The sequence below is a fragment of the Marinobacter alkalisoli genome (genome assembly GCF_045449855.1).
Lineage (GTDB): Bacteria > Pseudomonadota > Gammaproteobacteria > Pseudomonadales > Oleiphilaceae > Marinobacter.
Map to the genome: position 1 here is coordinate 1 of NZ_JBJJLC010000059.1, position 114,244 is coordinate 114,244.

Here is a 114,244-nt window from a genome sequence, read left to right on the forward strand (position 1 = left end):
AGTCGCTCCTGCCTCAACACTCCGCTTACTTCAGTCGTGGATTCCTTTGACCATTACTCATTTCGGGGTGAGAAACAGGCTATGAAAGTCAAAGACATTGCAGAGGCCGCCGGCGTCAATCCGGATACCGTGCGGTTCTACACCCGGGAAAACCTGTTGAAGCCGACCCGCAATCCGGACAACAACTACCAGCAGTTCGATGCCGAGGACCTGCGGCGGCTGCGGTTTGCCCGCAAGGCCCGGAAGCTGGGGTTTTCACTGCCGGAGATCCGGCAGATTCTGGATCAGGCGGACGATCATCATTCGCCGTGTCCGATGGTGCGGGACGTATTTCAGCAGCGGCTGGCTGAGGTGGAACGGGAGATTCGTGAGCTGCAGGAGCTGCGCAATCGGATGACCTCGGCGTTGGTGGCATGGCAGGACATGCCGGATGGTACGCCGGATGGCCACACCATTTGCCGGTTGATCGAACACTGGGAAGAGCCAACGCCCTCTGACGGGCAGGCGATCGGGTTGAGGAGTAACAACGAATGACGGACGCACCTGTGCTACAGACCATGCTCAGTATTTCCGGGGCCTCGTGTCAGAGCTGTGTAAAGAAGATCCGCACTGCCCTGGCACCGCTGACCGGCGACGGAGAGCTGGTGGAAGTGGACCTCGACAAACAGACGGTGGCCCTGCCGGGAGGCCTGGATGCCGCCGAGGCAGCGCGGATTGTGACGGAAACCGGTTACCCCGCGGAGCCTGTCGGGGAGGCATCAGAATCTGCCATTGGCTGCGCGGACACGGCTGAAGACGGCAATAACGACGGTGGCCAGACGGATCATCCATCCAGGGATGCCGCCGGGACAGTCGCCAAAGGCGTTCAGGCAGAACCGGCGGCCACCGCAAACGGGCAGATTCATCTGGCCGTGGCCGGCGCTACCTGCGCGTCCTGTGTTAATACCATCGAGAAAGCCTTGATGTCGGTGTCCGGCATCAGCCATGCCCATATGAATCTGGCGGACAACACCGCCACTGCCAGCGGCAAGGCCGATCCGGCGGCGCTGATCAAGGCAGTGGAAAGCGCCGGGTATGGCGCCCGTGTGATTGAAGACGAGGACGAGGCCGACGAACGTCGGCAGCAGGAGGATCACAAACAGTACAAGACCCTACTGGTCAAAATGGGCATCAGTCTGGGTCTGGGCGTGGCGCTGATGGTCTGGGGCATGGGCTTTGGCTCGATGATGGTGACCGCAGACAACCAGGTCACCTGGATCAACCTCGGCATTCTCACTCTGGGCGTCATGATCGCCACCGGCGGCCACTTCTTCGTGGGCGCCTGGAAAGCCCTCCGCCACCATAACGCCAACATGGACACGCTGATTGCCCTGGGTACCGGTACCGCCTGGCTCTATTCCATGGTGGTTGCCAGTGTCCCGGAGGCCTTGCCGGAAATGGCGCGCCATGTCTATTTTGAGGCCTCCGCGATGATCATCGGCCTGATCAATCTGGGCCAGGCCCTGGAATTGCGGGCCAAGGGCAAGACCTCCGAGGCGGTTCGTCGCCTGCTGGATTTGCGGGCAAAAACCGCGCGAGTGATTCGCGATGGCGAGGAACAGGACATTCCGGTGGAAGACGTCCGTAAAGGCGATCATATTCGCGTGCGGCCCGGTGAGAAGTTACCGGTGGACGGCGTTATCGCCGAAGGCAGCACCCGCATCGATGAAAGCATGCTCACCGGGGAACCCATGCCGGTCAGCAAAGGCGAAGGCGACGAAGTCTCCGCCGGCACCCTCAACACCCACGGCTCCATCATCTACGAAGCCACCCGCGTGGGCAGTGACACCGCCCTGGCCCAGATCATCAAGCTGGTGAAAAAGGCCCAGGGCTCGAAACCCGCTATTGGTCGCCTGGCGGACAAGATTTCATCGGTGTTCGTGCCCAGCGTGATGCTGATTGCCGTGGCCGCTGCCCTGGTCTGGTACAACCTCGGACCGGAACCTGCGGTGGTGCACATGATGGTGGCTGCAACCACAGTGCTGATCATTGCCTGCCCCTGTGCGCTGGGTCTGGCCACGCCGATGTCGGTGATGGTGGGCGTGGGCAAGGCCGCCGAATACGGCGCGTTGATTCGCCAGGGCGATGCCTTGCAGACCGCCGGCAAGGTGGACCTGGTGATTCTCGACAAGACCGGCACCATTACCGAGGGGCATCCGGCGGTCACGCGGGTATACGCGAGCGATGAAGATGAGCAACGCTTACTGGCGCTGGCGGCAGGCCTGGAACAGCATTCCGAACACCCGCTCGCCGAGGCCATCCTGGGCAAAGCGGAAGAGAACGGTGTGCAGCCCGAGAAAGTCACCGGCTTCGAGGCACTGAACGGCAAGGGGGTTCAGGGCGAGTTCGACGGCCAGCCCCTGCGCCTGGGCAACCGCCGCTGGCTGGAAGCCGAAGGCCTGTCCGTCGATGCTCTGGCTGACGCGGCCGCGACCATCACCGAGGAGGCTGGCACGCCGCTATTCCTGGCACTCGGCCAGGACGTGCTTGGTGTCATCGGCGTGGCGGATGCCATCAAGCCGGACTCCAAGGCCGCCATCCAGCGCCTGCACGATGCCGGTATCCGGGTAATGATGGTGACTGGAGATGTGGATGCCACCGCCAAAGCCATTTCCACCAAGGCAGGAATCGACGACTACCGCGCCGAAGTGCTTCCCGAAGACAAGGCCGATGTGGTCAGCACCATGCGTAGCAAGGGCTACACCGTGGCCATGGTGGGGGATGGCATCAACGACGCCCCGGCACTGGCGGCCGCCGATGTCGGCTTTGCCATCGGCACTGGTACCGACGTCGCCATTGAAAGCGCCGCCATCACCCTGATGCGCGGCTCCCTGCACGGCGTGCCCGATGCCATCGAGATATCCCGCGCCACCGTTCGGAACATCCATCAGAACCTGTTTGGCGCCTTTGTGTACAACTCCATGGGTATTCCGGTCGCCGCCGGCCTGCTCTACCCTGTGTGGGGCATACTGATGAGCCCGATCCTGGCCGGCGCCGCCATGTCGCTGTCGTCCGTAACCGTGGTCACGAATGCCAATCGCCTGCGGTTGTTCCGAACCAGCCAACAACCCGGCGACCACCAGCAAGAGGAGCGGAACTGATGGGCACACTTCTGGTCAATGCCGGAGGGTTGGTATTGATGGCGGCCATCGTCTGGTGGTTCTGGCTGTCACCTTCTTCCGCCGGCGCCGCCAACGACGATCACAGCCATCATCACTGAGGAAACAGACATGACTCTGCGTAAAAAAGCTCTCGGCCTCACCGCCGCCTTCGGACTCAGCGCCCTGGCCAGCAGCCCGTTGCTGGCCGCGGATGAAGCAGAAAGTATCCATGTGTACAAATCCCCCCACTGCGGCTGCTGCAGCGACTGGATCGACCACCTGGAAGATAACGGCTTCGACGTCACTGCCACCGACACCGACGACTTGGGAAAAATCAAAGCCGAGGCTGGCCTCCTTGCCGGACTGGGAAGCTGCCACACGGCGTTTGTCGGTGACTATGTGATCGAAGGCCACGTTCCGGCGGATGACATCAAACGCCTGCTGTCCGAAGCGCCCAAAGCAACTGGCCTGAGTGTTCCGGGCATGCCGGCCGGCTCACCGGGTATGGAAATGGGCGACCGGAAGGACCATTACAAAGTCATCATGTTTAACGAGGACGGCCAGACCCGGGTATTTTCAGAGCATAACCAGTAAGGGTATGACGGGCTTCCGGCGTCGGCTTGCCTGTCGCCCCGCGTGACCCGGGATTGAGCAAGAGGTCTGACGCGTCCGGTCATAACCGGTATACTCCGCCCCTGACATTCATTATTCGCCAGCCAGGTCCTGTTCATGCTCAATGCCGACGCCCTCAGCCAGTTGCGCCAGCTGAAAACCGACATCAAAGATAACAAGGTGGTCTTTCCCGGCACCGTCAAAGCCACCAACGGACGTTTCGGTTTCGTAGTGCTGGATGAGGGCCGTGACGTGTTCCTGCCGCCGGAGGAAATGCAGAAAGTGCTGCCCGGTGACCGCGTCAACGTCACCGAACAGGAAGGTGACAAGGGTAAAACCCAAGGCGTGGTGGACGAGCTGCTGGAAAGCAACCTGACCACCTTTGTCGGCCGTTACCTGATCAAGGGCAAGGGGCATTTCGTGGTACCGGAAACCCCGGGTATCAACCGCTGGATCTTCATTCCACCGAAAGAGCGGATGAACGCCGGGCAGGACGACTTCATTTACTGCCGCATCCACAAGCACCCCATCAAGGACGGCAAGGGCCAGGCCAAGATCCTGAAAGTGCTGGGCAAACCCGGCGACACCGGCATCGAGCGCGCGCTCACGCTGGCCACCTTCGATTTGCCAGATGCCTGGCCGGACCCGGTTCAGCAACAGGCGGACGCCCTCAGCGAGGCGACCATCGAGACACGTGCGGGTGATCGTGAGGACCGTACCGATCTGCCCTACGTCACCATCGACGGCCCCGGCACCCAGGACATGGACGATGCCCTGCTGGCCGAGCCCAACGCCACCGGCTGGAAGCTCTCCATCGCCATCGCCGACCCCACAGCGGTGATCGAGCCCGGCAGCGCGGCGGAATCCGAAGCCTTCCGGCGGGCAACCGCCATCTATTTCCCGGGCGAGCCGCTGCCAATGCTGCCGGACAGCCTCAGCACCCGGCTGTGCTCACTGATGCCTGAGGTGAACCGCCTGGCCCTGGTCTGCGATCTGCAGGTCAACAACGACGGCAGCCTGGGTGACTACAGCTTCCACAAGGCAATGATCCAGTCCAAGGGCAAGCTCAGCTATGAGCTGGTATCCAACCTGATCGAAGGCCGCGAGGACGACGACATCAAGGCCCTGCCGGACGCCGTTGCCAACAGCCTCGACCAACTGCACCAGGCCGCCACCGCCCTGCGCAAATGGCGCAGTGAGCACGCACTGCTGAGTGCTGACCGCCCCGAGTTCCGTCTGCGCCTGGACGAGAACAAGCGGGTGCGGCTGATCGAGCCGTCGGTACAGAACGAAGCCCACCGACTGGTGGAGGAATGCATGGTGGCGGCCAACCGCTGTGCCGCGGATTTCCTCAGTCAACAAGGCAAAGGGCTGTTTATTCAGCATCCGGGCCTGCGTGACGACCGCGCCGACAATGTCCGGGCGCTACTCGAAGGCTACGCCCCGGATCTGTCCGCGGTGGATGCCACCTCCGCCGAGGGCTTCCGGGAACTGATGAAACGCACGGAAAACCTGGACGCCGAAGTACCGGTCAAGGCCATCCTCTCCCGCCAGCTCGCGCGTGCGGAACTGGCATTCGAGGCAGCGCCTCACCAGGGCATGGGGCTGCCGGCCTACACGACCTTCACTTCGCCCCTGCGCAAGTTCAGCGACTTTTATGTACACCGGCTGATCAAGGCGGCGCTGTGGCAGGAGCCTCTGGGCGAACTCACGGACGAACAGCTTGCGGTACTGCAGGCCACCCAGATCAATGCCCGCCAGGCCGCCAACAACCTGGAAAGCTGGCTCAAGAGTGATTTCGCCAAATCCCTGGGTTCCGAGCCCATGACTGGCGTGATCAGCCGTACCGTGCCCGCCGGATTCTTCGTGCGCCTGGACGCCAACGGCCTTGAGGGCTTTGTCAGCTGCCGCACCCTGGATGGCAAATACAGCTTTGATCCCATCACCCTGCGCCTGATTCATAACAAGAACGGCCGCATTTTCCAGCTGGAACAGCCGGTCACCGTTACCTTCGCGGATGTGGACGAGGAACGGAAACAGATCAACTTCAAGCTGGTGAGCGCGGAAGAAATAGCAACGGACAAGGGCACAGACAGCGAAACCACCGGGGCTTGAAAAACCGGGGCGACGGGCGCATCGTAATTGGTAGGAGTTTATTGCACCGACGGAGGTGATCTCCCATGCCCATCAGCCCCGATGAGTTCCTGAAAAAGTACGGTTTCGACGAAGACGACGAGGAGCGGGACCACAGCCTGCGCCATAACGCCATGGAACACGCCAAGCACCTGCGCCGCCCCCATGCCGGCACGCCCCACGACTGGGAAGAATGGGAGCGTTACAAGCGGGAACATCCCGATGAGGTCGAAGACGATCAGGGCTGATCACTTCGACCCGACCCCGTTTTATTACCCGCGACAATCCCGCCCGCGCTCAGGTTTTACAAAGTTTGACGCTTGAGAGCACGTCTTTCTTTTCCCGATCTTTCGTAAAACTAACTTGATTTCAATTAGTTATATTTAATGGCATCCAGAACCCGGTTAGCCATATACCCTGTTTAGGGGATTCCGTAACCGCCAGCATGAAGTATCTGTAATGCAACAGGAGAACCGCGTCACAAAATTTGACGCGGTCCGGATACACAGCAACACAGCGGACGGAACGATGAGCAATAAGAAGTCACTACTCGGCGTTATCATACTTTCAACAACTCTCACTGGCTGCCTGGCGACAAACCCGGCCTATATGGGCGGCTCCATGGCAACCGTCAGTCAGGCGGAACTGCAATCCTCACCCCAATTTACCGATGAGGATCTGCAACAACGGCACCAAGCACTGCGCACCAGTTTCCAGCAATTCCGGGCGTCTCCGGACAGTTACTTTGATACCACTGATGCCATCGACTGCGAACTGAACACCGCCGGGCAATGGATGGTGACCCATGGCAAATCCGAGGCTGAAATCAAAGCCATACAGGCCCGCCACGGCGACCAGTTCGAGATGGAGCAAGACACCCGTATTGAGTCTGTGAAACTTCTCGAGGGCGAGTGCGTCGATGGCATGCCTGAGGGACCGTTCGTTGGCGTTGGCAGTTACACCCAGACCGTCACCACCGATGCCAGCAGTTCGACAAGCAAAGCAAAGGTGCGCACGGAAGGCACTGCCAACAGCGGGGAACTTGAGGGTGAAGCGCGTTTCCTGACCCGCCAGAATTCCGCCAGTTCCTATAACGGTCAGACAGTGAACGTCCAGACCCTGACAGCAACCTCCGGCGTCTTTAAAGCAGGTATCGAATCCGGCACCCACCTTATCCTGACCGCCAACCCGGCAGCCAACACCACCACGACCCTGGTTCGCAGGAACCAGCAAACCGCCATGGGACCACAAGCCCAGGTCGACACCTACATGGGCAGCCGGCTCACCAGCTCAACAAACATGCTGAATGATGTCACTCACGGCTGGATGACCAACTACCTGCTCCCCGAGGGCCAACGCAGAACCTGTTTCCAGTATGGCGAAATGATGGATGACGGCGCCTGTTCCGGCATGACCATGCCCGCTATCGCCGCTGAACCCATGTCCGATGACCTGCTGACCAAAATGGTGCGCCGCGACAATCAGGGGGAATTCATGAGCCCGTACACCTCCGATGGGGTTCTGGCGGAATGGGTCAATATCGGTACCAACGCCAGCATAGGCAGCACCGTTGGCTCCGGTGTCGGTGCGGCGGCCGGCAGCATGGTCGCGGATCAGGTACTGGACTCAGTCCCATTTGCCGGGCTGATTGGCGGCATCATCGGCTCCCAAATGGGTAAAGACGCCGGTCGCGAAGCCGCCATCTCCGCTTCCGGCGGCTGGGAAACCATCCGCGACTCTTCCGATATGAGCTTTGACTCCCTGCAGGACATGGCCGTGTACCTGACGCAGAAATACGGTCGAGAGCCAACTTATGGCGACGCCATGCAGGTGACCCTGCAGGTATACCCAGAACTCGAGGGCGCCCTGGCCTCAGCCTACTGATTATCACCGGCGGAGTGCCTGCTCCGCCGATCCCCTGATTTACGTGATTTACCTGACTGGAGTTTGTCTATGCGTTCCATTCCCCCATTAGCCAGGGCCGCAGGCCTGGCATTGTCCTTTTCACTGGCGGCGGGTTGCGCCAGCAATATTGATAACACCCGTGGCGAGGCGACGGTGTATGAAGATGCCTCCACCACCGGCAAGGTCGGCGGCGTTGGCATTGAAAGCCAGGACATTGTCGCGGTTACCGACGAAATGATGCGCGATATGCTGGCCAACCGGATGCTGGCGGGTCGTGATGTCCCGCCGCGCATCATCATTGATAACGAATACATGCGGAACGAAAGCTCATCGGTGGTCAACACCAACATGCTGACGGACCGCCTTCGCATCGAGCTCAACCGCGCCGCCAATGGCCGTATGATCTTCGTTGGTCGGGAATACGCCGGCATGGTCCAGAAAGAGCGCGACCTGAAACGGGACGGCGCCGTGGATGGCGGCACTATTCGCGAAACCGCCGCCCAGGCTGGAGCGGACTATCGGCTGGCGGGCCGGATCACCTCCCTGGACGCCTCGGACCGCAGTGATGGTACCCAGTCGCGCTACAGCCAGATCACCTTTGAAATGGTGGATATGGAGCTGGGCACCATCGTCTGGAGCGGGCTCTACGAAATGCGCAAGGCGGGACGTGACGATGTGGTTTACCGCTAAAAACCAACCGGCACTGCTGGCCAGCGCAATCCTGTCGATGTCGCTGGCGGGTTGCGCCACCGGTCCCAAGACCTACGATCGGGCGAGCCTCTCCAGCGAACAGGAACAGGTCGTTGCCGGCAAGCCCGCCGTGCTCCAGACGGACTTCCGCAACCTCTATGAGGAAGGCCGCCGCAACGAAGTACTGAACCTGATGGAGATCGGCCTCAAGGCGTACCGCGCCGGGCACCTGGATGAAGCCCAAAAAGCGCTGGATCGTGCACGGGTCAGCATCGAAAGCATCTACGCCGACGACGACGCGGCCCGCAAAGCCCGCAGCGTCTGGTATGAGGAAGCCGAGAAGGACTTCAAGGGCGAACCCTATGAGCGTTCCATGGTGTACCTCTATCTGGGCCTGACCTTTCTGGAAGAGGGAGACTACGGTAACGCCCGTGCCAGCTTCATTGGCGGGCTGCTGCAGGATGCCTTCGCCGAGGAGGAACAGAACAGCGCGGATTTCGCGGCGCTGATCTATCTGGCCGGCTGGGCTGCGATGCAGATGGAGAGCAACAAGCTGGCGGAAGAGCATTTCGAGGAGCTGAAGGCGTTTCGCCCGGACGCCCCCATTCCATCGGAAGAACATAACGCATTGCTGATTGTGGAAACCGGCCACTCCCCCCGCAAGCTGGGGGACGGTGTTGGCCACTATCAGCTTGTCTACCGTCGCGGCAAGAACTTCCCGGATTTTGGCGCCCAATGGCAGACCGATGGCGGCTGGGAAACGGTCTATCCCATGGAGGATATCTATTTCCAGGCCTCCACCCGGGGCGGTCGCGCCATTGACCGCATCGTGGAAGGCCAGGTCCAGTACAAGGAAACCACGCGGGACGTTGGCACCAACCTCAGCGCCGTCAGCCAGAACAACGTTCTGGCTGGCGCCAGTGCCGCAGCCGGTGGTGTGATCGGCGCCGGCTTCGCCGCCATCAGCCTGGTCAGCGTTGCGGCTCAGGGCATGTCCGCCTCCGCCAACGTGCGCGCCGATATCCGCTACTGGGAAGCCTTGCCGGACACCCTGCACATCATTCCGGTGACCGCAGAGCCCGGCCAGCAGGTGACGGTGCGGTTCCTGGACAAGAACGGCGAGCCCATCCCCGGCCTGACCGATACCACTGAATTCCACTTCGACGGTCATGGCCAGGGACTGGCGCTCGCCACGTCCCGGCGGCCCTGACAGGCAAAGGAGAAACCCCATGTTTCGAACACTGATTGCAATGACTGCCGCAACCACCCTGTTGGTGGCCGGCTGCACCTCCATGCCCAGTAGCTCCACAAAACTGGAAGGGCGCACCGCCCCGGTGGAATACAACACGGTGGTCTTTACCGACTACGACCTCAGCCGTAGCTGGAGCGAAGGCATTATGGGCAGCGGGGAAACCTATCGCCTGTCGGTGGAAAACCATGGCCGTCGCCGCACCGAAACCGGCACCACCGAAGTCTATGCCGTGTTGCGCAACCACACCGACTACGACTACCGCATTGAAGCCCGTACCCAGTTCTTTGACCAGGATGGCGTACCGGTGGACGCCAAACCCACCTGGCAGCGTTCCACCATTCCCGCCAACAGCGTGAGTGCCTATAAGACCCTGTCCACCAGCACCCAGCCGCTGAAGTACCGGGTAGAAGTCAGGGAGCTTGAGTGATGAGACGCATCCTGATTGCACTGCTAACCACCGGTTTGCTGCCATTGAATGTACAGGCAGCCAATGACCATGCGGCAGCGCCGATGAAGGCCTCCCCCCAGAAACCGCTGACCGAGGATGACCTGCGCAACGAGGCTAACGCCTCTCAACGTACCGAATCCGCCGAAGCCATCGTTCAGCGTTTCCGTAATGGTAAGGGAAGCGAGAATCCGCGTATGGCCATTTTCTGGAACCGGGCCTTCAACGACCAGGTCAGTGACTGGGCCAGTCAGCGCCGGGTTGTGGTCTCCGGCCAGGGCAGCCTGAAAGGCGAAATTCCCGATGGCGATGTCAGCCTTGAAGGTCAGTCCAAAGCCGCCGCCCAGGTAGAAACCCGCTCCGGGCGACGCAGCGCACCGCTGGCGCCGGCTTTTGATCTTCAGAGTGGCTTTGTGTCCCAGCTGACAAGGGCCGGTGTCACCGTAGTGGACCGCGACGCCATCATGCGAATCACCGACAATGCTCTGGAAAATGGCGAGTTCTCCCGCCTCTCGCCGGACCAGGCGCGGCTGGAAATGCGGGCGCTGGCCCAGCACGCGGACTACCTGATGGTGCTCAGCCAGGTGTCCGGCAACGAGTTCAACATTCGCATTCTCGACGTCCGTGACGGCTCGGTTCAGGCGATGGTAAGTTCCAACGGCGTTCCTCCGCAAACCGATGAGGATCGCCGTTGGATTGCTACGGACGGGGGCTTTGAGAAACGGGAACAGCAGGTGTCCCTGCGGGATGTCGGGCAGGAGCTTGCGCTACAGGCACTGGCTACCTACTGAGACTCGGATGAGGCTCCAATCGCCTGTCCGGCGGTGTGTCCCAGCATCGCGGACAGGCGCTGATCCTTCTCCCGCCACTGGTTCGCCAGCCAATCCTTCACGTTTCTGCGATGCTCCGCATCCGTTGAATAATCCCGCCCCTTCAGATGTTCCGGGATGGTCGCGGTGTGGATCTCCATTTTCACTTCCCCTACCCGACCACAGATGAAGTCCCAGAAGCTGGGCGCGCCACCCGGGTAGGCAATGGTGACGTCCACCAGGGTCTGGATGGAGTCGCCCATGGCGTCCAGCACGAAGGCAACGCCGCCGGCCTTGGGGGTGAGCAGGTGGGTGTAGGGGGATTTCTGCTTGTCGTGCTTGGCCTGGGTGAACCGTGTGCCCTCGACGAAGTTCATCACACTCACCGGGGTGTGGCGGAACTTTTCACAGGCCCTGCGGGTAGCCTTGAGATCTTCACCGCGCTTCTCGGGGTGCTTGATCAGGTATTCCCGGGTGTAGCGCTTCATAAACGGGAAATCCAGCCCCCACCACGCCAGACCAATCACCGGCACCCAGATCAGCTGCTGCTTCAGGAAGAATTTCAGAAACGGCGCGCGGCGATTGAACACCCGCTGCATGGCGAAGATATCGACCCAGCTCTGGTGGTTGCTGAGCACCAGGTACCAGCTTTCCCGCTGCAGATTTTCTGCGCCTTTCACCTCCCAGCGGGTGCCATGGGTCAGTTTCATCCAGCCGGTGTTGCAGGCCACCCAGGATTCGGAGATCCAGATGATGGCTCTGGTGCAGAGCACGCGGAAGCCCTGGTGGGGGATGACCAGTTTCAACAGCGCCGGTATGTAGAGCAATAGGCACCAGAACAGGGTGTTGATTCCCAGCAGGATGGAGCTGAGGACGCCGATAATGGGAGCAGGCAGGAAGCTGAGCATGGTGGTCCTGTTTTGGTTGTTGTTTCCAATGGGGTGCAATCATATCAATCAGAGTCGTGATTGGGCAGTGGCCTGAAGTGACCCGTTTGCCCTGACTATCTGACGGTTATGCCATAGCGTGAATCACTATCCCTGCACTATTCTTGCTCCAGCCTGCGGGCTATGGAGTCTGCGCAGGTAGGAGAGTCTTTTCCCAGACACGCCGTAAACCCATCCCTGGGGGCTCGGCATTGCCATCCTTGGCAATGCACGGTCTGGGAAAAGACTCTCCTACCCGCTCGGCCAACCTTTGTATTGCCCGCCCTGCATTCGTCATAATTCCGGGTCATTGCTTCTATGGACATTCCCATGCCAAACCTCTTCAAATCCGCGGCTGACAAAGCGTCGGGACTCACCCGGCAAACGGCGCTGTACGCCGGCAATGCCTTCGACCGGGTTTTCCGCGCCGCCAGTCTGGTGCAGGCGGGGCAAACGCCGTTTGAAACACTGTATACCGACGGGCTGGTCAGTCTGCGGTATTACCCGCCGCTGGCGGAGGATTTTATCGAGCTGGATGGTGAAACCATTGCGGTGGAGCGCACCGCCCACAAGACGCCGATTGTGATTGTGCCGCCACTGGCGGTGAATATGCTGATCTACGATCTGTTTCCCCAGCGCAGTCTGGTGCGTTTCCTGCGGGCGAAAGGGTTCGAGGTGTACCTGATCGACTGGGGCATCCCGACCCGCCAGCACAGTCACTACAATCTGCACACCTATGTCGCGGAGTTGCTGCCGGCCTATCTGAACCGGGTGCGGGAGCACAGTGGCGAGCAGGAGCTATCGCTGCATGGCTGGAGCATGGGCGGTATGTTCACTCTGTTCTACTCGGCCCTGAGCAAGGATCAGCATATTCGCAATGCGGTGGTTCTGGGTTTGCCCGTCGACAGTCATGCGTCCGGTCTGATGGGGCTGATGTACCAGCGTGTGGCGGATGTCGCGGATTTTGTGCGCAAGCGCACCGGTTTTCGCATCCACGATGTCAAACCCCACTGGTTTCACACACCGGGCTGGGCCAATACGATTGGTTTCAAGCTGACCAATCCGATTGGCAGTGTGATGGGGTACTGGGAGCTGATTGTGCGGCTGGGTGACCGGGAGTTTGTGAGTAACCACGCGACGACGTCGGCGTTTCTGGACCGGATGGTGGCATACCCGGGCGGGATTATTCAGGACACAGTAGTGCGGATCTGGATTGATAATCAGCTGTCGCAAGGAGAAATTCAGATTGGTGAAGATGTCGCCCGTCTGGAAAATGTGAATGCCAACTTACTGGCCATCGCCGGTCAGGAGGACACTCTGGCGACACCCGGTGCGGCCAAGCGGGTGATGGATCACGTCAGTTCAGCTGACAAGACGTTCCGGGTGGTGCCCGGGGGCCATATGGGGATTCTGGCGGGCAGCAAGGCGCCCGGAGAAAGCTGGCTGGAGCTGGCGGAGTGGCTGGCAGAGCGGTCTGACTAATCTGTCCTCAGTGCTGTCACAAGGCTGCTATCATTGAAGAAGGGCAAGTCGACAACACCGTGACCGAAAAGGAATGGTTTTATGACCCCAAAGCCAGAGGACGCAAAGACCGATTCCGACAGCCAGGCCCAACGCAACCGACTGGTTGCCATGGCCCGCGACATTGTTCGCAGCGACGGTATGGCCGCGCTCACTCTCGAGTCTCTGGCTGAAAAGAGCGAAACACCTCTGCCTACCGTCGAATCCATGTTCAGTGATAGACCTGGTCTGATCCGCGCGCTCTATGAGGCCTGGGTGGAAGAGTGGCAACGACGACTGATGGCCGCCCTCCCCGAGACACCCCCGGAAGCCATGCTGCGACAGGCCGCCCACATCTACCGTGAACTGGCCGGCTCCGACCGCGCCCTATTCCTGGCGGCCAGCACCCCCGTGGCCATTGAGGCCGACCTGTTCGGCGTATTATCCAGGTCGACCGCGTTTGAGCTGTTTGCCAACTTCCTCAAAACTGGCATGGCCGAGCGCCGATTCCGTGTCACTGCCGATCCCGATGCCACCGTCCGCACCCTGTGGGCCGTGGTGCATGGCGCCGTGCTGCTGGAAATCTGCAGCGGCGACGACGAACTGACCGGCAAGCGGACGCTGGATGAGAGCATCAGTCTGCTGACCCGGGGGCTGCAGCGCTGACGGGCCCCGGAATTCCTTTCTAGAGGTGTTTAAGGGCCGCGGGCAGCTCTGAGAGGCTGTTTATTACCGCTGACGGTTCTATGCCCCAGTCTTCAAAGACCTTGTTGGTATCTCTCTGCACCCAGACCGCTTTCAAGCCGGCGGCTCGTGCGCCAATCACGTCCCAGGCATTACTCGATACCAGACATAGCGGTTCATCCCAGGCTCCCGTTGCCCTTCTGGCATAGGTGTATACGGCCGGGTCAGGTTTGAAACTCTTGATATCATCAACGGAAACCAGGCCTTCGAACTGATCCAGCAGATTGTTATGGCCCAGTACTTTTTCCAGTGCGGGGTAGCTTCCGTTAGAGAATGCGAACAGCGGATAATTGCCTTTCAGGGCTTTCAGTGCAGGCAACGCATCATCAAACGCCGGCAGGGACAGATACGCGGTCATCAACTCATCCTCTCGCTTCCCGGCCAACGGCAGTTCATGAGTGGCCATGGCGTACCGCAGGGCCTGACGAGTGCAAACACCGAAGTCCTCATAGACCCGCATCAGACCTTTGCGGAAGGAGAACTCCAGTTGTTTCTCCCGCCAAAGAGCGCTGACAGCCTCTGCGCTTTCACCAGCGTCCTGCTTTAATAGATCCGCCATGCCCATGGGATCGACCAGCGTGCCGTATACGTCGAACGCAAGTTTGAGCGTCATGGTGCCTCCTGCCATTATTGAGCGATCACTCACCATACACTAGTTCAGGGATCCTACTTTGTGTATGCGACCAGGGTGTAAGTGGATTACACTGCGATCCATGAACGGCATCGATACATTAAACCTCGACACTCGCTCCCTGAGCACCTTTCTGACGGTGCTTGACGAGGGCAGTGTGTCCCGCGCGGCGGTTCGTCTGGGGGTCAGCCAGTCGGCCGTGAGTCACACCCTGGACCGGTTACGTCAGGCACTCGGGGATCCGTTGTTTGTGAAGTCCGGGCGCGGTATTACACCCACACAGTACGCGCTGCGGGCGGGGCCCCATATCCGGCAGATTCTGGATGATCTGCAGTCCCTGTCCAGCGGACCGCCGTTCACGCCCGCGACCGCGGAGTTCACCTTCACCATCGCCGCCAACGATTACCAGCGCGATCTGCTGTTACCCGGGCTGGTCAGTACTCTGCGGCGGGAGGCACCGGGCATTCGGCTGCAAGTGATTCCCTCCGGCATTCCCACCGCCGACATGCTCCGCAAGGATGTCTGTGACCTGATCATCTCACCCCACGCACCGGAGACAACGGACATCATGCAGCGCGGATTGATGGCCGACCGTATGGTGGTGTTCTACGACCCGGATCACCGCGAGCCGCCACAGGACATGGCGGAGTATCTCAAAGCGGACCATGTGTCCCTGTTGTTCGCCACCGGTGAAAAGCCGGCTCTGGAAACGTCACTGAACACCCGCGGGCTGACCCGGCGCAATGTGGTCACCGTGTCCAATTTCTCAGGTCTGCCGGAATTCCTGCGTGGTACCGATATGCTGGCTACCGCGCCGGAACGTATGAGTAATCACTTACTCAGGGGCTTCGCCTCGGTTCCCCTGCCCTTCGATTTCAAACCTTTCACCCTGCTGATGCTCTGGCACCGCCGCAACCAGAACGACCCCGCCCACCGCTGGCTTCGCAACCAGGTCAACGCCGTGGCGGCGACGATGAACGGTCTAAACGAATAATCAATCGATTTCGTTCATACATCGTATGAAGCGATAAGCCGTTATCCCATAGAGACACGGGCGTAAACTCCCAGAGTCAGATCAAGCGCTGGGTGGGAACCGGCCTTCTGAAACCGTGCGGAGCCATGGATGGCGGAGCCGAGCGTACAGGGATGTATTCACAGCGTGTTTCAGAAGGCCGGTTCCCACCCAGCGCGTTACCTCCGAAGATCCCGGGATAAGCAATGCTCGCACTCACCAGTGTCTGGACAACGATTTTACTCGCCGCCGCCGTAGCTCTGGGGCCGCTGGCCACCGATATGTATCTGCCGGCGCTGCCGCAGATCGGCAGTGATTTCAGCACCGGAACCGATCAGGTACAGCTCACCCTCAGCCTGTACATGATGGGATTTGCACTGGCGCAGCTGGTTTGCGGCCCGCTGGCCGACCGCTTTGGTCGCAAACCGATTATGATCGGCGGTTTTCTGCTGTTTGCCCTCGCCAGCATTGGGTGTGCCTTCGCCACCAATATCGAAACCCTGATGCTCTGCCGTTTCCTGCAAGCACTCGGCGGTTCCGCTGGCCCGGTATTGGGTCGGGCGGCCATTCGTGACATCTATACGCCACGGGAATCTGCCCGCATTATGGCTATTCTCGCGAGCATCATGGCCCTGGCTCCTGCGATTGCACCGACTATCGGCGGGTTTATGGTCTCCGGCCTGGGCTGGGCCTCCATTTTCATCGTGCTGGCCGGCTACGCACTGATCATGGCCGTGGTCGTGGCCTTCGGCATTCCCGAGCCCATGCGCCCGGAATACCGCCAGCCATTGCGGCTGTGCAGCCTGTTGCGGAACTACCGTACCATCGCGACGGACATCAGCTTCCTCGGTTACACCCTGACCAACGCCCTGATCTTCTCCGGTCTGTTCGCGTTCCTGTCTGGCTCGTCCTTCGTGCTGATCGATTTCCTGGGCGTGGAGCCCGAACATTTCGGACTCTTCTTCGCCTGCATCGTGGTGGGCTACGTCACCGGCAACCTGAGCGCCATCCGCCTCGGCAGCCGGCAGGTACCGGACCAGATTCTGGTGCGGGGCCTCACCATCGCCGTGGTTGGCGGCGCGATCATGGCCGGCCTGGCAGTAGCCGAAATATACAGCGTCTGGGCGGTCATCCTGCCCCAGGCCCTGTTCATGGTCGGCGTCGGCATGGTCCTGCCCCAGACCATGGCCGGCGCCATGGCCAACTTCCCCCACATGGCCGGCTCCGCCTCCGCGCTGTTCGGCTTCACCCAGATGGCCGTCGCCGCTGTGGCGGGCATACTCGTTGGTCACCTGCACGACGGCACTTCCCTGGTCATGGCCACCATCATCGCCGCCAGCGCCGCAGCGTCCCTGGCCAGCTACTTGCTACTGGTTCAGCGCCACCCGGCAGCAGGCTTCGAATCGCAACCAGTTTCAACGCGTTAGTCAAAATGGAAGGCCGGAATACAACTCCCAAGTTCGGAATCGGCCAGGGTGACACCTCCCAAAACTGTGCGGAGCCAGGGATGGCGGAGCCCAAGCGCCTCATGGATGAGCTTGAGCGTGTTTTGGGAGGTGTCACCCTGGCCGATCACCCCCAAAGCTTGAAGCGTATTTAGGACAGTGCCACCCTGACCGCTATGCACCAAGGTAGAGGATGAAAAATCATCCAATCTAAGCTAAACAGAGTAAGCTGTCCTAACAGAATCCAGACAACAGGAGCATCGCAATGAGCAACGTAACCCTCGATGGCAACCCCATAGAAGTCAGTGGAAAATTCCCCCAAGCCGGCGACAACGCCCCGCCCTTCACCCTGACCAGCAGCGGCCTGGAAGAAGTCAAACTCGAAAACTGGGCCGGCAAACGCAAAATCCTTAACATCATCCCCAGCATCGACACCGGCGTGTGCGCCGCATCCACCCGCAAATTCAACGAAAAAGCCGGCAGCCTGGACAACACCGTAGTCCTCGTCATCTCCGCCGACCTGCCGTTCGCGACGGGCCGCTTCTGCGGTGCGGAAGGGCTCAAGGAAGTGGAAACCCTCTCCACCTTCCGCAACTACAGCTTCCAGCAGGACTATGGCGTCGCCATCCAGAGCGGTCCCCTGGCCGGCCTGTGTTCCCGCGCGGTGGTGGTGCTCGATGAGAGCAACAAGGTATTGCACAGCGAGCTGGTCAGCGAGATCAAGAACGAACCGGATTATGACGCAGCCTTGAAGGTGCTTTGATCCTGTTCAGTGTCGGGTTACGCTTTGCTAACCCGACCTACCGTCACTTCAAAGACCTGATCCGAGCACCAGATCACCCGTGAGTACCCCGCCCGACAACACCACCCTGGCCCGCCAGCTGTTTTCCATGACCTGGCCCATGCTGTTCGGGGTACTCTCACTGATGACCTTCCATCTTGCCGACAGTGCCTTTGTGGGCCAGTTGGGTCGTGACCCGCTGGCTGCCCTTGGTTTTACCGTTCCCATGCAACAACTGGTCAGCGGCATGTACGTTGGCCTGGGCATTGCCACCACGGCCATCATTTCCCGCACCCTCGGCCAGAACGACGAGCTCAGGGCACAGCGACTGGGCGGGCTGGTGATTACCGTGGGCGCTTCCCTGGCCCTGGTGCTGTGTGCGTCGGTCTGGTTGCTACAAACCCACATCCTGACCCTGCTTGGCGCGGAGCAGGCGCTGCTGCCGGTCATCAACGAATACTGGGCGCCCTGGCTGGTCTCGGCCTGGACGGGTGCCATGCTCTACTTCGGATACAGCATCTGCCGCTCCCATGGCGACACCAAGTTGCCAGGCTACCTGATGATTGCCACCAGCCTGCTCAACATCGCGCTGGATCCACTGTACATCTTCGTGTTTGGCTGGGGCCTTCCCGGAGCGGCGTGGGCTACCATTACTGCCTTCGGCATTGGCTCGCTGATTATCTATCCGGCCCTATTGCGACGCCAATGGATCAGTTTCGAGCTACGTCAGCTTAACCTCGGCAAGACGCTGAAACAGCTCAACGGCATCATGGCGCCGGCCATGGTCAGCCAACTGATGCCGCCGGCGTCGGCCATGCTGGCCACGGCCCTGGTGGCGGGATTCGGGTCCGCTGCTGTCGCCGCCTGGGGGCTGGGAACCCGACTGGAATTCTTTTCAATCGTGGTGGTGTTGGCGCTGACCATGTCCATGCCGCCAATGATCGGGCGCATGCTGGGGGCCGGCGACATTGGCCAGATCCGCAAACTGGTGCGCCTGGCGGTACGTTTTGTGGTGGGCTGGCAACTGGCCATTGGCCTGATCTGGGTGCTTGCCTCGGGGTTGGTGGCGCAGCTGTTTACCAGCGATGCCGAAGTGCAGGAGGTGCTGGGCAACTATCTGGTGCGGGTGCCACTCAGTTACAGCGGCCTTGGCGTCTGCATGCTGATGGTGTCAGTGTGTAATGCCCTTGGGCTGTCGCTGCGGGCCTTGCTGGTTTCCACGTTACGGCTGTTCGTCTGTTTTCTGCCACTGTTGTGGATTGGCTCGCAGATCAGCGGCCTTACCGGTCTGATGAGCGGGGCGCTGGTGGGCAATCTGATGGCTGGCGCGATGGCCTACACGTTCTACCGCGCCGGCATGGCCAAACTCCAGCGATCAGGCGAAGCGTGACCGGAAGTCTTCAGGCATTGGCACAACAGCCTTGCGCTGGTAGTTGAAGAACACGAAGCCGTATTTGGCCAGTGCTACCGGTTGGCCGCTCTCGGCTTTGCTGACGCGGAACACGAAATCACCGCCATACTTGTTGAAATCCATCAGCCCGACTTCGAACCGCAGCATTTCCGGGAAAAACGATTCGGACTGGTACATGGTGGCCAGGTCGGTAACGATGATACCGACGCCGTTCTGATCAGCCTCCTGGATGCCGTATTTCACCAGGAACTGGGCCCGAGCTTCCGAGAGCATGGAGATCAGGGCGTCGTTGCCCAAGTGATTGGCGCCGTTGATGTCGGTGATTCTGACGGGCATTCTGGTTTCAAAGCAGAAGACATCATCCGGGAAAGAGAGCTTTATACGGGCCACGGTCGGGTACCTGTTTCTATACAAGTTCAGTTTGAGGGCGGAATCATACGCTCTTGGACTTTAGTGGTCATCTCAGGACGTTCTTATTGAAATCGGTTATCTTGCTAGTGATCCCTTGCGCCTCTTAACTTGGGGGTAGCGATGGTAGGAAATGGCTTTCCAAAACACGCTCAAGCACATCCATGTGGCGCTTGGGCTCCGCCATCCATGGCTCCGCACAGTTTTGGAAAGCCATTTCCTACCATCGTTCCAACCTTGTCAGCGCACCCAAATAAAACGATTACGGAAAGTCTATGGATATTCGCCCTGCTGCCACACTGGTTCTGACACGCGACACCTCTGAAGGTCTCCAGGTGCTGCTTTTGCAACGCACCTGGGACGCGGTTTTCATGCCCGGTTATTTTGTGTTTCCCGGCGGCGCGGTGGATGAACAGGAACCTCTCGGTCGCGAACACGCTCTTGGCCCGGCTGATTCGGAAATCAGTCAGACCATGAGTGTCGACGAAGGCGGCGCGGATTATATGCTCGCGGCGGTGCGCGAGTGTTTTGAGGAGGCCGGCATTCTGGTGGCAATGGATGCCGACGGGGCGACGATTGGGGGAGACCATCCGGTTCATGGTGAGCGTCAGGCGCTGTTCAGCGGCAAACGGTCTCTGGCACAGTTGTGTGCGCAGCACGGGTTGGCGATTCCGCTGGATCGGTTGGCGTATCTGGGGCACTGGATCACGCCTCCGGGACCGCCGCGGCGGTTTGATACCCGGTTTTTTGTGACTGTCGCACCAAAAGGCCAGGTGGCCAGCCATGATGGCGTGGAGACGATTGATCATGTGTGGATCAGTCCTGCCATGGCGTTAGAGGAACACCGCAACGGTGAACGATTGCTGGGGCTGCCGACGATTCGCACGCTGCGGGTGTTGAGCAGCTTTGATAACGCGGACGCAGTGATGCGCTATGCCCATGCCAATCCTCCGGAGCCTTACCCGGATCAGCCATGGCCGGCGCTGAAGAAGGGCAAGCCGGTGATGCTGGAACCCGGTTCGCCGGCCTATGACGAGGCCGCCAAGCTGGACCCGGAAGGGGAAGGTTCGACCCGGGCGGAGATTGTGCCCGGGGAACCGGTGGAGATCGCAGCCGGGGTGATCCGGTTGACGGCGCCCAACCCGGGGATGATGACCGGGCCGGGTACCAATACCTATCTGTTCGGCCATGAACGGTTTACGGTGCTGGATCCTGGGCCAGACGATGAGACCCACATTGAGCGCATCCTGGAGCTGACCGGCGGAGTGATTGATCAGGTGGTGGTGACCCATACCCACCAGGATCACTCCCCGGCCACCGCGGCGCTGAAAGCCAGGACCGGATGCCGGGTGTTCGGGTTGCCGGCGCCTGCTGGTGCATCCCAGGATCAGACCTTCGCGCCGGACGATGAGCCGGAACACGGCGATCTGATCGTTACCGACGCAGGCATTCTGAAGGCGATTCATACGCCCGGTCACGCCTCAAACCATATCTGCTACCTGCTGTTGGATCAGGAACTGCTGTTTTCCGGAGATCACATCATGCAGGGGTCCACGGTGGTGATTAATCCGCCGGATGGGGATATGAAGGCGTACCTGGAGGCTTTGTACGATCTGCTGGCTGAACCGGTCCGCTATATTGCGCCGGCGCATGGTTTCCTGATGGGGCAACCGGAGGCGGTGATTGATTACCTGATCACCCATCGGCTGGCGCGGGAGCACAAGGTGGCCAAGGCCCTGAAGCAGCTTGCTCCGGTAACTCTTAAGGATCTGACGGCGACGGCCTATGATGACGTGCCGCAGGCTATCCATGGGGTTGCAGCGCGCTCGGCGCTGGCGCACCTGCTGAAACTGAAAGCGGATGGCAAGGCCGCGGAGAAAGGTGAGCACTGGTCTGCCATCGGCAGGAGGCACTGATAAAGCCCGGCGTTGCCCGGGCTTGTCGCTTCCGCCTATTTTTTAGCGATGATGTAGACGGCGTGCACGATGCCGGGAATGTAACCGAGAAGGGTCAGCAGGATGTTGATCCAGAAGTGCTTGCCGATACCCACCTGCAAAAAGACACCTAACGGCGGTAACAAAATCGCAATCAAAATTCGCAAAAGATCCATACAGTTTACTCCCTTCAGCACGTATAAGTGTCACATGAACGCAAAATGTTGCCTGTAGATCTACTACATAGGCCATTTTGCGGAAATGCACAAAGATTTCATGAAGGTGGCATTAAACCTTTGTCACAGCCGTATTCATGATAGCAGGGGCGCTTTATCCTAGAGGCCGTTTTCGCCGCCGGATCTGGGAGCAGTCCCGACTGGCTGCCGACCTGAGAGGAATTATGCTGTTTAACTGGTTCAAAAACCTGACATTTATCGGGCTGTCACTCGGTGCTCTGATCACCGTACATCCCGCTTTGGCTGATCAGGACAGGGAGACCAAGGAAGTCCTGCTGGCAGAGCTCGCAGAGGACGAGAGCGTTGAGGATGTGGAGAATTCCGAGCCCCGCAAGAGCTCACGGACCGGGTCTGCAAGCGAGAAAACAGCACAGAAGGACGATCAGGAAGATACCCGTCAGCCGGAGTCTGCTGGGACGGAAAGCGAGAAACCCAAAAAGGTCGCACCCAATATTGATCTCAAAGAGATCGCTCCAGTCCCTGAGCCGCCCAGACAGGAAGAGGTCGGTGAGTCTGCCGGGGAATCACGGGACCCCGGCTCCATCGATGAAGAAACCGAAATCGCCGATGACTCAGGCAAAGCGCCCAACACGGCAGAAGCTGACAGTGAAGCGAATTCTGAAACAGCCGAACCGGAAGAGGCCAGCACTTTCGAGCTGCTGGGATCCAAAGTCCGTCCTGGCACCTCCACGCGCCTGGCATGGTCACCGAACATACAGATTGCCGGGCTGTCGCAGCCTACACCGGTGCTGGTGGTCAATGGCGTCAATGCCGGCCCCACTCTGTGCCTGACTGGTGCGGTTCACGGTGACGAACTCAACGGCATCGAAATCGTTCGCCGCACGGTCTACGACCTCAACCCCGAGAAACTCTCCGGCCGGGTTGTAGGCATTCCCATCGTCAACCTGCCAGGTTTCCAGCAAGGTACTCGCTACCTGCCGGACCGCCGTGACCTGAATCGCCATTTTCCGGGCAGCCCGAATGGCAGTCTGGCGGATCGCATTGCCCATTCACTGTTTGAGAGCGTGATCCGCAAATGCGACATGCTGGTGGATATCCACACCGGTTCACAAAAGCGCACAAACCTGCCTCAGTTGCGGGCGGACATGAACAATCCGGATGTGGCAGCCTTCACCCGTGGCTTTGACCGCATGGCGGTGGTCCACAGTTCAGGCTCCTCCGGCATGCTACGCACGGCGGCGGTGGAAGCTGGTATTCGTACCGTGACCATGGAGGCGGGCGAATCTCACCGCATCCAGGAACACCAGATTGATGCGGGCGTAAACAGCCTGACCAGCCTGCTGGAAAAGGAAGGCATGATCTCCCGGATGTTCGTCTGGGGAGACCCGGAACCGGTTTACTACGATTCCAACTGGGTCCGCGTACCAAACGGCGGCATCCTGTTCAGTGAAGTGGATCTTGGCGCCCGTGTTTCCGAAGGTGAGGTTCTGGGCTATGTGGCCGACCCTATCACCAACGCCCAGTACCCTATCCGGGCGGTCAGTAACGGTCGCATTATTGGCATGGCTGTGGATCAGGTGGTGATGGCCGGCTTTGCAGCCTACCACGTTGGTACGGAGGCAGAAGTTCCCGGCGAGTAGTATGCTACCGGCTTCCGATGTTTTCGAACGATAACAGGAGCCGGCGTGTCTATTCATTCCCCGAAGCCAATATGGCTGGCCTACGTTGGGCTGGTACTGACACCGTTATTCTGGGCAGGCAACGCTGTGGTTGCCAAGGGTGCGATCGAGAGCATCCCGCCCTTGTCCATGTCATTCTGGCGATGGGTGATCGCCCTGGCGGTTATCCTGCCTTTCGGGCTGCCCGGTGTTCTCCGTCACCGTCAGGTTATCCGCCAGTACCTGGGATCCATGCTGGCACTGGCCACTTTCAGCGTCGCGGCGTTCAATTCGCTGCTGTACTACGCCGCCATCACTACCAGTGCCACCAACATTGCCCTGATCAACGCCACCATTCCCATTTTCATTGCCTTGCTGGCCTGGCTGCTCCTGGGTGACCGGACCCGCCCGGTTCAGCTACTGGGCATCCTGTTGGCCGTGTTGGGAATACTGACGGTCGTCGCCCGTGGACAGTTGTCGGTGCTTACCAAACTCGAGGCCCAGCCCGGGGATCTGATCATGGTGGCTGCGGTGTTCAGCTGGGGGCTGTTCTCTGTGCTGCTCAGACGGCAGGCGGTGCCCCTGCCGGCCCTGGCATTCCTGACGACCCAGATCGCCCTTGGCACGCTGGTGATCCTGCCGTTTTATCTGGTCGAGCTGATATTCTTCAAAGGGGGGTTCGAGGTTGGTCGCGCCACGATCACGCCATTATTGTATTTTGCCTTCTTCCCCGGAATCCTGGCGTACGCATTCTGGAATCACGGCGTGCATCGGGTGGGGCCTGCAAGGGCGGCCATGTTCATGTACCTGACGCCGGTGTTCGCATCGATACTGGCGGGTGTCTTCCTGGGGGAACGGCTGGGGCTCTTTCACATCATCGGCGGGCTGTTAATACTGGCCGGGCTGTTTCTTGCGACACGTAAAGTGCCCGCAAACTAACCCGGAGTCAGGGGAATGTAATCCCCCTGACTCCAACGGAACGTCTGAGGAAGGTGGCCCCTCAGCTGGTGCTCACGCCACGACGAGCGCGCAACCCCATGCCTAGCAAGCCCAGTCCCAGCAGCGCCAGGGTACCCGGCTCGGGAACCTGTGACACCTTGGCAATCAGCTCGATTTTGGCCTTGACCTTGGCACCGTATTTCTTGCCCTCATGCAGGCCGAAGAGATAGCCTTCATTGAATACGGCATCGAACAGGGTGACCCGAAGATGGCCATCGCCCTGGGCGCCAAAGAACAGATCCAGTGGACCGTCCCAGGTGAGTACACCTTTCTGGAACAGGCCTCCGACCTTGTTAACCCCCACGGTCTCACCATCGATCGATCCGAACAGCACATCGGGCGAAGTGAAATTGAAGTCCACCGAAATCGGATAGGCAACTTCGTCGTCATCCCCGACATCGGATTCATTGGTCCAGATCTTGAACAGGCTGAAATACTGGCTTTCCCCTTCGCCAAGATTGAACGTGAAAGGGTTGTCAGCAATATCTGCGGAGTTAACCACCAGACCCGGATCATCCGAGTTGAGATTGACGTCATAGCTCGCTGTTATCTGCGCCGCACTTGCCAGTGTTGGGAAAAACAATACGACGGCCAACAACGTGACCAGTGTAATTCTTGGCATACTTGCCTCCCTGGGTTTCCCCATATTCCGTTTATGAGTACCACCCTTAACAAAAAGCATCGGCAATGCCAGTTTCTGTCTTTCGCTTTAAAACCAGACGTCTGTGTATTCCTGTAAACCCCACGATAACAGTGGTCGTAAAAAAAGCTGACAAGTCATTAGGGGACACCCGACGGCCTACCGGAAGCGCCGAATGACAGCCGCTTCGATGCGCTCCAGCGCCTGCTCCAGGAGCGGCCGGGGACATCCGATATTCATCCGCATGAAGCCGCGCCCGTTGTCGCCGAAGGTCGCGCCGGGATTCATACCGATGCCCGCGTCCTGCACAAAGAACTGTTTCAGCGCCCTGTCATCCGGTGTCAGCCCACGGCAATCCAGCCAGAGCAGGTAGGTTCCTTCCGGCACCGTCATGGTGATTTCCGGTATCCGCTGTGCCAGAAAGTCCGCCACGAAATCGCGGTTTTGCTGAAGGTAAGGCATCAGTTCATCAAGCCAGGGAGCACCATGCCGGTAGCCTGCTTCAAAGCCGGTGATGCTGAACGGATTGCATTGCCCCATGTGCAGAGAATCGAAAACTTCCTTGATTGCCTGTCGGCGGCCAGGATCGGGAATCACCAGCGCCGACAGCCCGAGTCCCGGCATGTTGAAGGTCTTGCTCGGGGCAACCGCCGTTACCAGCGCATCGCCGGCTTCCGCCAGGCGGGCAAGCATGCAATGTGTCGGTTTGTCCGGATACACCAGGTCACAGTGAATCTCGTCGGACAACACCACCAGGCCGTGTCGACGGGCAATATCCAGCACGGCCCGCAGTTCCTCATCCGTCCACACCCGGCCAACGGGGTTGTGGGGGGAGCACAGCACCAACAGCCGGGTATCGTCACGGGCGGCGCACTGTTCGAGGTGTTCAAGATTCATGATGTAACGTCCGTCGACACATTCCAACGGGTTCTCGATCACTGTGCGACCGGTCCGCTTTACCGAACTGAAGAACGGCGGGTAGACCGGTGGCTGAATGATGACCCCCTCACCGGGTTCGGAAAACGCCAGACACGCTGCGTGAAGCGATGGCACCACTCCGGGGGCCATGAGGATCCATTCCCGCTCGATAGTCCAACCGTGACGGTCCCTGTACCAGTCGATCATCGATTGGTACAGGGACTCGGGAAACAGGGTGTAGCCATATACAGGGTGTCGGGCCCGGGTTTCCAGGGCCTGGGTGACCGCCTCCGGTGCCGGGAAATCCATATCCGCCACCCAGAGCGGAATCACATCTTCTTTGCCAAACACTGCCCGGCGGGCGTCGAATTTTACCGAACAGGTCTGTTCGCGGATAACGGACTTGTCGAAATCTATGGGCACGTGGCGCTCCGATCGGTCATGGGGACGGGTTAATGGTCATCATTCTGTGGCAGGAGTGATGACCACCGCAAGCCGTCGAATATCAGAGACATGACCGGTCCGTCAGCGGGTTTAGCGCTTTGGTCGAAGATTCACAGGTTTTCCTTGCCGAACACGGCCAACACTTGCGAACCTAACGGTTTATTGTCCATCGGCTGACCCATAAACCCCGTCGGAGCCTTCGAATGATTGGCCAGATCCTGTCCACGATGTTGCCGGTTTTCCTGATTGCCGGCTGTGGCGCGCTGTATGGCCGTTATCGCACACCCGATATCCAGGGTTTGAACACCCTCAACATGGAACTGTTCGTCCCCATGCTGGTGTTCGCGGTACTGGCAGACCAGCAGGCACCGCTGCAGGAATACACCAGCCTCGCACTGGCAGCCACGGTGGTGGTACTGGGTTCCGGCATTATCCTCTACCCCTTGGCCCGGGTACTGAACCTGGACCTGAAAACCTTCCTGCCCCCGATGATGTTCAACAATTCCGGCAACATGGGTATTCCGGTACTGGTGTTCGCCTTTGGTGACGCAGCCCTGCCAGCCGCCATCGTGTTGTTTATCGTGGAGATGCTGCTGCACTTTACTGTGGGCCTCTACATGCTGGACCCGCACACCTCCATCATCAAACGGCTGCGCCTGCCCGTTGTTTTTGCCAGCATTGCCGGCCTGACCGTCAATTTCGGCGGGGTGCCCATGCCCCAGTGGCTGCTGGAAACCCTGAATATGCTCGGTGGCGTGTGTATTCCACTGATGCTGTTTACCCTCGGGGTACGCATGCTGGACGTGGACTTCAGCGACTGGAAACTGGGCATGCTGGGCGCCATTGCCTGCCCGGCCTCCGGACTGATTCTGGCCTGGCCGATGATTGCCATTCTGGATCTTCCCGGCCTGCAGGTGGCCGCCCTGTGGGTCTTCGCCGCACTTCCGCCAGCGGTCCTCAACTACATGGTGGCGGAGCAATACCAGCAGGAACCCCACAAGGTCGCGTCACTGGTACTGCTCAGCAACCTCGGCAGCCTGGTGGTGATGCCCATCGTGCTGGGGCTGGTGTTTGCCGTGGGGTATGTATGATCCAGAGGTCAGAATCCGTGCTTGCTGCTTGCAACTAACCGGTCTTTGACCGATGGTTAAGGTCAAATCTGATTGATTTCATTCGTGATACGGAGGTCTGCCCATGAGCGTCCTGCTCCTTCTGATCAGTGCACTGGTCCTGATTTATCTTGGCATTGGTGGCCAGGCGGCCGCGGCGGTGATGATCATTGCCACCGTCGTCGGTTTTTTCCAGGACGATTGGCACCTGCTCAGCATTCTGTTTGGCGGTGGTTTGCTCGCCCTCGCCCTGTTGCTGGTTTTCCCCGGTGACCTTCGCCTCGACAAACTGAGCCGCCCCCTGCTGGGCTGGGTCCGCAACCGCCTGCCGAAGCTCTCCGAGACGGAATCCGAAGCGCTCAAATCCGGTTCCGTGGACTGGGATGGCGAGCTGTTCTCCGGCCAGCCGGAATGGTCAAAGCTGCTGGACGCCAAGCCCGCTCACCTTACCAGTGAGGAACAGGCCTTCCTGGACGGCCCGGTGGAAAAACTCTGCGGCATGCTGGATGACTGGAAAATCACCCATGAAAATTACGACCTTCCGGACAAGGTCTGGAAGTTCATCCGGGAGAACGGCTTTTTTGGGCTGATAGTCCCCAAGGAACAGGGTGGCAAGGGTTTCTCCCATACCGCCCATTCCGAAATCGTGATGAAAATTTCCACCCGCAGCGTGTCCGCCGCCGTCACGGTGATGGTGCCCAATTCTCTGGGCCCGGGCGAGTTGCTGATGGAATACGGCACCGATACCCAGAAAGAGCACTACCTGCCCCGGCTCGCCGGCGGCGAGGAAATTCCCTGCTTTGCCCTGACCTCCCCGGTGGCCGGCTCCGACGCCGGCGCCATTCCCGACAAGGGCATCGTCTGCAAGGGGCAATGGAACGGCGAGGAAGTGCTGGGCCTGAAAGTCACCTGGAACAAACGCTACATCACCCTGGCGCCGGTAGCCACGCTGATTGGTCTGGCCATCAAGGTGTATGACCCGGACAAGCTGATGGGTGATCAGGATGAAATCGGTGTGACCTGCGTGCTCGTGCCGCGTGAGACCGAAGGCGTCAATGCCGGCGCCCGTCACCTGCCAATGAACACCGTGTTCATGAACGGGCCCACCTGGGGTAACGACGTTTTTATCCCCATGGAACAGGTGATCGGTGGTCAGGACATGCTCGGAAAGGGCTGGACGATGCTGCTGGAATGCCTGTCGATTGGTCGCTCGATCTCACTACCCGCCCTCGGTACCGGCGCGGGCAAAGTGGCCAGCCTCGCCACCGGCTCCTACGCGCTGACGCGGGAACAGTTCGGCCGTTCCATCAGCCAGTTTGAGGGTGTTCAGGAAGCCCTGGAACCCATCGCCGGCTACACCTATATGATGGACGCCGCTCGCCTGCTCACCTCCGGCATGCTGGATCGGGGCGTACGCCCATCGGTACCGTCGGCGGTGCTGAAATACCGCAACACCGATCTGATGCGGGAAGTGATCAACCACGCCATGGACGTGGTGGCCGGCCGCGGCGTGATTACCGGGCCCCGCAACTTCCTGGCCCGGGCCTACCAGGCGGTTCCCATCGGCATCACCGTGGAAGGCGCCAATATCCTTACCCGCAGCCTGATGATCTTCGGCCAGGGTTCAATACGCTGTCATCCTTTCATTGTGGAGGAAATTGAAGCCGCCGGCATGGAGGATGAGGACAAGGCCGCGAAGAAATTCGATGGCATTTTCTACCGCCACATTGCCCACACCACCCGTAATGCCCTGCGGGCGTTTGTTCTGGGGCTGACTCGTGGCTGGCTTGAGCCGGTGCCCCGCCAGGGCGACATCCAACCCTGCTACCGCCAGCTGGCCCGTTTCTCCGCTGCCTTCGCGCTGTTGACCGACGTCACCCTGCTGAGCGTCGGTGGCGGCCTGAAAGCCCGTCAACGACTGTCCGGACGCATGGCGGATTGCCTGGTGCACCTGTATTACGCCACCGCCGTGATCAAGCAATGGCATGAGGAAGGTTACCCGGACGACCAGCGCCCACTGGTGGAATGGTGCCTGAAAACCTGTCTGCGGGACCTCCAGGGTTCCATGCGGGAAGCCATTATCAACTTCCCGGTGCCGGCGCTGCGCTGGCCGTTGCGGTTGCTGGTGTTCCCGCTGGGCGCTACCGGCCTGAACGGCCCTGATGACAAGCTGGGTGCCACGGTCGCCAACACCATCGTGAAGGACACTCCGGTGCGTCAGCGCGTCAGCCGCGGGGCTTACATCAACACCGATCCGGATGATCCCCTGGGTCGCGTGCTGAATGCCTATCGGCTGGCCAATGAAACCGCCGAGATGCGCAACCGGCTCCACGAGGCCATTCGCAACCGGAATGAGGACGAGCTGGATGGCATCGCCCTGTTAATGGGCCACGAGCGCAAGGAACTGGTGGACTGGGCCTGTGAGCAGGGAGTTGTTAAAAAAGAAGAATGCGACAAACTGCTGGAAACACTTGAGGCACTGTACGACGTGATCCGGGTGGACGCCTTCGAGGGCGATGGCCTGAAAGCCCTGGCACGCTGTGCCAAGGGTAAACGCAAGGTGGTGGAACGTCCGCCCCGGGATGAAGACTAAGAAAGTATCGATTGCTGCGTTACCCGTATCTCTAATCCTTGATTTGCCCATGGGAGGCCATACGGCCTCCCTTTTTATTTGGCCTCTCACCACACCCCGCCGCTGATCAGCGCTGAAAACCTGTGTTCAGCCGGCTGCTTTTCTTTAGCTGGCCCTGCTTGACAGATTCCCGGAACGCCATCTATTAATGAAGGTCGGGTTCATTCGGCAGTATCGGCGACCTTTCGCGAAAAAAGCTGCAATAACAAACAATAAAAGCCGGGCAAGGACGTTCCGTCAGCCTGGATTGAAAGGGGTGTCTTTCCGTGAGCGAGCAGGCCGGCCAGGCAAAGCAATCGGACATTATTCTCGAAACCCGGAATCTGACCAAGGATTTCAAAGGGTTTACCGCCGTCAAAGATATCAACCTGAAGGTTGAGACCGGCACCATTCATGCCCTGATTGGTCCGAACGGCGCCGGCAAAACCACGTTTTTCAATTTGCTGACCAAATTCCTCAAACCCAGCGCCGGGCAGATTATTTACGACGGTCGCGATATCACCCACGACCGGCCCGCCGACATCGCCCAGCACGGGCTTATTCGTTCTTTCCAGATTTCCGCGGTATTCCCGCACCTGTCCGCCCGGGAAAATGTGCGGATCGCACTGCAGCGTAAACTCGGGGTCTCCTATCATTTCTGGCGCCCGAAAAAGATCCTCGACCAGCTCAACGAAGAAGCCCAGGCCACCCTGGAACAGGTAGGGCTGGAAAAGTTTGGCGACATCATGGCCGTTGAACTGCCCTACGGCCAGAAACGGGCGCTGGAGATAGCCACCACCATTGCCCTGAAGCCCCACCTGATGCTTCTGGACGAACCCACCCAGGGCATGAGCCCGGAGGACGTCAGCAAGGTTACCGACCTGATCAAACGGGTCGTGGAAGGTCGCACCATCGTGATGGTGGAGCACAACCTGAACGTGGTCTCGTCGCTCGCCGACACAATCACGGTCCTGAACCGTGGCGAGATACTCGCCGAGGGTGACTACCAGGCGGTATCCACCAACCCGTCCGTCATGGAAGCCTACATGGGGACCACCGATGCAGCCTGACCAGCATCCCGAACTTCTGAGAATTGAAAACCTCCACGCCTGGTATGGCGAATCCCACATACTTCACGGACTGAACCTCAGCCTGCATGAGGGAGAGGTGATCACCCTGCTGGGACGCAACGGTTCCGGGCGCACCACAACCCTCAAGGCCATCCTCGGACTGGTCAGCAAACGCACCGGCTCCATCAGGGTCCACGGTACCGAACTGATCAACATGCCGACGCACCGCATCGCCCATGTAGGCAAGCTGGGTTACTGCCCCGAGGAGCGGGGCATCTACGCCTCGCTGAATGTGGACGAGAACCTGACCCTGCCGCCGGTAGTGGCCGAAGGCGGCATGTCCGTGGACGAGATCTACCACATGTTCCCCAACCTCAAGGAACGCAGGAAAAGCCAGGGCTCCAAGCTCTCCGGCGGGGAACAGCAGATGCTGGCCATTGCGCGGATCCTGCGTACCGGCGCCAGCCTACTCCTGCTGGACGAGATTACCGAGGGCCTGGCTCCGGTGATCCTGAACTCCCTGGACGAGGTCATCCGCAAGCTCCGGGAGCGGGGCTTCACCATCATTCTGGTAGAGCAGAATTTCCGGTTTGCGGCGCCGCTCGCCGACCGACATTACGTCATTGAACACGGCAAGGTCGTGGAACAGATAGACGCCGCCGACCTGGAAGCCAAAAAAGAGCAGTTGAACAGACACCTGAGTGTCTGATGCACCGGGCCTGAAGGATGCACACCAGGGCCCCTGAAAGCTGATAACAAGAGGTATACCGCTATGTTCAAGCACTGGACGAATGGACTGGCTGGCGCAATCGCAGCGGCCAGCCTGGTAATGCCACTGGCTGCAAACGCCAGTTTGTCGAATGACATGGTCAAGATCGGGGTACTCAGTGATATGTCCGGGGTTTACAAGGCCCTGGAAGGTCCCGGGGCCGTTGTTGCCGCCGAGATGGCCATTGAAGACTTTGGTGGAGAGGTACTGGGCAAGCCCATCGAAATCGTCTCCGCCGATCACCAGAACAAGCCGGACATTGGGGCCAGCACCGCCCGGGAATGGATCGATTCCGAGAATGTGGACATGATTACCGCCCTGGATAACTCCTCAGTGGCGCTATCGGTGCAGGGCCTGGCCTCTGACCGCAAGGTGATCACCCTCAACACCGGCGCCGGCACCACCGCGCTGACGGAGGAGCAGTGCACGCCTTACGGTATCCACTATGTCTATGACACCCACGCGCTGCCGGTGGGCACCGCCACTGCCATGGTGAAGAACGGCGGCGAGAAGTGGTTCTTCATCACCGCGGACTACGCCTTCGGGCACTCGCTGCGGGACAACACGTCCGCCGTGGTCGAAAGCCTTGGCGGTGAAGTCGTCGGCGATGTCGAAGCACCTTTGTCCACCAACGACTTTTCCTCCTACCTGATCCAGGCGCAGTCGTCCGGCGCGGACGTTATCGGTCTGGCCAACGCCGGTCAGGACACAGTCAACGCCATCAAACAGGCCAATCAGTTCCGTATCGTGCAGGGCGGCCAGAAACTGGCGGGCATGCTGGTATTCATTTCCGATGTGCACAGCATGGGCCAGGACATTGCCCAGGGCCTGCAATTCACCACCGCGTTTGTATGGAACCAGAACGACGAGGCCGAGGAGTGGTCACGCCGCTTCTATGACCGTCACGGCGCCATGCCCACCATGGTGCACGCCGGGGTGTATTCCGCCGTCAGCAATTACCTGAAAGCCGTCGATGAAACCGGGACCGATGACAGCGACGCCGTGCGCAAGGCCCTGGGTGACATGACCCTGAACGACATGTTCGTCAAGGGTGGCAAGATTGCCCCCAACGGCTCGATGCTGCACGACATGTACCTGGTCGAAGTCAAGAAGCCTGAAGAAGCCACCGAGGAATGGGACCTACTGAAAGTGGTATCGAAGATACCCGCGGACCAGGCCTTCATCTCGATGGAAGAGACCAAGTGCAAGCTGGTTAACAACTAACCGCAACGAATTACCACGGCTTCAGGGGGATTGCCAACGTGTCGATACAGGTCATTCTGTCCCAGGCACTGCTGGGGCTTAATGTGGGTGTGTTCTACGCCATGTTGAGTCTCGGGCTTGCGGTGATATTCGGGTTGCTGAATATCATCAACTTTGCCCACGGTGCCATGTACATGCTGGGTGCCTTTATTGCATTGATCGGCTACTCCTTCCTGGAGCAGTGGTTCGGAATCAGCCTGCAGGTCGGCTTCTGGGCATCGCTGATTGTGGCGCCGGTCCTGGTCGGCCTGCTGGGGGTCATCATTGAGCGCACCATGCTCAAGCGCCTCTATGACCTGGACCATATCTACGGCCTGCTGCTGACCTTCGGGATCACACTGATCCTGCAGGGACTGTTCGCCAACTATTTCAACGTCTCGGGCACGCCCTATCCCGGGCAGCCGGAAGCCCTCAGCGGAGTGGTGAACCTCGGCTTCATGTATTTCCCCACCTACCGCCTGTTTGCCATCGTCTTCTCCCTGGTGGTGTGCTTTGCCACCTGGTTCTTTATTGAGCACACCAAACTGGGATCCCGCCTGCGGGCCGGTGTGGAAAACCCGGACCTGACCCAGGCCTTCGGCCTCAACGTGCCGCTGATGGTGACCCTGACCTTCGCTTTCGGCGCGGGCCTCGCCGGCCTTGCCGGCGTTCTGGCGGCACCGATCTACTCCGTCAGTCCGCTGATGGGCGCGGACCTGATCATCGTCGTGTTTGCGGTGGTGGTCATCGGCGGCATGGGCTCCATCATGGGCGCCATCCTCTCCGGCCTGGCCCTTGGCCTGGTGGAAGGTATGACCAAGGTGTTCTACCCACCCGCCGCCAACACCGTGATTTTCTTCCTGATGGTGCTGGTGCTGCTGTTCCGCCCCGCCGGACTGTTCGGTAAGGAGAAGTGAGCCGCTCATGACCAATCGCATACTGTTTATCGTGATGCTCCTGACCGGCCTGACGGCCCCCTTCTACGCCTACCCCGTGTTCGTCATGGACCTGCTGTGCTTCGCCCTGTTTGCCTGCGCTTTCAACCTTCTGCTGGGATATGCGGGCCTGCTCAGCTTTGGTCATGCCGCCTTTTTCGGGGGAGCGGCCTACATTGCGGGTTATGTCACCAAGGAGTGGGGATTTTCGCCGCTGATCGGCATCCTGACCGGTACCGGCTTTGCGTTGGTCTTGGGTTCGGCGTTCGGCTACCTGGCCATTCGTCGTCAGGGCATTTATTTCGCCATGGTCACCCTGGCCCTGGCCCAGATCATCTACTTCCTGGCGCTGCAAATGCCCTTCACCGGGGGCGAAAACGGCCTCCAGCGAATCCCGCGGGGGGATCTGTTCGGGTTTATCGACCTGAACAACGACATCGCCATGTACTACTTCGTGTTCGCCATCTTCATGGTGGGCTTCGGCATCATTTACCGGGCCATTCACTCGCCCTTTGGGGAGGTACTGCAGGCGATTCGCGAAAACGAATCCCGGGCCCTGTCTCTGGGCTATGACGTGGACCGCTTCAAACTGCTGGCTTTCATCCTCTCCGCCACACTCGCGGGCATGGCGGGCGCCACCAAGGCCATCATTTTCCAGTTCGCGTCACTGACCAGCGCCCACTGGCAAACCTCCGGGGAAGTCATCCTGATGACACTGGTAGGCGGCCTGGGCACCATCTTCGGCCCGGTACTCGGCGCCATCACCGTCGGCGCACTCGCCCACGAGCTGTCGTCCTTCGGCTCCTGGGTCCAGGTGATCCTGGGCACCATTTTCGTGGTGTGTGTCATGGTATTCCGGCGCGGTATTATCGGCGAAATTCAACAGCGACTGGCCCGCAAAAAGGGTTAAGCGGACCAGTCGCTGGTCTTCCAGGCGGCTCAGCAGTTGGCCGCACCCAATTGTGTACCGACCCTGGCTTGCTGCCGATCGGCTTCCGCTGCCCGCAGTTTCTCGCCGCGGTATACCAGGTATTCGCCAATGGCCAGAGTGATCAGTACGCCAGCGCCAACCTGCAGGGCGAACGCGGTGTCCAATGGTTCGCCGGGAACCCAGAAGAACAACAGGATCGACATCCCCAGAATGGCGATACAGAGTGTGGAAAGCGCGTAACCCATCGCATCACCACCCGGAATTTTGAACGGCCGCGGATGATCGGCATCACTGATACGCAACTTCAAAAACGCGAGGTGCATGGCGATATAGGGTAATAGGAAAATGATGGCACTGAACGAGAACAGGGTCCAAAACAGGTCTTCAAGATTATTGGCCATAAAGCCATAGATCACCATGATCGAGGAGCTGATCGTACCGGTCAGAATAGCGGCGCCAACAGGGCTTTTATGCTCCTTGCTCACCCAGCCGAAAATCTCGGGCATCTCTTTTGCGTCGGCCGCTTCCGCCGCGGCACGGTTACCTCCGAGGGTCCAGGTCACCATGGTCGAGAACAGCGTAAATAACGCCATCCCTCCGATCATCAAAGCGAAGGCGTTGCCGAGCTCGCTACCGCCAAACAATTCCTGAAGTGTAACCGCCAGGATATCGACCATATCGACATCGTCGGCCGGAACCGCGGCGAGCACACCCGCCGTACCGAAGATGTAGAAACCTGCCGCGCAGAGGCCAGCAGCCAGCATCGCACGAGGTATATTGCGTTCGGGATTGATAATCTCGTCACTCTCGGCGCTGATCAGCTCCATGCCCAAACACCCATAAACCACGACCGGCAGGTACACCAGGCCGGCTTGCAGATCGTCCATTGCCGCGCCAAAACTGATGTCGTTAACGAAGCCATGCTCCAGGCCGTACGCAATACCAGTACCACCCAGGGTCAATATAACCGCAAACTTGGTCAACGTGCCGATATTCGGAATCCACTTGCTGTAACTGAGGCGGATGCAGTTGGCCCAGGTTGTCAGGGCGCACATACCGATCCCGAGGCCGATCTGTGCCCACAGACTCATGTCGGGGACAAACAGGGCGGCAAAGATGCCGGAGAACATGATGTAAACCGCCGGCATCCACAGTGCGATATTAATCCAGTATTGCCAGGTGATCCGTGCCGCCCAGCGGGTGTTGAAGGCATCGCGTACCCAGGCGTAGATGCCGCCCTGTTCCGGGTAAGAGGTGCCCAGTTCGGCCGTGACCAATGTATTCGGGATCAGAAAAAGGACGATAACAACCAGCCACCAGAAGATAGCCGCAGGACCAACAGCGGCGGTCATGGCGATCTGATCGATCAGCAGAACCGCAGAGACGGCGTAGAGCGTGACGTCCAACGCGGTCAACGTTTTTTTATGACTCAAGGGCTTACTCATAGGGCACCACCTAATTTATTTTTGTCTACTATGGCGCCATTTTCACCTCCCCCCTCCTCCTGATATATACCCTGTTGGGGGGGGTAGCCGAATGACCCACCTGAACAGGGTATGGTGAGCGAAGCAGGATGTTTCTAGTGTGATGACCAACATCACCAGAAAAAGCCGGCCCGAGCAGAGTACCGGCGACCTATTGCAGCAAGGAGATCGACCATGTCCAACAAAACGCTTTATGCCCCAATGAGCGGTAACGAGATGCCCCGTTTCGGCGGGCCCGCAACCTTTATGCGCCTGCCCGCTGTCGATCTCTCCGAAGAACTGGACGCGGCATTCATCGGCGTACCCTTTGACATCGGCACCTCCAATCGCCCCGGCGCCCGCCTTGCTCCCCGCGAGATCCGAGACGAATCCCGCATGCTGCGTCCATTCAATGTATCCACCGGCGCCGATCCGTTCAACAGCCTGACCGTCGCTGATATCGGCGACGTACCGATCAATACGTTCAACCTGCAAAAAAGCATCGATATTATCGAAGCGTTTTACGACGACGTATTGGGCTGTGGCGTCGCCCCGCTGACAATGGGTGGCGATCACACTATAGCCCTACCGATTCTGCGGGCACTGAGAAAGAAACACGGCCCGATCGGCGTGATCCATATCGACGCGCACGCCGACATCAACGATCACATGTTTGGCGAGTCCATCGCCCACGGCACCCCATTCCGCCGCGCGGTGGAAGAGGGACTGCTCGACGGCAACCGCGTCGTCCAGATCGGCCTCCGCGGCACCGGTTATTCGGCCAACGAATATGACTGGTCGCGTGATCAGGGGTTTCGCGTCGTCACCGCCGAGGAATGCTGGCACAAGTCATTGACCCCGCTGATGGAAGAGGTGCGGGAGAAAGTCGGCGGCGGTCCGGTCTATATCAGCTTCGATATCGACGGGCTTGACCCTGCATTTGCCCCGGGCACCGGCACCGCTGAGGTCGGCGGCCTGACCGTCATGCAGGGTATCGAGATCATCCGCGGCTCCCGCGGGCTGGACATAGTCGGCGCCGACCTGGTTGAAGTCTCGCCACCCTTTGATATGAGCCGCAACACCTCGGTGGTGGCCGCCAACCTGCTCTACGAGATGCTGTGCGTGCTACCCGGGGTTCAGTACAGCAAGCGCTAAACCACTTGAACGCAGGCCCTGCCTGCGTTTTTTTCTGTTCTCCAAAGCAACCACCTTTACTCAACATTCCCACGCCCCCTCACGCTCTACCCTGTTCAGGTACCTACCAAACGAGGGTATTCAATCCCGCCTTACCGTTCAGCAAACTGGTTACATAGCGCTATCAGCGCGACTCCTGAGAAACACAACAAACGAGTGTGACCATGAACGGATTAACGGATGCCCAAAAGGCTTTACTGAGAACAAAGTTCTTTCCCTACTGGTTAGATCACGCCGATGCACCAAAGCCTGAACCGTCACTCAAAGGCAGCACCCAGTGCGATCTGCTGATCGTCGGCGCTGGCTTCACAGGGCTCTGGGCCGCCGTGCAGGCAAAAGAAAACAACCCCGAGCGTGATGTGGTTCTGATTGAAGCCCAATGCGTCGCCATCGGAGCCTCTGGTCGCCCCGCAGCTATTCTGTCGACCTCGGTTATGCATGGCCTGGACAATGCTCAGCGCCTGTTTCCAGACGACATGGACGAACTGGAGCGTCTGGGCAAAGAAAACCTTGACCATTTCCGCGGAACGATCGAACGCTACAACATCGACTGCGATGTCGAATGGGGTGGCGAGCTCACCGTCGCCATCGGTGAAGATGGCCTGGCCGACATCAAGAAAGAGTACAAACTATACAAGCGCTACGGTCACGACGCCTACCTGCTCAACCAGGATCAGGTCCAGTCAGAGGTCAACTCGCCTCTGTTCGCCGGTGGACTCTGGTCCAAGAGCCGCAGCGGGACGGTCCACCCCGGAAAGCTCGCCTGGGGCCTTAAGCGCGTGGCGAAAGAACTCGGCGTGAGAATCTACGAATACACCCCTCTGTGCGATACCCGCGCACTGAACCCGGGAGTAAAGGCTGAAACCCCCGAGGGCCTGATCAGAGCCAACAAGGTGCTGCTCGCCACCAACGCCTTTGCCATCAGTGGTAGCAAGATCCGCAAACGGGTCGCTGCGATCCGCGACCGGATCGTTGTCACCGAGCCGCTCACCGATGAGCAGTTGGCCAGTATCGGCTGGAAGCACCGTCAAGGCATCTACGACACCCGTACCCAGCTTAACTACATGCGCCTTACCGCCGACAACCGGATCCTGTTTGGCGGTCGATTGGGGTACTTTTACGAGAATGATACCGACCCGAAAGCGGACAAGACGGCAGAGAACTTTGTCCCCTTGGTCGAAAACTTCTACAAGACCTTCCCGGGTCTGCGCGGCATCAGTTTCAGCCATGCCTGGAGCGGTCCCATCGGCCTGACCACACGGATGGCGGTGCACTTCCAGCGTTACCACAACGGCGACATGATCTACGCCGGTGGTTACTCCGGTTTCGGCGTCACCGCTACCCGGTTCGGCTCGCGGGTCGGACTGGATATACTGGATGGGAAAGACACGCCCGAGAGCAAGCTGGGCTTTGCCAGCACGCTGCCGGGTTACATCCCTCCCGAGCCGTTCCGCTGGATCGGCGCCAAGATTACCATGTACGCGCTGGATACGGTCGATGCCAAAGGCGGCTGGCGGCATTTGTGGATTCGGCTGGTTGAGAAGATGGGCTTCCCGATCACGCAAAAGGAATTGGGCTGACTCCCCAACCGCCTACTATCAACAGCCGGGCCTTGGAGCCCGGCTTTTTTGACTCCGCGACCCTTTGGTTCCAGTGCAACAGAGCGAGCCATAAAAAAGGCCGGCGAGATGGTTCTGCAGCGGGATAGCAGAACCACCAGGCCGGCCGGAACAGGCAGCCGTGCTGCCCGTCAGCGCTTAGAAACTTCTGGAAACCGTCAACAGAACCGTTTGGTCGTTGCGGAACGGGCCAGTATCGATTTCCTGATCGCTGTCCAGATCGTTAAACAGATAGGCGAGTGACAGGTCGAGACCAGCAAGGGCGGTGGAGGCGCCAACTGAGAAATCGCTGTAGTCACCGATATCAATATCGTCCCAGTAATCGCCAAAGCTATGGCCGGCGTGCAGGTCCAGTGACACCTGCTCGGTCACCGCGTAGCTGTAGTCCAGCGCGACGTAGTGTGCGTCTTCACTCAGATTGACATAGTCGTTGGCGAAGGCGTATTCCAGTTTCAGGTCGCCGTAATAGAAGTTGAAATCTACTTCTGCGTAGTCTGCGTCGGCTGCGTCGTACCCCGGGTAGCTGTAGTAATACAGGGTCGCATCCCAACTCATCTTGTCATTGATTTCGGCCCAGTAGCCGGCGTACCAGTCGATTTCCAGGTTGGCGTCGTCACCAAAATCGACGTTGCTACCCCAGATGCCGGCATAGAGACCGTTATCGAAGGCCACGTCGATACTGCCCTGCACCGCTGGATCACCGGCCGTTTGCGAGATGCCACGGAAACGGTAGTCATTGGTGAAGCTGACAGTACTTGAGAGCTCGGCTGCCGTGACGGCAGAGGAAAGTAACAGGCACGCCGGTGCCATCCACAATGATTTCATAGGATTCTCCTAGGTGTTGTTTTTAGGTTTGGGGGAGTGAAACCGGGGGCTTTGCCCCCCGGGGTTAGGATTAGGAGCAGGGTTATTCCTGGATTTCTTTGCTACGGTGCTGGCGACGCATCTGGAACACCGCGGCAATCACCCCGACCGCCACGGTCAGAATCATCAGCGTGGCCAGGGCGTTCACCTCCGGACTGACGCCCAGGCGGACTTTCGAGAAGATCACCATCGGTAGCGTGCTATCACCCGGGCCGGAGACAAAGCTGGCGATGACCAGGTCATCCAGTGACAGGGTGAAGGAAAGCAACCAGCCCGAGACAAGCGCCGGCGCGATCAGCGGCAGGGTCACCAGGAAGAACAGCGATGCAGGCCTGGCGCCCAGGTCCATGGCCGCTTCTTCCAGGGTCTCGTCCAGTGATACCAGACGCGACTGCACAACCACGGCCACATAGGCCAGGCAGAAGGTGGTATGGGCGATGATCACCGTGCCGGTGCCGCGCCCGGAGGGCCAACCGAACATCCCCTCCATGGCCACAAACAGCAGCAACAGGGACAGCCCGGTGATCACTTCCGGCATAACCAGCGGCGCGGTCGTCCAGCCCGACAGAATCATCTTGCCGCGGAAGCGACCGAACCGGGTCAGTACGAAACCGGCCAGCGTACCCAGCACGACCGCCAGCGTGGCGCTGATGACGGCGATCTTCACGCTCACCAGCGCGGCGTCAATAATCTGGTCGTTTTTAAACAGCTCGGCATACCACTTCAACGACCAGCCACCCCATACCGTCACCAGCTTGGACTTGTTGAAGCTGTAGATGATCAGGGCAATGATCGGCGCATACAGGAACACAAAGCCCATGCCGGCCGACACATTCAGGAAGGTTGAACGACGTTTCATCAGACAGCCTCCCTCTGTTTCTCGGCGTTGTTACGGATCAGCATGATCGGCAACACCAGCACGATCAGCATCACCGTCGCGACTGCCGAAGCCATGGGCCAGTCCCGACTGAGGAAAAACTCGTCCCACAATACCCGACCGATCATCAACGTATCGGAGCCGCCCAGCAGCGCCGGAATGACGAACTCGCCCACCGCCGGAATAAACACCAGCAAGCAGCCGGCAACGACGCCGGGCAAAGACAGCGGCAGGGTGATAAGGAAGAAGGTTTGCGCGGGCTTGCAGCCCAGGTCTTGAGCGGCCTCAAGCAGGGTCCCGTCGAGCTTTTCGAGCGCCGTATAGAGCGGCAACACCATAAACGGCAGATACGTGTAAACGATGCCGATGTAGACGGCGATATCGGTCTGCAATATCGTCAGCGGAGTGTCGATCAGGCCGATGCTCATCAGAAAGTCATTGACGATGCCATTCTTCTGCAAGATCCCCATCCAGGCGTAAACCCGGAGCAGAAACGACGTCCAGAATGGCAGGATCACCAGCGACAGCAGCAACGTCCGGGTTGTGCCGTGGCTGCGGGCAATCAGATAGGCCATCGGAAAGCCGATCAGCAGGGTGAAGAACGTGGAGATGGCGGCGATTTTGGCCGAATTGAGGTAGGCCGCCAGGTAGAAATCATCCTCGAACAGGTAGCGGTAATTGCCGAGGTTGATGCTGATCTCCAGCAACGCCTCTTCCAGATCGAGTTCGAACAGCGACGTGTAGGGCGGAATCGCGATCGCCGTCTCGGCAAGCGAGATTTTGAATACGACCAGAAACGGGATAAAGAAAAACACCGCTAGCCACAGACCCGGAATCGAAATGACCGCATAGCGGCCACACTTGATCTGCCCGAGGCGCTCGAGAATCCGAGCCCTCAGCGTAGGCCCTGTGATCCTGACTGAGTCAGAAAGAATACTCATGACGTCAACACCACGCTGCTGTCTTCGTCCCAGGACAAGTAAACGAGATCATCCCAGGTGAATCTCTCGGCTGCGGCGCGCATCAGATTGGGCTTGGTCACCCTCACTTCAAAACCGTTATCGAGCCTGACCCGGAATAACGACAGGCTGCCCATATAGGCGACGTCTTCGATCTTGCCGCGAACACAGTTGTCACGCTGTTCGGGGTCCTCGTGGCTGATACTGATTTTCTCAGGGCGTACCGCAACATTGACCATCTGGTTAGCGGCACAATCGATACCGTGGTTGTTGGAAAGCGTGGTGCCGGCGTCCCGTGAATCGATCCGCACAGAGCCCGGTGTCTTCTCGACAACCTTGCCCTCGAACAGATTCACTGAACCGACAAACTCGGCCACAAAACGACTGTTCGGATATTCGTAGACTTCATGGGGTTCGGCCGTCTGAACGATCTGGCCCTGATTCATTACCCCGATCCGGGTAGCCAGGGTCATCGCCTCTTCCTGGTCATGGGTCACCACCACAAACGTCACACCCAACTCATACTGGAGGTTGATCAGCTCAAACTGGGTCTCTTCACGCAGTTTTTTATCCAGTGCTCCCAGCGGTTCATCCAGCAGCAGCAGTTTGGGGCGCTTGATCAGCGCCCGTGCCAACGCAATCCGCTGGCGCTGGCCACCCGACAACTGGTTCGGCTTGCGCTTACCCAGGTGACCCATCTGCACCATATCCAGCATCTGCGCCACGCGCTGTTTGGTTTCTGAGCGACTGACACCCTCGCGACGCAAACCGAACGCGACATTTTCGGTGACGGTCAGATGCGGAAACAGGGCATAGGACTGAAACATCATGTTGACCGGCCGTTTCCAGGGCTGAATGCCCGACGTATCGACGCCATCGATCAGGATGCGTCCGCTGGTGGCCGTCTCGAATCCGGCCAGCATCCGGAGCAGCGTACTCTTGCCGGAACCGGAGCCGCCCAGCAGGCAGAAAAGTTCGTTTTTGTAGATGTTCAACGAAATATTGTCGACTGCCGTAAAATCGCCAAACTTTTTGGTGACGTTTTCGATCTTCACAAAAGGCTCGGCACCTTCCTGGCGCCACAGTGGCACTGAAGCGCCACCATTCGCGCAAGCTTCCGCCTGCTCCGGTTCAATTGCCGTATATAAACTCATGCTCTTTCCCCTGGAAGTTATTCCGCTGGTGACGAAACCAGCGGCTTGCGCGCTGGCTCGCCGCCGGAATGACAGTGTTCACCGTCCGGTTTTGGTATTGGACCAGGAGCGGTTCAGGATACGGTCGAACTTCGGTGTATGCGCATTCTGCGTAAACAGCTTGGCCTTTACTTCTTCCGAAGGGTAAATGCCCGGGTTGCTGCTGACCTCTTCATCGAGCAGCGGCATAGCGGCCACATTGGGTACCGCGTAGTAGACGTAGTTGGAGATACCGGCCGCGGTGTCGCCTTGCAGCACAAAATCGATGAACTTATGGGCGGCATCCGGGTGCGGGGCATCGGCAGGGATGGCCATCACGTCGAACCAGACCAGGGTTCCTTCGGAGGGAATGGAGTAACCCACATTCACGCCCTGACCCGCTTCTTCAGCACGCCCTTGTGCCTGCAGTACGTCACCGTTGTAGCCCACGGCAAGACAGATTTCGCCGTTGGCCAGGTCGGAGATGTACTTGCTGGAACTGAAGTATTTAATGTGGGGGCGCACGCTCTGAAGCATCGCCTCGGCTTTCTTCAGGTCGCTTTTTTTCTCACTGTTTGGATCAATACCCAGGTAGTTCAGCGCCATGGAGACAACTTCGGCAGGGGAATCCAGCATGGCGATGCCACAATCAGCCAGTTTGGCCGCGACATCCGGGTTAAACACCAGATCGAGGCTGTCGACAGGGGTATCGCCCAGACGCTCTCTGACCTGATCGACATTGTAGCCAAGACCGATCGTTCCCCAGGCGTAAGGCACGCTATGCTTGTTGCCCGCGTCGTAACGGGCCACCTTTTCCAACATCACCTGATCCAGATTGTCGTAGTTGGAGAGCCGGGACTGATCAACTTCCAGATAGATATCGGCCTGGACGTGCCGCTCCAGGAATGCGCCAGCCGGCACCACCACGTCATAGCCCGTGCCGCCTGACATCAGCTTGGCCTCAAGCACCTCGTTGGAATCGTAGACGTCGTAGTTGACCTCGATGCCGGTCTTTTCGGAGAACGCTTCAATCGCCTCTGGCGCAATATAATCCGACCAGTTGTAGATATTCAGGACCTTGCTCTCGTCGGCCAAAGCCGCACCGGATGTGACACTGACAGAAAGCGCCAGGGCGGCGCCAAGTCGGTTTTTTGTTATAGGCATAATTCTCTCCTGTCGGGTTGTGCGATTCCCTCACGGATGGGGAACGCTTTTAATCATTAGCATGGCTATCTTGATTCCCCACATACCCTTTTAAGGGTAGTGGGCCGGGAAACCAGCCCCTACCCTCAAGAGGGTATGGCGCACCCGACAGCGCAATGCGTAGCCTGTAGCGCTACCAGATTCCTAGCGGAGAGCGACAACATGGAACAACTAAAAGATTGGCAGCAGCTGAGCCAGCGCGCCCGGCTCCACGGTGATTGCTATATCGACGGCCGCTTCCGGCCCGCCGAAAGCGGCGAACGTTTCCCTTCGATCAACCCGGCCACGGAACAATGCCTGGTTGAGGTTGCCAGCGGCGACCGTGCCGATATCGACCGTGCCGTCCAATCCGCGCTGGCCGCCTACCAGGCCGGCAGTTGGTCCGAGGCCGCACCGGCCGAGCGCAAGCAGGTTATGCTTCGGCTCGCTGACCTGGTCGAGCAACACGGCAACGAACTGGCTCTGCTGGACAGTCTGGACATGGGGAAATCGATCCACGAGATGGTCAACGTCGACCTGGCAGAAGCGATCGACTGCATTCGCTGGACCGCCGAATGTGTCGACAAGGTCTATGGAGAAATCGCTCCAACGGGCAAAGACACACTGGGGCTGATCAGCCACGAGCCCGTTGGGGTCGTCGGCGCTATTACACCGTGGAACTTCCCCCTGTTGATGGCCGTGTGGAAGCTCGCGCCAGCGCTCATCGCCGGCAACTCCCTGGTGCTCAAACCCTCCGAGAAGAGCTCGCTCAGTATCCTGCGCCTTGCAGAGCTGGCCACGGAAGCCGGCCTCCCTGACGGCGTGTTCAACGTCGTGACCGGGTATGGCCACACGGCGGGAAAAGCTCTGGCAATGCACCACGACGTCAGCGTCCTGGCGTTCACCGGTTCGACCCGCGTCGGTGGCATGCTGATGGAGTATGCCGGCCAGTCCAATATGAAACGCGTGTGGATTGAGGCCGGGGGCAAGTCGCCGATGGTGGTTTTCGACGACTGCCAGGATATCAAGTCTGCGGCAGAGGCCGCCGCTGCGGCCATTTTCTCGAACCAGGGGGAAGTCTGTATCGCCTGCTCGCGCCTGTACCTGCAAAACGGTATCAAGGCACGGTTCCTTGACGCCCTGGTCGAAGCCACTTCGGCCTATCGGGTTGGTGATCCGCTCGACCCGGATACCCGCATGGGACCGCTGGTGGACAAGGCACAACTCGACACCGTCAGCCGTTACATCCAATCCGCCATCGATGAAGGTGGCCGGGTACTCTGCGGCGGCCTGCCGGAGTACGTCGAGGGCAAGGGCTTCTACGCCAGGCCGACCATCATCGTCGATGCCCATAATCAGATGACGTTCGTGCGCGAGGAGATCTTCGGCCCGGTACTGGCGGTGTCCGGATTTGAACAGGAGGACGAAGCGATTCGCCTCGCCAACGATACGCCCTACGGCCTGGCCGCATCGATCTGGACCGATAACCTTTCACGCGCCCACCGGGTCAGCCGCAAGATCAAGAGTGGCATGGTCTGGGTCAACGGCTGGGGCGAAGGCGACTGCACGATGCCGTTCGGCGGCGTCAAGGCCTCGGGTAACGGCCGGGATAAATCGCTGCACTCGCTGGAGAAGTACACCGACATCAAGAGTGTCTGGATCAGCCTCTGAGCGGATACCCGGTAATCACTCAACCGTGCAGTTCGCGCAGGATCTCGATGAAGAGTTCGCGGGCGCGGCTGCTCTTGCGGTGGCTGCGGGTAACCGCGGCCAGCCCCAGCTCATAGCCCTTTTGATTGGGCAGGAGCCGACGTAACTGACCGGCATCTACATAGGGCTGCACGTACTTGTCGGGCATGAAGCCTATATAGGCGCCAGAAAGAATCATCGCCAGGCGGGCTTCGTAAAAATAGGCGATGGCCGACTTGTTCATGTCCGCCAGCTGCTCCCCCACCTCCGCACTCGTCTGTACGCCGGCATGCACCACCTTGGAAGCCAGTACCTGTTGCTCGAATGACGCGTCCTCGACGGCATCGAACAGCGGGTGGTTGTGACTGCAGTACAGATGGCACCGGTCATAGTAGAGCGGGCTGTAATCCATGCCCTCAAACTGACGGTGAAAGGGGACAAAGCCGATATCGGCTTCGTCGTTGAGTATCATCCGCTCGATTTCCGTCAACGCCCGCACATCCAGCAACACGTTGACCTCCGGAGCCTCCTGCGAAAACTTCGCGATCGCTTCGGCAAGTTTCGCCTCAGTATCGAGACAGACGGTGTCGCTGGCGATAATCTTCAACTCACCGGTCAACGCGACGTGCAGGGCATCGATGCCGGCACGGAAGGTTTCGAGTGACGAAAACAGCTCCTTCATCAGCTCGTAGACCTCGATGCCCTCTTCGGTCAGGGCGAAACCGGCGCGCCCGCGGCGGCAGAGCTTCAGGTTCAGTCGTTGCTCAAGGTTAGCGATATGAATGCTGATCGTTGAACGGCCGATATTGAGCTCGGTCTCAGCCGCCGCAAAGCCGCCGCACTCCACCACCGACTTGAACACCCGCAACAGGCGGATCTCATAGTCCGCCACCTGCCCCAGCTTGACGCTCAACGTCTTCTTCAATTGTTTTACCCCAATCAACGTTTACAAATAAAGATGAACATTTATCACACTATAGTAGTCGCCCTATGATTGCTAACCAATAGCCCATTCCGGCAATGACACAGCAATGGAAACACAACGGGGGACCGCCATGAGTCTGACAATCAACAACGCCGCGCTGTTTCAGCAGCATGCCTTTATCAACGGCCAGTGGTGTGACGCTGAGACGGGCGACCGTTTCGACGTTACCAACCCAAGCACCCTGGAAAAAATCGCCGACGTGCCCAACCTGGGCGTGGAGGAAACCACGGCCGCGATCGATGCCGCCGACCAGGCACTGCCAGCCTGGCGGGCACTGACCGCCAAGGAGCGCAGCGCCCGCCTGCGTGCCTGGTACGAGCTGATTATGGCCAATCAGGAAGACCTGGCCAAACTGATGACCAGTGAACAGGGTAAGCCGCTCGCCGAAGCCCGCGGTGAAGTGGCTTATGGTGCCTCGTTCATCGAATGGTTCGCCGAAGAAGCCAAGCGGGTATACGGTGACGTGATCCCGGCCCATGGCCCCGACAAACGCATTGTCACGCTCAAGCAGCCTATTGGCGTGGTCGCGGCGATCACCCCGTGGAATTTCCCGATCGCGATGATCACCCGCAAGGCAGGCCCGGCACTGGCGGCCGGCTGCACCGTCGTGGTCAAGCCCGGCGAGCACACCCCCCTGTCGGCGTTGGCGCTGGCCGAACTGAGCCGCCAGGCCGGCATCCCGGCCGGTGTGTTTAACGTGGTCACTACACTGAAGTCTCCGGTCGTCGGGAAAGTCCTGTGCAACGATTCCCGCGTGCGCAAGCTCTCGTTCACCGGATCGACCCCCGTCGGCAAACTGCTGATGCGTCAGTGCGCCGATACCGTCAAAAAAGTCTCCCTGGAGCTGGGCGGCAACGCGCCCTTTATCGTGTTCGACGATGCCGATCTGGACGCCGCGGTTGCCGGCGTCATGGCCTCCAAGTTCCGCAATGCCGGTCAGACCTGCGTGTGCACCAATCGCATCCTGGTGCAGGACGGCGTCCACGACCGCTTTGTCGAAAAACTCAACCAGGCGGTGGCAAAGCTCACCCTGGGCGACGGTTTCGGTGAAGGTGTCACCACCGGTCCGCTGATCAATGCAAGCGCGGTCGCCAAGGTCGAGCGGCTGGTAGGCGACGCGCTCGCCGCCGGCGCCGAATTGAACCAGCCAAGCGGCAAGGGCGAACTGAACGACAACTTCTACGCCCCGGCCGTGCTGACCGGCGTGACCACCGACATGGTGATCGCCAACGAAGAGATTTTCGGCCCTGTCGCGACGGTATTCCGATTCAGCGACGAAAACGAAGCGGTCCGTATCGCCAACGACACCCCGTTTGGCCTGGCAGCCTACTTCTACGCTCGGGACATAGGCCGCGTATGGCGGGTCGCCGAGGCCCTGGAGTACGGCATGGTCGGCATTAACGAAGGGCTGATCTCGACTGAAGTCGCTCCGTTTGGCGGTATCAAGGAGTCCGGCATCGGCCGCGAAGGCTCCCGCTACGGCATCGAAGACTTTGTCGAGATCAAGTACCTGTGCATGGGCGGCATTTGATCCGCTCGTCGCCCGAGTTCTTCACTAAATAACGAACAACCGAGGTTAACTCCATGAACAATGCATCTCTGCAACAGCGCAAGGACAACGCATTCGCCCGCGGTCAGGGTACCCTGACTCATGCCTACATCGAAAAAGCCCGCAACGCCGAGTTGTGGGACGTGGAAGGTAAACGTTACATCGACCTGGGCAGCGGTATTGCCGTGGTCAACACCGGCCATAACCACCCCAAAGTCCAGGCGGCTGTTCAGGCCCAGCTGGAAAAGTTCAGCCACACCTGCGTTATGGTGACCCCGTACGAATCCGCCGTTGAGCTGGCCGAAAAGCTGAACGACGCCGCTCCGGGCGACACCCCGAAAAAGACCGTCTTTGTCACCACGGGTGCGGAAGCGGTGGAAAACTGTGTCAAGATTGCCCGTGCCCATACCGGTCGCAGCGGCGTCATTGCGTTCCAGGGCGGCTTCCATGGTCGCACCAATCTGACCATGGGACTGACTGGCAAGATCGCACCCTACAAGGCCGGTTTCGGACCGTTCCCGGGTGAGATCTACCACGCTCCTTACCCTAACGAGTACCACGGGGTATCCACAGAGGATTCACTGGCGGCGCTGAACATGCTGTTCACCTGCGATATAGAGCCCAGCCGTGTCGCTGCCATCATCATCGAGCCCGTTCAGGGCGAGGGTGGCTTCTACCCGGCCCCGCCCGCGTTCATGCAGGCGCTGCGCAAGCTGTGTGATCAGCACGGCATCCTGCTGATCGCCGACGAGATCCAGACCGGCTTCGCGCGCACCGGTAAGATGTTCGCCAGCGAATATGCCGGTATCGAACCCGACCTGATGACCATGGCCAAAGGGATTGCCGGAGGTTTTCCGATCGCCGCGGTGGTCGGCAAGGCCGAGGTGATGGACTCACCGCTGCCCGGCGGCCTGGGCGGCACCTACGGCGGCTCACCCATCGGCTGCGCGGCGGCCCTGGCCGTTCTCGACGTGATCAAGGAAGAGCAGCTGTGCGAGCGTGCCGTCCACGTGGGTGACCGTATCGTCGAGCGCCTGCGCGGTCTGCAGACCAAGTACCCGCAGACGATCGGCAACATCCGCAACCTCGGCGCGATGATCGCCATGGAGCTGGTCAGCGAGGGGGACGTCAATCAGCCCAATGCGGAGCTGACCAAGGCGCTCGTCGGTGAGGCCGCCAGGCAGGGACTGGTTCTGCTGTCCTGTGGTATCCGTGGCAATGTCATTCGATTCCTCCCGGCACTGACCATTACCGATGCACTGATCAGCGAAAGCATGGACCTGCTGGAGCAGACGTTCGACGCCCTGATGTAGGCCCGAACGCGAACGCTCAACACTCCCGGAAATCAGGAGCCGCGCCGCGGCTCTTGTCCTTACACAATTCTGTTATGGCACTGTGAGGGTATTGCTATGTCTGACAACAACCAAAACAACCAGATTCTGAATCAACCTGCGGTCTCGGAAGATGACTGGGCGACGCGCCTGATCGAGACTGGTGGTGCCCTGGCGACCCCGTATCAGCAGGCATTCTCCAGCGCCTACCGCGAACATGTGGCGCCTGCCCAGGCGGTTGAGGATATCCGGTTAATCAACGAATTGAACGAGCCCGACCAACTGACCAGCAGCTTTGCCCAGAGCCGCCACCCCGACCCGAGACGGTTTCGCTTCCGGCTGATCAGCCGGGCGGATTCACTGTCCCTGTCAGACGTGGTGCCGATCCTGGAAAACCTGGGCGTCAAGGTCATCGACGGCTATCCGTTTGCCGTCAACCGCGCCGACGGTTGCCGCTTCTGGATTCACGACTTCACGCTTTGCGCCACCGAAGCTGTCGAGCTGGAGCAGGCCCAACCGCTGTTTCGTGACGCTTTCCACCGCATCTGGCACAACGCGGCCGAGAATGATGAGTTCAACCGCCTGGTGCTGATGGCCGGCATGGACTGGCGCCAGGTCGCCTTGCTGCGCGCCTATGCCCGCTACATTCGCCAGATTCGTTTCGGGTTCAGCCAGCCGTTCATTGCCGACGTGCTCTGCCGACACATCAACATCAGCAGACGGTTGGTGACCCTGTTCGAGCAGCGCTTTGATCCCCGACAGGATGACGCCGTATCCGCCAGTGAAACCACACGGCAGCACATCCAGAATGCTCTGGAGCAGGTCGAGAACCTCGATGAGGATCGCATTATCCGGCGCTTCCTTGAACTGATCCTCGCCACGCTGCGCACCAACTACTTCCAGCCGACCCCGGAGGGAAGTTTCAAGGACTACTTTGCTTTCAAGCTGGATCCGTCCGCCATCAGCGAGCTGCCGCTGCCGCGTCCCAAGTACGAGGTGTTTGTGTACTCGCCCCGGATGGAAGGGATCCACCTGCGTGCCGGTAAGGTCGCCCGTGGCGGGCTGCGCTGGTCCGACCGCAGCGAAGATTACCGCACCGAAGTCCTGGGCCTGGTCAAAGCCCAGCAAGTGAAAAACTCAGTCATCGTGCCCATGGGCGCCAAGGGCTGCTTCATCGCCAAACAGCTGCCGACCGATGGCAGCCGGGAGCAGCTGCATGCCGAGGGCGTTGCCTGCTACCAGACCTACATTCGTGGCTTGCTGGACCTCGCCGACAACCTGCTTGAAGGGAAGGTCGTCCCGCCCACCGCCGTCGTTCGTTACGACGATGACGATCCCTATCTGGTGGTCGCGGCGGACAAGGGCACCGCAACCTTTTCAGACATCGCCAACGAGATCGCAGCTGAATATGACTTCTGGCTGGGCGACGCCTTCGCGTCCGGGGGCAGCCAGGGCTACGACCACAAAGGCATGGGAATCACCGCGCGTGGCGCCTGGGAATCGGTCAAGCGTCATTTCCGCGAGCGAGGGCTGGATAGCCAGCGTGACGCATTCAGCGTCATCGGTATCGGCGATATGGGCGGCGACGTGTTCGGCAACGGTATGTTGCTGTCAGACACGCTCGAGCTGATCGCGGCATTCAACCATCAGCATATTTTTGTCGATCCCTATCCGAACGTGGCGGCAGCGTCAGCAGAGCGGCATCGTCTGTTTGCCCTGCCCCGCTCCAACTGGTCCGACTACGATACATCGCTGATCTCCCAGGGCGGCGGCGTCTTTTCACGCAAAGCCAAGCGGATCTCCATCACCCCGCAGATGCAGGCGCGCTTCGAAATCAGCGCCGACGAGATGACGCCGGACCAGTTGATCAGCGCGCTGCTGAAGGCACCGGTCGACATGCTCTGGAATGGCGGCATCGGCACCTATGTCAAAGGCCGGTCTGAAACCCACGCCGAGGTCGGCGACAAAGCCAATGACAATGTCAGGGTCAACGGTAGCGAGCTGCGCTGCCGGGTCATCGGAGAAGGCGGTAACCTGGGCCTGACCCAGCACGGACGCATCGAGTTTGCCCTGGCAGGAGGGGCGTCCAACACGGACTTTATCGATAACGCCGGCGGGGTGGATTGTTCCGACCACGAGGTCAACATCAAGATCCTGCTCAATGCCCTGGTGGCACACAACGAGCTGACGCTGGAACAGCGCAACAGTCTGCTGCGACGCATGACCGATCAGGTGTCCGAACTGGTCCTGAAGAACAATTACCGGCAAGTGCAGGCACTGAGTCTCGCCGAGCAGGACGCCAACGATGCGCTGGATGAATACATCCACCTGATTGACGATCTGGAAGCCAGCGGCAAGCTGGATCGACAGTTTGAAGCCCTGCCGGAACGCAAGACCCTGTTTGAGCGCCGCGAACAGCGCAAGGGGCTTACCCGGCCAGAACTGTCGGTGCTGATATGCCATGCCAAGATCGAGCTCAAGCGCGCCTTAATCGATTCCTGGGTGACCGAGGATTGCCGTTTTTCCAAGGCACTGGAAAGCGCTTTTCCGGCGCTTCTCGTAGAGCGTTATCCGGACGCGGTGCACAACCACCAGTTGCGGCGGGAAATCATCGCGACCCAGATCGCCAACGACCTGATCAACCGCATGGGCATTACCTTCGTCTACAACCTGCACAAGGCGACGGGCGCCGATTACGCCCAGATCTCTGCGGCGTACCTGATCTCGTGCGAACTGTACGGTATCGATCAGCGCTGGAATGAAATCGAGGCGCTGGACAACCAGATCGCCAGCGATATTCAGCTCGCCATGATGCGTGAATTGCGTCACCTGGTCAGTCGCGCCAGTTGGTGGTTGTTAAGCCGTCGCCGACACGACCTTGACCTGCACAACTGTATCGCCAGTTACCGTCCCGGCATCAACCAGATGCTGGCCGGCATCGAGCCGCTCAAGCAGGCAATTCCGTCCCGGGATCGCTGGCAACAGCATTTCCAGCGCTACACCGAAGCCGGGGCCCCGGAATTGCTGGCGGCGCAGTGTGCCGCCAGCAATGGTCTGTACTGTCTGCTGGACATTGTCGAAGCGGCCACTGAGTTGGGGCGGGAGCTGCACGACGTCGCCGCGGTGTATTTCCAGCTCGGCGAACAGCTGAATCTGCCATGGCTGGACCATCAGATCCGCACCTTCAAGGCAAACAACCACTGGCAGGCGCTGGCGCGAAACAGTTACCGGGATGATCTGGACGCCCAGCAACGGACCCTGACGCTCAGTGCGTTGCGCCATCGTGGCGCGGACGAGACGCCTGCCACGGCGGTCGCAAGCTGGTCGGAAAAACACGCCCCCTTTGTTCGGCGCTGGCAGGCCCTGCTGGATAACATTCAAAGCCACCCAGCCACCGATTGCGCGATCTTCACTGTCGCCATGAACGTGCTGTTTGAGCCGAGCTGAAGCAGGCTAAACGGGGCACAAAAAAACCGGGGTATCCGCCCCGGTTTTTTGTGCCTCTTCTTTAGCAGGTGGGGTTATACCCCCTTGAACAATCGTTTGTGGATCAGCCTTGTCGCGAAAAAGACGGTACCAATCACGACTGGCACCGCAGCGCCCAGCAGTAGCTCGCGGTCGTAGACAAGCCCCGAGGCCTGACCGGCCCCCAGGATCAGATCAATCAACTGGATGGCGTAGTAGCTGATCGCAGCGACAGAGAGCCCCTCGACCGTTTGCTGTAGCCGAAGCTGGACCCTGACGCGACGATTCATTGTTTTCATCAGGTCCTGATTCTGCTCCTGCACGACGAGCTCGACCCGGGTTCGCAGCAGCTCACTGGCACGGGCAACACGGCGTGAAATACTTTCCAGCCGATTTTCCACCGCCCGGCAGGTTTTCACCGCCGGACTGATGCGCCGACGAAGGAACGCCCCGACCGTCAGATGACCGGAGATTTCCTGTTCCCGCAACTCCTCCATTCGCTGGCGGATCACGTCATAGTAGGCCCGCGTCGCGGCAAAACGATAATTACTCTGGGTACGGAGATCTTCCACCCTCGCCGCCATCGACGACACCTCCGCCAGCAACTCCCGGTCGCTAACGGACAGGTTGGCCTGGGCGATCCTGGTGGTCAGCAGCTTGAGCTGCTGATCCAGCTGCGTCAGAACCGCGTTGACATCCTGTGCCAGCGGCAAGCCCAGGGTCGCCATCAAACGATAGGTTTCCAGCTCAAGCACCCTCTGAACCAGTCGTCCGCGCTGAGCTGGCGTCAACTCGTCATCACAGACGAGGAAACGGCCAAAACCGTCCTCGTGAAGCTTGAAGGAGGTCCAGATCTGGGAGCGCCCGGCACTGGTCGCACTGCCAACGGGGAGCATGTGGTCAAAAACAGGCGCAAGGGATTCGCTGCTGTTTCCGGCCGACGCGCCTTCAACCTCGACGTGGACCGCTGCGACCAGCTCACCCGGTAAAGACGCCAGCCAGTCCCTCGGCACGGCATCGATGGCATTTTTCTGAAAAGGGGCCTCACGTCGCGCTGCCTGACGAATAAAGGTGTAGGTTGAGAACTCCATGTGCCGTTCCCAACGCAGACTGAATAAACCGAAATCCTGATGAAAACACGGCATGGAATCGGTCGGCGCAACGACCCCGAAACGATCACACAGGTCGGCAAGAAGCGCCTGCTCCCGCTCCTGCAGCTTGCCACCGTGTTGGATGGCCAGATGGGAAAGCTGCGCCGGATTCTCCAGCAGGTGAAACGGTCGGTTATGCAGTTCACTGTACAGCCGCTCACGCATCGGGTGCAGACGCCAGCCAGCGAGTACAGGTCGAGACTTCGGGAACGAATCCGTGTCATTGGCCCTGGAAGTTATTGGAACCTCATTCATTCTCTCCTCCGCTTATGCCAAGCGACATCAGAGCATGAGTAGCACGTCATCTGCCGACGGAAAAAAGGGGGTGACCGTATGAAAAACGACCACCCCCAAAAGGTGACACAAAACAATGACAGAAGCCGGAAGCCCAACCTGGCTGAGCGATTCCGGCCATTGCAGTGTCCCCCATCAGCAGAATGGCTTAAATATCAAACATTCCATGCTTGCTTTCACAGCTATCAAACAATAGAGAAAAGAACCGGCCGCTATACCCTTTTGAGGGAATGGCCAGCAGAGATAAGATGGAGCACAATGGAGGTAACAAAAACAGACAGGGAGTAGGCATGGCCCCTCCTCAATCTCAGCTATCACGCTGGAGCGAAGCCGTAGGCGCGCTGTTCCAGCAACTGGACAGTGACGAATTTCCTCGCTATCTCGTCAACGCCATCAATGAGGTCGTGGAGGTAGAGGGCGTGTTGCTGGCGCTGGAAAGACGCGGCGAGATTCCTTCGTTGCTCTACGAGCAGGATATTCCCGACGCTCTGCGCAAATCTCACATCGACAGTTATTTTTCAGGTGCCTACCTGCTGGATCCTTTCTGCATCGCTTTCTCCGATGGTTTGCCTCCCGGTTTCTACCACTTGTCGGAGATAGCACCAGACGATTTCTACCAGAGCGATTATTACCGCACCTACTACAAGGAAGCCTCGCTGCTCGACGACGCCTATTTCCTGATCGCACCCAGTGAAGACGTACAGCTTTCGCTCGGCATTGGCCGCTTGGAGCCACATCCGCCATTTACCCGGCGCGAGCTGGATCGATTGCGCTCGCTGAATCCGGTTATCCAGGGCGCAATGTTGCATTACTGGCAGGCAGTCATCGAGCCCCGCCCGCGCACCGAGCCGATCACGTTGCGGTCACAAGTGGAATCGGCATTCCATAACTTCGGTCGATCGATCCTGACCGAGCGCGAACGTGAAGTTGCCCTCTTGCTGCTGCGTGGTCACTCGTCCAAGTCAGCAGCGCAGAAGCTCGATATCTCTCCGGACACGGTACAGATGCACCGTAAGAACCTGTACGGCAAGCTGGATCTCTCCTCCCAGTCGGAGTTGTTCTCCCTGTTTATCGCGGCACTTTCTCATGCCGACCACCGGCTCGATGAGGACCCACTGCGGACTTATATGCAAGGCGGCACTTGAGCAAGCCTGACGCAGTCAAACGGGTGCTCCGCTTTTGCACTGGCCCGGGGGGCAATCCCGCCACTCAGCGGCGGGAGGAGTCGATCAGCACCTGAGCGTCACGGATGATGCGGACCACCCGATGCTGGGTCGGAATATCGTCATCGTATCCCCGATAGGTATCGTGATACCCGGAGCGGTACTTGTGATCATAACCGCCGCGATAATCCCGGCGGTCACGGTACTTGTAGCGGTCTTTGTAACCGTGTTTTTTGTGGTGCTTCCGGTGATGCTTGTCCCAATGCTTGCCCCTTCGGTGATCACGGGAGTAGCGATCATCCCGGTACCTGGCAGACAGGAACTTCTTCTGAAGCCCCGGTGGCACCGCATTACCCCGCTCCATCTGCTTCTGGATACCCGGCGGGAGGCCATGTCCATGCTCAGCCATAACGGGTGAGGTGGCCATCAACAAGCCAACAATACAGCCACCTATCAGAAATCGTTTCATGGTTCTTCTCCCGATCTTGTCAGATCCTGGATATCGCGCCTCTCTCATGGTCGGAAGCGCACCCTGAGTTCAGGATACGGATCGGGAGCTGTATGTCAGGTGTTCAGGCCGGGCTTTGCATTTCTTTTACCCAAACCCCGAATAAGCTGACAGAGATTCGTAAAAGCCGGCTTGGAAGCCCAATATAGCGTCTTCGAGCCGGCTGCTCTCAGCCGCCGGTTTTCTCGAGGAACAGGATGTGCCCGGGATAGGATGTCACCACCACGCCTTTAGCGTTGCGCCCTTCCTCTGGCGTTCTGACGTCTTCAACAGACTGATTGTTCCAGTTGTAAGTCCAGACGACGCCAATGCCGTCGTCGCGCACAACAGCAACATCGTATTTCCGCTCACCCGGCCCTGAAGCGGGGTTGATGCCGGCGGATACATCAATTGCCCCGGAGTCGGCCTCCGCAGGGACATCAAGGTAGTTGCCGTCATAGTCCCAAGCGACAACCTCTCCGTTGATCGTAATGGCGACAACGAATGGAAACCTTCCAAGAATAAATTGCGCAAGCGGATCAAGTCCCGCAGGGATTTTTATAAGAGTTCCCGTTGAGCTTGAATCCAGGTCAGCAAACTGTAACACCCGGTTCGCCATGTCGGTGTACAACAGAGTTCGGCCAACGACGGCGGCCTGATCCACATCCGCTATTTCAAGGTTATCCAGCTCACTTTGGGGGGCAGAATCACAACCTGCATTAGGGGTGAGACACGCATAAAAGGGACGGCGATCCTCTCCTGCGATCACCAATTCACCTCCAGAGTTGCCTACGATAGAATGCACTGGCGATGGCAGGGTCTGATCAATCCGGGGGTCATAATTCGCGTCGCCGCTCCAGAACCAGTACTGACCGTCGTCATCCAACGCCGTTGCTGTTGGCACGCCCGCACTGTCCAAGGCAGTTTCTGAAAAAGTTCCTTCCGGGGGATACGGCAAGGTTACCGTTTCCTCGGGTTGGAGCATGCCATCCCTGAATACCCGGCGCTCTTTCAAACTGGTATCGGCGAACAGCCCACCATTGGCATCCACCGCCACGTACGCATCACGGCTACCCCCCATACTCACGACGGCGATGTCGTTCCGGCGGGTCATCTGCTGAAGAATGGACGCCGCCTCCTCGGTCAGTTCAGCCGCATTTTCAGCCTGGTAGAACGACGCGTTATTGGGCGGGATAATCCGGTAGTTGCCTTTCGCACCGCCACCACAACACCCGCCGGAAGTGACAACCGCCTCATAGTCGTAGGTGCCTTGCAGAATCGAGTCGCCCGCAACGAGATCGTAATCCTCATAGCCCGCGCCGCCATTGTCGTACTCATAATACAGGCGGATGGAGGCGTTTCGACCCTCCGGTGTGTATTCGTAGCTCACGGGGGTCAACACCTGACCGGTTTCCGGATTGGTGCCCTGAACCTGACCGTCGGACGAAAAGTCGTAAACCACCGTGAGCCCTTCTTGTACACTGTTCTGGCCGGCTTCGGTGACCGTGAACTCTATGCGTTCACCCACGATGCTTCCCGGATAATCACGATTCTCCGCGGAAGCAGCGTCGTCACCGGAGCCATCTCCTCCACCTCCACCACCACCGCAAGCGGTGAAAGCCACGCTGGCCATTACGATCAGAGCCCAGGCGCTCCAGCGGCTGCTCTTCTTGTCGATTTTCTGATACCCACTGTCCATTCGAAACCTCCCGATGCTGGAATGGAACCGCGCCTCCCATGGAAGGCAGTGGGATCAAGCTATCAACCGGGCGTTTCGGGCGCATGGCCCATTTAGGGTATTTAGGGGAAAAAAGCAGGGGCCGGGCAGGCCCTTCAGGAAGGCAGCAAGCGCTCAATCATGAACACATGGGGATCATCGTCACCCAGATGGCGCAGTGCCTGGGCAAGTTTCAGCAGGTATTCGTCGTTGCGACCACTAGGACCGGCCGCACGGGCAATCTGATGGGCGATATCCGCTTCTGGCGCGTGGCCCAGAAACGCCTCGTTGTCCTCGGTGGCAATGTAGACCAGGCCCTGCTCCTGGCTGCCATCATCAAAGGTCATGGCGGTGCTGAAGCGCAGATAGCCGTTCTTCTCGCGGTGATCCAGGTGCTCAAAGACATCCGGAGACACCCGATAAGCCATCCCCTTGCACATTGCCCCGGGCTGTTTGATCAGCGTCACGACCCGCCCCGGCGCCTCCAGGGTACCCCGGTGGTCATGGGACCCCTGCCAGAAACGGCGAACCCAGCCTTCGATACTCGCCGGCCGTTGCTCCAGAAAAGGGAAGTCCACTTTGTAAATAAGCGACCCGTAACCGAACAACCAGACCGATGATACGCCATCAAAGTTCTGCCGGGTGCGATTGTGCTCAATGGTGTTAACACTCATAGCTTTGCTTGCGAGGCCTTTTCAGGGGTTAAACAGACGTGCTAGCCATCCCGCTAATACTCATCACTCACGTACTTTACTATTATGTCAGTACGTTTGTTATCTTCGGTTCACGGTAACGCTTATGCTCGCCTCCCTGATAACCGGCCCCAACCGGCCACGCCAATGGCTGTGTTGTTGCTTCCTGATGCTCGGGCTTACAGGCTATACCGATGCGGAGCCCCGACAATACACGGTGGTGGTCCAGGACATCGATTATTATCCGATCTACCGTGCCGATCCGGCCAACAATCGTTATTCCGGCTACATGGCGGACCTGATGGAAGCCTTTGCCGATTATGCCGATATCGAGTTCACCTATCACGTTCGCCCCATCCGCAGAATGACCCACGAATACACCGCCGGAGAGTACGATTTCGCCATACCGGACAACCCCAACTGGAACAGACCAGAGAAACGGGGCATTTCCGTGACCTATACGAAACCGCTACTGACCTTCGAGGACGTCATTTATGTGACCGCCGGCAAAGCTCACATGGCGCCTGACGACATGCGGGACTTTGGCACCATCGACGGCTTCACGCCCTGGAAATTCCAGGACAGGATTGACTCAGGGCAAGTGGAACTGAAAACCGCAAGAAGACCTTCCAACCTCGTCAGAATGGCGCTGGCCGGTCGGGTTGAGACATTCAACCTGGCGGCGCCGGTAGCGAAGCATCAGTTTGAGGTACTCAATGTCGGCGACCGTCTGGTGCCGGCCCCCAGGCTGATGGAAACCAGGGCAAGCCATTACCACCTGTCTACCCTTGGGCACCCGGAGATCATTGCGGAGTTCAATCAATTCCTGACGAATCGCCAGGCGCTTGTTCAGTCCCTGCAACAGCAATACGGGCTGGAGAAACCCGCCACCATCAGCCAACGGACGCAATAAACCCGGCAATACCCGTGAGTACAATTTCAGCCGCCATCGCGGACAGGATCAGGCCACTGATCTTGGACAGGATGTTCAGGCCGGTTTTACCCAGAGCCTTTTCCAGATACCCGGACAGGTGCAAAAGCACGGCCAGAATCAGCAACCCCGACACCAGCCCCAACAGGCCACCGGCCAGTTCCGGCACGGCTTTCAACTCCGCGCCATAAACCATGATCGCACCAATGGTGGCCGGGCCGATCATCACCGGGATCGCCAAAGGAACCACCGCTATATCATCACGATCTTCCTCGGGCAGGCCCGTGGCGTGATTGCGGGTACCGCTGGTGACCAGGCTGATTGCGGTCAGGAACAGCAAGCTGCCAGCGCCAATACGAAAGGAATTGAGGGTAATTCCGATGGCGTTGAACAACAGCGGGCCCGCAAAGAACAATATCAGCCCCAGAATCAGCGCCGACAACGTGGACCGGCGGATAATTGAGCTCTTTTCAGCCACCGGCAGCCCCCGCGTCAGCGCCAGGAACATGGTCACCACAAAAAAGGGCGCCAGCAGGAACAGAAAGCGAATGGTGCTGCTGATGTAGGTGGCGAAAAACGTCTCAAGCATTCCGGGCATTCCAACGGTTAATGAAAGCCGGTAAGCATAGCTTGCCAAAGCATTTTTTGCCGTACGGAAGTGAACGTATGAAACTCTTGGAAAGGCCGTCCGGTTACACCGCCATGGGTGTCACGTAGCTGAAGCGCTTGCGATACTGCTCCATGGTACAGCCCACCGTTCGTTTGAACAGCCGCCGGAAAGAACTGGCATCCTCATAACCCACACCCCAGATAATCCGGGCTGTCTGCTCGCGGCTCGACTCCAGCTTGTGTTTGGCGGCCTCAATACGCAGGTGCTGGAGATAGCCAATGGGCGTCTCTCCGGTCGCTTCCTTGAACCGACGCTTGAAGGTTCGCGTGCCCAGGCCGGCAACCTCGGCGACATCATCGATGGTGAGCGGTTCGGAATAGTGCTGCTCCAGCCAGGTTTGCGCCTTGCGGATGGCATCGTCCTGGTGGGCCTTGCGGCTGTAGAACGCCATGTAGGGCGTCTGTTCCACCCGACGGCCATCCAGGACCAGCATCTTGCTGCAGGCCAGTGCCACTGACGGTGACGCAAAGCGTTCCACCAGGTAGATGCACAGATCCATAAACGCCGTGGCACCACCGGCGCAGATAATCTGGCCGTTATCCACCAGCAACTGCTCCTCCTCCAGCCGGATTCGGGGGTAGCGGTTGCGAAACAGCGGCGCAGCGCGCCAGTGCGTGGTGGCAACCTGATCCTCCAGCAAGCCCGCCTCCGCCAACACAAAGCTGCCGGTGCACACACTTGCCAGCACAGCTCCCCGCTCAAAACTCTGTCGCAGCCAGCCGTGCAGAGGTATGGCTGGCGCCAGGGTGCGCTCCACCCGCTCAGCGCTGACCGCCGCCTCCACAGAGGAACCCACCACTATGAGATCCGGCTGGAAATCTTCGCGACGAACCGTTGGCGTAACCATGGCACCGCTATAACCACGCACTGGCTCGTTGTCCACCGTCACCAACTGACAGTCGAACAAGAGTTCATTGTGATTTGCCGGGACACGACCGCAGTAGTTGGCCACGGTAAAGAAATCCATCAAACCGTGCACTCCGGAGGCATGGCAGTTAGGCAAGGCAACGATTGCAATGTTCATGATGGAAGTGGCCCTTTTCGCACTTTATATGTCAAATATGACACTCCTGCTGGTAACCCGCAAGCCCTAATCTGATCCTGTCATCCACCAGAGCACGAAGAAGGACTTTCTCCATGACCTCACAACTGAATACACAGTCTGAAATCTTTCACCATTCCGCCACTCCTGCAAAGGCACCGACCAATGTCGGGCTCTCCGCCACGCGGCTGGCGCTGCAACTGTATGCGCGGGTATCGCCCCAGAAAGCCGGGCGACTGGTTAACCGGATGGCATTCAGGCCATCCCGGCTGCCCATGCCCACCCGCTACGAGCATTTGCTGGACAACACCGATAGCTATACCCAGCTTCAACATGGCTCACGCACCATTCCGGTGTATTCCTGGGGCCAGGGCCCGGTGATTCTCGGCGTTCACGGCTGGGCCGGGGCCGGCATCCAGTTCGGCGCCTGGGTCGACCCACTGGTGAAAGCCGGCTACCGGGTGGTGCTTTTCGACGCCCCGGCCCATGGCCGCGCCCAGGGCGAAAGTACGAACCTGTATGAAATGGCCGAAGTCATCGCAAAGGTGGCGGCCAGTGTCGGTCAGGTTCACGGCGTGCTGGCACACTCCATTGGCTGCATCGCCGTGGCCAGGGCCATCACCGACGGACTTCAGGCCAATTACGTGGCAATGCTGGCGCCGCCGGTCAGTCTGACCGCCGTGATGGAGAACCTGGGCAGACAATTGGGGCTGAGTCCGGAGGTGCTGTCCGTTCACCTGCAACTGATGGAGGAGCGTTTTGGGGCGTCGGTGTGGGACCAACTGGACCTTGAGACTCTTTCCCGCTCACTCACCCAGCGGGGCCTGATCGTCATTGATGACGACGACACGTCCATTTCGCCGGAAGAAAGCCAGCGAGTGGCCGGAACCTGGGACAAGGCGGAGGTGTTACGCACCAGTGGTCTGGGTCACAACCGCCTGTTGTGGAGCCCGATGGTTGTGGACACCGTGCTCAGGGACCTGGGCCGGCCTGTGGACACCCGCTGATTGCGCCTTTGCGCCGGGCCGTTTAAGGTTTCGCACAAGTTCCGTTAACTGACATGGAGTCCCGCAATGCAACTGTCCGACCCGAAACAGCAACAAACGCCCCGGGGCCGATTCGCCTGGCGGGAAGGCGGCAGCCCCGAGGGCCAGCCACTGGTGATGATCCACGGCTGGCCGGAGAGCTCCTACTGCTGGGAGCACGTGGCGGCATACCTGAAAGCGGGTTTTCGCGTCATCGCTCCGGACCTGCGGGGGCTGGGCGACAGTGAACGGTCCCCGGAAGTCGAGCATTATCGCAAACAGGCAATGGCGCAGGATGTGATCAGCCTGCTGGACAGCCTGGGCATCGGAGACTTCCAGCTTGTGGGCCACGACTGGGGCGGTATTGTCGCCCAGGAAGTGGCGCTGGCCATCCCCGACCGGGTGCGCCGGATGGTGATCATGAACATTGCCATCATCAACAACCTCAAGGGCAACCAGGAAGTCATCGAGAAGGTCCGCGCCGGTAGCGGTGCCGCATACTGGTACCAGCACTTCATGCAGACGCCGGGATTGCCGGAAGCCATGGTCCCCGGCGCCGAAGAGACCTGGCTGGGACATTTCCTGCGCACCTGGAACGGTGAACCCTTTCCGCAAGACGCGTTCGACGAATACGTGCGCACCTTCCGGATTCCGGGCACCCCCGGTACCAGTTCCAACTACTACCGAACCTTTCGCGATGACGCCAAACGCTGGGCCACCACGGCGGGCCATCGCTGGCCGATGCCATCCATGTATGTCTATGGCAACAAGGACAAGGTGATTATCCCGGAATATCTCAATCACATTGAGGCGTGTTTTGAGTCCGTGCGAGTGGAGCAGGTGGAGGCGGGGCATTTTCTGCAGGAAGAACAGCCGGCCGCGGTGGCGGGCTACCTCAACGATTTTCTGCAAACCGAGTAAAGTGCTAGCGGGTCGGGCTCACATACACCCAGTTGGTGCCCACGTTATCGCACACAATGATGTCGCGGTTGATTACCGTGCACAGGGAGAGGTCGTCCGGCAGCTCATCGTGATAACGGGTGTCTACCGCCAGGTTTTTCTTGTCCTGTTTGAGCAGGGTAAAGGTCTGCTCCATGCGCCGGGCAAAATCGACACCGCCGCCTTCCATGGTGTGGAAGGCGTGATGGAATGCGGTGAAGCTCATGGTGCTGGCGCCCAGGCCGATGTCCACCATTTTGGGGATATAGCGATCGTAGGCATCTGACAGATAGCGCCGCACCGTTTCCTCATCATTCCGGTTGCCTTCGAACGGGCCAAGCCCCAGGCGGTTGTTCGACGCCAGGACACCGTCCTTCAATTTGCTGTTGGGCTGGTTCGTCACCAGATCGAAACGCCGTTGTGGGCAGGTAATGCGTTGGCCCTGAAGGCGGCACTCCGTCAATTGCCCGTTGGGTTCCGACTCAGCTTCAGGCTCTGAACCCACAAGTTCCGGGCCAGCCTGCGAGGGCGGGCTCCCTGGCGCTGCCGAGACACCGACGTCTGGCACGTCCAGCCCCAGACGCCCGGCGGGTCGCCGCAAAAGCAACGCCTGCACTTGTGGATCGTTGCGTTTGAAATCTGTTGGGGAAGGCAACCCGGCACCCCCTCCTTCGCGAACGACCTGGCAGTACAGCTGCTCCAGTTCCGTTTTCGCGCCTTCCATGCAAGCACTCTCCGCTGCACGGGCGGCCTGGGCAAGACCAATGCAGGCGCCCAGCGCCAGAAGGGCCAGCCATCTAGTCGTCATCACGCTGCCCCAGCGCCAGGCGTGCCATCAGGTCTTCAACCCGGCGAATGGTCTCGGCGTCACCCTTCTTGCCCGTAAGCACCACCTGCGAGCCGATGGTGGCCACATACATCAGCAGCGCCAGATCCCGTATGTGCTGGGGATCACTACTCAGACGCTGATACAGCTCACAGTTCTGATTGATCCGTGCTTCGTCCACCTCGGTCACCAGCTCCGCCGCATAATCATTCCGGCGGGCGAAATCCCGCACCGCCAGCTCAACCTGAAGGCGACGGATGTTGCGGGAGGCATCGGTGAGCAGAAGCTCCAGAATCTGCTTTAGCTCGGTTTCCACATCCCCGCCCTTGGGCTTCCAGTACTGGAGTTCGTGAAAACGCCGATCCCGCCAGCGGTCGAGAAAGCTGACCACCAGATCCTCATGGTCCTTGAAGTGCCAGTAGAAACTACCCCGGGTGACACCGAGTTTTTTCGACAGCGTCAGCACCCGTAGCTGGCTGAAACCGCCCGCGGCCACTTCGCCAGCGGCGGCGTCCAGCCAATCGTCGCGGGTCAGTTGCGCTTTTTCCGGCGTCTGGCGGCTGTTGCGTTTGGTCGGTTTGGCATCAGTCATTCGGTACTCAGATCCTGCTGCTGGCGATGTTGAGGGCATTCTACATGAACAGGCACAACAAATTTGAAACCGTTGACCCTGCACATAACATACAGTAGTGTATGGACCAACAATACACCAGTGTATGGAGATTTCAACGCGCGTCTTCATGCCGACGATCAACCCGATTCCAGTATCAGGGAGCTGCCCAATGAGTACCGCCCATTACGATCTTAACGGCGCTATTGCCGTTATCCGACTCGACAACCCACCGGTCAACGGCCTCGGTTTCGCTTTACGCCAGGGCATTGTGAACGGCATCCGCCAGGCGGAAACCGATGAGGCCGTGAAAGCCGTTGTGCTGATCGGCTCCGATCGCGCCTTTTCTGGCGGTGCCGATATCAGTGAATTCGGCTCGCCCAAAGCCAGCGCCGAACCCAACCTGAACACCGTAATCAACTACGTGGAAAGCAGCCGCAAGCCGGTCATCGCCGCCATCAGCGGTGCCTGCATGGGCGGTGGTCTGGAACTGGCCCTGGGTTGTCATTACCGCATCGCCAAGCCCGATGCCCAGATTGCCCTGCCGGAAGTAAAACTGGGCCTATTGCCCGGCGCCGGCGGCACCCAGCGCCTGCCGCGGGTGATTGGCGCCGAACACGCCCTGAACATGATTGTCTCCGGCAGCGTGGTACCTGCGAAGCAGTTCAAGGGCAGCGCATTATTTGACGAGATCGTCGATGGCGAATTGCTGGACGCCGCCATTGCCTACGCCACCAAGGTGGTCAGCGAAAAGCTGCCGCTGAAGAAGGTGCGTGACCTGAAGGCCAAGCACCCCAATCCGGAAGGCTTCTTCATGTTCACCCGCAACACTGTGGGTGCCATGGCGAAGAATTATCCGGCGCCGCTGAAGTGCGTGGACGCGGTAAAGGCCGCCGTGACCATGCCTTTTGACAAGGGTATGGAAGTCGAGCGCGAAGCCTTCGTGAACCTGATGCAGACGCCGGAATCCCGCGCCCTGCGCCACGCGTTTTTCTCCGAGCGCCTGACCAGCAAGATTGCCGATGTCCCCGCTGACACCCCCACCCGTGATATCCAGTCCGTCGGGGTGATCGGTGGCGGCACCATGGGTACCGGCATCAGCATCAACTTCCTCAACGCCGGCATCCCCGTGACACTGGTGGAGATGAAGCAGGAAGGCCTGGATCGCGGCATGGCCGCCATCCAGAAGGCTTACGAAGGCCGGGTGAAGAAAGGCAAGATGAGTGAAGACGACGCCCGCGCCCGCATGGAGCTGGTAACACCGTCTCTCAGCTATGACGACCTCGGCAACGTCGATCTGGTGATCGAAGCCGTGTTCGAGGAAATGGGGGTCAAACAGTCCGTCTTTGAGAAACTGGACGAGGTGTGCAAGCCCGGCGCCATCCTGGCCTCCAACACCTCCACCCTGGACCTGAACAAGATCGCCAGCTTCACCAAGCGCCCGGAAGACGTCATCGGTCTGCACTTCTTCAGCCCGGCCAACATCATGAAGCTGCTGGAAGTGGTACGCGGCGAAAAGACCGCCAATGACGTACTGGCTACCGCCATGAAACTGGCCAAGGCGATCAAGAAGACCGCCGTGGTATCCGGCGTCTGCGACGGCTTTATCGGCAACCGCATGATCAACCAGTACCAGCGCGAAGCCCTGCTGATGCTGGAGGAAGGCGCCAGCGTGCAGCAAATCGACAAGGCCATCGAGAAGTTCGGCTTTGCCATGGGCCCGCTGCGTATGGCCGACCTGGCCGGCGGCGACATCGGCTGGGCCATCCGCAAGCGTCAGTATGAAGAGAACCCGGACATGGTGAAGATGGTGGTGGCCGACCGCCTGTGCGAAATGGGCCGCTACGGCCAGAAGACCGGCGCCGGTTTCTACCGCTACGAGCCGGGCAACCGCAACGCCCTGCACGATCCGGAAGTGGACAAGGTGGTGGACGACGTGCGTGCCGAGCTGGGCATCACCCCGCGCAAGATCAGCAACCAGGAAATCGTCGAGCGTTGCGTTTATGCCCTGGTCAACGAAGGCGCGCAGATTCTGGACGAAGGCATCGCCCAGCGCGCCTCCGACATCGATATGGTGTATCTGACCGGTTACGGCTTCCCCGTGTTCCGCGGCGGCCCCATGCACTACGCCGAAGAAGTCGGGCTGCCCAACGTGGTCCGCGCCATGCAGGCCTTCACCGAAGACCGTCACACCCAGCCAGGCTTCTGGGAGCCAGCGGCCCTTCTGGCCAAGCGCGCCGAAGAAGGCAAGGGTTTCGACGCTAAATAACCGGTCCACGAATTGATCCGGGGCTGCGTTTAAACCGCAGCTCCGACCTGAGGAGAATTGTTATGTCCAATGATGTTGTCATCGTATCCACTGCCCGCACGCCCCTGGCCAAATCCTGGCGCGGCGGCCTGAACATGACCCACGGTGCTACTTTGGCGGGCCACGCCATCCAGCACGCGGTCGAGCGCTCGAAAGTCGACCCCAACGAAATCGAAGACGTGCTGATGGGCTGCGCCCTGCCGGAAGGCTCCACCGGTAACGACGTCGCCCGCATGGGTGCCATCCGCGCGGGCCTGCCGGTTTCCGTGGCCGGCGCCACCATCAACCGCTTCTGCTCCTCCGGCCTGCAGGCCATCGCCATGGCGGCCCACCACATTGCCGTGGACCGGGTGCCGGTGATGGTCGCCGGCGGTGTTGAATCCATCTCCACCGTCCAGGCCAACGTCAACCAGAACTACTTCATGGAACCCTGGCTGGCCAAGAACAAGCCGGAACTCTACTGGTCCATGCTGGACACCGCCGAAACCGTGGCCAAGCGCTACGACATCAAGAAAGAAGACATGGACGAATACGGCGTACGCAGCCAGAACCTGGCCGCCCAGGCCCGTGAAGACGGCAAGTTCGACGACGAGATCGTACCCATCACCACCACCATGGGCGTTGCCGACAAGGCCACCGGCCAGCTCAGCAGCCAGGAAGTGACCGTCAGCCAGGACGAAGGCATCCGCCCGGGCACCAACCTGGAAGGCGTCAGCAAGATCCGCTCAGCAATGGAAGGCGGTGTGGTCACCGCCGGCAACGCCAGCCAGTTCTCTGACGGTGCTTCAGCGTGTGTTTTGATGGACAGCAAAGTGGCCGAACAGCGCGGTGCTACTCCACTGGGCATCTTCCGTGGTTTTGCCGTTGCCGGTTGTGAGCCCGACGAAATGGGCATCGGCCCGGTATTCGCGGTTCCCAAGCTGCTCAAGCGCGCCGGCCTGACGGTCGACGACATCGGACTGTGGGAACTCAACGAAGCCTTCGCCGTTCAGGTTCTCTACTGCCAGCGCAAACTGGGCATCCCGATGGATCGCCTGAACGTCAACGGCGGCGCCATTGCCGTCGGCCACCCCTACGGCACCACCGGTTCACGCCTCGTTGGCCACGCCCTGATCGAAGGCAAGCGCCGTGGCGTTAAGTACGTCGTCGTTACTATGTGCGTTGGTACCGGCATGGGTGCTGCCGGGTTGTTTGAGGTTGCCTAAAGCTTTGGTTGCCTGAAGCTTTGGGGGAAGCGCCTGTTGGGTAGGGTGTTCCGAAACACGCTGTAAACACGTCCGTGTGCGCTTGGGCTCCGCCATCCATGGCTCCGCACAGTTTCGGAACACCCCACCCAACAGCCGCCCGTAGCTTCATGCAATGGCCAACAGGTGCAGCTATCCGAGGCTGGGGAATGTTCGCCCAAAGCGATTTACGAAAGCAGGCACGCACGAACTCGAAGCGTCGGATGGGTATCCCCTTTCAAAACTGTGCGGAGCCATGGATGGCGGAGCCCAAGCGTCACATGGATGTGCCGAAGGAGCGTGTTTTGAAAGGGGATACCCATTCGGCGCCACCCCCGAGCTTATAAGCCCAGCATTAAAAACCAACAGGCAACTCAGAAGTCAAAACCGTCAACCTGAGCCACCAGACAAGAGGTGCAACATGGATCTGAATTACACCCCCGAACAAGAGGCGTTCCGCGCTGAAGTTCGCCAGTTTCTAGACGACAACCTGCCGGACGACATTCGCGAACGTGTGCAGAAACGCCTGCGCCCGGACAAAGCGATGACCGAACGCTGGCAGAAAATCCTATTCAACAAGGGCTGGGGTGCTTCCACCTGGCCGGAAGAGTTTGGTGGTCCGGGCTGGAGCCCCATCGAACAGCTGATCTTCGAGGAAGAGTGCGCCCTCGCCGGCGCGCCCCGCCAGTTGGACTTTGGCCTACGCATGGTGGCGCCGGTGATCATGACCTTCGGAAATGATGAGCAGAAACAGCGCTTCCTGCCGGGCATTCTCAGTGGTGAAGACTGGTGGTGTCAGGGTTATTCCGAGCCGGGCTCCGGTTCGGATCTGGCGTCACTGCGCACGTCTGCCAAACGAGAAGGCGATCACTTCATCGTTAACGGCCAGAAAACCTGGACCACCCTGGGCCAGCATGCCGACTGGATTTTCTGTCTGGTACGCACCAGCAACGAAGGCAAGCAGCAACAGGGTATTTCATTCCTGCTGATCGACATGAACACTCCCGGCATCGACGTTCGCCCCATCATCATGCTGGATGGCGAGCACGAAATTAACGAAGTCTATTTCGACAACGTGAAAGTGCCGGCTGACAATCTGGTGGGTGAGGAGAACAAGGGCTGGACCTACGCCAAATTCCTGCTGGGTCACGAACGCACGGGTCTGGCCAATGTGGGCCAGTGGAAAGCAGCCATGAAACGCCTCAAGGAAGTGGCCCGGGAAGAGCAGGACGGCCAGCGGCCGCTGATCGAAAACACCCGCTTCCGCGACCGCCTGGCCCAGCTGGATATGGAGCTTCAGGCTCTGGAGCTGACCGTCCTGAGAGTCCTGACCGACAGACGCGGCCCCGGGCCGCAGGCGTCGATCCTCAAGATTCGTGGTACGGAAATCGGCCAGCAGCTGTTCGAGATGCTGATGGAGGCCACCGGGCATGACGCCATCGCCCATATTCCGGAGGCACTGGAGCTGGACTACAACGGCCCCAGAGTTGGGTCTGCCGACGCCACACCGGCGGCCGGCGATTACTTCAACATGCGCAAACTGTCGATCTTTGGCGGATCCAACGAGATCCAGCGCAACATCATCGCCCAACTCGTGCTTGGTCTGTAAGGAGGCGTTATGAATTTTGAACTGACCGAAGAACAGCAAATGCTGAACGATTCCCTGCGCCGCTTCGTGACCAACGAATACGGTTTCGAAAAACGAGGGGAAATCATCAAATCCGGACAAGGCACCGATCCCGCCACCTGGTCAGCCCTGGCGGAGATGGGACTGCTCGGTTTCACCTTCCCGGAAGACTATGACGGGCTGGGCGGCAATGCCATCGACACCATGGTGGTGATGGAAAACGTTGGCCGCGGTCTGGTGGTGGAGCCCTACCTGGCGACCGTCGTATTGGCCGGCGGGCTGATCCGGGATGCCGGAAACGACGCCCAGAAAGCCGACATCCTGCCGGGCATCGCCAATGGTGAAAGACTTCTGGCGCTGGCTCATAGCGAACCGGGTGCACGTTACAACCTAAGCTACGTGCAGACCACCGCCCGCAAGGACGGCGACCATTTCCTGATCAGCGGCCAGAAAACCGCCGTGCTCCATGGCGGCCAGGCGAACCAGTTGATTGTCTCCGCGCGCACCAGTGGTGGTGTGAACGATGAATCCGGTTTGTCCCTGTTCCTGGTGGATCGCGACGCGAACGGCGTCAAAGTGGACGACTTTGCCACCCACGATGGCCACCGCACGGCTGATATCAGCTTCAGCAACGTCACTGTCAGCGCCGACAACCTGATTGGCACCCTTGATGAGGCCTACCCCGCTATTGAAAAGGCCGTGGACCTGGGTATTGCCGCCCTGTGTGCGGAAGCCGTTGGTGCCATGGAGGCCATGAACACCACGACCCTGGACTACATCAAGACACGCAAGCAGTTTAGCGTCGCCATCGGCAAGTTCCAGACGCTGCAACACCGCATGGCGGATATGTTTATCCACACCGAACAGGCAAAATCCATGGCTATCCTGGCCGCCAGCGAGGCGGATTCAAACGACCGCGCCAGCCGCCGGAAAGCCATCTCCACGGCCAAAACGCTGGTCGGCCAGGCTGCGCGTTATGTGGGCCAGGAAGGCGTGCAACTGCACGGCGGTATGGGTGTGACCGACGAGATGTTCGCCGCCCACCTGTTCAAGCGCCTGACCCTGATCAACCTGCTGTTCGGCGATGCCGATCATCACCTGGCACAGGTCAGCGACGGTCTGCTGGCCAAGACCGCCTGAATCATTAAAGGAGATAACCATGAGTGTAAAACAACTATTGGATCTGGCCGGCAAGGTCGCCTTTATCACCGGCGGCTCCCGCGGTCTGGGCCTGCAAATGGCCGAAGCGCTGGGGGAACTGGGAGCAAAAATCGCCATCAGCGCCCGCAAGCAGCATGAGCTGGATGATGCCAAGGCGCATCTGGAAGCTCAGGGCGTTGAAGTGGTGACCATTGCGGCGGACCTGTCTGACCTGGAGGGCATACCCTCCGTGGTGGATCAGGTCGTCAGTCAGCTTGGCGATATCGATATCCTGGTCAACAACGCCGGCGCCACCTGGGGCGCCCCGGCGGAGGACTACCCGGCGGAAGGCTGGATGAAGGTGATGAACCTGAACGTGAACGCCGCCTTCTTCCTGACCCAGACCGTGGGCAAGCGCTGCATGATTCCCCGCAATACTGGCAAGGTGATCAACATTGCCTCCATTGCGGGCCTGTCCGGCAACCCGGAAGGCATGAAGACCATCGCCTACAACACCAGCAAGGGCGCCATGGTGAATTTCACCCGCGCGCTGGCGTCCGAATGGGGCCATCACAACATCAACGTGAACGCCCTTTGCCCGGGATTCTTCCCGTCGAAGATGTCCCAGGGGTTGCTGGATGCCCAAGGTGAGAAGATGCTGGAGCGCATTCCCCTCAAGCGCTTTGGTGGCGAGGAAGACCTCAAGGGCGCCGCCGTACTGCTGGCCTCCGAGGCCGGACGGCACATTACCGGGCAATGCCTGGCGGTGGATGGCGGCACGCTGGTCAGTTAAGCGTGCTCGTTTAGCCTGTTAAAGGCACTGACTGACCTGCTCCAGGTCCAGGTTACCGCCGGTAATGATCAGTACCGTGGTCTTCTCTGGTTCAGGCGCAACCTGGTTTTCCAGTAACGCCGCCAGGCCAACGCTGGCGCCGGGCTCTACATAGAGCCTGGCCTCGGTCAGTAGCCGCCGCGTGGCCTCCCGGATACCCGCCTCGGTAACCGTCACAATCCGGTCCACCACCTGGCGGGAGGCGGCGTAGGTGCAGTCGCCCACCACCGCCGGTGCCAGGCTGGCAGCCCAGGTATCCACCGAGTCGAGGCTGGCACTGGCATCCTGCTTTTGCCAGGCGTTAAACATGGTCGCCGCACCTTCCGGCTCCACGCCGATCAGCTCCACCTCCGGCCGCTGCGCCTTGATGGCCAGCCCCAGCCCGGAAATCAAACCGCCGCCCCCAATCGGACACAACACCCGGTCCACATCCGGCCGCTGGCGCAGCAATTCCAGGCCAACGGTGCCCTGCCCGGCCATGATGCGGACATCATTATAGGGGTGAACCAGAGTCAGCCCTTTTTCGTCCCGCAATTCGTGGCACAAGGCCACGGCCTGCTGAATACTGCCTTGAACAATCACCTCGGCACCCAGCGCCCGGGTACGACGAATCTTTAACGGGCTGGAACCCTCGGGCATCACCACCGTGAGCGGTACGTCCTGCATGGCGGCCGCCCAGGCGAGGCCAACAGCGTGGTTGCCCGCAGAGACCGTCACCAGGCCAGCCTTGAGTTCGTCTTCGCTGGCGGTCAGCAGCCAGTTCAACGCACCACGGACCTTGAAGCTGCCGGTGCGCTGAAGGCTCTCGCACTTCAGACCAAGCGACTGGCCCACGGCGGCATCCAGGTCAGGCACATTCAGAAGTGGCGTTTCGCCCAGGTGTGGCCGAATACGCCGCTCCGCCTCCAGAATTCGGGATTGGTCAGGAAGGACTAGTTTGGTCATGGCGCGCTCTCCTTTGCTCCCTTTTACAAACCATGGTTCAGGAACGACTGGCTATCAAGATACTTCGACCAACCGGAATCGGATGTAGAAACACACACCTTGCACATATCCAAAATGGGTATACAATTACCCAAATTAGGCATTAATCTGAAAGAACTCGATAATCACCGGTGACCCCCTCAATGGCTTCAAATTCCAGCCTTGCAGATGCCTTGTTTTCAGGCACCCGGCAAAAAGTGCTTGGCCTCCTATTCATGCAGCCTGATCAGGAGTTTTCACTAGCCGAATTGATCGAACGGGCAAGGGCCGGCTCCGGGGCAGTTCAGCGGGAAGTAGGACGATTCGTGGACAGCGGATTGGTCACTGTCGAGGTCAAGGGGCGCCAGAAGCGCTATAGAGCCAATCAGGACGCGCCTATTTTTCCGGAATTGTGCTCTCTGGTTGCAAAAACCCTTGGGCCGGCTCAAGAAGTCAAGAATGCCCTGAGCGCCAAGGACAGTGAAATCGACTTGGCGCTGGTCTATGGTTCGGTTGCCAAGAATACCGATCGGGCGGACAGTGACATCGACCTTATGCTGGTTTCTGACACATTAACCCTCGAAGATGTGTTTACCGCACTGGAACCGGTGGAGCAGAAGCTGTCGCGGCCCGTGAACCCCACGCTCTACACCAGGCACGAATTTGAAAAGCGTCGGAACAACGACAATCCGTTTATAAGAAAGGTACTGAATGGACCGTACCTGCTATTGAAGGGAATCATTGATGAACAAGGAAGCACTTGAGAATCTGGTCAACATTCGCAAACTCCATCACGAAGCCGCTGATGCCAGCGAGGTAATTGGCCTTATCCAATCCGGCAGTATCCGACTGCAAGACGCACAACTGGAATCACTCAGTCTGGAAAGCCGCTTTGATCTGACTTATAACGCCGTTCATGCGCTATCACTCGCAGCATTGCGTCATCTCGGGTATCGCTCTGACAACCGATACCTTGTTTTTCAATGTCTGCAGCACACGCTGGACCTTCCCTCTGCGAAATGGCGCATTCTTGATCAGGCCCATCGCAAACGGAACCTCGCGGAATACGAGGGCTTTATTGACGTAGATGAGAGCCTGGTTGCAAGCCTTATCCGGGTTTGTGAGGAAGTGAGATTGGCAGTCAATGAACTGAAGGATACTGACGGTTAGACGGCCAATACCCAATATGGGTAATTTAATGCCCATATTGGGTAGTATGTTGGCCAGGTAACTTACAACGCCGGCGCGGCCTCGCCCACTTCTACAGCCTCTGGCTCACACACATACTGCGCCGCATCGAACCGTTTTGTCTGCTGGCGGAACTGCCAGGTGAAGCCCGGCCACAGCGTGGTGTTCTTGCCGTTTTCGTTGACGTACCAGCTTTTGCACCCAGTCTGCCAGACGGAGTCGCCGAGCTTGGCGTGAATCGAGGCGTTGTATTTGCTCAGGGCGTCTTCCTTCACTTCCACGCTCTTCCAGCCGTGCTTCTGCATTTTCTTCAAAGCATCCAGCACGTACTGGATCTGGCTCTCGATCATGTACACCATGGAGCTGTGGCCGAGGCCGGTGTTGGGGCCCATCAGCATAAAGAAGTTGGGGAAGCCGTTGATGGTGCTGCCCTTGTAGGCTTCCGCGCCTTCTTTCCAGGCGTCCAGCAGGTCCTGGCCGTTGCGACCGTAGACCATGCCGGCCGGGACCGGGTCCTGGGCCTTGAAACCGGTGCCGTAGATGATGCAGTCCACTTCCCGCTCGTTGCCGTTGTTGTCGACGATGACATTACCGCGCACTTCACGGATGCCGTCGGTCAGCACGTCCACGTTGTCTTGGGCCAAGGCCGGGTAGTAGTTGTTGGAGATCAGTACCCGCTTGCAGCCGAAGTGGAAATCCGGGGTCACCTTCTTGCGCAGTTCCTTGTCCTTGATCTGGTTGCGAATATGGCGACGGGCCTGCAACTCACCGATCTTGAGGATGCGCGGATTGCCCACGAAGCCCAGTACCCGCGCTTCCAGGGTCCAGTAGATGCTCTGACGGAAGGCGTTCAGGGTCTGCGGGAACTTGCGGAACATCAGTTTCTCCAGCGGACGGATCTCGCGGTCCGGCTTGGGCACGATCCACGGCGGGGTACGCTGGTACAGGTCCAGGTGACCGGCTTCTTTGGCCACTTCCGGAACGAACTGGATGGCGGAGGCACCGGTACCGATCACCGCAACCCGCTTGCCTTTGAAGTCGTAGCTGTGGTCCCAGTCCTGGGAGTGGAAGCTCTTGCCGGTGAAGCTCTCGATACCCTTGATGTGCGGGTAGGCCGGGGTGCTGAGGCCGCCCATGCCGGAGACCACAACATCAGCCTTGAAAGAGCTGAATGCTGGCAGGTCTTGATCTTTGCGATCCAGTTTGTCGCCGGGTTTGAGACCCTTTTCCTGCATGTAGGCCCACAGTTTCGGGCTGTCGCAGGTTTCGACGGTCCAGGTCTGGGTCTTTTCGTCTAATTTGGCGCCCGCCACGTGGGTGTTCAGACGCACGTGCTTCATCAGGTCGTATTTTTCGGCGCATTGACGCAGGTAGGCCTGGATTTCTTTTTGCTGCGCGAACATGCGGCTCCAGTTCGGGTTCTGTTCGAACGAGAAGGAGTACAGAGCAGACTGCACGTCACAGGCGCAACCCGGGTAGTGGTTTTCGTGCCAGGTGCCGCCGACGTCGTCGCTTTGCTCGAGGATCACGAAGTTGTCGTAACCGGCTTCCTTGAGCTTGATGCCCATGCCCAGGCCGGAGAATCCGGTGCCGATGATGGCAATTTGTGCTGACTGACTCATAACTCTACCTCGTTGTTCGCTGGCCATTTGGCCTTGCCTGTTGTTGTCTGTTTCGCCATGATGATTGACGGTATACACATGTATACATAACAAAGTAGACAGCTGTATACTTCTTGAATTCAGATAAGCTTCGTTTGGCCCAAGGAGACAACAGGTTGTCCTGACTTCCGGGTTTGGCGGGCAGTTGGGTCGTTGGGGCTTCCGAAAACCGCTGCAAGTACGTCCGTGGACGCTTGCTCTCCGCCCCACCATGCTTAATGCTCCTGCGTCGCATGGTGGGTCCTGGGCAGGCCGTCCATGGCCAGCCCGTGAAGAGCTCTCGCTCTTCACCCATGGCTACGAGCATTTTCGGAAGCCCTGCCCGCCCAACCAGACCATTAACTTTGGGTGGAAATCGCATGAACGCTTTAACCGGTGGGAAGCTGAAGCTGGTACAGGCTGGCCTTCGTCTGATTACCGAAAGCCGTAGCCTGACATCATTGGGACTTCGGGAACTGGCCCGCGAGGCGGGGCTCAACCCGAATACCTTTTACCGTCACTTCAAGAACCTGGACGAGTTCGGGCTGCAAGTGCTGGGGTACATCGCTGCAGACATGAAGTCCGGTGTGCGGGAATTGCGGCGGATGGCGGAAAGCTCCGAGCAGGCGTCCCACGATACCGTCGCGTTTGTGTACCACTACTTTCTGTCTAATCCTTCAGCGACCACCGTCGCGGTGCGGGAACTTCATGGTCCTTCTCAGCTGTTGCGCAAGGCCCTGGAAGCCCAGCTCAACGCCAGCGCCCGGGAGATGGCCGAGGACATTATCGAGCGGCAACTGGTCAGTGCCGTGCCGCCGGAGACTATTCACGAAATTTCCCGCATGACCATTCGCTACATTCTGTTCCGGGCCATGGATTACATCGAAAAACCGGAGCAGCGGGAGACCATTCAGCAGGAAACCGAGCGTTTTATTAACCGGCAGTTCCGGGGCGCCATGTTGGATAACCTGTCCCAGGATGAGATCGAAAACCTAGTGAAAAAATCCTCCTGACGGGTGGAGTAACTTACCGTTTTTTGGGGTATTCCGGGCAATTCCGTCAGCTTGAACTAGTATGTGGGTATCCAGACAACTGGTTCATCGGGCAATCCGGAGGACATGCCAACAATGAAAATAGGTATACCCAGAGAAATCTTCAAGGATGAGCGGCGGGTAGCGGCCACACCGCCGTCCGTTCACAAACTCGTTGGCCTTGGTTACGAGGTCGTTGTCGAAACTGGCGCTGGCGAGGCCGCCAACTACTCGGATGACGCCTACGAAAAAGTGGGTGCGGCGATAGCGGCCGATACCACGTCGCTGTGGCAGGAAGCGGACTTTATCCTCAAGGTGCGCGCCCCCATGGACAATCCCGCCCTGAACAAACACGAAGTGGACCTGATGAAAGAGGGGGCGTTTCTGGTCAGCTATCTCTGGCCGGCGCAGAATCCGGAGCTGCTGGAGAAACTGGCGGCCAGGAAGATTACTTCGTTCGCCATCGACAGTCTGCCCCGCATCAGTCGTGCCCAGAAGATGGATGCGCTCAGCGCCATGGCGAATATTGCCGGCTATCGGGCGGTGATTGAGGCAGCCAACAATTTCGGGCGTTTCTTTACCGGGCAGGTGACGGCAGCGGGCAAGGTGCCGCCGGCGAAGATCATGGTGATCGGTGCCGGTGTGGCGGGCCTCGCTGCGATCGGCGCCGCCAACAGCATGGGCGCTATTGTGCGGGCGTTTGATACCCGCTTGGAAGTGAAGGAACAGGTCGAGAGCATGGGGGCCGAATTCCTGGTGCTGGATTTCGATGACGAGGACGGCAGCGGTAGCGGCGGCTACGCCAAGCAGATGAGTGATGAGTTCATCAAGGCGGAAATGGCGCTATTTGCGGAGCAGGCCGAGGAAGTGGACATCATCATCACCACCGCGTTGATTCCCGGCAAACCCGCCCCGAAACTGATCACTGCCGACATGGTGAAGTCCATGAAACCTGGTAGCGTGATTGTCGATCTGGCGTCGGAACGCGGCGGCAACTGCGAACTGACGGAACCGGGCAAGGTGGCCCATCACCATGGTGTGACGCTGATCGGCTACACCGACCTGCCCAGCCGCATGGCCAAGGTGGCCAGCGATCTCTACGCCACCAACCTGGTGCACCTGCTCACCGAATTGACCCCGGAGAAAGACGGCCAGCCCCTGGTCAACATGGACGACGATGTCATCCGTGGTCTGACGGTGGTGCGGGAGAACGACATTACCTGGCCACCACCCCAGCCGGAGGCACCGGTCAGCCCCAAACCAGCACCGGCCACGGAGGAACCGTCGGCTGCCGACAAGGCCGCGGCAAAGAAGGACGCCGACCGCCGCAGACTGATTGGCAGGAGTGTTCTGCTGATCGTGACGGCCCTGGCACTCTATGGCGTCGGTGCCCACGCGCCGGAAAGCTTCCTGCAACACTTTACGGTGTTTGTGCTGGCCTGCTTTATCGGCTGGCAGGTGATCTGGAACGTGACACCGTCCCTGCACACCCCCCTGATGAGTGTGACCAACGCCATCAGCGGCATCATTGTGATCGGTGCCATTCTGCACCTGGCCCAGGCGGAGAATATTGCCGTCGGCATTATGGCCTTTGTCGCGGTGCTGATTGCCAGCATCAACGTGGGGGGCGGCTTCCGGGTCACCCATCGCATGCTCAAAATGTTCCGCAAGTAGGAGGCGCCCGATATGAGCACAGGATTGGTGAGCGTGGCCTACGTGGTCGCAAGTATCTGTTTTATCCTCAGTCTGGGTGGCCTTAGCCACCAGGAGTCCGCACGGCGCGGCAATCTCTATGGCGTTGCCGGCATCATCATCGCGGTGGGGGCCACCCTCGCCAGCGTGGGTGACGGCGGCGTTACCGCTATCGTGATTGCGGTGCTATTGGGTGCCGCAATCGGCATTCCCATCGCCAACAAGGTGGAAATGACCCAGATGCCGCAACTGGTCGCCCTGCTTCACAGCTTTGTCGGTCTGGCGGCGGTGCTGGTCGGTTTTTCCGGCTACATCGAACCGCTGATTGCAACGGTCGGAGCGGAACACACCATCAAACTGGTAGAGGTGTTTGTGGGCATCTTTATCGGCGCGGTGACCTTCACCGGGTCGCTGGTGGCCTGTGGCAAGCTGGATGGCCGCATCGACAGCAAGGCGCTGACCCTGCCCGGCCGGCACCTGATGAACCTGGTGGCGGTTATCGCCTGCGTGTTGCTGGGGGCCTGGTTCCTCGGTACCAACAGCATGGCATTCGGCCTGATCTCCCTGGTTCTGATGACCGCCATTGCCTCGGTGCTCGGCATTCACCTGATCATGGCCATCGGCGGGGCCGATATGCCGGTGGTGGTGTCCATGCTCAACAGTTATTCCGGGTGGGCTGCTGCCTCCATCGGCTTCATGCTCGGCAACGACCTGCTGATTGTCGTGGGTGCCCTGGTGGGCAGCAGCGGTGCCATCCTCAGTTACATCATGTGCAAGGCCATGAACCGGTCGTTTATCAGTGTGATCCTCGGCGGTTTTGGCCAGACGACAAGCAGCGCCAGCGCTACCGATCCGGACCAGACGGTCTACGAATCCAGTGCCGATGAAGTCTGCGAGGAACTGCGCAACGCCGATTCCGTCATCATCGTGCCCGGCTACGGCATGGCGGTGGCCCAGGCTCAGAACGGAGTCAGCGATATGACCCGGATACTGCGGGAGCGGGGCGTAAACGTGCGCTTCGGCATTCACCCCGTAGCCGGCCGTCTGCCCGGCCACATGAACGTATTGCTGGCGGAAGCCCACGTACCCTACGACATCGTGCTGGAAATGGACGAGATCAACGCCGATTTCCCGGAAACCGACGTGGTGCTGGTCATCGGCGCCAACGATACGGTGAACCCGGCCGCCGCTGAGGATCCCGGCAGCCCCATTGCCGGCATGCCGGTACTGGAAGTATGGAAAGCCCGGCAGGTGGTTGTCCTCAAGCGGGGCATGGCCACCGGTTACTCCGGTGTCGAGAACCCGCTGTTCTTCAAGGACAACACCCGCATGCTGTTTGGTGACGCCAAGGAAAGCATCGACAGGCTGGTGGGTGGTTTACGGGGCTGATCGATCAGGCCTCTGCCCCTTTTGCAAAGAACCGCTCAATCTGCCGGGACTGGCTCTGGCCGTCCCGGCAGCCCGGTTCGATCAGATCGCGGCAGAAGCGCCTATCAACTCGGCCTGCTACTTATCCACCAAGGTTGCGGACAAGCATGATGGGGCCGGTCAGTGAGATCCCCCAGGCGAACAGGGCCAGCAGGCCATCCCTCGAAATCATGGTCAGGCCAAATAGCACAAGGGCTACGCCGGCAATACTGGAGCTGAACGGGACAACTTCCGTTGCCGGCATCACCACGGCAATCACCATGCACCCCAGCGCCATCGCATAAAGTCCGGGCCCCTTGACCAACAGGGTGAGCCGTGGGCGGATCAGGCGGTCAATCTTTCTGGCGGGCGGGCGCAACAACTTCAGTCCCTGCAAGAGCTTCTGGCGCGCCACCTTTCGCTGCACCAGCCAACCCGGCAACCAGAAATGCTGTCGCCCCAGCAGAACCTGTCCCAGGGTCAACAGGGTAAGCAACCCCATCAGCGTCGGTATTCCCGGCACACCGCTCAGCGGTGTAACCAGAATGAGCCCCACCAGAAGCACCACGGGCCCGAACGTTCTGCGCCCTATGGCATCCATCATTTCCCCGATGGACACGTGGGAACGGTCGGTCACCACGGCCTCCAGCCGGTCCAGTAACTGTTCTATATTAGCCGGGTCACTCTGGTCATCCATTACCCCAGCCTCCCGCGTCCTGGCGCCTATTCGGTGGTGTTATAAACGTAGGATGCCACCGTTCCGTCCTGATTGAATCGCACCACCAGGTCCGTTGTTTCGGCGTCACCAAAGGCAGACCAGCGGTACTTGCCGTATGTCCAGGTGCGCTTGCCATCCTCAACACCGGTGCGCCAGGGCTGGCCAAACATGTCCTGGATTTCCGCCCGGGTGGTTTCTCCGATCTCGATCTGGTCAACATTGTGAGTGGCAAAGTCCTGGCCGACGGTGGCACAGCCGGCAATGGTTAACGACAAGGCAACCAGAATCATGGCAGAAAAAGATGCAACGGGCCTCATGATATATCCTTTTTTTGATGATCAGACCGTCAATCATACGGGTTTTGAAGTAAGGTTAAATTACAGCACAGACAGACACAAAAAAGCCCCGGCGGGTGGCCGGGGCTCACGTCAACGCTTCATACAATCAGTAAAGCTTCGCCAGTGACTTCTTGGCAAACGCCTCCACTTCGTGGATGCGACCTTCCTTTACCTTGACCAGCCACTCCGGATCCTGCAACAGGGCACGACCAACAGCGATCAGCTCGAACTCGTGGTTGTTCATACGCTCCACCAGTTCGTCGATGCCAGCCTGCTCCACCGCTTCCTTCTTGCTGGCGAAGGTGCCGCTGATGAAGTCTTCGGTCAGGCCCACGCTGCCAACAGACATGGTCGGCTTGCCAGACAGCTTCTGGGTCCAGCCCGCCAGGTTGAGCTCGGAACCTTCGAATTCCGGCTCCCAGAAACGGCGGGTCGACGCGTGGAAGATATCCACACCTGCTTCCACCAGGGGCTTCAGGAACTGTTCCAGCTCCTCCGGAGTGTTCACCAGTTTCGCCTCGTAATCCTGCTGCTTCCACTGGGAGAACCGCAGCATGATCGGGAAATCCGGGCCCACACGGTGGCGCACGGCTTCGATGATTTCCACCACAAAGCGCAGGCGGTTTTCCATGCTGCCGCCGTACTCATCGTCACGCTGGTTGGTGCCTTCCCACAGGAACTGGTCCAACAGGTAACCATGGGCACCGTGGATCTCGACACCGTCGAAACCCAGCGCCTTGGCGTCCTGGGCGGCGTCGGCGAAGGCATTGATCACATCGTCAATGTCGTCCTTGCTCATGGCTTTGCCGTTGGGCTTGCCCGGCGCAAACAGGCCGGACGGGCTGTAACCCGGCACTTTCGGGTCTGGCTCCGTGCCTTCCTTGCGCACCGCGCCCACATGCCACAACTGGGGGAAGATAGCGCCGCCGGCTTCATGAACCGCATCAACAACGTCCTTCCAGCCGGCAAGGGCATTATCGCCGTGGAAGAACGGCACGTTCGGGTAACCGTTGGCGCCGGGATGGTTCACCGTGGTGCCTTCGGTGATCAGCAGTCCCACGCCACCTTCGGCGCGACGACGGTAATAGTCCACCACTTCCTGACTCGGCGCATTGCCTGGCGAGAAATTGCGGGTCATCGGGGCCATGGCAACGCGGTTGCGCAGGGTCAGATTATGGATCTCAAAGGGGTCAAACAGGGGGCCAAGATTCATGCTCATAGTAGATTGCAACCTCATTAATCTGGTTTCTTTATGCAACCCTATTTAATCTGGTTTTAAAATGCAACCCTATTAGGTAGACTTCCCGATATGGCCAGAAAACGTTTTGATGATTCCAGTTGCTCCGTCGCCCGTGCCCTGAATGAAGTGGGGGACTGGTGGTCCCTGCTTGTGGTGCTGCACGCTATGTATGGCACCCGTCGCTTTGTGGACTTCCAGCAGGAACTGGGCATTGCCCGCAATATCCTCTGTGACCGTCTGGCCCGATTGGTGGACAACGAAGTCCTGAAAAAGGTGGACGTGGGCGAACACGGCTCCCGCTTCGAGTACCGTCTGACCGAGAAAGGCCGTGACCTGTTCCCGATCGTGATTGCCCTGCGCCAGTGGGGTGACAAGTGGAATCCGGCGCCGGATCAGGCGCCGCTGGATCTTCGGGATCGTGAAACCGGCCGCACCATTCGCCCGGTGGAAGTCCAGGATGTCGATGGCAAACCGCTGACGGTTCGTGATGTATTCGTGCCGGACGGCAAAAAGAAGACCGGCTGACAAGCCGTAGCTCGACCCGATGGTTTATATGGTGGGCTTTATCGACAAGTTCTGATCCCCGTACCTGCCGGAAACCTCACGGTCTGTGGGTTTCCGGCAGGTACGTTCTCTTGTGCGGGGCTTCGGCCCCGCCTTTTATTGCAGCAGTGCCGGGGTCCGGTTACGCGCTCTGGCGAGCCGGTGAACGCCGGCCCTGACCACCGCCGCCATTCTGACTACGACCGCCACTGCGACCAGCCGGCTTGGCGCCGAAGCTGCGGGGCTTGCCACCGTTACCGTTGCGATTACGGGCGCGGCTCGGATCGGCCTTAGCTTTGGGCTTGAGCGGCAGGTTGTTGGTCGGCTCGAAGCCTTCCACGCTCGTGCGCGGCAGTTGCATCTTGATCAGCCTTTCGATACCCGCCAGCATCTTGCCTTCATCGGCACTGACCAATGACAGCGCGTGGCCACTTTCACCGGCACGACCGGTACGGCCAATACGGTGAACATAATCTTCCGGCACATTGGGCAGCTCAAAGTTCACGACCTGGGGCAACTGTTTGATGTCGAGGCCACGGGCCGCGATATCAGTCGCCACCAGCACACGCACTTCACCCTGCTTGAAATCCGCCAGCGCACGGGTGCGGGCACCCTGTGACTTGTTGCCGTGGATCGCCGCAGCGGTAATACCGTCGCGCTCCAGCTTCTGGGTCAGGCGGTTGGCGCCATGCTTGGTACGGGTAAACACCAGCACCTGCTCCCAGGCATTGTCACGCACCAGCTTGCTCAGCAGGGCGGTTTTCTGGCTCTGGTCTACCGGGTAGACGGACTGCTTGATGCTTTCCGCCGCGGTATTACGGGCCGCGACTTCCACCTGAACCGGGTTATCCAGCAGGCCCTTAGCCAGGGTGCGGATCTCGTTGGAGAAGGTGGCGGAGAACAGCAGGTTCTGGCGCTTGGCCGGCAGCAGCGCAAGGATCTTGCGGATGTCACGGATGAAGCCCATGTCCAGCATGCGGTCGGCTTCGTCGAGCACCAGGATTTCCACTTCGTTGAAGCGAACGGCGTTCTGCTGGTACAGGTCCATCAGCCGACCCGGTGTTGCCACCAGCACGTCCAGACCCTTGCGCAGCTTCATCATCTGCGGATTGATTTTCACGCCACCGAAAACCACAGCGGCCTTGGTGGGAACGTATTTGCTGTACAGATTCACACTGTCGTGAACTTGAGCCGCCAACTCACGAGTGGGCGTCAGGATCAGGGCACGGGGACCCTTGCCGGTGCGCGGGTTCTCACCAATGCGCTGCAACAGCGGCAGGGTAAAGCCGGCGGTTTTGCCAGTGCCGGTCTGGGCGGCAGCCATCACATCCCGGCCAGAAAGCACGGCAGGAATCGCCTGGGCCTGAATGGGAGACGGGGTATCATAACCCTGATCGGAAGTGGCACGGACCAGCTGCTCGGACAAACCGAGTGAAGAAAAGCTCATATTGGATCAACTCTTGATTGTTCTGCCTCCACGACCACCGTTCTCGGCGAATGCGGGCAGATGCCATGAAAATTCATGGAATAATAGACGACTACGGTCACGCGCCGTTAACGGGGTGACGTCCTCTGACAGGTCGTATCGGATGGGTCGCAAAGGGCACAGGGCCGGAAACTGCGGAAATCCTTAGAGGCAGGATGCAGGCACGGTAACAGAGGGCCCGGGAAATAGCCATAGGTGGTTTTCATAACCTTTGGTCATCATCTGCCCTCATGTATTTTTCCGGATGTGGTCAGTAAACCTTTGCCGTCCCCTCTGGCCGGGTCTTGAAACGCTTATGGAGCCACAGGTATTGATCCGGGAACTCCCGAATGGTGGATTCGATAAAACGGTTCCAGATTTCGGCATCCCGGGTTTCGTCCTGGCCGAAGTCTTCCTGGATGGGCGAAAACTCCACGCGATAGCGACCGTTAGGCAACCGCAAATGGCTGACACAAAGCACGGCCGCACCGGACTCCCGCGCAATATAGCTGGGAGAGGTGATGCAGCCGGCATCCACGCCAAAAAACGGCACGAAAAGCTCGGTCTTGCGACCGAAATCCTGGTCACAGGCAAACCACACCTGGCCGCCATCCTTCAGGAACTTCATCATCCTGGGCAGCTGGCGCTTGGAAAACGAGCGAATATTGAAGTGACGGCGCCGGCCTTTCTCGATCATACGATCGATGACGGGGTTGTCGTTGGGGCGGTACATGTACCCCGGCTTGTCCAGTTTGCAGGCAATCAGTGGCAGGGCGAAATCAAAAATGCTGTAGTGGGCGCCGATCAGCAACACACCCCGGTTTAGCGCCTTTGCCTCCTCCACGTGCTCCAGTCCGTGTATTTCCGTGCTCTCGCAATAGCCGGACATGTCCCGCCACCAGGCGTGGGTACTTTCCAGAAAGCCACGGGTACAGGCGATAAAATTATCCTGCACCAGTTGCTCCCGGTCATCCTCAGTCAACTCCGGCAAACAGGCGGCGAGGTTGGTGTGGGCCACCCTGGAGCGGGATTTCAGCTTGCGCTCCAGAAAACACCCCAGGCGCTTGCCAAAACGCTGTTTGACCGGCATTGGCAGCAACGATAGTAGGTACAGCGTGAAGACAATCAGCCAGGAGGACCAGTAAACCGGATGCCACAGAGGCTTGTTTTTCTTTTTGGCCGTTTTCGACATACATCAATAGCCTTTACTGCAATTAATAAGGCCAAAGAGCCTGACATATTCCCGCACCGACTTACAGATGCTTTAGGTAACCGGGCCCGCAGGCCCGGTAAGCCGTTATGAGCCGAACAGCGCAGACCGCAACGGCTTCAGGAACCCGGTGGAGCTCTCCGACACGTCAAGGGAGCGCTTGCCATCAAATTCCAGGTAGCCATCCTCGATGGGATCAAAACGCAGGATCTTCACGTCCTCCAGATAGTTCTGTGAACCTTTCCACGGGCCGTGAGTACCCTGCTTCGGCAGCCTGTCCTCCGCGCGCTTGATATAGCCAGAGCTAAGGGCGCCCAGAATGGTATCTTCACCAAGGCTGTTCTCGGTATCCCGCGGAACCACCACACGGCTACCCTTCTTGTCCATGTGATTGATCAGGCGGCACAGGTATTCAGCGGCGATATCCGCCTTCAGGGTCCAGGAAATGTTGGTGTAACCGAAGATCATACCGGCATTGGGTACGCCTTCCACCAGCACGTTCTTGTAGATGATCTTGTCCTTCATCACCACTGTCTCGCCATCCACCGCCGGCTTGATACCACCGAGCATCTGAATATCCAGGCCGGTGGCCGGAATGATGATGTCCGCTTCCAGCTCTTCACCGGATTTCAGGCGGATACCGGTTTCGGTGAAACGCTCGATGTGGTCTGTGGCGATAGAGGCCTTGCCCGATTTCAGCGCCTTGAACAGATCGCCATCCTTGACCACACACAGACGCTGATCCCACGGGTTGTAGTCCGGCGTGAAGTGGCGCATGTCCGCCTTACCGTTCACCTGATGCTTGATCACACTCAGGAACAGCCGGCGCATGGCCTTCGGGCTCTTGCGGGAACGCTCGTACAACAGGCGCGCGATGGAGATGTTGCGGGCGCGGGTGATCTTGTAGGCCGCCTTGGCGGGCAGCACTTTCTGCAGGCCCAGGGTCACCTTATCAGTAGACGGCAACGGCATCAGGTAGGTCGGCGACCGCTGCAGCATGGTGACGTGCGCCGCCTCCTCCGCCATGGTTGGCACCAGGGTAATGGCGGTGGCGCCACTGCCGATCACCACGACTTTCTTGCCGGCATAGTCCAGATTCTCGGGCCAGTGCTGGGGGTGAACCACCTCGCCCTTGAAGTCCTCTTCGCCGGGGAAATCGGGTTTATAGCCCTTGTCGTAGTTGTAGTAACCGGTGCAGCCCACCAGGAAGCTGGCGGTAAAGGTTTCGGTCTCGCCACTCTCTTCCCGCTCGGCGGTCACCGTCCAGCACTTGTCGACACTGGACCAGTCCGCGGTTTTTACCGCCAGACCGTACTGAATGTGCTTGTCGACGCCGTTTTCCTCGGCCGTTTCTTTCACATAATTCTTGATGGAGGCGCCATCCGCCAGCACCTTGCCACCGGTCCACGGACGGAAATTGTAGCCGAAGGTGAACATGTCGGAATCGGAACGGATGCCCGGGTAACGGAACAGGTCCCAGGTACCGCCCAGAGACTGGCGGCGTTCGAGGATGGCGAACGACTTGCCGGGGCACTCGCGGTTGAGGTGGCACGCCATGCCAATGCCGGAAACGCCGGCGCCGATAATCAGTACATCAAAATGTTGTTGGCTCATGGTAGCGGCCTCGCTCCTGATAAAATCTTCCTGGCCCTCTCCTTCGAAATATGGGTCCGGGCCAACCATGATCCAACGTTAGCGATTTACGGCAACCGGTGAATTGGCCAATCTCCCGGTTGCCGGGTGTTCAACGGGCCAGTCAGGGACCCCGGCTTACTCGTCCACCTCCATCTGGAAGCCACCGTAAATCAGCCGCTTGCCATCGAAAGGCATGGGGTTGACGTCGGCCTGCAGGCGCGGATCTTCCATCACCTTTGGCATCGCGGCGTTACGCACTTCCTTCGACGGCCAGGTGATCCAGGAAAACACCACCGTCTCCTCAGGCTGACACTTCACGGCCATAGGGAAGGAGGTGACCTTGCCCTCGGGCACGTCGTCCCCCCAACACTCCACCAGACTCAGGGCACCGTGTTCCTTAAACACCACGGCGGCGTCCCGGGCATGCCGGATGTACTTCTCCTTGTTGGCGGTTGGCACCGCAGCCACAAAACCATCAACGTACGTCATGGGTATTCCTCCTGTCTGATTGTCCGCTGGCGCCATTCAGTCCTTCGGTGGCAGGTCCCGCACCGGACGAACTTCAATACTGCCCAGGCGCGCCGGCGGAATATGGCTTGCCAGTTGCAGCGCCTCGTTCAGGTCGCGGGCCTCCAGCAGATAGAACCCTGCCAGCTGTTCTTTGGTTTCAGCGAAGGGACCATCCGACATCAGAACCTCGCCATCCCTGACCCTCAGGGTGGTGGCACTGCCCACCGGCTGGAGCGCCTGACCGGCCAGGAACTTACCCTTGTCAGCCAGATTCTCCACACAACGGATGCACTCCTGATTGAGGTCATGCCACTGCTGCTCGGTCATGTCATTGATGATCTGTTCCCGGTAGTAAACCAATGCCACGTATTTCATGGGGGGTCTCCTTTGTCTTGTCCCGTGTCCTTGTCGTCCGCCGGTCAGTGATTTCGACACCGAACGGGAATTTTATTGCCCGTCGCCCCGCCCCATCTCGGATAACCGCTTCTGGAGAAAACGCTTTTCCTGGGCCTGGTTTGCCAGCGACAACGCGCGTTCGTAGGCCACCCGGGCCTGCTCTCCATGCCCGGCACGTCGATGCAGGTCGGCCAACGCGGCGTGAAACAGATGATAGTTCTGGATGGCTTTGTGGGAAGACAGCCCCTCCAGCAGAGCTACGCCGGCTTGCGGCCCTTCCAGCATCGCCACCGCTACGGCCCGGTTGAGGGCAACGACCGGCGTGGGTGAGCGTTGATAGAGCAGATCGTAGAGACCCACGATGTCGTGCCAGTCGGTCTCCTCAAAACTCGCTGCATCGGCGTGGGCGGCGGCAATTGCGGCCTGCAGGGTGTAGCCGCCGGCCGGCGACTGCCCCAGCGCCCGCATCAGCCATGCCTTGCCCAGGCGGATTTCGTCCCTGTCCCACAGGGTCCGGTCCTGGTCCTCCAGCGTCACCAGTTCGCCATGCTCATCCACCCGGGCCGCCTTGCGGGCGTCCTGCAGGCGCATCAGGGCAATCAATCCGAATACTTCGCCGTCCGGAAGCAGCACTGCAAGCAATTCCGCAAGGCGGATGGCCTCTGCGGTCAGACTGGCGTCGATCAAACCCTCCCCTTCGGTGCGGGCGTAGCCTTCATTGAACATCAGGTAGATAACATGGAGTACTGCCCCAAGACGCTCCGGCAGGCGCTTGTCTTCGGGGACTTCGTAGGGAATACCCGCCTCGCGGATTTTGCGCTTGGCACGGACAATCTTCTGGGCCAGCGTGGTGGGCTTCTGTAACAACGCCCGTGCCACCTGTTCCGTGGTGAGCCCACAGACCTCCCGCAGCGTCAGTGCCAGTTGCGACTCAACCGCCAGCGCAGGGTGGCAACAGGTAAAGATCAGTCGCAACTGGTCATCCTGCAGGGAGGAGTCCGCCAGGTCCGGGGTGTCGCATTCCTCCACGGCCCGGGCCAGCTCGTCGGCGTGGAAGCGAACGGTCTGTCGTCGCCGGATCTGGTCAATGCCCCGATTCTGGCCACAGCGAATCAACCAGGCCAGCGGATTATCCGGCGCTCCCTGTACCGGCCACTGCTGGGCGGCGGCTGCAAACGCGTCCTGCAGCGCCTCCTCTGCCAGATCAAATTCCCCCAGCAAACGGATCAGCGTCGCCAGCACCTGCCTTGAGTGCTGGCGGTAAAGAATGTCCAGATCCAGAGCATCCATCTCATTGATCCAATAGCTGACGATAAAATTATTGGATAGTGTCGTACATCTTTTGGCAGGTTGTCGTGCGCGGATTCATTAAATCGACATTACGGTCGGCGGTCGGACTCCCCGCCCAGCAGCGGCTCGATCACGTCCGGATACTTTTTCTTAAGGCGGTTGAGGCGAATGATGGTGATAATGTTGGTCACCACCACCATGCCTTCCGCCAAAGTGCCGCCCACCGAACCGATCACGATGTTATTGAGCATCCACGAGAACGCCGCCAGCCCAAGCACAATCCGCAGTGGTATACCCCGCAATGTGAACATACCCACCGTACCCAGAATCGCGGCCGTCAGCGGAAAGATATCCGTCGGCACCCGCCAGGTCACCGCGGCCACCAGCAGGTTGACCGCCAGAATCACCGTCATGATGCGCCAGCTGCCCAGAAACTTCCGCGCCAGGGCAATCCGCAGGATCACCAGCACCGTCAGCGCTGTGGCGGTCCAGCTTTCAAAAAACGCAAACATCAGGGCAAAAGCGACGTTAGCGGAAATCAGCAACACCATCAGCCGGTCGTCATTCTTGTTGGCGAACCCGGCGATGCAGAAGCCCAGGGCAACCAGACCGCAGACCTGCCCCAGCGCAGTAGCGAGGGACATGTCGGCAAAGAACCCGGTCACAATTCCTCAGCCAACTGGCGAACCAGATCGGCGGCCGGCATTTCCCGGCAACCGGAGGCATTTTGCCCGGACCACAGGGGAGAAAAATCGCCGGAGCCGGACGCCTCTGCTTTCGCCCGCAAGGGCGCAATGGCCGATGTCGCCAGGGGAAACGCCGGAGCAACCCCCGACATCGGACCAAGCTCACGCATCGCCCGGTTCATGATGCCCCGGGCGGGCCCGCCGGAGAATAGATTGGTCAGGGCGGTATGGCGGGCCTGCGGACTCTTCAGAACCTCCCGGTGGATCGGCCGTGTAGTCGCTTCCGGGCACAACATGAATGCCGTGCCCAACTGGACGCCAGCCGCCCCCAGATCCATGGCCGCCCGGATGCCCCGGGCATCGGCAATCCCGCCAGCGGCAATAACCGGGCAGCGCACCGCTTCGATAACCTGCGGCAGCAACGCAAACGTACCCATCTGGGTGGACAGGTCCCGGGTCAGAAAAATGCCCCTGTGACCGCCCGCCTCCAGCCCCTGGGCAATGATCGCGTCCACCCCCCGTTCGTCCAGCCAGACCGCCTCTTCAACCGTGGTTGCGGTGGAAATGACTTTGGCGCCCGTGGCTTTTACCCGCTCCAGCAAGGTGTTCTCGGGTAGCCCGAAATGAAAACTGACCACCGCCGGCGTATAGCTCTCCACCAGTTCGGCAGCTTCCTCGTTAAACGGAGTGCGACCACCGCCAGCGGGGATGGTTTCCGGATCGATACCGTACTCCAGGTAGTATGGCGTCAGCGCTTCCCGCCAGGCCCGTTCCCGGGCATCTTCCGGCTCGGGCGGCTTGTGGGCGAAGAAGTTCACATTGAAGGGTTTTGTGGTACCCGCCGCCAGCGTTTCCAGCTCGGCACGCAAGGCATCTGCACCCAGCATGGCGCAGGGCAGCGAACCCAGGCCGCCGGCGTTGGACACCGCCAGAGCCAGCTCACTGCCCTGAACCCCCGCCATCGGCGCCTGAATGAGGGGTAACTCGATCCCCAAAAGTGATTGCAGCGTCATCTTCGTTATCCTCTCTCCCTGAAACCATCCCAGACTGCCACAATGCCGGAAATTGAGCCACGGCATTGCCTGTGCCAAAGTGACCTGAGTCCATCCACCCGGAAGTCTTCATGCCATGAAAACCGTGTTCTCTCCCCTCCATGCCCGCCGTACCGTCAAAACCGAACTGGACGGCGGCCTGCTGATCGCCCCCCACGAGAAACCCTCGCGGGCAGAAACCATTCTCGCCCGGGTCAGGCATCAGGCGCTGGGTGAGGTTCTGGAGCCGGAAGAGTTTGGCCTGGAGCCTATTAAACAGGTACACACAGCAGATTACGTCGCCTTCCTGGAAACCTGCTGGGACGACTGGGTCGCTGCCGGCAAACCCGGGGAAGCCATTCCCGCCGTCTGGGCCGGACGCGGTATGCGCCATCGGTCGCCCAAAGACATCGACGGTCGCCTGGGCTATTACAGCTTCGCGGCGGAAACCTCGATCACCGAGGGCACCTGGGACGCCGCCCGGGCATCTGCCAATGTGGCCCTGACCGCTCAGAAACTGGTGGCGAAAGGTGAACGCGCCGCCTTCGCCCTGTGCCGCCCACCGGGCCACCATGCACACGCGGACCTGTTCGGCGGCTACTGCTTTTTCAACAATGCGGCGATCACCGCCCAGGCCTTCCGGGACCAGGGCTACGACCGGGTCGCCATCCTTGATGTGGATTTCCACCACGGCAACGGTACCCAGGCCATCTTCTACCACCGCAGTGACGTACTGACCATCAGCCTGCACGGCGATCCGGACCTGGTGTTTCCCCATTTCCTCGGCTTTGAGGACGAGATTGGTGAGGGCGAAGGGGAAGGCTACAACCTGAACATTGTCTACCCACCCGAGACCCCCTACAGCGTCTGGAGCCAGGGCCTGGAAACCGCCTGCCAGCGCATCGAAGCCTTCCGCCCGGACGCCCTGGTGGTGGCGCTGGGTGTGGACACCTTCGAGGAAGACCCGATCTCCTTCTTCAAATTCACATCCGGCGACTATCTGACGCTGGGCAAACGTCTTGAAAAGCTTGGCCTACCCACGGTGTTTACCATGGAAGGCGGCTATGACGTGGAGGCTATCGGGGTGAACGCGGTGAATGTAATGCAAGGTTTCGAAGGCAAGGAATGATAGAAAAAGGCAATGTCATTGTCGGAAAAGGCCATTGTCAGTAGCTTGCTATTTGGAGACGATCAGAAGTCGATACCCCAAACCCGGATGGACCATTATGGAACGCTATCTCCAGCCCACCGCTTTCTTCAATTACCACCAGCCGGAACTGAAAGCCTGGATTGCGGACCAGTTGGAGGGCGTGCCCGAAGACCCTGTCGAGCAGGCAAAAGCGCTGTACCTGGCGGTACGGGACACCGTGAGTTACAACCCCTACGTGTTCCGGACGGATCCCGGGACATTCAGTGCCAGTTACGCCCTCGAAAGCGGCGAGACCTACTGTATTCCCAAGGCAGTACTACTGGGTGCGGCGGCGCGTTCCGTTGGCATTCCCAGCCGGCTTGGCCTGGCGGATGTGCGCAATCATCTGTCCAGCCAGAAGCTGATCGATTACCTGCAGTCGGATATTTTCCGCATGCACGGTTTCATCGAGCTCTACTTGAACGAAAAATGGGTGAAGGCAACTCCGGCATTCAACGCCCGGTTATGCGAGCTGATGGACGTGGAGCCACTGGAATTCGATGGCGTCAACGATTCCATTTTCCAGGAATACACCGAATCCGGCGAAGCCCACATGGAATACGTCAATGATCACGGCGTGTTCGACGACGTTCCCCACGAATTTATCGTGGACGGAATTCGGGCCGCCTACGGGCACCTGTTTGCGCGGGATGACATTCAGCCTGAATTCTCAGGCAGTCTCGAAGACGATGTATCGGAAGGCTCTACCCAGCCATAGACCGGAGCCAAAAAAAGGCAGGCCGTGGAGGCCTGCCTTGCTCTCATCAGGAGTTCTGGATGATCAGGCAGCCTGATCGTCCTCATCCTCAGCCGAGTTGCGGATCAGGAAGTCGAAGGCGCTCAATGCCGCCTTGGAACCCTCACCCATCGAGATCACGATCTGCTTGTAGGGCACGGTGGTGGCGTCGCCAGCCGCAAACACGCCGGGGATGGACGTTTCGGTGCGGTCATTGACGATGATTTCACCGTGCTGACTCAGCTCGATATCGCCTTTCAGCCACTCGGTGTTGGGCACCAGGCCGATCTGGACGAACACGCCTTCCAGTGACACGTGGTGACTCTCACCAGTGTTGCGGTCGGTGTACTGAAGGCCATTCACCTTGCCGTTCTCACCGGTGATTTCGGTGGTCTGGCCAGAGGTGATGATCTCCACGTTCTTCAGGCTGCGCAGTTTCTTCTGCAGCACCTCGTCCGCCCGCATTTCCGCGCCGAACTCGATCAGGGTGACATGGCCGACGATGCCCGCCAGATCGATCGCCGCTTCCACGCCGGAGTTACCACCGCCAATCACCGCCACGCGCTTGCCCTTGAACAGCGGGCCGTCACAGTGCGGGCAGTAGGCCACACCCTTGTTGCGATATTCTTCCTCACCGGGCACGCCCAGCTGACGCCAGCGGGCACCGGTAGACAGAACCACCGTACGGGATTTCAGCGATGCGCCGTTGGCCAGGCGAACCTCATGCAGGCCACCTTTCCGGCTGGCCGGGATCAGCTTCTCGGCGCGCTGCATGTTCATGATGTCCACATCGTACTCAGTGACATGCTGCTCCATGGCGCTGACCAGTTTCGGACCCTCGGTATAGGGCACGGAAATCAGGTTCTCGATGCCCATGGTGTCTGCCACCTGGCCACCGAAGCGCTCGGCGGCAATCCCGGTGGAGATACCCTTACGGGCAGCGTAGATGGCCGCAGCCGAGCCAGCCGGCCCCCCGCCAATGACCAGTACTTCAAAGGCGTCTTTGCCGTTGATCTTTTCGGCTTCGCGGGCATCGGAGTTGGTGTCCAGCTTGGCCACAATTTCTTCCAGCGTCATCCGGCCCTGGCCGAAGTTCTCGCCGTTCAGATAAACGCTCGGCACCGCCATGACTTCGCGCTTCTCGACTTCGTCCTGGAACAGGGCGCCGTCGATGGAAGTGTGCTTGATCTTCGGGTTCAGCACGCTCATCAGGTTGAGGGCCTGCACCACGTCAGGGCAGTTCTGGCAGGACAGGGAAAAATAGGTCTCGAACTCAAACTCGCCATCCAGGGACTGAACCTGCTCGATCACCTCTTGGGAGGCTTTCGAGGGATGGCCGCCCACCTGCAGCAGGGCCAGCACCAGCGAGGTGAACTCGTGGCCCATGGGAATGCCAGCGAAACGCACTCCAATATCGGTGCCCACGCGGTTAATGGCAAAAGACGGACGGCGAACGTCAGAATCTTCCTCGGTGCGCAGGCTGATCTTGGCGGACATCGGCTCCAGCTCTTCCAACAGCTCACGCAGCTCCTGGGATTTGGGGCCGTCATCATAGGCGGCAACCAGCTCAATCGGCTGCTGCAGCTTGTCCATATACGCCTTGAGTTGTTCCTTGATGCTGGCATCCAACATAGTCGTGCTTCTCCTTTAGAAACTGAAATTGGGTTTCTGGAATTAAAACGGGTCGTTTAGTATGAGATGTAATGAAGATACGGACTGGCAAGCCAATGCTCAAATTAATTGCCCCAAACGGTTTGATAGGGCAATGCTATGTCCTTTCAGTGGATGGTTTCCCAGTCTTGACCAATAGCGAATACCCAACGGCAACTTGTCAGCGTATCGTGTGACAAGGACACCGAATAACCACTCTCTGGTACTCAGAATAGGCAACGCATGTTTCTAGATCGTTTCCACTCCGTCCAGGACGGGCACGTACATATCTCCGCCCTGCAGGCCAGTCAGTTCGCCAAAGAGATCGCGGGAGACTTCAACCCCATTCATGATCCGGATGCCCGCCGCTTCTGCGTTCCCGGGGACCTGCTCTTCGCCATCATTCTGGCCCGTTTCGGGCTATCGGAAAACATGACGTTCAGATTTCGTAGTCTGCTGGGCGAAGGCGTGCCCTTACGGTTTGTGGAGACCGAGAGCGGCATTAACGTCTGCGATGACGCCGGCAAGGTCTATATCGAAGTGACCCGCAGTGGCGCCCGCACCGCGGACCAGCAGCTGATCGAGGATATTACCCGCGCCTACGTGGCCGCCTCCGGCAAGAACTTCCCCCATACCCTGAAACCGTTGATGGAGTCGAACGGGGTGATGTTCAATCCCGATCGCCCGATGGTCATGTACGAGAGCATGAGCCTGGCCCTGAACGACCTGGACCTGCCGTCGCCGGACCTCGAACTGAGTAACGCAACGCTGGAGGCGGCCGGAAAGCGGGGCAACGTTCTGCTGGAGTACCAGCTGACCGCAGACGGCAAGGCCGTGGGCGAAGTTACCAAACACCTTATACTGAGCGGCCTGCGGCCTTACTGCCCGGATGCCATGGCCGGCGTCATCGAGGAGTTCTATCGCCTCAAGGCCCGTGGCACTGCGGTTTCCCCAGACACAAAAAACCCCGGATAATCCGGGGTTTTCTGCTCTTGAGCTACTCTCGGGGAGGAGCTTAGATCTTGCCAACCAGGTCCAGGGAAGGCGCCAGAGTCTCCTCGCCTTCTTTCCACTTGGCTGGGCATACTTCGCCCGGATGGTTACGAACGTACTGAGCGGCTTTCACCTTGCGCATCAGGTCGTCCGCGTCACGGCCGATACCTTCAGCAGTGATTTCCATGGCCTGGATAACGCCATCCGGATCGATCAGGAAAGTGGCACGGTCTGCCAGGCCCTGGCCTTCACGCATCACACCGAAGTTGTTGGTGATGGTGCCGGTCTGGTCGCCAACCATGAAGTAGTTGATCTTACCGATGGTCTCGGAAGCGTCGTGCCATGCCTTGTGGGTGAAGTGGGTGTCAGTGGAAACAGAGAACACTTCCACGCCCAGCTTCTGCAGCTCTTCGTACTTGTCTGCAACGTCGCCCAGCTCGGTCGGGCATACGAAAGTGAAGTCGGCCGGATAGAAGAAAAATACGGACCACTTACCTTTTACATCAGCTTCGGAGATTTCAACAAACTCGCCCTGCTTGAAGGCAGTTGCGTTGAACGGTTTGATCTCGCTGTTAATCACGCCCATTTAAGATAACTCCTGTTGGTTCGTTTGCGTGTTGATTAAAATACGGGGACAAAGATACGGGTTTTCGACGCTTCGTCAAAATTGATTATTTCCAAACTACAGATAGGCATTACCTATCCATTGAACATCCGGGCCAGTGTACCTGTCCCCCGAAGCGTCACAGCAGCCGCTCCAATCCCATTGAAACGACTGCTGTTTCCCTTTATGGGGCTTTAACCGGCAAGTTCAATCTTACGGAAGTCGAGAATATTCTCTTTCGGTGACGCTTTGATGGCCATCACTTCCGCCCGCTTCTTCGCCAGGATGTAGGCAAAGCAGGCAAAGTACAGGGCAATAACCAGGGCGCCGACCCACTGGATCTTCAGGAAATCCAGCTGGAATAGCATGGTCAGGCCCACCATCGCGAGGAAGTTGAACACCACGTAGTTCGCCCTTCCCAGACGCTCGGCCGTCATATTCAGGTTGTCGGTGTAGAGCCTGATCAGGGAGTCCAGTGAGTTCACAACCATCAACACGCCCACGGTTATCATGGCCAGGTTGGTGAACGCCGCGATCTCAAGACTTTCGGCGTGATAATGGTAAAGCACCGAGAACCACACCCCGATGGCGATGGACGGCACCACCAGCATGGCGAGCAACAGCTGCCAGGTCCGGATGCCGCTGACGAAACGGGCGGTGAACTGGCCAATCATGATGCTCCAGGCGAACCACCAGAACAGATAAAACTCGTGGTAATCATTGATCGGCAATGCAAACTGGTGGATGTTGGTGAAATATTCACCCAACAGTCCGGCAGTGCCGAGGAAATCCCCAGGGGAGCCCGCGCCCAGCACGAACGCCCGGAACCACATGCCGACGATCAGGGCAATAAACAGCAGACTGGAGCCCAGGCTGAGAATGCGCACGTACTTGATCTTGGAACTGGAGTAGACCGCCAGGCCAATCGCGGCAAACACAATGAAGTAGAACGCCGGCACCACGGACTCACCGTCCCCGAGCTGGGGCAGGTACCAGGGCAGGTTCACCAGCAGCAGGTAGGCCGTGAAGGCACAGGTACCGATGATCACCACGTTGTTGACGACCTTTACCAGCGGGATCTCGAAGAACTGCACCCGCGGTTCAATGATCGCGAAATAGAAGCAGGTCAGGAAATAGAAGCCCCAGATCAAGAAGGCCCAGAAGCCAAACTCAATGGCCAGGGGGTTGGCAAAGCCATACTCCGGACTCGCCGACAGATCGCCGTAACCGCCAAATTCGGTCAGCGGGAACATGATCAGCCCCACATCCAGCCCGGACGTGAACAGGATGGCGATAAAGGTGAAAGTGCGGACCGGCGTTACGCCAATGCACTGGATGTCCCACCACTTGTACAGAATCAGCACAATGGCGGCGAAGGTGAAAATCAGGCCGGTGGATAACCAGAGCGTCATGCGCTGCACCTCCGGTTATTTTTCATCATTTTAGTGAACAGCATGGGTGTTCCTCCTCTACTTTGTAAGCGCTGCTTATTTCGAATCGGACACAAACCCAGGACTTGCCTATCCGGCGCCCGGAAACGGCGGGATGCCGTCGCGCTGATAGGGAAATCCTGAGGGCTTGCAAAACCCCGGGCGCATTGCACGCCCGGGTGGGGATGACGACGCGCTAACCCAGAGCGCGCTTTGCCTGTCCCGGTCGCTGCCGCCCCTGCCACTGGTCGTCCATCACCACAGGCGCGTCAGAAGGTTGCAGGGGCTCCCTGCCCCGGATCAGATCGGCTGCCCGCTCGGCCACCATGATGGTGGGCGCGTTCAGGTTGCCGTTGGGAATAGTCGGGAAAATGGACGAATCCACCACCCGCAGGTTTGCAATACCATGAACCCGGGTGTGCGGGTCCACCACCGCCAGCTCGTCGGTGCCCATCTTGCAGGAGCAGGACGGGTGATAGGCGCTTTCCACCGCCTGGCGAACAAAGGCATCGATCTCCTCGTCGCTTTGTACCTCGACACCCGGCTGGATTTCCGTACCACGGTACTCATCCATCGCCGGCTGGCTGATGATTTCCCGGGTCAGGCGCACACAGTCGCGGAAGCCTTCGCGGTCGGCTTCATGTTCCATGTAGTTGAAGCGAATGGTCGGCGCCTGCTTCGGATCAGCGGATTGCACATGCACAAAGCCGCGGCTTTTCGGCTTGTTATGACCGATATGGAGCTGGAAACCGTCGCCCGCAAAGGCTTCCTTGCCGTCGTAGCGCATGGCCGCCGGCAGGAAGTGGTATTGCAGGTCCGGCCACTCGACACCGGCCCTGGAGCGGATAAAGCCGCAGGATTCAAAGTGGTTGGTGGCGCCGAGGCCGTCCTTGCGCAGAATCCAGCGCACGCCGATTTTGAGCTTGTTCCACCAGTCCAGCTTGCCGTTGAGGGAGACCGGCTGCTTACAGCGGAACTGGAAATAGAACTCCAGATGGTCCTGCAGATTCCCGCCCACGCCCGGCAGCTCGTGCTGTACGTCGATGCCGGCATTTTCCAGTACCTCGCGCTTGCCGATACCGGACAGCTGCAACAGATGGGGGGAACCAATGGAACCAGCGGACAGGATCACCTCTTCCGCGGCTTTTGCTTCATGAATCTTGCCGCCCTGCTCATAGCGCACGCCGGTGGCGGTCTTGCCGTCCTGTCCATCCAAAAGCACCTTGTGCACCAAGGCATGAGTAACCACCGTCAGATTCGGGCGCTCCATGGCCGGGCGCAAGTAAGCGTTGGCGGTGGACCAGCGGCGACCGTTCTTGACGGTCATGTGCATGGCGCCGAAACCTTCCTGCTGGGCGCCGTTGTAATCCCCGGTCTCGAAATAGCCAGCATCCGCACCGGCCTTGATGAAGGCCTCGTAGAGCGGGTTCTGCATATTATTGCCGTTATTCACCCCCAGCGGGCCCTTGTCACCCCGGTAGTCATCGCCACCAAAGGCCCAGGTTTCCGCTTTTTTGAAGTACGGCAATACCTGCCGGTAGTTCCAGCCCTCCGCACCTTCGGATTCCCACTCGTCGAAATCCCGCGCGTGGCCGCGAACGTAGACCATGCCGTTGATGGAGGACGAGCCACCCAGCACCTTGCCCCGGGGGCAGTGCATGCGGCGATTGTCCAGGTACGGCTCCGGCTCGGTCTCGAACTGCCAGGCGTACTTTTTGGTGTTCATGGGAATGGACAGGGCCGTCGGCATCTGGATAAAGATGCTCTTATCGCTGCCGCCGGTTTCCAACAGCAGCACCCTGTGGTGCGCGTCTTCAGTGAGGCGGTTGGCCAGTACGCAACCAGCCGAGCCCGCACCCACAATGATGTAGTCGTATTGATTTTCTGTCATACGCGTTCTCCTGTGTGGCCAGCGGGATTAAAACGGGGCGTCGAGGTCTTCCATCCCTACATACACCGATTTGATCTGGGTGTAGTGGGAAATGGTCTCGCGCCCGTTTTCGCGGCCAATGCCGGAGAGTTTGTAGCCACCAACCGGCATTTCCGCCGGGGAGGCTCCGTAGCTGTTGATCCAGCAGATACCTGCCTGGATCTGGTGAATCACCCGGTGAGCGCGGCGGATGTTGTTGGTGAACACGCCGACGGCGAGACCGGTGTCGGTGCTGTTGGCGCGGGCAATCACTTCGTCTTCATCGGAGAAAGTGAGCACTGACATCACCGGGCCGAAGATCTCTTCCTTCACAATGGTCATGTCATCGGTGCAGTCGGAGAAGATGGTGGGCTCCACGAAGTAGCCACCTTTGGAATCCTCCGGATCAAACGCCCGGCCGCCGTGGCTCAGGGTGGCACCTTCGGCGATCCCTTTGGCGATATAGTCCAGCACCAGATCCCGGTGTTTGGCGGAGATCAGCGCGCCGTAGTTGGTGTCCGGATTCATCGGATCACCCGGTTTGATGTTCTTGCGGGTGCGCTCCAGCAGGCGCTCCATAAAGCGCGGGTAAATGTCCTCATGGACAAACACCCGGGTGCCGTTGGTGCAGATTTCGCCCTGGGTGTAGAAGTTGCCCACCATCGCGGCGGAGATGGCATTCTCCAGATCCGCGTCATCAAAGATGATCAGCGGGGACTTGCCGCCCAACTCCATGGTGACATCCTTCAGGGACGATGCCGCAGCCGACATCACCTTCCTGCCGGTACCCACCTCTCCAGTAAAAGACACCTTCGCAATCTCTGGCTGATGGGTCAGCCACTGGCCGACTTCCGCCGCACCCTGTACGACATTGAACACGCCCGCCGGCACGCCCGCCTCGATAAAGATTTCCGCCAGCTTGACGGCCCCCATCGGGGTTTCTTCCGACGGTTTGAAAATCATCGCGTTACCGCAGGCCAGCGCCGGAGCGGACTTCCAGCAGGCAATCTGGATCGGGTAGTTCCAGGCGCCGATACCAGCGCAAATGCCCAGCGGCTCGCGGCGGGTGTAATAGAAATCACCGCCCAAATCCTGCTGGTTACCCTCGATGGACGGGGCCAGGCCGGCAAAGAATTCGATGGCATCAGTGCCGGTCACCACATCCACCGCTTCCGCTTCCTGCCAGGGTTTGCCGGTGTCCCTCACTTCCACGGCCGCCAGTTCATCATTGCGCTCGCGAAGCAGCGCCACGGCCCTGAGCAGTATTCGACTGCGCTCGATGGCGGTCATCGCCGACCATTCCGCGAAGCCGGCGCGGGCGCTCTCGATGGCCGCCTGCTGGATAGATTCATCGGCCACTTCTACCCGATAAATCACCTGGCCGTTGGCCGGATTCACCACCGGGAAAGTTTCGCCGGAGCTGTTGGCCAGAAAGCGGCCATGGATAAAGTTTTGAACAACGGTTTCGGATGTGGACAGTGACATAGCGGGTAACCTCAATCTGATGACTTCATGGTCTTGTGGACCGTGTGTCAGGCGCTTGCCTGCGCCAGTGTCTCGTGAACGAATTTCTTGCAGAGCCGCTCGCCGGCCTCAAAGCTCTCGACCGGGTCCAGACTCAGGGCGCTACGCAGCCAGAAGCCGTCAATCAACGCCGCCGTTTGCCGCGCGGCTTCGGTGGCGTCTGCCGCAGGCAGCACCCGGGCAAAGGAATAGCGCAGGTTGCTGTACAGCCGCGCGTTGTTGATCTGCTGCAGCCGCTGGAGGCCAGGCTCATGCATGGAGCGCGCCCAGAAGCTCAGCCAGGTCTTGGCGGCCAGCGCCGAGCGCTGGAATTCAGAAAAATTGGACTCAATAATGCAGTTTAGCCGCTGTTCCGGGGAGCCGTCGGTCTTCGCCATACGCTCCCGCAATTCCTTGCCCAACTGATCCAGCAAATAACGCAGTGCCGCTTCAATCAGGCCCTGCTTGCCGCCGAAATAATGACTGATAATGCCCGAGGACATCCCCGCCCGTTTGCTGATGCTCACGATGGTGGTGTTCTGCATTCCCAGCTCGGCGATGGACTCCATGGTGGCGTCGATCAACTGCTGCTTTCGTGTGTCTTTAACTCCAACAATCGGCATAACGGTTTCGCTGTTTTCCGGCTCACGTTTTATTAATTGAACGTTCAATTAAAATAAAGGCTACAGAAAAGAGGGTGGGGTTTCAACTTTGGGCGGTTATAAATTGAACAGGTGGTGTCGGATTTACCGGTGAACGGCACAATGAGCGAAGCGTAATCCGACAACACCAGGTCACTTCTTCAGCCGATAATTCGGGTCGGTCCAGCACTTGGGCAAGGCTTCACCGGAGGGAAATCCCAGCTCCGACTTTTCATAGAACTCCGGATCCTGGGCTTCCTCACCGTACTGCATGCTGCCCTTGATGCGGGTTCTGTGGGGGTCGAACAGGGCCGGGATATCCAGCACTTCAATTAAATGGCCGGTGTATTTTTCTGCCACAAACATAGCGCCCTCCTGTCTCTACCAAAAGCTTAGCCCCAAAACCGCAAACACGACAGCGATTACGCCAGTCTCGCCGTCGCCCGGGGCTTGCGGAACAGCACGTAGTTACCAAGGATCGCCAGGCAGGCCCCCGCAAGCGCGGTACCACTCCAGACAAACCCTTCAAGCCAGGTCGACACGCTCAGGGCCACGACCGGAAACAGCACAGTGGCGTAGCCTGCTTTGTCTGCGCCCAGCTCACGGATCACCGTGATGTAACTGAAAAACGCCACGATCGACCCGGGAATCGCAAGGAACAGAGTAGCCCCCCAGAACGTTGCACCCTGCGGCATCACCCATTCAACGCCGTTCACCAGGCACCAGATGCCCAGCGCAAGGGCACCATAGAACATCGCCCAGGCATTGCCCGCCAGCAAGGGAATGTTTTCCGCGCGAACCTTCAGGCTGAGCAGGTTGCCCAGGGAAAACCAGAAGGTGCCTGCTGCCGCAAACAGCAGCGCTGGCAGCGCGGCGTTGCCTATCTGCAAATCGTGCCAGAACAGCAGGGCAACACCGGAAATGCCCAGTGTCACCGCCGGATAGATGCGGGGATTGGGACGAATGCCCATAAACAACCACCCATTGAAGGCGTTGAACAGCGCTGCCAGGGAAAACACCACCGCCAGCAGACCGCTGGTCATGTTTTCCGCTGCACGATAGATCAGCAGGAAGTTGATGCTGTAGAGGGTTAACCCCTGCAGCACCAGCCAACCATGCTGGCGCACGGTCAGTCGGGGTAACCGCCGCAACAGCGCCAGCCCGCCAAGGGCCACCGCGGCGGCCAGAACAAAGCGGTAGAACACCGAGATATCCACAGCAGCGGATTCAACCTGCAGCCGAATGGCTGTCCAGGTGAGCCCCCAGATCAGAACGGTCAGGGCATAATGAGCACTGATGGGCATGGCGAGACTCTCCTCAATTCAACAGGGACTCTGGATAGTAGCCCGGTCAGCAAACCGCTGACTTGTCAGATCCTGTCAAAGGGTGGAAGATTCTTGCGGTAGTGAAGGATAAAGGTGAGGAGCAATCAGGAGCCGAACGGAATGGCCACGAGCCAAGACGAAACCAGGGACATTGTCCATGCGCTGACCACAGCCGGCGCGGCGCCCCGCCGTGTGCTGGAACTGAACGACGGCCGCGCCCTTGCCCACTGGCACAATCACCACGGCGAAGCCCGCTACGAGCGCCCCCGACATCACGCCCTCAGCATCTACACCCGGGGCGGCGAGCACACCACCCGGCAGGTGAACGGCCAGGCCGTCAGCCATGGCTTTCCCGGCGCGGTCTGCCTGTTTCCCGCCGGCAGCCAGTCGCTCTGGCGCATCAACGGCCCGTTCGAGTTCCTGCATTTTTACTTCACCGACCAGGACTTGCACCGCTGCGTCGAAAGCACCTGGGACCGCGAGCCTGTGGCCCTGCAACTCGGCGAACGTTACCAGATCGAGGATGACATCATTGCCCAGGCCGGACGCCTGCTGGACATGAGTGAATGGGAGTCCGCCAGCCAGACCCAGGCGATGGATCACCTGGCACACTGGCTGATCGTGCAGATCGCCGGCCGTTATGGCGCCCGCACCCTTCAGGAACCGACCGTCAGCGGGCAATTTTCCCGTTCACAACAACGTCAGCTGACCCACCGGATTGACGAATCCCTGGGCCACCCCCTGGACCTGGCCACCATGGCCGGCTGGCTCAACCTCAGCCCCTACCATTTCGCCCGCCTGTTCCGCTCCAGCTTCGGGCTGGCGCCCTACCAGTACGTTCAGGAACAGCGACTGTTGCGGGCGCGGCGCCTGCTACAGCGCCCATCCGCCAAGATCACCGCCGTCGCACTGGCGTGTGGCTTCGGCGACCACAGTCAGTTTTCACGGGCATTCAGGCGTCGATTCGGCCAGTCGCCCTCGGACTATCGCCGCCAAGGGTAGCCGCCTCTCACGCAACGCCAGCCAATTCACGAAGATGATCAAGCTCTTCCCTGCCAATAATCACTCCCTGCACCATGGCCTCCGCCCGCCGCAGGTAGCGCCTCTCCCCTGGCTGTCGGGGCTGGCCCGCCCAAACCATTTCCTGCACCAGGGTTTCTGTGCGTTTGGCAAAGTCGCCGCCCGCGCCCCTGGAAGGATCAATGACGATCACCAGTTCCCCGGTCCAGGGGGTTTTCGCGCCCGGATAGGGTGACCAGTCGAACTCGAAAGAGAAGTTTCCGCCGGTCAGCGCCGCCGCCAGCAATTCCACCATCATCGACAGCGCAGAACCCTTGTGGCCGCCGAAGGGCAGCAGCGCGCCACCATTGAGGATCGCGGCCGGATCGGTGGTGGGGTTGCCCTGGGCATCCACGCCACAGCCGTTGGGCAGGGTTCTGCCTTCCCGCGCGGCGATCTGCACGTCACCGTGGGCGATGGCGCTGGTGGCCAGGTCAAACACCAGGGGGTCCGCCCCGGCCCGGGGCGCGGCAAAGCTGATGGGGTTGGTGCCGAACAGAGGCTTTTTACCACCGAAGGGCACCACGCAGGCCATGCTGTTGACGAATGCCAGGGCCACCATGCCCTCCCGTGAAAAGGGCTCCACATCCGGCCACAACGCCGCGAAATGATGGGAGTTACGAATCGCGAGCATGGCAATGCCATTGGCGCGGGCCTTTTTCAGCATCAGGTTGTGGGCGGCCTCCAACGCAGGCTGTGCGAACCCGTTGCCGGCGTCCACGACGACAAATCCCGGGGCAACGTCCTTCACTTTCGGCACCGCCTCACCATTTACCCAACCACTTCTGAGAGTCGACAGGTAACCGGGTATGCGAAAAACCCCATGGCTGAGCGCGCCATCCCGCTGCGCGCTGGCGCAGTTATGGGCCAGCGTGCGGGCCACCGCTGGCGAGGTGCCGTGGTGTTTGAAAATCTCTGCCAGTAACGCTTCCAGTTCAGAAAACGGAATTCGGGTGGTTTGTCCTGGAGCCGCCATTTCAGTTCTCCCAGTCGTCGGTAAAAGCGCCCAGGTGAAACTCGATGGCTTTCTCCACTTCGTCCATGCCACAGACCCGGGGCTCAGGAACCAACCCGCCTGCCAACACTCCCAGCACTGAATGAACCCCACGGGACAGGGATTCTGTGTTGTACCCCCCCTCCAGGACATACACCAGCCGGCCATCACAATGTCGTCGGGCCAGGGACTGCACCACACTGGCCATGGCGGCGAAACCTTCGTAGCTGACATTCATCGCCAGATCGAACCAGTGGGCGTCAAACCCCGCCGACACCAGAATCAGGTCCGGTTTGAAGTAATCCGCAGCCGGCACCACTATTTCCTGCATGGCGCGGAAATAGGCCACATCGCCAGACCCACCGGGCAGAGGCACATTCACGGTAGTCCCTTCCCCGCGACCGGCACCGACTTCATCCAGTGTGCCCGTGCCCGGGTAGAACGGCGCTGCCCGGTGCAGGTCAATAAACATGACGTCGGGATCGGCCCAGAAAATATCCTGTGTGCCGTTGCCATGATGAACATCCCAGTCCAGGATCAAAACCCGCTTGCAGCCCAGTACGGCCTTGGCATGAGCCGCCGCAACCGCAACGTTGTTGAACAGGCAGAATCCCCTCGCCCGTGCCGGTTCGGCATGATGCCCCGGCGGGCGAACCATCGCGAACGCACTCTCCGTCTGACCCGCCACCACCGACTCCACTGCTGCGACGGCCGTACCCGCAGCCACTTCCGCCGCTTCAACACTGCCAGGCGACACCGCGGTGGTGTCGACATCCAGCCAGGCACTTTCATCCCTGAGGGAGAAAATATCGTCCAGGAAAGACATGGTGTGAACACGGGCCAGCTGCTCGCGAGTCGCTGCCTGCCCGGGCGCGAACGCCACCCCGGGAATGGGCTCCCGTTTGAGCAGATCCATGATCGCATCCAGGCGCCCGGGATGTTCGGGGTACTTCCATTGCACGGTGAGGCCGGACAGGATCGTTCGAACTCGCTTGTCCAGGCGCCCGGGCAGAAAAGCGGTATTCACATCCGGGAAGTGTTTTAGAACCCGCTCATCGTAAAACACGGTGACCACCTTCCGCTCCGTCACAAGGCCCTCCGCATTTCCAGTTAATGAAACAGCCCTGCATACAACTCAGGGCCCTGAGCAAAGCATAGTCGCAAATTCCGAAAACACATCCCTCAGGCCGTGGACTTTCCAGTGATCAAGCGGAAAAAAACAAAAATCCGAACAAGCATTCGTATTGTTGTCCTTGCAGACCCGTCGAAGAGGGAGACCTGCCGCTATCACCGCTCCTTGCGCGGCCCTGGGTTCCGAATTGAACCCGAACAATTAGTCGCTTTAATCTCATACCCTGACAAATGCTTCAGCCACGCTCACAACAGTGACCTCGGCACCCAAGGAAACCACCATGACAACTGCAACCGCCGAAAAGCTCGATTCCGTGACGACACCACCGGAATCACCCAAGGCTGATGTGCCTATCCGGCACATGAAGTTCGATTTCAATGCCAGGGATGCCGACCCCAATTTTTACCTCAACACCGAACTGGCATCCGCCTACTTCGAAGCGCTGTCGATCTTTCTGACCTATGGCGAAGACCTGGTGATCGAGACTGCCCGCCACCATCGCGATTTCCTGACCGACCCGGTGCTGAAACAGCGGGTAACCTCCCTCATTGGCCAGGAAGCGCTGCATTCCAAGGTGCACGAGGAGTGGAACGAGGTCCTGAAAGAACACCGGTTTCCGGTGACCTTCTACCGTTTCCTGGCCGAGAACGTCTTCAACTACGGGTTCCGGCGGTTCCCGCAACCGCTGCAGCTCTCGCTGATGGCCGGTATCGAGCATTTCACCGCCGTACTGGCGGAATTCATGATGAAGCACGAAGAGAACTTCTTTCACAGTGAGGACGAGAAGCAGCGCGGCCTGTGGATGTGGCACATGCTGGAGGAGTCCGAGCACAAGGACATCGCCTACGATGTCTTCCAGCAACTCTCGGGCAACTATGCGTTACGCGTCAGCGGGTTTGCACTGGCCCTGGTCACCATCTGGTTCCTGGTTCCGCTGGGCGGCGTACTGATTCCATTCATCCGCCGGCCGCGCAACCTGATCAGCCTCCGGTTCTGGAAGGACGCCAAGCGCAGCCTTGATCTGCTGATCGGTCGCGGGGATGGCGTCTATGGCAGCACCCTTGGCCATGTGTTCGATTACCTGCGCCCGGGATTTCACCCCAACGACCACGATACCTCCGAGTATCTCGCCTACTACAAAGAGCGCCTGCTCAATCCCGAGACCGGCCTGCTGACACCATACCTGCTCAAGGAAATCGTCCCGCCGGTGCGGGCGTAATCCCGGCACCGCAGGCCCTTCAAACCACAGCATTCAATGACGGTCACAACACATGGCAACTTCAAACACCAACGCCTCCGCCGCGGACACTGTCTACGACACCTTTATTGTCGGCGCGGGCATTTCCGGGCTGGCTACGGCGATCAAGCTGAAGAAAACCGGCTACCACAACTTCAAAATCATCGAGAAGGCCAGCCGGGTCGGTGGCACCTGGCGGGAAAACACCTACCCCGGCTGTGGCTGTGATGTGCCGTCATCGCTCTATTCCTACTCATTTGCCCCGAGCAGCAAGTGGAGCAACCTGTTTGCCAAACAGCCGGAAATTCTGGACTACCTGGAAAACGTCAGCGACGACTTCGGCATCACCCCGCTGATCGAGTTCAACAACGAACTGAACCGCGCCGCCTGGGACGACGAACGCCACCTCTGGCGACTGGATACCAGCAGCGGTCAGTACCTCTCCAGAACCGTGGTCTTCGCTACCGGTCCGATCACCGAATCAAAGATCCCGGCAATTCCGGGACTGGATTCGTTCAAGGGCGAGATGTTCCACTCCGCCCGCTGGAACCACGATTACGACCTGACCGGCAAGCGTGTTGCTGTCATCGGCACCGGCGCCTCGGCGATCCAGTTCGTGCCCCGTATCCAGCCGCAAGTGGGAGAACTCCACGTTTTCCAGCGCACGGCCCCCTGGGTGCTGCCCAAGCCCGACATGCAACTGGGTGACACCAGCAAGCAGGTGATCGACCGGTTCCCGGCGATCCAGGGCACCTGGCGCAAGGCCGTCGCCGGCTCGCTGAACGTGATCAATTTCGGCCTGCGTAACCCGACCTTCCTCAAGCCCGTCAATGTGGCCGCCAGGCAGTTGCTGAAGCTGCAGATACAGGACCCGGAACTGCGCAAGGCGGTGACCCCGAACTTCGACATCGGCTGCAAACGCATCCTGTTTGCCAACGATTATTACGACGCCCTGCAGGCCGACAACACCTCGCTGATTTCCAGCGGGCTGGTGAAAGTGGAAGGCAATACGGTCATCGCCGCCAACGGCGAACGCCGCGAAGTGGATGTGATCATCTGGGGCACCGGGTTCGACGTTTCCCACCCGCCCATCGGCAACAAGGTGTTCAACGCCAACGGGGAACGCTGGGCCGACCTGTGGCAGAGCAGCTCGCCGGAGGCGTACCTGGGCACCACACTGGAAAACTCCCCGAACGCCTTCCTGATCCTCGGCCCCAACGTGCTGGTGTATGACTCGTTCATACGGCTGGCGGAAGCACAGCTCGACTACATCATTGACGGTCTGTGGAAGATCAGGGAAAGGCGCATCAGCAAGCTGAGCATCAAACCCTCGGTGCTGAAGCAGCACAACCAACGGGTCCAGAAAAACCTGCAAACCACCGTCTTCAATGCCGGCGGCTGCAGCAGCTACTACCTGGACCAGAACGGCCGCAACTTCGCCGCCTGGCCCTGGTCTTTGAGCGCCCTGAAGCGCCGGCTGAACGTATTCAAACTGAAAGACTACGACCTAGAGTTCGCCGGGAAGGCCAAAGCTCACGCCGTATCAGGTCACCCCTTAAAGCGGGCACCGGTTCAGGAGGAAGTCTCCAGCTTGTCCTGAGTGCGGAACTCGAAATCACTGGCGTCGTGCCGCTCATGGAGCTGGCTCGACGGCTCGCCCCAGGTCCGGTTGACCATACGGCCACGTTGCACAGCCGGGCGCTTGGCGATCTCATCCGTCCAGCGAACCACGTTGGTGTAGGTATGGGCTTCCAGGAACTCCGCCGCTTCGTAGACCTTGTTCTTGACCAGCGCCCCGTACCAGGGCCAGATCGCCATATCGGCAATGGTGTATTCATCGCCGGCAATGTACGGGCGGTCCGCCAGCTGGCGATCCAGTACATCCAGTTGGCGTTTCACTTCCATGGCGTAGCGGTTGATCGGGTATTCGTACTTCTCGGGGGCATAGGCATAGAAGTGACCAAAGCCGCCACCCAGCATCGGCGCACTGCCCATTTGCCAGAACAGCCAGTTCATACACTCGGCGCGACCGGCAACGTCTTCGGGCACAAAGGCGCCAAACTTCTCGGCGAGATACAGCAGAATCGACCCTGATTCGAACAACCGCACCGGCGGGTTGGTGCTGTAGTCCATCATCGCCGGAATCTTGGAGTTCGGGTTCACCTCCACAAAGCCACTACCAAACTGGTCCCCCTCGCTAATCCGGATCAGGTGGGCGTCGTACTCTGCCCCCTCAAACCCGAGGGCCAACAGCTCTTCCAGCATCACCGTCACCTTCACGCCGTTGGGCGTGGCCAGGGAATACAGCTGCAACGGGTGCTTGCCCACCGGAAGCTCTTTATCATGGGTCGGGCCGGCAATGGGACGGTTGATGTTGGCAAACGCGCCACCGCTGGCGGAGTCCCATTTCCAGACTTTCGGTGGGGTGTAGGTGTTATCGGTCATACATCGGCCTCTTCTCGAGATGTGGATGAATAACGGTCACTGTACCGGAAAACACGATGGTGTCACGGGCGACCGTCCGTCCGGCAATGGATACCACCAGGTCATCTACGCCTAATGGCTTACTCGATAAGGTGGCCGATTGTCCTGGCCTGGTCTAGATTGATCGGGATAAACAACCCCATAAGAACCCTCGTTCCGACCAATCAGTAAGGACACCGTCATGAACAAGCGCCAGTTCCTGAAATCCGCCACGGCGATGCTTGCCGCCGCGACACTCGGGGTTTCCCTCAATGCCCAGGCCGAGGGGAACTACATCATGGGAACCGCCACCACCGGTGGCACCTATTACCCGGTAGGGGTCGCGATTTCCACCCTGATCAAGGTCAAACTTGAGCCCACCGAGAATATCTCCGTGTCTGCCATCAGCTCCGCCGGCTCCGGCGAGAACCTGAAGCTGATGGACGAGGACCAGATCCAGTTTGGCATTCTCCAGGGCCTCTACGGCGCCTGGGCGTGGGGTGGCAGTGGTCCGGTACCCAAGGCGTACAAGAACCTGCGCTCCGTCTCCATGCTGTGGCAGAACGTGGAGCATTTCGTGGTTCGCAGCGAACTGGCTGACAGCGGCACCATTGCCGATATGGAAAACCTCTACGGCGAGACCTTCTCCATCGGCGCCCGCAACTCCGGCACCGAGGGGTCCGGCCGCTTTATTCTCGGCAAGCTGGGCGTCGACCTGGAAGCCATGGATATGGCTTACCTCGGGTATGGCCCCAGTGCGGATGCCCTGCAGAACGGCAACATTGACGGCATGAACATTCCAGCCGGGGTGCCGGCTTCCGCGGTCACCCGGGCCTACGCCAACATGGGCAATGACATCACAACCCTGGATTTCACCGAGGAGCAACTGGCCCAGGTGAACAGCGAATTCGAACTCTGGTCCCACTATGAAATCCCGGCGGGCACCTATCCCAATCAGGACGAGGTGATCAACACCATTGCCCAGCCCAACATCCTGGCAGTGCGGGATGATGTCTCCGAGGAAGATGTCTACCAGATCACCAAGACCATCTACGAGAACCTGCCATTCCTGAACAATATCCACGCGGCCACCAAGGCCATGGCGCTGGAAAAGGCCATTGTCGGCCTGCCCATGCCATTGCACCCCGGGGCAGCGCGTTTCTACCAGGAACAGGGCATCGAGATTCCGGGCCGCCTGATCGCGGAATAGGGGCACGTACCTGAGTGAGTAATGCGTCCCCCGACCAGGATCCGGAACTAGACAGCCGGCTCGAGAAGATCCGCGAGGAAAGCCCGACGGAGGCGCCCGAGCGGCTGGATCACCCGGTCATTGGTCGGGTGATCTTTGTGCTGGCGATCGGTATCGCCCTCAGCCATCTGTGGTTCAATACCTTTTCCACGCTCTCTGAGCTGTGGACCTCCGCCCTGCATTTCGGTCTGTTTGGCCTGCTGTGCGCCCTGGCCATGCCCATGGTGCGCAGCGAACGACCCGGCACCCGGCGGCTGGTGTTCTCGGTGGACCTGGTACTCGGGTTACTGGCCCTGGGCTGCGCCCTCTATTTGATCGGATTCGAAGATGCGCTGTACGACCGCGGGGTGGTGTTCTCAACCGCTGACTGGGTGGTGTCCATCCTCGCGGTGCTGCTGGTGCTGGAGTTCGCCCGCCGTAGCACCGGCTGGTTCATCCCCTGCCTGTGCATCGTGGCGCTCACCTACGTGGCCTGGTGGGGCCAGTACGTGGAGGGCATATTCAATTTCCCGGGGCTGACCTGGGAAACGGTGCTGTTTCGCTCCTACATCGGTGGTCAGGGCATGCTGGGCTCCATTGCCCGCATCTCCTGGACCTACGTGTTCATGTTCATCCTCTTCGGCGCATTTCTGGTCAAATCCGGCGCCGGGGACTTCATCATCGACCTGGCTCGCTGTGCCGCTGGCCGCTTTATCGGCGGCCCCGGGTTTGTGGCGGTGTTTTCGTCAGGCCTGATGGGGTCGGTGTCCGGCTCCAGCGTGGCGAATACCGTATCCACCGGGGTGATCACCATTCCGTTGATGCGCAAGGCGGGTTTCCCGGCCCGGTTTGCCGGTGGCGTGGAGGCAGCGGCGTCCACCGGTGGCCAGCTGATGCCCCCGGTGATGGGTGCCGGGGCCTTTATCATGGCGTCCTATACCCAGGTGTCCTACGTCACCATCATCGGCGTGGCGGCGCTGCCGGCGTTGTTGTACTTCCTCTCCGTGGCGATGTTTGTCCGCATTGAGGCCAAACGCAGCCATGCCGTCAAACTGGAAGATGAGAACGCCGAAAGCTTTGCCCAGGTCCTCAAGGGAGGCTGGCATTACCTGTTGCCGCTGGTCATCCTGGTGGCCGCGCTGATCTACGGCTTTACCCCGACCTACGCCGCCGGTATTGCCATTATCTCGGTAGTGGTGGCGTCCTGGCTGACCAAAAACCCGATGAAGCCAAGGGACATCCTGGACGCCCTTGCCCAGGGCAGCCGCAACATCATGACCACCGCGATCCTGCTGATCACCGTGGGGCTGATCGTGAATGTGATCTCCACCACCGGTATCGGTAACACCTTCTCATTGATGATTACCGACTGGGCCGGTGGCAACCTGCTGATCACCATCGCGCTGGTGGCCCTGGCATCCCTGATCCTGGGCATGGGGTTGCCGGTCACCGCCGCCTATATCGTGCTGGCCACCCTGTCGGCGCCAGCCATCTATGGCCTGATCGCCCAGAGCCAGCTGCTGGAGTTGATGGTCAGCGGTAACCTGCCGGAGGAGGCCAGGGCCATCTTCATGCTCACCGCGCCGGACAGCGTGAACCTGCTCAATGCCCCCATGGATATGGCAACCGCCACCCAGTTGCTGGCGGATGTGCCGGACACCTTCAGCACCCAGCTGCAGGAACTGGCGCTGTCGCCCCATGCCCTGACCATGGCACTGGTGTCGGCCCACATGATCATCTTCTGGTTGTCCCAGGATTCCAACGTAACGCCGCCGGTCTGCCTCACCGCGTTCGCGGCAGCGGCCATCGCCGGCACCCCCGCCATGCGCACCGGGCTGACCGCCTGGAAGATCGCCAAGGGCCTGTACATCATCCCGCTGCTGTTTGCCTATTCTCCCCTGGTGTCGGGTACACCGGCCGAGGCCATCAAGGTGTTCACCTTTGCGCTGTTCGGGATTTACGCAATCGTTGCCGGCATGGAAGGGTACCTGGAACATCGCCTGTCCTGGTGGCTGCGACTGCTGATGTTCCCCGTAGGCGCGTTGATGTTATGGCCCCATGGCATGATCTGGATCGACCTGGCCGGCCTGGTGATCTTCCTGGTGCTGCTGGTCTGGAGTGCCCGGCGGGGTATGGGCATGCCGCACCCTGCCACGGCCTGAGTGACCCATCATGAGTCTTCCGGAAATCCTGGCCCTGGTGGCCATTGGCGGCGTGGCGGGTTTTATCAACGTGCTGTCCTCAGGCGGGTCGATGCTGACGCTGCCGCTGCTGATGTTTCTCGGGCTGCCCGCCCAGGTTGCCAACGGTACCAACCGGGTGGCCATCACCCTGCAGAGCATCACGGCGGTAGGCAGTTTTTTCCGGGCCGGCCACCATAATCTGGCGGTCAGCATCCGCCTGTCCATCCCGGCGGTGGCCGGCGCCCTCCTGGGTGCCTGGACAGCCACCTGGATTCCCCGGCAGATCTTCGAGGGCGTGCTGATTGCCGCCATGATCGGCGCCTCCATTTTCATGCTGCTGCCACAGCCCCGGCTTGATACCCGCCCCTTAACGCCGGAGCGGCTGGGCATTCCGGAATACCTCGCGCTTTTCCTGATCGGTCTCTACGGTGGTTTCATCCAGGTCGGGGTCGGGGCGCTGTTCGTTGTGGTCCTGTACCGCATGCTGAAGATCGACCTGCCCCAGGTGAATGTCATCAAGGTGTTCATCATTCTGATCTACACCCTGCCCGCCCTGGCCATCTTCGCCTTCAACGACCAGGTGCTCTGGGGCATGGGGCTGGTGCTGGCGCTCGGGAATATGGCCGGCGCCATCGTGGCGGTGCGGGTGAATATGGGA

At 59.4% G+C, this 114,244-nt stretch carries 101 protein-coding genes (1 of these 101 cut by a window edge); 56 read left to right on the plus strand and 45 right to left on the minus strand.

Annotation, left to right across the window (positions count from 1 at the left end; translation table 11 throughout):
* Nucleotides 1–81 precede the first annotated feature (81 nt).
* From ACJO5Y_RS19575 to ACJO5Y_RS19620, 10 genes are all read left to right on the plus strand, one after another.
* Nucleotides 82–534 carry a MerR family transcriptional regulator gene (locus tag ACJO5Y_RS19575; protein WP_406989651.1) on the plus strand — a complete coding sequence of 151 codons (453 nt, stop codon included), beginning with the start codon at nt 82–84 and terminating at the stop codon, nt 532–534.
* Nucleotides 531–3,140 (plus strand): heavy metal translocating P-type ATPase, encoded by a 2,610-nt coding sequence (locus ACJO5Y_RS19580; RefSeq protein ID WP_406989525.1) that lies wholly within the window; start codon nt 531–533, stop codon nt 3,138–3,140. Before ACJO5Y_RS19575 ends, ACJO5Y_RS19580 begins: the two co-directional genes overlap by 4 nt.
* A gap of 129 nt (nt 3,141–3,269) precedes the next feature.
* Nucleotides 3,270–3,734 (plus strand): DUF411 domain-containing protein, encoded by a 465-nt coding sequence (locus ACJO5Y_RS19585; RefSeq protein ID WP_406989526.1) that lies wholly within the window; start codon nt 3,270–3,272, stop codon nt 3,732–3,734.
* A gap of 135 nt (nt 3,735–3,869) precedes the next feature.
* A complete protein-coding gene (locus ACJO5Y_RS19590; RefSeq protein ID WP_406989527.1) occupies nt 3,870–5,867 on the plus strand; it encodes a ribonuclease R family protein in 1,998 nt (665 codons plus the stop codon).
* Nucleotides 5,868–5,932: 65 nt separating this feature from the next.
* Nucleotides 5,933–6,133, plus strand: coding sequence for a hypothetical protein (locus ACJO5Y_RS19595; protein ID WP_406989528.1), 201 nt, complete (start codon nt 5,933–5,935; stop codon nt 6,131–6,133).
* A gap of 280 nt (nt 6,134–6,413) precedes the next feature.
* Complete coding sequence (locus ACJO5Y_RS19600) at nt 6,414–7,769, plus strand: hypothetical protein (protein ID WP_406989529.1); 1,356 nt, start codon at nt 6,414–6,416, stop codon at nt 7,767–7,769.
* 69 nt (nt 7,770–7,838) lie between these two features.
* Nucleotides 7,839–8,480 (plus strand): LpoB-related protein, encoded by a 642-nt coding sequence (locus tag ACJO5Y_RS19605; protein ID WP_406989530.1) that lies wholly within the window; start codon nt 7,839–7,841, stop codon nt 8,478–8,480.
* Complete coding sequence (locus ACJO5Y_RS19610; protein ID WP_406989531.1) at nt 8,464–9,690, plus strand: COG3014 family protein; 1,227 nt, start codon at nt 8,464–8,466, stop codon at nt 9,688–9,690. The genes ACJO5Y_RS19605 and ACJO5Y_RS19610 overlap by 17 nt, the downstream gene beginning before the upstream one ends.
* Nucleotides 9,691–9,709: 19 nt before the next feature.
* The gene (locus tag ACJO5Y_RS19615; RefSeq protein ID WP_406989532.1) at nt 9,710–10,159 is read left to right on the plus strand and encodes a YcfL family putative periplasmic lipoprotein; all 450 of its coding nucleotides are present in this window, start codon (nt 9,710–9,712) and stop codon (nt 10,157–10,159) included.
* Nucleotides 10,159–10,968 carry a hypothetical protein gene (locus ACJO5Y_RS19620; protein WP_406989533.1) on the plus strand — a complete coding sequence of 270 codons (810 nt, stop codon included), beginning with the start codon at nt 10,159–10,161 and terminating at the stop codon, nt 10,966–10,968. Before ACJO5Y_RS19615 ends, ACJO5Y_RS19620 begins: the two co-directional genes overlap by 1 nt.
* Here the strand turns inward: ACJO5Y_RS19620 and yihG are convergent.
* Nucleotides 10,962–11,894: a 1-acylglycerol-3-phosphate O-acyltransferase, YihG family gene (yihG, locus tag ACJO5Y_RS19625; RefSeq protein ID WP_406989534.1), complete on the minus strand. Its 933-nt coding sequence runs from the start codon at nt 11,892–11,894 to the stop codon at nt 10,962–10,964. The genes ACJO5Y_RS19620 and yihG overlap by 7 nt on opposite strands.
* A 348-nt stretch (nt 11,895–12,242) precedes the next feature.
* Here yihG and ACJO5Y_RS19630 point away from each other — a divergent pair, with 348 nt between their 5' ends.
* The gene (locus ACJO5Y_RS19630) at nt 12,243–13,394 is read left to right on the plus strand and encodes an alpha/beta fold hydrolase (protein WP_406989535.1); all 1,152 of its coding nucleotides are present in this window, start codon (nt 12,243–12,245) and stop codon (nt 13,392–13,394) included.
* A gap of 81 nt (nt 13,395–13,475) precedes the next feature.
* Complete coding sequence (locus ACJO5Y_RS19635; RefSeq protein ID WP_406989536.1) at nt 13,476–14,078, plus strand: TetR/AcrR family transcriptional regulator; 603 nt, start codon at nt 13,476–13,478, stop codon at nt 14,076–14,078.
* A gap of 19 nt (nt 14,079–14,097) precedes the next feature.
* Here ACJO5Y_RS19635 and ACJO5Y_RS19640 read toward each other — a convergent pair whose 3' ends face one another.
* Nucleotides 14,098–14,769, minus strand: coding sequence for a haloacid dehalogenase type II (locus ACJO5Y_RS19640; RefSeq protein ID WP_406989537.1), 672 nt, complete (start codon nt 14,767–14,769; stop codon nt 14,098–14,100).
* 100 nt (nt 14,770–14,869) lie between these two features.
* On the opposite strand from ACJO5Y_RS19640, the gene ACJO5Y_RS19645 reads away from it, so the two are divergent.
* The 4 genes from ACJO5Y_RS19645 to ACJO5Y_RS19660 all read left to right on the plus strand — a co-directional run bounded on the left by ACJO5Y_RS19645 (nt 14,870) and on the right by ACJO5Y_RS19660 (nt 19,415).
* A complete protein-coding gene (locus ACJO5Y_RS19645; RefSeq protein ID WP_406989538.1) occupies nt 14,870–15,781 on the plus strand; it encodes a LysR family transcriptional regulator in 912 nt (303 codons plus the stop codon).
* 224 nt (nt 15,782–16,005) lie between these two features.
* On the plus strand, nt 16,006–17,226 hold the full coding sequence (locus tag ACJO5Y_RS19650; RefSeq protein WP_406989539.1) for a Bcr/CflA family multidrug efflux MFS transporter: 1,221 nt from the start codon (nt 16,006–16,008) through the stop codon (nt 17,224–17,226).
* Nucleotides 17,227–17,509: 283 nt separating this feature from the next.
* On the plus strand, nt 17,510–18,007 hold the full coding sequence (gene tpx, locus ACJO5Y_RS19655) for a thiol peroxidase (RefSeq protein ID WP_406989540.1): 498 nt from the start codon (nt 17,510–17,512) through the stop codon (nt 18,005–18,007).
* A gap of 127 nt (nt 18,008–18,134) precedes the next feature.
* Complete coding sequence (locus ACJO5Y_RS19660; protein WP_406989653.1) at nt 18,135–19,415, plus strand: MATE family efflux transporter; 1,281 nt, start codon at nt 18,135–18,137, stop codon at nt 19,413–19,415.
* Here the strand turns inward: ACJO5Y_RS19660 and ACJO5Y_RS19665 are convergent.
* Nucleotides 19,401–19,826 carry a thioesterase family protein gene (locus ACJO5Y_RS19665; RefSeq protein ID WP_297792660.1) on the minus strand — a complete coding sequence of 142 codons (426 nt, stop codon included), beginning with the start codon at nt 19,824–19,826 and terminating at the stop codon, nt 19,401–19,403. The genes ACJO5Y_RS19660 and ACJO5Y_RS19665 overlap by 15 nt on opposite strands.
* Nucleotides 19,827–20,119: 293 nt before the next feature.
* Here ACJO5Y_RS19665 and ACJO5Y_RS19670 point away from each other — a divergent pair, with 293 nt between their 5' ends.
* Nucleotides 20,120–21,760 (plus strand): MBL fold metallo-hydrolase, encoded by a 1,641-nt coding sequence (locus ACJO5Y_RS19670; protein WP_406989541.1) that lies wholly within the window; start codon nt 20,120–20,122, stop codon nt 21,758–21,760.
* Between the two features lie 35 nt (nt 21,761–21,795).
* On the opposite strand, the gene ACJO5Y_RS19675 is transcribed toward ACJO5Y_RS19670, so the two are convergent.
* A complete protein-coding gene (locus ACJO5Y_RS19675) occupies nt 21,796–21,954 on the minus strand; it encodes a YqaE/Pmp3 family membrane protein (RefSeq protein ID WP_144777495.1) in 159 nt (52 codons plus the stop codon).
* Between the two features lie 224 nt (nt 21,955–22,178).
* On the opposite strand from ACJO5Y_RS19675, the gene ACJO5Y_RS19680 reads away from it, so the two are divergent.
* Both ACJO5Y_RS19680 and ACJO5Y_RS19685 read left to right on the plus strand, forming a co-directional pair.
* A complete protein-coding gene (locus ACJO5Y_RS19680) occupies nt 22,179–23,615 on the plus strand; it encodes a succinylglutamate desuccinylase/aspartoacylase family protein (RefSeq protein WP_406989542.1) in 1,437 nt (478 codons plus the stop codon).
* 45 nt (nt 23,616–23,660) lie between these two features.
* Nucleotides 23,661–24,572, plus strand: a complete 912-nt coding sequence (locus ACJO5Y_RS19685; RefSeq protein ID WP_406989543.1) for a DMT family transporter — start codon at nt 23,661–23,663, stop codon at nt 24,570–24,572.
* A 61-nt stretch (nt 24,573–24,633) separates the two neighbouring features.
* Here ACJO5Y_RS19685 and ACJO5Y_RS19690 read toward each other — a convergent pair whose 3' ends face one another.
* Complete coding sequence (locus ACJO5Y_RS19690; protein ID WP_406989544.1) at nt 24,634–25,254, minus strand: PEP-CTERM sorting domain-containing protein; 621 nt, start codon at nt 25,252–25,254, stop codon at nt 24,634–24,636.
* A gap of 177 nt (nt 25,255–25,431) precedes the next feature.
* Entirely contained in the window at nt 25,432–26,613 is a 1,182-nt protein-coding gene (locus ACJO5Y_RS19695; protein WP_406989545.1) for a MalY/PatB family protein, read from the minus strand.
* A gap of 224 nt (nt 26,614–26,837) precedes the next feature.
* On the opposite strand from ACJO5Y_RS19695, the gene ACJO5Y_RS19700 reads away from it, so the two are divergent.
* The 7 genes from ACJO5Y_RS19700 to ACJO5Y_RS19730 all read left to right on the plus strand — a co-directional run bounded on the left by ACJO5Y_RS19700 (nt 26,838) and on the right by ACJO5Y_RS19730 (nt 35,280).
* Complete coding sequence (locus ACJO5Y_RS19700) at nt 26,838–27,725, plus strand: AEC family transporter (protein ID WP_406989546.1); 888 nt, start codon at nt 26,838–26,840, stop codon at nt 27,723–27,725.
* Nucleotides 27,726–27,828: 103 nt separating this feature from the next.
* On the plus strand, nt 27,829–30,336 hold the full coding sequence (locus ACJO5Y_RS19705) for an acyl-CoA dehydrogenase (protein ID WP_406989547.1): 2,508 nt from the start codon (nt 27,829–27,831) through the stop codon (nt 30,334–30,336).
* Between the two features lie 305 nt (nt 30,337–30,641).
* Nucleotides 30,642–31,424 (plus strand): ABC transporter ATP-binding protein, encoded by a 783-nt coding sequence (locus ACJO5Y_RS19710; protein ID WP_406989548.1) that lies wholly within the window; start codon nt 30,642–30,644, stop codon nt 31,422–31,424.
* The gene (locus tag ACJO5Y_RS19715) at nt 31,414–32,133 is read left to right on the plus strand and encodes an ABC transporter ATP-binding protein (RefSeq protein ID WP_406989549.1); all 720 of its coding nucleotides are present in this window, start codon (nt 31,414–31,416) and stop codon (nt 32,131–32,133) included. The genes ACJO5Y_RS19710 and ACJO5Y_RS19715 overlap by 11 nt, the downstream gene beginning before the upstream one ends.
* A gap of 63 nt (nt 32,134–32,196) precedes the next feature.
* Nucleotides 32,197–33,417 (plus strand): ABC transporter substrate-binding protein, encoded by a 1,221-nt coding sequence (locus tag ACJO5Y_RS19720; protein ID WP_406989550.1) that lies wholly within the window; start codon nt 32,197–32,199, stop codon nt 33,415–33,417.
* Between the two features lie 38 nt (nt 33,418–33,455).
* Nucleotides 33,456–34,352: a branched-chain amino acid ABC transporter permease gene (locus tag ACJO5Y_RS19725; protein WP_406989551.1), complete on the plus strand. Its 897-nt coding sequence runs from the start codon at nt 33,456–33,458 to the stop codon at nt 34,350–34,352.
* Between the two features lie 7 nt (nt 34,353–34,359).
* Nucleotides 34,360–35,280 (plus strand): branched-chain amino acid ABC transporter permease, encoded by a 921-nt coding sequence (locus ACJO5Y_RS19730; RefSeq protein ID WP_406989552.1) that lies wholly within the window; start codon nt 34,360–34,362, stop codon nt 35,278–35,280.
* 29 nt (nt 35,281–35,309) lie between these two features.
* Here ACJO5Y_RS19730 and ACJO5Y_RS19735 read toward each other — a convergent pair whose 3' ends face one another.
* The gene (locus tag ACJO5Y_RS19735) at nt 35,310–36,734 is read right to left on the minus strand and encodes an APC family permease (protein ID WP_406989553.1); all 1,425 of its coding nucleotides are present in this window, start codon (nt 36,732–36,734) and stop codon (nt 35,310–35,312) included.
* 225 nt (nt 36,735–36,959) lie between these two features.
* On the opposite strand from ACJO5Y_RS19735, the gene speB reads away from it, so the two are divergent.
* Together speB and ACJO5Y_RS19745 are read left to right on the plus strand one after the other, a co-directional pair.
* Nucleotides 36,960–37,919: an agmatinase gene (speB, locus tag ACJO5Y_RS19740; protein ID WP_406989554.1), complete on the plus strand. Its 960-nt coding sequence runs from the start codon at nt 36,960–36,962 to the stop codon at nt 37,917–37,919.
* A 203-nt stretch (nt 37,920–38,122) separates the two neighbouring features.
* Nucleotides 38,123–39,538 carry an NAD(P)/FAD-dependent oxidoreductase gene (locus ACJO5Y_RS19745; protein ID WP_406989555.1) on the plus strand — a complete coding sequence of 472 codons (1,416 nt, stop codon included), beginning with the start codon at nt 38,123–38,125 and terminating at the stop codon, nt 39,536–39,538.
* A 177-nt stretch (nt 39,539–39,715) separates the two neighbouring features.
* On the opposite strand, the gene ACJO5Y_RS19750 is transcribed toward ACJO5Y_RS19745, so the two are convergent.
* The 5 genes from ACJO5Y_RS19750 to ACJO5Y_RS19770 form a co-directional block, all read right to left on the minus strand.
* On the minus strand, nt 39,716–40,402 hold the full coding sequence (locus tag ACJO5Y_RS19750) for a TorF family putative porin (RefSeq protein WP_406989556.1): 687 nt from the start codon (nt 40,400–40,402) through the stop codon (nt 39,716–39,718).
* A gap of 82 nt (nt 40,403–40,484) precedes the next feature.
* Nucleotides 40,485–41,300, minus strand: a complete 816-nt coding sequence (locus tag ACJO5Y_RS19755; RefSeq protein ID WP_406989557.1) for an ABC transporter permease subunit — start codon at nt 41,298–41,300, stop codon at nt 40,485–40,487.
* Nucleotides 41,300–42,259, minus strand: a complete 960-nt coding sequence (locus ACJO5Y_RS19760; protein ID WP_406989558.1) for an ABC transporter permease subunit — start codon at nt 42,257–42,259, stop codon at nt 41,300–41,302. The genes ACJO5Y_RS19755 and ACJO5Y_RS19760 overlap by 1 nt, the downstream gene beginning before the upstream one ends.
* On the minus strand, nt 42,256–43,431 hold the full coding sequence (locus tag ACJO5Y_RS19765; protein ID WP_406989559.1) for an ABC transporter ATP-binding protein: 1,176 nt from the start codon (nt 43,429–43,431) through the stop codon (nt 42,256–42,258). Before ACJO5Y_RS19765 ends, ACJO5Y_RS19760 begins: the two co-directional genes overlap by 4 nt.
* 78 nt (nt 43,432–43,509) lie before the next feature.
* Complete coding sequence (locus tag ACJO5Y_RS19770; RefSeq protein WP_406989654.1) at nt 43,510–44,616, minus strand: polyamine ABC transporter substrate-binding protein; 1,107 nt, start codon at nt 44,614–44,616, stop codon at nt 43,510–43,512.
* Between the two features lie 198 nt (nt 44,617–44,814).
* Between ACJO5Y_RS19770 and ACJO5Y_RS19775 the strand changes: the two genes are divergently transcribed.
* Nucleotides 44,815–46,302, plus strand: coding sequence for an aldehyde dehydrogenase (locus tag ACJO5Y_RS19775; protein WP_406989560.1), 1,488 nt, complete (start codon nt 44,815–44,817; stop codon nt 46,300–46,302).
* A gap of 19 nt (nt 46,303–46,321) precedes the next feature.
* Here the strand turns inward: ACJO5Y_RS19775 and ACJO5Y_RS19780 are convergent, their stop codons facing one another.
* A complete protein-coding gene (locus ACJO5Y_RS19780) occupies nt 46,322–47,245 on the minus strand; it encodes a LysR family transcriptional regulator (protein ID WP_406989561.1) in 924 nt (307 codons plus the stop codon).
* A 130-nt stretch (nt 47,246–47,375) separates the two neighbouring features.
* Here ACJO5Y_RS19780 and ACJO5Y_RS19785 point away from each other — a divergent pair, with 130 nt between their 5' ends.
* From ACJO5Y_RS19785 to ACJO5Y_RS19795, 3 genes are all read left to right on the plus strand, one after another.
* A complete protein-coding gene (locus ACJO5Y_RS19785; protein ID WP_406989562.1) occupies nt 47,376–48,836 on the plus strand; it encodes an NAD-dependent succinate-semialdehyde dehydrogenase in 1,461 nt (486 codons plus the stop codon).
* A gap of 53 nt (nt 48,837–48,889) precedes the next feature.
* Complete coding sequence (gene gabT, locus ACJO5Y_RS19790) at nt 48,890–50,167, plus strand: 4-aminobutyrate--2-oxoglutarate transaminase (protein WP_406989563.1); 1,278 nt, start codon at nt 48,890–48,892, stop codon at nt 50,165–50,167.
* 96 nt (nt 50,168–50,263) lie between these two features.
* Nucleotides 50,264–53,632, plus strand: coding sequence for an NAD-glutamate dehydrogenase (locus ACJO5Y_RS19795; RefSeq protein WP_406989564.1), 3,369 nt, complete (start codon nt 50,264–50,266; stop codon nt 53,630–53,632).
* 74 nt (nt 53,633–53,706) lie between these two features.
* Here ACJO5Y_RS19795 and ACJO5Y_RS19800 read toward each other — a convergent pair whose 3' ends face one another.
* Nucleotides 53,707–55,056, minus strand: coding sequence for a DUF3422 family protein (locus ACJO5Y_RS19800; protein ID WP_406989565.1), 1,350 nt, complete (start codon nt 55,054–55,056; stop codon nt 53,707–53,709).
* A gap of 329 nt (nt 55,057–55,385) precedes the next feature.
* On the opposite strand from ACJO5Y_RS19800, the gene ACJO5Y_RS19805 reads away from it, so the two are divergent.
* Nucleotides 55,386–56,240 (plus strand): helix-turn-helix transcriptional regulator, encoded by an 855-nt coding sequence (locus tag ACJO5Y_RS19805; RefSeq protein WP_406989566.1) that lies wholly within the window; start codon nt 55,386–55,388, stop codon nt 56,238–56,240.
* A gap of 64 nt (nt 56,241–56,304) precedes the next feature.
* Here the strand turns inward: ACJO5Y_RS19805 and ACJO5Y_RS19810 are convergent, their stop codons facing one another.
* From ACJO5Y_RS19810 to ACJO5Y_RS19820, 3 genes are all read right to left on the minus strand, one after another.
* Nucleotides 56,305–56,727, minus strand: a complete 423-nt coding sequence (locus ACJO5Y_RS19810; RefSeq protein WP_406989567.1) for a hypothetical protein — start codon at nt 56,725–56,727, stop codon at nt 56,305–56,307.
* Between the two features lie 208 nt (nt 56,728–56,935).
* Complete coding sequence (locus tag ACJO5Y_RS19815) at nt 56,936–58,444, minus strand: hypothetical protein (RefSeq protein WP_406989568.1); 1,509 nt, start codon at nt 58,442–58,444, stop codon at nt 56,936–56,938.
* Nucleotides 58,445–58,578: 134 nt separating this feature from the next.
* Complete coding sequence (locus tag ACJO5Y_RS19820; protein WP_406989569.1) at nt 58,579–59,136, minus strand: gamma-glutamylcyclotransferase; 558 nt, start codon at nt 59,134–59,136, stop codon at nt 58,579–58,581.
* A 124-nt stretch (nt 59,137–59,260) separates the two neighbouring features.
* On the opposite strand from ACJO5Y_RS19820, the gene ACJO5Y_RS19825 reads away from it, so the two are divergent.
* A complete protein-coding gene (locus ACJO5Y_RS19825; RefSeq protein ID WP_406989570.1) occupies nt 59,261–60,067 on the plus strand; it encodes a substrate-binding periplasmic protein in 807 nt (268 codons plus the stop codon).
* Here ACJO5Y_RS19825 and ACJO5Y_RS19830 read toward each other — a convergent pair.
* Together ACJO5Y_RS19830 and ACJO5Y_RS19835 are read right to left on the minus strand one after the other, a co-directional pair.
* Nucleotides 60,048–60,674: a MarC family protein gene (locus ACJO5Y_RS19830; protein ID WP_406989571.1), complete on the minus strand. Its 627-nt coding sequence runs from the start codon at nt 60,672–60,674 to the stop codon at nt 60,048–60,050. The genes ACJO5Y_RS19825 and ACJO5Y_RS19830 overlap by 20 nt on opposite strands.
* Before the next feature lie 103 nt (nt 60,675–60,777).
* Complete coding sequence (locus tag ACJO5Y_RS19835) at nt 60,778–61,779, minus strand: GlxA family transcriptional regulator (protein ID WP_406989572.1); 1,002 nt, start codon at nt 61,777–61,779, stop codon at nt 60,778–60,780.
* Nucleotides 61,780–61,892: 113 nt separating this feature from the next.
* Here ACJO5Y_RS19835 and ACJO5Y_RS19840 point away from each other — a divergent pair, with 113 nt between their 5' ends.
* Together ACJO5Y_RS19840 and ACJO5Y_RS19845 are read left to right on the plus strand one after the other, a co-directional pair.
* A complete protein-coding gene (locus tag ACJO5Y_RS19840; RefSeq protein ID WP_406989573.1) occupies nt 61,893–62,804 on the plus strand; it encodes an alpha/beta fold hydrolase in 912 nt (303 codons plus the stop codon).
* A 66-nt stretch (nt 62,805–62,870) separates the two neighbouring features.
* Nucleotides 62,871–63,743 (plus strand): alpha/beta fold hydrolase, encoded by an 873-nt coding sequence (locus ACJO5Y_RS19845; protein WP_406989574.1) that lies wholly within the window; start codon nt 62,871–62,873, stop codon nt 63,741–63,743.
* 4 nt (nt 63,744–63,747) lie between these two features.
* Here the strand turns inward: ACJO5Y_RS19845 and ACJO5Y_RS19850 are convergent, their stop codons facing one another.
* Both ACJO5Y_RS19850 and ACJO5Y_RS19855 read right to left on the minus strand, forming a co-directional pair.
* Nucleotides 63,748–64,569: a hypothetical protein gene (locus tag ACJO5Y_RS19850; protein WP_406989575.1), complete on the minus strand. Its 822-nt coding sequence runs from the start codon at nt 64,567–64,569 to the stop codon at nt 63,748–63,750.
* Nucleotides 64,559–65,179 (minus strand): TetR/AcrR family transcriptional regulator, encoded by a 621-nt coding sequence (locus ACJO5Y_RS19855; RefSeq protein WP_406989576.1) that lies wholly within the window; start codon nt 65,177–65,179, stop codon nt 64,559–64,561. Before ACJO5Y_RS19855 ends, ACJO5Y_RS19850 begins: the two co-directional genes overlap by 11 nt.
* 190 nt (nt 65,180–65,369) lie before the next feature.
* Between ACJO5Y_RS19855 and ACJO5Y_RS19860 the strand changes: the two genes are divergently transcribed.
* The 5 genes from ACJO5Y_RS19860 to ACJO5Y_RS19880 all read left to right on the plus strand — a co-directional run bounded on the left by ACJO5Y_RS19860 (nt 65,370) and on the right by ACJO5Y_RS19880 (nt 72,288).
* Nucleotides 65,370–67,466, plus strand: coding sequence for a 3-hydroxyacyl-CoA dehydrogenase NAD-binding domain-containing protein (locus ACJO5Y_RS19860; RefSeq protein WP_406989577.1), 2,097 nt, complete (start codon nt 65,370–65,372; stop codon nt 67,464–67,466).
* A gap of 62 nt (nt 67,467–67,528) precedes the next feature.
* The gene (locus tag ACJO5Y_RS19865) at nt 67,529–68,710 is read left to right on the plus strand and encodes an acetyl-CoA C-acyltransferase (protein WP_406989578.1); all 1,182 of its coding nucleotides are present in this window, start codon (nt 67,529–67,531) and stop codon (nt 68,708–68,710) included.
* A gap of 439 nt (nt 68,711–69,149) precedes the next feature.
* The gene (locus ACJO5Y_RS19870) at nt 69,150–70,337 is read left to right on the plus strand and encodes an acyl-CoA dehydrogenase family protein (RefSeq protein ID WP_406989579.1); all 1,188 of its coding nucleotides are present in this window, start codon (nt 69,150–69,152) and stop codon (nt 70,335–70,337) included.
* A gap of 9 nt (nt 70,338–70,346) precedes the next feature.
* Nucleotides 70,347–71,495: an acyl-CoA dehydrogenase family protein gene (locus ACJO5Y_RS19875; protein ID WP_406989580.1), complete on the plus strand. Its 1,149-nt coding sequence runs from the start codon at nt 70,347–70,349 to the stop codon at nt 71,493–71,495.
* A 19-nt stretch (nt 71,496–71,514) separates the two neighbouring features.
* On the plus strand, nt 71,515–72,288 hold the full coding sequence (locus tag ACJO5Y_RS19880; protein WP_406989581.1) for an SDR family oxidoreductase: 774 nt from the start codon (nt 71,515–71,517) through the stop codon (nt 72,286–72,288).
* Nucleotides 72,289–72,306: 18 nt separating this feature from the next.
* Here ACJO5Y_RS19880 and ACJO5Y_RS19885 read toward each other — a convergent pair whose 3' ends face one another.
* Nucleotides 72,307–73,272, minus strand: coding sequence for a threonine ammonia-lyase (locus ACJO5Y_RS19885; protein WP_406989582.1), 966 nt, complete (start codon nt 73,270–73,272; stop codon nt 72,307–72,309).
* Between the two features lie 182 nt (nt 73,273–73,454).
* Here ACJO5Y_RS19885 and ACJO5Y_RS19890 point away from each other — a divergent pair, with 182 nt between their 5' ends.
* A complete protein-coding gene (locus ACJO5Y_RS19890; protein WP_406989583.1) occupies nt 73,455–74,054 on the plus strand; it encodes a nucleotidyltransferase domain-containing protein in 600 nt (199 codons plus the stop codon).
* A complete protein-coding gene (locus tag ACJO5Y_RS19895; RefSeq protein ID WP_406989584.1) occupies nt 74,035–74,460 on the plus strand; it encodes a hypothetical protein in 426 nt (141 codons plus the stop codon). The genes ACJO5Y_RS19890 and ACJO5Y_RS19895 overlap by 20 nt, the downstream gene beginning before the upstream one ends.
* A 62-nt stretch (nt 74,461–74,522) precedes the next feature.
* Here the strand turns inward: ACJO5Y_RS19895 and ACJO5Y_RS19900 are convergent, their stop codons facing one another.
* Nucleotides 74,523–76,100: a flavin-containing monooxygenase gene (locus tag ACJO5Y_RS19900; RefSeq protein WP_406989585.1), complete on the minus strand. Its 1,578-nt coding sequence runs from the start codon at nt 76,098–76,100 to the stop codon at nt 74,523–74,525.
* 398 nt (nt 76,101–76,498) lie between these two features.
* Here ACJO5Y_RS19900 and ACJO5Y_RS19905 point away from each other — a divergent pair, with 398 nt between their 5' ends.
* The 3 genes from ACJO5Y_RS19905 to pntB all read left to right on the plus strand — a co-directional run bounded on the left by ACJO5Y_RS19905 (nt 76,499) and on the right by pntB (nt 80,230).
* Complete coding sequence (locus ACJO5Y_RS19905; protein ID WP_406989586.1) at nt 76,499–77,131, plus strand: TetR family transcriptional regulator; 633 nt, start codon at nt 76,499–76,501, stop codon at nt 77,129–77,131.
* 114 nt (nt 77,132–77,245) lie between these two features.
* Nucleotides 77,246–78,823 carry a Re/Si-specific NAD(P)(+) transhydrogenase subunit alpha gene (locus ACJO5Y_RS19910; protein ID WP_406989587.1) on the plus strand — a complete coding sequence of 526 codons (1,578 nt, stop codon included), beginning with the start codon at nt 77,246–77,248 and terminating at the stop codon, nt 78,821–78,823.
* Between the two features lie 12 nt (nt 78,824–78,835).
* Nucleotides 78,836–80,230 (plus strand): Re/Si-specific NAD(P)(+) transhydrogenase subunit beta, encoded by a 1,395-nt coding sequence (pntB, locus tag ACJO5Y_RS19915; RefSeq protein WP_406989588.1) that lies wholly within the window; start codon nt 78,836–78,838, stop codon nt 80,228–80,230.
* A 121-nt stretch (nt 80,231–80,351) separates the two neighbouring features.
* On the opposite strand, the gene ACJO5Y_RS19920 is transcribed toward pntB, so the two are convergent.
* The 3 genes from ACJO5Y_RS19920 to ACJO5Y_RS19930 all read right to left on the minus strand — a co-directional run bounded on the left by ACJO5Y_RS19920 (nt 80,352) and on the right by ACJO5Y_RS19930 (nt 82,523).
* Nucleotides 80,352–80,945 carry an exopolysaccharide biosynthesis protein gene (locus ACJO5Y_RS19920; RefSeq protein ID WP_406989589.1) on the minus strand — a complete coding sequence of 198 codons (594 nt, stop codon included), beginning with the start codon at nt 80,943–80,945 and terminating at the stop codon, nt 80,352–80,354.
* A 26-nt stretch (nt 80,946–80,971) separates the two neighbouring features.
* Entirely contained in the window at nt 80,972–81,283 is a 312-nt protein-coding gene (gene bamE, locus ACJO5Y_RS19925; protein WP_406989590.1) for an outer membrane protein assembly factor BamE domain-containing protein, read from the minus strand.
* 127 nt (nt 81,284–81,410) lie between these two features.
* Nucleotides 81,411–82,523, minus strand: coding sequence for an NADH:flavin oxidoreductase (locus tag ACJO5Y_RS19930; RefSeq protein ID WP_406989592.1), 1,113 nt, complete (start codon nt 82,521–82,523; stop codon nt 81,411–81,413).
* 90 nt (nt 82,524–82,613) lie between these two features.
* Here ACJO5Y_RS19930 and ACJO5Y_RS19935 point away from each other — a divergent pair, with 90 nt between their 5' ends.
* A complete protein-coding gene (locus ACJO5Y_RS19935; RefSeq protein WP_406989594.1) occupies nt 82,614–83,069 on the plus strand; it encodes a winged helix-turn-helix transcriptional regulator in 456 nt (151 codons plus the stop codon).
* A 160-nt stretch (nt 83,070–83,229) separates the two neighbouring features.
* On the opposite strand, the gene ACJO5Y_RS19940 is transcribed toward ACJO5Y_RS19935, so the two are convergent.
* The 8 genes from ACJO5Y_RS19940 to ACJO5Y_RS19975 all read right to left on the minus strand — a co-directional run bounded on the left by ACJO5Y_RS19940 (nt 83,230) and on the right by ACJO5Y_RS19975 (nt 91,292).
* Nucleotides 83,230–84,534, minus strand: a complete 1,305-nt coding sequence (locus tag ACJO5Y_RS19940) for a DEAD/DEAH box helicase (RefSeq protein WP_406989596.1) — start codon at nt 84,532–84,534, stop codon at nt 83,230–83,232.
* A gap of 289 nt (nt 84,535–84,823) precedes the next feature.
* A complete protein-coding gene (locus tag ACJO5Y_RS19945; RefSeq protein ID WP_406989598.1) occupies nt 84,824–85,744 on the minus strand; it encodes a lysophospholipid acyltransferase family protein in 921 nt (306 codons plus the stop codon).
* A 105-nt stretch (nt 85,745–85,849) separates the two neighbouring features.
* A complete protein-coding gene (locus ACJO5Y_RS19950) occupies nt 85,850–87,376 on the minus strand; it encodes a flavin-containing monooxygenase (RefSeq protein WP_406989600.1) in 1,527 nt (508 codons plus the stop codon).
* A gap of 156 nt (nt 87,377–87,532) precedes the next feature.
* Entirely contained in the window at nt 87,533–87,886 is a 354-nt protein-coding gene (locus ACJO5Y_RS19955; protein ID WP_406989602.1) for a DUF1428 domain-containing protein, read from the minus strand.
* Between the two features lie 36 nt (nt 87,887–87,922).
* The gene (locus tag ACJO5Y_RS19960; protein WP_406989603.1) at nt 87,923–88,282 is read right to left on the minus strand and encodes a YciI family protein; all 360 of its coding nucleotides are present in this window, start codon (nt 88,280–88,282) and stop codon (nt 87,923–87,925) included.
* Between the two features lie 72 nt (nt 88,283–88,354).
* Complete coding sequence (locus ACJO5Y_RS19965; RefSeq protein ID WP_406989604.1) at nt 88,355–89,593, minus strand: RNA polymerase sigma factor; 1,239 nt, start codon at nt 89,591–89,593, stop codon at nt 88,355–88,357.
* Between the two features lie 89 nt (nt 89,594–89,682).
* Nucleotides 89,683–90,237 carry a YgjV family protein gene (locus ACJO5Y_RS19970; protein WP_406989656.1) on the minus strand — a complete coding sequence of 185 codons (555 nt, stop codon included), beginning with the start codon at nt 90,235–90,237 and terminating at the stop codon, nt 89,683–89,685.
* A gap of 17 nt (nt 90,238–90,254) precedes the next feature.
* Nucleotides 90,255–91,292 (minus strand): NAD(P)H-dependent flavin oxidoreductase, encoded by a 1,038-nt coding sequence (locus ACJO5Y_RS19975; protein WP_406989605.1) that lies wholly within the window; start codon nt 91,290–91,292, stop codon nt 90,255–90,257.
* A gap of 115 nt (nt 91,293–91,407) precedes the next feature.
* Here ACJO5Y_RS19975 and ACJO5Y_RS19980 point away from each other — a divergent pair, with 115 nt between their 5' ends.
* Both ACJO5Y_RS19980 and ACJO5Y_RS19985 read left to right on the plus strand, forming a co-directional pair.
* The gene (locus ACJO5Y_RS19980) at nt 91,408–92,439 is read left to right on the plus strand and encodes a histone deacetylase family protein (protein ID WP_406989607.1); all 1,032 of its coding nucleotides are present in this window, start codon (nt 91,408–91,410) and stop codon (nt 92,437–92,439) included.
* A gap of 97 nt (nt 92,440–92,536) precedes the next feature.
* Entirely contained in the window at nt 92,537–93,217 is a 681-nt protein-coding gene (locus ACJO5Y_RS19985; protein WP_406989609.1) for a transglutaminase-like domain-containing protein, read from the plus strand.
* Nucleotides 93,218–93,280: 63 nt separating this feature from the next.
* On the opposite strand, the gene ahpF is transcribed toward ACJO5Y_RS19985, so the two are convergent.
* Entirely contained in the window at nt 93,281–94,867 is a 1,587-nt protein-coding gene (ahpF, locus tag ACJO5Y_RS19990) for an alkyl hydroperoxide reductase subunit F (protein ID WP_406989611.1), read from the minus strand.
* Between the two features lie 261 nt (nt 94,868–95,128).
* Here ahpF and ACJO5Y_RS19995 point away from each other — a divergent pair, with 261 nt between their 5' ends.
* Nucleotides 95,129–95,860: a DUF3581 domain-containing protein gene (locus ACJO5Y_RS19995; protein ID WP_406989612.1), complete on the plus strand. Its 732-nt coding sequence runs from the start codon at nt 95,129–95,131 to the stop codon at nt 95,858–95,860.
* 40 nt (nt 95,861–95,900) lie between these two features.
* Here the strand turns inward: ACJO5Y_RS19995 and ahpC are convergent, their stop codons facing one another.
* The 7 genes from ahpC to ACJO5Y_RS20030 form a co-directional block, all read right to left on the minus strand.
* Nucleotides 95,901–96,464, minus strand: coding sequence for an alkyl hydroperoxide reductase subunit C (gene ahpC / locus ACJO5Y_RS20000; RefSeq protein ID WP_406989613.1), 564 nt, complete (start codon nt 96,462–96,464; stop codon nt 95,901–95,903).
* 212 nt (nt 96,465–96,676) lie between these two features.
* Nucleotides 96,677–97,894 (minus strand): BCCT family transporter, encoded by a 1,218-nt coding sequence (locus tag ACJO5Y_RS20005; protein ID WP_406989614.1) that lies wholly within the window; start codon nt 97,892–97,894, stop codon nt 96,677–96,679.
* A gap of 214 nt (nt 97,895–98,108) precedes the next feature.
* The gene (gene betA / locus ACJO5Y_RS20010; protein WP_406989616.1) at nt 98,109–99,803 is read right to left on the minus strand and encodes a choline dehydrogenase; all 1,695 of its coding nucleotides are present in this window, start codon (nt 99,801–99,803) and stop codon (nt 98,109–98,111) included.
* Nucleotides 99,804–99,830: 27 nt separating this feature from the next.
* Nucleotides 99,831–101,306, minus strand: coding sequence for a betaine-aldehyde dehydrogenase (betB, locus tag ACJO5Y_RS20015; protein WP_406989617.1), 1,476 nt, complete (start codon nt 101,304–101,306; stop codon nt 99,831–99,833).
* A gap of 47 nt (nt 101,307–101,353) precedes the next feature.
* Nucleotides 101,354–101,947: a transcriptional regulator BetI gene (gene betI / locus ACJO5Y_RS20020; RefSeq protein ID WP_406989618.1), complete on the minus strand. Its 594-nt coding sequence runs from the start codon at nt 101,945–101,947 to the stop codon at nt 101,354–101,356.
* A gap of 171 nt (nt 101,948–102,118) precedes the next feature.
* Nucleotides 102,119–102,331, minus strand: coding sequence for an acetyltransferase (locus ACJO5Y_RS20025; protein ID WP_406989620.1), 213 nt, complete (start codon nt 102,329–102,331; stop codon nt 102,119–102,121).
* Nucleotides 102,332–102,387: 56 nt separating this feature from the next.
* Nucleotides 102,388–103,269 carry a DMT family transporter gene (locus tag ACJO5Y_RS20030; RefSeq protein WP_406989621.1) on the minus strand — a complete coding sequence of 294 codons (882 nt, stop codon included), beginning with the start codon at nt 103,267–103,269 and terminating at the stop codon, nt 102,388–102,390.
* Nucleotides 103,270–103,410: 141 nt separating this feature from the next.
* Between ACJO5Y_RS20030 and ACJO5Y_RS20035 the strand changes: the two genes are divergently transcribed.
* The gene (locus ACJO5Y_RS20035) at nt 103,411–104,292 is read left to right on the plus strand and encodes a helix-turn-helix transcriptional regulator (RefSeq protein WP_406989623.1); all 882 of its coding nucleotides are present in this window, start codon (nt 103,411–103,413) and stop codon (nt 104,290–104,292) included.
* A 7-nt stretch (nt 104,293–104,299) separates the two neighbouring features.
* On the opposite strand, the gene ACJO5Y_RS20040 is transcribed toward ACJO5Y_RS20035, so the two are convergent.
* A complete protein-coding gene (locus tag ACJO5Y_RS20040) occupies nt 104,300–105,325 on the minus strand; it encodes an Ldh family oxidoreductase (RefSeq protein ID WP_406989625.1) in 1,026 nt (341 codons plus the stop codon).
* A 1-nt stretch (nt 105,326) separates the two neighbouring features.
* Complete coding sequence (locus ACJO5Y_RS20045; protein WP_406989627.1) at nt 105,327–106,433, minus strand: histone deacetylase family protein; 1,107 nt, start codon at nt 106,431–106,433, stop codon at nt 105,327–105,329.
* A gap of 322 nt (nt 106,434–106,755) precedes the next feature.
* On the opposite strand from ACJO5Y_RS20045, the gene ACJO5Y_RS20050 reads away from it, so the two are divergent.
* Both ACJO5Y_RS20050 and ACJO5Y_RS20055 read left to right on the plus strand, forming a co-directional pair.
* Nucleotides 106,756–107,694, plus strand: coding sequence for a metal-dependent hydrolase (locus ACJO5Y_RS20050; RefSeq protein ID WP_406989629.1), 939 nt, complete (start codon nt 106,756–106,758; stop codon nt 107,692–107,694).
* Nucleotides 107,695–107,746: 52 nt separating this feature from the next.
* Nucleotides 107,747–109,312, plus strand: coding sequence for a flavin-containing monooxygenase (locus ACJO5Y_RS20055; protein ID WP_406989631.1), 1,566 nt, complete (start codon nt 107,747–107,749; stop codon nt 109,310–109,312).
* On the opposite strand, the gene yghU is transcribed toward ACJO5Y_RS20055, so the two are convergent.
* Entirely contained in the window at nt 109,285–110,157 is an 873-nt protein-coding gene (gene yghU, locus ACJO5Y_RS20060) for a glutathione-dependent disulfide-bond oxidoreductase (RefSeq protein ID WP_406989632.1), read from the minus strand. The genes ACJO5Y_RS20055 and yghU overlap by 28 nt on opposite strands.
* Before the next feature lie 220 nt (nt 110,158–110,377).
* Between yghU and ACJO5Y_RS20065 the strand changes: the two genes are divergently transcribed.
* The 3 genes in view from ACJO5Y_RS20065 to ACJO5Y_RS20075 are tightly spaced (at most 14 nt apart) and all read left to right on the plus strand, a layout consistent with a single transcriptional unit that may run on beyond the window.
* Complete coding sequence (locus ACJO5Y_RS20065; RefSeq protein WP_406989634.1) at nt 110,378–111,385, plus strand: TAXI family TRAP transporter solute-binding subunit; 1,008 nt, start codon at nt 110,378–110,380, stop codon at nt 111,383–111,385.
* A 14-nt stretch (nt 111,386–111,399) separates the two neighbouring features.
* On the plus strand, nt 111,400–113,565 hold the full coding sequence (locus ACJO5Y_RS20070) for a TRAP transporter permease (RefSeq protein WP_406989635.1): 2,166 nt from the start codon (nt 111,400–111,402) through the stop codon (nt 113,563–113,565).
* A 10-nt stretch (nt 113,566–113,575) separates the two neighbouring features.
* Nucleotides 113,576–114,244 carry the 5' portion of a sulfite exporter TauE/SafE family protein gene (locus tag ACJO5Y_RS20075; RefSeq protein WP_406989637.1) on the plus strand. It continues 75 nt past the right edge of the window, so only the first 669 of its 744 coding nucleotides appear in the window; it begins with the start codon at nt 113,576–113,578; its stop codon lies off the right edge, out of view.

What these genes read in the sequence shown, in the direction of transcription:
- ACJO5Y_RS19575 (WP_406989651.1), top strand. Translation starts at nt 82, where the DNA reads ATGAAAGTCAAAGACATTGCAGAGGCCGCCGGCGTCAATCCGGATACC.
- ACJO5Y_RS19580 (WP_406989525.1), top strand. Translation starts at nt 531, where the DNA reads ATGACGGACGCACCTGTGCTACAGACCATGCTCAGTATTTCCGGGGCC.
- ACJO5Y_RS19585 (WP_406989526.1), top strand. Translation starts at nt 3,270, where the DNA reads ATGACTCTGCGTAAAAAAGCTCTCGGCCTCACCGCCGCCTTCGGACTC.
- ACJO5Y_RS19590 (WP_406989527.1), top strand. Translation starts at nt 3,870, where the DNA reads ATGCTCAATGCCGACGCCCTCAGCCAGTTGCGCCAGCTGAAAACCGAC.
- ACJO5Y_RS19595 (WP_406989528.1), top strand. Translation starts at nt 5,933, where the DNA reads ATGCCCATCAGCCCCGATGAGTTCCTGAAAAAGTACGGTTTCGACGAA.
- ACJO5Y_RS19600 (WP_406989529.1), top strand. Translation starts at nt 6,414, where the DNA reads ATGAGCAATAAGAAGTCACTACTCGGCGTTATCATACTTTCAACAACT.
- ACJO5Y_RS19605 (WP_406989530.1), top strand. Translation starts at nt 7,839, where the DNA reads ATGCGTTCCATTCCCCCATTAGCCAGGGCCGCAGGCCTGGCATTGTCC.
- ACJO5Y_RS19610 (WP_406989531.1), top strand. Translation starts at nt 8,464, where the DNA reads ATGTGGTTTACCGCTAAAAACCAACCGGCACTGCTGGCCAGCGCAATC.
- ACJO5Y_RS19615 (WP_406989532.1), top strand. Translation starts at nt 9,710, where the DNA reads ATGTTTCGAACACTGATTGCAATGACTGCCGCAACCACCCTGTTGGTG.
- ACJO5Y_RS19620 (WP_406989533.1), top strand. Translation starts at nt 10,159, where the DNA reads ATGAGACGCATCCTGATTGCACTGCTAACCACCGGTTTGCTGCCATTG.
- yihG (WP_406989534.1), bottom strand. Translation starts at nt 11,894, where the DNA reads ATGCTCAGCTTCCTGCCTGCTCCCATTATCGGCGTCCTCAGCTCCATC.
- ACJO5Y_RS19630 (WP_406989535.1), top strand. Translation starts at nt 12,243, where the DNA reads ATGCCAAACCTCTTCAAATCCGCGGCTGACAAAGCGTCGGGACTCACC.
- ACJO5Y_RS19635 (WP_406989536.1), top strand. Translation starts at nt 13,476, where the DNA reads ATGACCCCAAAGCCAGAGGACGCAAAGACCGATTCCGACAGCCAGGCC.
- ACJO5Y_RS19640 (WP_406989537.1), bottom strand. Translation starts at nt 14,769, where the DNA reads ATGACGCTCAAACTTGCGTTCGACGTATACGGCACGCTGGTCGATCCC.
- ACJO5Y_RS19645 (WP_406989538.1), top strand. Translation starts at nt 14,870, where the DNA reads ATGAACGGCATCGATACATTAAACCTCGACACTCGCTCCCTGAGCACC.
- ACJO5Y_RS19650 (WP_406989539.1), top strand. Translation starts at nt 16,006, where the DNA reads ATGCTCGCACTCACCAGTGTCTGGACAACGATTTTACTCGCCGCCGCC.
- tpx (WP_406989540.1), top strand. Translation starts at nt 17,510, where the DNA reads ATGAGCAACGTAACCCTCGATGGCAACCCCATAGAAGTCAGTGGAAAA.
- ACJO5Y_RS19660 (WP_406989653.1), top strand. Translation starts at nt 18,135, where the DNA reads ATGACCTGGCCCATGCTGTTCGGGGTACTCTCACTGATGACCTTCCAT.
- ACJO5Y_RS19670 (WP_406989541.1), top strand. Translation starts at nt 20,120, where the DNA reads ATGGATATTCGCCCTGCTGCCACACTGGTTCTGACACGCGACACCTCT.
- ACJO5Y_RS19675 (WP_144777495.1), bottom strand. Translation starts at nt 21,954, where the DNA reads ATGGATCTTTTGCGAATTTTGATTGCGATTTTGTTACCGCCGTTAGGT.
- ACJO5Y_RS19680 (WP_406989542.1), top strand. Translation starts at nt 22,179, where the DNA reads ATGCTGTTTAACTGGTTCAAAAACCTGACATTTATCGGGCTGTCACTC.
- ACJO5Y_RS19690 (WP_406989544.1), bottom strand. Translation starts at nt 25,254, where the DNA reads ATGCCAAGAATTACACTGGTCACGTTGTTGGCCGTCGTATTGTTTTTC.
- ACJO5Y_RS19700 (WP_406989546.1), top strand. Translation starts at nt 26,838, where the DNA reads ATGATTGGCCAGATCCTGTCCACGATGTTGCCGGTTTTCCTGATTGCC.
- ACJO5Y_RS19705 (WP_406989547.1), top strand. Translation starts at nt 27,829, where the DNA reads ATGAGCGTCCTGCTCCTTCTGATCAGTGCACTGGTCCTGATTTATCTT.
- ACJO5Y_RS19715 (WP_406989549.1), top strand. Translation starts at nt 31,414, where the DNA reads ATGCAGCCTGACCAGCATCCCGAACTTCTGAGAATTGAAAACCTCCAC.
- ACJO5Y_RS19720 (WP_406989550.1), top strand. Translation starts at nt 32,197, where the DNA reads ATGTTCAAGCACTGGACGAATGGACTGGCTGGCGCAATCGCAGCGGCC.
- ACJO5Y_RS19730 (WP_406989552.1), top strand. Translation starts at nt 34,360, where the DNA reads ATGACCAATCGCATACTGTTTATCGTGATGCTCCTGACCGGCCTGACG.
- speB (WP_406989554.1), top strand. Translation starts at nt 36,960, where the DNA reads ATGTCCAACAAAACGCTTTATGCCCCAATGAGCGGTAACGAGATGCCC.
- ACJO5Y_RS19745 (WP_406989555.1), top strand. Translation starts at nt 38,123, where the DNA reads ATGAACGGATTAACGGATGCCCAAAAGGCTTTACTGAGAACAAAGTTC.
- ACJO5Y_RS19750 (WP_406989556.1), bottom strand. Translation starts at nt 40,402, where the DNA reads ATGAAATCATTGTGGATGGCACCGGCGTGCCTGTTACTTTCCTCTGCC.
- ACJO5Y_RS19755 (WP_406989557.1), bottom strand. Translation starts at nt 41,300, where the DNA reads ATGAAACGTCGTTCAACCTTCCTGAATGTGTCGGCCGGCATGGGCTTT.
- ACJO5Y_RS19760 (WP_406989558.1), bottom strand. Translation starts at nt 42,259, where the DNA reads ATGAGTATTCTTTCTGACTCAGTCAGGATCACAGGGCCTACGCTGAGG.
- ACJO5Y_RS19765 (WP_406989559.1), bottom strand. Translation starts at nt 43,431, where the DNA reads ATGAGTTTATATACGGCAATTGAACCGGAGCAGGCGGAAGCTTGCGCG.
- ACJO5Y_RS19775 (WP_406989560.1), top strand. Translation starts at nt 44,815, where the DNA reads ATGGAACAACTAAAAGATTGGCAGCAGCTGAGCCAGCGCGCCCGGCTC.
- ACJO5Y_RS19785 (WP_406989562.1), top strand. Translation starts at nt 47,376, where the DNA reads ATGAGTCTGACAATCAACAACGCCGCGCTGTTTCAGCAGCATGCCTTT.
- gabT (WP_406989563.1), top strand. Translation starts at nt 48,890, where the DNA reads ATGAACAATGCATCTCTGCAACAGCGCAAGGACAACGCATTCGCCCGC.
- ACJO5Y_RS19795 (WP_406989564.1), top strand. Translation starts at nt 50,264, where the DNA reads ATGTCTGACAACAACCAAAACAACCAGATTCTGAATCAACCTGCGGTC.
- ACJO5Y_RS19800 (WP_406989565.1), bottom strand. Translation starts at nt 55,056, where the DNA reads ATGAATGAGGTTCCAATAACTTCCAGGGCCAATGACACGGATTCGTTC.
- ACJO5Y_RS19805 (WP_406989566.1), top strand. Translation starts at nt 55,386, where the DNA reads ATGGCCCCTCCTCAATCTCAGCTATCACGCTGGAGCGAAGCCGTAGGC.
- ACJO5Y_RS19810 (WP_406989567.1), bottom strand. Translation starts at nt 56,727, where the DNA reads ATGAAACGATTTCTGATAGGTGGCTGTATTGTTGGCTTGTTGATGGCC.
- ACJO5Y_RS19815 (WP_406989568.1), bottom strand. Translation starts at nt 58,444, where the DNA reads ATGGACAGTGGGTATCAGAAAATCGACAAGAAGAGCAGCCGCTGGAGC.
- ACJO5Y_RS19820 (WP_406989569.1), bottom strand. Translation starts at nt 59,136, where the DNA reads ATGAGTGTTAACACCATTGAGCACAATCGCACCCGGCAGAACTTTGAT.
- ACJO5Y_RS19825 (WP_406989570.1), top strand. Translation starts at nt 59,261, where the DNA reads ATGCTCGCCTCCCTGATAACCGGCCCCAACCGGCCACGCCAATGGCTG.
- ACJO5Y_RS19830 (WP_406989571.1), bottom strand. Translation starts at nt 60,674, where the DNA reads ATGCTTGAGACGTTTTTCGCCACCTACATCAGCAGCACCATTCGCTTT.
- ACJO5Y_RS19835 (WP_406989572.1), bottom strand. Translation starts at nt 61,779, where the DNA reads ATGAACATTGCAATCGTTGCCTTGCCTAACTGCCATGCCTCCGGAGTG.
- ACJO5Y_RS19840 (WP_406989573.1), top strand. Translation starts at nt 61,893, where the DNA reads ATGACCTCACAACTGAATACACAGTCTGAAATCTTTCACCATTCCGCC.
- ACJO5Y_RS19845 (WP_406989574.1), top strand. Translation starts at nt 62,871, where the DNA reads ATGCAACTGTCCGACCCGAAACAGCAACAAACGCCCCGGGGCCGATTC.
- ACJO5Y_RS19850 (WP_406989575.1), bottom strand. Translation starts at nt 64,569, where the DNA reads ATGACGACTAGATGGCTGGCCCTTCTGGCGCTGGGCGCCTGCATTGGT.
- ACJO5Y_RS19855 (WP_406989576.1), bottom strand. Translation starts at nt 65,179, where the DNA reads ATGACTGATGCCAAACCGACCAAACGCAACAGCCGCCAGACGCCGGAA.
- ACJO5Y_RS19860 (WP_406989577.1), top strand. Translation starts at nt 65,370, where the DNA reads ATGAGTACCGCCCATTACGATCTTAACGGCGCTATTGCCGTTATCCGA.
- ACJO5Y_RS19865 (WP_406989578.1), top strand. Translation starts at nt 67,529, where the DNA reads ATGTCCAATGATGTTGTCATCGTATCCACTGCCCGCACGCCCCTGGCC.
- ACJO5Y_RS19870 (WP_406989579.1), top strand. Translation starts at nt 69,150, where the DNA reads ATGGATCTGAATTACACCCCCGAACAAGAGGCGTTCCGCGCTGAAGTT.
- ACJO5Y_RS19875 (WP_406989580.1), top strand. Translation starts at nt 70,347, where the DNA reads ATGAATTTTGAACTGACCGAAGAACAGCAAATGCTGAACGATTCCCTG.
- ACJO5Y_RS19880 (WP_406989581.1), top strand. Translation starts at nt 71,515, where the DNA reads ATGAGTGTAAAACAACTATTGGATCTGGCCGGCAAGGTCGCCTTTATC.
- ACJO5Y_RS19885 (WP_406989582.1), bottom strand. Translation starts at nt 73,272, where the DNA reads ATGACCAAACTAGTCCTTCCTGACCAATCCCGAATTCTGGAGGCGGAG.
- ACJO5Y_RS19890 (WP_406989583.1), top strand. Translation starts at nt 73,455, where the DNA reads ATGGCTTCAAATTCCAGCCTTGCAGATGCCTTGTTTTCAGGCACCCGG.
- ACJO5Y_RS19895 (WP_406989584.1), top strand. Translation starts at nt 74,035, where the DNA reads ATGAACAAGGAAGCACTTGAGAATCTGGTCAACATTCGCAAACTCCAT.
- ACJO5Y_RS19900 (WP_406989585.1), bottom strand. Translation starts at nt 76,100, where the DNA reads ATGAGTCAGTCAGCACAAATTGCCATCATCGGCACCGGATTCTCCGGC.
- ACJO5Y_RS19905 (WP_406989586.1), top strand. Translation starts at nt 76,499, where the DNA reads ATGAACGCTTTAACCGGTGGGAAGCTGAAGCTGGTACAGGCTGGCCTT.
- ACJO5Y_RS19910 (WP_406989587.1), top strand. Translation starts at nt 77,246, where the DNA reads ATGAAAATAGGTATACCCAGAGAAATCTTCAAGGATGAGCGGCGGGTA.
- pntB (WP_406989588.1), top strand. Translation starts at nt 78,836, where the DNA reads ATGAGCACAGGATTGGTGAGCGTGGCCTACGTGGTCGCAAGTATCTGT.
- ACJO5Y_RS19920 (WP_406989589.1), bottom strand. Translation starts at nt 80,945, where the DNA reads ATGGATGACCAGAGTGACCCGGCTAATATAGAACAGTTACTGGACCGG.
- bamE (WP_406989590.1), bottom strand. Translation starts at nt 81,283, where the DNA reads ATGAGGCCCGTTGCATCTTTTTCTGCCATGATTCTGGTTGCCTTGTCG.
- ACJO5Y_RS19930 (WP_406989592.1), bottom strand. Translation starts at nt 82,523, where the DNA reads ATGAGCATGAATCTTGGCCCCCTGTTTGACCCCTTTGAGATCCATAAT.
- ACJO5Y_RS19935 (WP_406989594.1), top strand. Translation starts at nt 82,614, where the DNA reads ATGGCCAGAAAACGTTTTGATGATTCCAGTTGCTCCGTCGCCCGTGCC.
- ACJO5Y_RS19940 (WP_406989596.1), bottom strand. Translation starts at nt 84,534, where the DNA reads ATGAGCTTTTCTTCACTCGGTTTGTCCGAGCAGCTGGTCCGTGCCACT.
- ACJO5Y_RS19945 (WP_406989598.1), bottom strand. Translation starts at nt 85,744, where the DNA reads ATGTCGAAAACGGCCAAAAAGAAAAACAAGCCTCTGTGGCATCCGGTT.
- ACJO5Y_RS19950 (WP_406989600.1), bottom strand. Translation starts at nt 87,376, where the DNA reads ATGAGCCAACAACATTTTGATGTACTGATTATCGGCGCCGGCGTTTCC.
- ACJO5Y_RS19955 (WP_406989602.1), bottom strand. Translation starts at nt 87,886, where the DNA reads ATGACGTACGTTGATGGTTTTGTGGCTGCGGTGCCAACCGCCAACAAG.
- ACJO5Y_RS19960 (WP_406989603.1), bottom strand. Translation starts at nt 88,282, where the DNA reads ATGAAATACGTGGCATTGGTTTACTACCGGGAACAGATCATCAATGAC.
- ACJO5Y_RS19965 (WP_406989604.1), bottom strand. Translation starts at nt 89,593, where the DNA reads ATGGATGCTCTGGATCTGGACATTCTTTACCGCCAGCACTCAAGGCAG.
- ACJO5Y_RS19970 (WP_406989656.1), bottom strand. Translation starts at nt 90,237, where the DNA reads ATGTCCCTCGCTACTGCGCTGGGGCAGGTCTGCGGTCTGGTTGCCCTG.
- ACJO5Y_RS19975 (WP_406989605.1), bottom strand. Translation starts at nt 91,292, where the DNA reads ATGACGCTGCAATCACTTTTGGGGATCGAGTTACCCCTCATTCAGGCG.
- ACJO5Y_RS19980 (WP_406989607.1), top strand. Translation starts at nt 91,408, where the DNA reads ATGAAAACCGTGTTCTCTCCCCTCCATGCCCGCCGTACCGTCAAAACC.
- ACJO5Y_RS19985 (WP_406989609.1), top strand. Translation starts at nt 92,537, where the DNA reads ATGGAACGCTATCTCCAGCCCACCGCTTTCTTCAATTACCACCAGCCG.
- ahpF (WP_406989611.1), bottom strand. Translation starts at nt 94,867, where the DNA reads ATGTTGGATGCCAGCATCAAGGAACAACTCAAGGCGTATATGGACAAG.
- ACJO5Y_RS19995 (WP_406989612.1), top strand. Translation starts at nt 95,129, where the DNA reads ATGTTTCTAGATCGTTTCCACTCCGTCCAGGACGGGCACGTACATATC.
- ahpC (WP_406989613.1), bottom strand. Translation starts at nt 96,464, where the DNA reads ATGGGCGTGATTAACAGCGAGATCAAACCGTTCAACGCAACTGCCTTC.
- ACJO5Y_RS20005 (WP_406989614.1), bottom strand. Translation starts at nt 97,894, where the DNA reads ATGACGCTCTGGTTATCCACCGGCCTGATTTTCACCTTCGCCGCCATT.
- betA (WP_406989616.1), bottom strand. Translation starts at nt 99,803, where the DNA reads ATGACAGAAAATCAATACGACTACATCATTGTGGGTGCGGGCTCGGCT.
- betB (WP_406989617.1), bottom strand. Translation starts at nt 101,306, where the DNA reads ATGTCACTGTCCACATCCGAAACCGTTGTTCAAAACTTTATCCATGGC.
- betI (WP_406989618.1), bottom strand. Translation starts at nt 101,947, where the DNA reads ATGCCGATTGTTGGAGTTAAAGACACACGAAAGCAGCAGTTGATCGAC.
- ACJO5Y_RS20025 (WP_406989620.1), bottom strand. Translation starts at nt 102,331, where the DNA reads ATGTTTGTGGCAGAAAAATACACCGGCCATTTAATTGAAGTGCTGGAT.
- ACJO5Y_RS20030 (WP_406989621.1), bottom strand. Translation starts at nt 103,269, where the DNA reads ATGCCCATCAGTGCTCATTATGCCCTGACCGTTCTGATCTGGGGGCTC.
- ACJO5Y_RS20035 (WP_406989623.1), top strand. Translation starts at nt 103,411, where the DNA reads ATGGCCACGAGCCAAGACGAAACCAGGGACATTGTCCATGCGCTGACC.
- ACJO5Y_RS20040 (WP_406989625.1), bottom strand. Translation starts at nt 105,325, where the DNA reads ATGGCGGCTCCAGGACAAACCACCCGAATTCCGTTTTCTGAACTGGAA.
- ACJO5Y_RS20050 (WP_406989629.1), top strand. Translation starts at nt 106,756, where the DNA reads ATGACAACTGCAACCGCCGAAAAGCTCGATTCCGTGACGACACCACCG.
- ACJO5Y_RS20055 (WP_406989631.1), top strand. Translation starts at nt 107,747, where the DNA reads ATGGCAACTTCAAACACCAACGCCTCCGCCGCGGACACTGTCTACGAC.
- yghU (WP_406989632.1), bottom strand. Translation starts at nt 110,157, where the DNA reads ATGACCGATAACACCTACACCCCACCGAAAGTCTGGAAATGGGACTCC.
- ACJO5Y_RS20065 (WP_406989634.1), top strand. Translation starts at nt 110,378, where the DNA reads ATGAACAAGCGCCAGTTCCTGAAATCCGCCACGGCGATGCTTGCCGCC.